The 115,343-nt window shown below is 38.1% G+C and carries 115 protein-coding genes, 1 other RNA gene, 1 pseudogene, 1 riboswitch and 3 other annotated features (2 of these 121 running past the window's edge); of the genes and pseudogenes, 93 read left to right on the top strand and 24 right to left on the bottom strand.

Going from position 1 to position 115,343, the window contains the following annotated elements:
- On the top strand, positions 1-717 hold the 3' portion of the coding sequence (gene pheA / locus ACE1MS_RS15840; protein ID WP_099805926.1) for a prephenate dehydratase. The gene continues 162 nt to the left of window position 1, outside the view; 717 of the gene's 879 nt are visible here — the last part of the coding sequence; its start codon lies beyond the left edge, outside the window; it ends in the stop codon at positions 715-717.
- Positions 718-738: 21 nt separating this feature from the next.
- On the top strand, positions 739-1,131 hold the full coding sequence (locus tag ACE1MS_RS15835; protein ID WP_012295455.1) for a thiol-disulfide oxidoreductase DCC family protein: 393 nt from the start codon (positions 739-741) through the stop codon (positions 1,129-1,131).
- Between the two features lie 77 nt (positions 1,132-1,208).
- Here the strand turns inward: ACE1MS_RS15835 and ACE1MS_RS15830 are convergent, their stop codons facing one another.
- Positions 1,209-1,742 carry a transcription repressor NadR gene (locus ACE1MS_RS15830; RefSeq protein ID WP_012295454.1) on the bottom strand — a complete coding sequence of 178 codons (534 nt, stop codon included), beginning with the start codon at positions 1,740-1,742 and terminating at the stop codon, positions 1,209-1,211.
- Positions 1,743-1,883: 141 nt separating this feature from the next.
- Between ACE1MS_RS15830 and ACE1MS_RS15825 the strand changes: the two genes are divergently transcribed.
- The 7 genes from ACE1MS_RS15825 (at position 1,884) to yajC (ending at position 8,279) form a co-directional block, all read left to right on the top strand.
- Positions 1,884-2,870 carry a LysM peptidoglycan-binding domain-containing protein gene (locus ACE1MS_RS15825; RefSeq protein ID WP_036162243.1) on the top strand — a complete coding sequence of 329 codons (987 nt, stop codon included), beginning with the start codon at positions 1,884-1,886 and terminating at the stop codon, positions 2,868-2,870.
- The gene (locus ACE1MS_RS15820) at positions 2,860-3,738 is read left to right on the top strand and encodes a phosphotransferase (protein ID WP_308741248.1); all 879 of its coding nucleotides are present in this window, start codon (positions 2,860-2,862) and stop codon (positions 3,736-3,738) included. Before ACE1MS_RS15825 ends, ACE1MS_RS15820 begins: the two co-directional genes overlap by 11 nt.
- Before the next feature lie 111 nt (positions 3,739-3,849).
- The gene (ruvA, locus tag ACE1MS_RS15815) at positions 3,850-4,470 is read left to right on the top strand and encodes a Holliday junction branch migration protein RuvA (protein ID WP_012295451.1); all 621 of its coding nucleotides are present in this window, start codon (positions 3,850-3,852) and stop codon (positions 4,468-4,470) included.
- Positions 4,471-4,487: 17 nt separating this feature from the next.
- Positions 4,488-5,492, top strand: a complete 1,005-nt coding sequence (ruvB, locus tag ACE1MS_RS15810; protein WP_031419291.1) for a Holliday junction branch migration DNA helicase RuvB — start codon at positions 4,488-4,490, stop codon at positions 5,490-5,492.
- A gap of 17 nt (positions 5,493-5,509) precedes the next feature.
- Positions 5,510-6,550: a tRNA preQ1(34) S-adenosylmethionine ribosyltransferase-isomerase QueA gene (queA, locus tag ACE1MS_RS15805; protein ID WP_031419290.1), complete on the top strand. Its 1,041-nt coding sequence runs from the start codon at positions 5,510-5,512 to the stop codon at positions 6,548-6,550.
- A gap of 56 nt (positions 6,551-6,606) precedes the next feature.
- Positions 6,607-7,752, top strand: a complete 1,146-nt coding sequence (gene tgt / locus ACE1MS_RS15800) for a tRNA guanosine(34) transglycosylase Tgt (protein WP_012295448.1) — start codon at positions 6,607-6,609, stop codon at positions 7,750-7,752.
- Between the two features lie 263 nt (positions 7,753-8,015).
- Positions 8,016-8,279 (top strand): preprotein translocase subunit YajC, encoded by a 264-nt coding sequence (gene yajC / locus ACE1MS_RS15795; RefSeq protein ID WP_012295447.1) that lies wholly within the window; start codon positions 8,016-8,018, stop codon positions 8,277-8,279.
- An 89-nt stretch (positions 8,280-8,368) separates the two neighbouring features.
- Here the strand turns inward: yajC and ACE1MS_RS15790 are convergent, their stop codons facing one another.
- Positions 8,369-9,208, bottom strand: a complete 840-nt coding sequence (locus ACE1MS_RS15790; RefSeq protein ID WP_447402474.1) for a polysaccharide deacetylase family protein — start codon at positions 9,206-9,208, stop codon at positions 8,369-8,371.
- Between the two features lie 157 nt (positions 9,209-9,365).
- On the opposite strand from ACE1MS_RS15790, the gene ACE1MS_RS15785 reads away from it, so the two are divergent.
- Positions 9,366-10,001, top strand: a complete 636-nt coding sequence (locus tag ACE1MS_RS15785; protein ID WP_031419288.1) for a DUF421 domain-containing protein — start codon at positions 9,366-9,368, stop codon at positions 9,999-10,001.
- On the opposite strand, the gene ACE1MS_RS15780 is transcribed toward ACE1MS_RS15785, so the two are convergent.
- Entirely contained in the window at positions 9,998-11,515 is a 1,518-nt protein-coding gene (locus tag ACE1MS_RS15780) for a putative polysaccharide biosynthesis protein (RefSeq protein WP_031419287.1), read from the bottom strand. The genes ACE1MS_RS15785 and ACE1MS_RS15780 overlap by 4 nt on opposite strands.
- A 93-nt stretch (positions 11,516-11,608) precedes the next feature.
- On the opposite strand from ACE1MS_RS15780, the gene ACE1MS_RS15775 reads away from it, so the two are divergent.
- Both ACE1MS_RS15775 and secDF read left to right on the top strand, forming a co-directional pair.
- Entirely contained in the window at positions 11,609-11,917 is a 309-nt protein-coding gene (locus ACE1MS_RS15775; RefSeq protein WP_031419286.1) for a post-transcriptional regulator, read from the top strand.
- A gap of 346 nt (positions 11,918-12,263) precedes the next feature.
- Entirely contained in the window at positions 12,264-14,531 is a 2,268-nt protein-coding gene (gene secDF, locus ACE1MS_RS15770; protein ID WP_031419285.1) for a protein translocase subunit SecDF, read from the top strand.
- 97 nt (positions 14,532-14,628) lie between these two features.
- Here the strand turns inward: secDF and ACE1MS_RS15765 are convergent, their stop codons facing one another.
- Positions 14,629-16,317, bottom strand: coding sequence for a methyl-accepting chemotaxis protein (locus tag ACE1MS_RS15765; RefSeq protein ID WP_031419284.1), 1,689 nt, complete (start codon positions 16,315-16,317; stop codon positions 14,629-14,631).
- A gap of 319 nt (positions 16,318-16,636) precedes the next feature.
- Positions 16,637-16,901, top strand: a binding site (T-box leader).
- Positions 16,902-17,015: 114 nt separating this feature from the next.
- Here ACE1MS_RS15765 and ACE1MS_RS15760 point away from each other — a divergent pair.
- The 8 genes from ACE1MS_RS15760 (at position 17,016) to ACE1MS_RS15725 (ending at position 25,866) form a co-directional block, all read left to right on the top strand.
- Positions 17,016-18,386 (top strand): chorismate-binding protein, encoded by a 1,371-nt coding sequence (locus ACE1MS_RS15760; protein ID WP_447402473.1) that lies wholly within the window; start codon positions 17,016-17,018, stop codon positions 18,384-18,386.
- Positions 18,383-19,414, top strand: a complete 1,032-nt coding sequence (gene trpD, locus ACE1MS_RS15755) for an anthranilate phosphoribosyltransferase (protein WP_447402472.1) — start codon at positions 18,383-18,385, stop codon at positions 19,412-19,414. Before ACE1MS_RS15760 ends, trpD begins: the two co-directional genes overlap by 4 nt.
- Entirely contained in the window at positions 19,411-20,202 is a 792-nt protein-coding gene (gene trpC / locus ACE1MS_RS15750; RefSeq protein ID WP_036217248.1) for an indole-3-glycerol phosphate synthase TrpC, read from the top strand. Before trpD ends, trpC begins: the two co-directional genes overlap by 4 nt.
- Entirely contained in the window at positions 20,199-20,813 is a 615-nt protein-coding gene (locus ACE1MS_RS15745; protein WP_031419281.1) for a phosphoribosylanthranilate isomerase, read from the top strand. Before trpC ends, ACE1MS_RS15745 begins: the two co-directional genes overlap by 4 nt.
- Positions 20,813-22,024 (top strand): tryptophan synthase subunit beta, encoded by a 1,212-nt coding sequence (gene trpB / locus ACE1MS_RS15740; RefSeq protein WP_031419280.1) that lies wholly within the window; start codon positions 20,813-20,815, stop codon positions 22,022-22,024. Before ACE1MS_RS15745 ends, trpB begins: the two co-directional genes overlap by 1 nt.
- The gene (gene trpA, locus ACE1MS_RS15735) at positions 22,021-22,815 is read left to right on the top strand and encodes a tryptophan synthase subunit alpha (protein ID WP_447402471.1); all 795 of its coding nucleotides are present in this window, start codon (positions 22,021-22,023) and stop codon (positions 22,813-22,815) included. The genes trpB and trpA overlap by 4 nt, the downstream gene beginning before the upstream one ends.
- Positions 22,816-23,001: 186 nt before the next feature.
- On the top strand, positions 23,002-25,323 hold the full coding sequence (gene recJ / locus ACE1MS_RS15730) for a single-stranded-DNA-specific exonuclease RecJ (RefSeq protein WP_012295431.1): 2,322 nt from the start codon (positions 23,002-23,004) through the stop codon (positions 25,321-25,323).
- Positions 25,324-25,353: 30 nt separating this feature from the next.
- Positions 25,354-25,866 carry an adenine phosphoribosyltransferase gene (locus ACE1MS_RS15725; RefSeq protein ID WP_447402470.1) on the top strand — a complete coding sequence of 171 codons (513 nt, stop codon included), beginning with the start codon at positions 25,354-25,356 and terminating at the stop codon, positions 25,864-25,866.
- Between the two features lie 37 nt (positions 25,867-25,903).
- On the opposite strand, the gene ACE1MS_RS15720 is transcribed toward ACE1MS_RS15725, so the two are convergent.
- Positions 25,904-26,362, bottom strand: a complete 459-nt coding sequence (locus ACE1MS_RS15720; RefSeq protein ID WP_036217245.1) for a MarR family winged helix-turn-helix transcriptional regulator — start codon at positions 26,360-26,362, stop codon at positions 25,904-25,906.
- Positions 26,363-26,556: 194 nt separating this feature from the next.
- Between ACE1MS_RS15720 and ACE1MS_RS15715 the strand changes: the two genes are divergently transcribed.
- From ACE1MS_RS15715 to ACE1MS_RS15680, 8 genes are all read left to right on the top strand, one after another.
- The gene (locus ACE1MS_RS15715; RefSeq protein ID WP_031419276.1) at positions 26,557-27,816 is read left to right on the top strand and encodes an MFS transporter; all 1,260 of its coding nucleotides are present in this window, start codon (positions 26,557-26,559) and stop codon (positions 27,814-27,816) included.
- A 99-nt stretch (positions 27,817-27,915) separates the two neighbouring features.
- Positions 27,916-29,010 carry a carbohydrate kinase gene (locus ACE1MS_RS15710; protein ID WP_012295427.1) on the top strand — a complete coding sequence of 365 codons (1,095 nt, stop codon included), beginning with the start codon at positions 27,916-27,918 and terminating at the stop codon, positions 29,008-29,010.
- A gap of 1 nt (position 29,011) precedes the next feature.
- Positions 29,012-29,926 (top strand): pseudouridine-5'-phosphate glycosidase, encoded by a 915-nt coding sequence (locus tag ACE1MS_RS15705; RefSeq protein ID WP_012295426.1) that lies wholly within the window; start codon positions 29,012-29,014, stop codon positions 29,924-29,926.
- A gap of 205 nt (positions 29,927-30,131) precedes the next feature.
- Positions 30,132-32,327 (top strand): RelA/SpoT family protein, encoded by a 2,196-nt coding sequence (locus ACE1MS_RS15700; protein WP_012295425.1) that lies wholly within the window; start codon positions 30,132-30,134, stop codon positions 32,325-32,327.
- Positions 32,328-32,354: 27 nt separating this feature from the next.
- The gene (dtd, locus tag ACE1MS_RS15695) at positions 32,355-32,795 is read left to right on the top strand and encodes a D-aminoacyl-tRNA deacylase (RefSeq protein ID WP_012295424.1); all 441 of its coding nucleotides are present in this window, start codon (positions 32,355-32,357) and stop codon (positions 32,793-32,795) included.
- 71 nt (positions 32,796-32,866) lie between these two features.
- On the top strand, positions 32,867-33,082 hold the full coding sequence (locus tag ACE1MS_RS15690) for a DUF2642 domain-containing protein (protein ID WP_036217241.1): 216 nt from the start codon (positions 32,867-32,869) through the stop codon (positions 33,080-33,082).
- A gap of 105 nt (positions 33,083-33,187) precedes the next feature.
- Positions 33,188-34,495, top strand: coding sequence for a MarR family transcriptional regulator (locus tag ACE1MS_RS15685; protein ID WP_447402469.1), 1,308 nt, complete (start codon positions 33,188-33,190; stop codon positions 34,493-34,495).
- A gap of 143 nt (positions 34,496-34,638) precedes the next feature.
- A complete protein-coding gene (locus ACE1MS_RS15680; RefSeq protein ID WP_012295421.1) occupies positions 34,639-36,045 on the top strand; it encodes a YfcC family protein in 1,407 nt (468 codons plus the stop codon).
- Positions 36,046-36,090: 45 nt separating this feature from the next.
- On the opposite strand, the gene ACE1MS_RS15675 is transcribed toward ACE1MS_RS15680, so the two are convergent.
- Complete coding sequence (locus ACE1MS_RS15675) at positions 36,091-37,671, bottom strand: SH3 domain-containing protein (protein WP_447402468.1); 1,581 nt, start codon at positions 37,669-37,671, stop codon at positions 36,091-36,093.
- A 164-nt stretch (positions 37,672-37,835) separates the two neighbouring features.
- Positions 37,836-38,078: a binding site (T-box leader), on the top strand.
- A gap of 213 nt (positions 38,079-38,291) precedes the next feature.
- Here ACE1MS_RS15675 and hisS point away from each other — a divergent pair.
- From hisS to ACE1MS_RS15595, 16 genes are all read left to right on the top strand, one after another.
- Positions 38,292-39,560, top strand: coding sequence for a histidine--tRNA ligase (hisS, locus tag ACE1MS_RS15670; protein WP_012295419.1), 1,269 nt, complete (start codon positions 38,292-38,294; stop codon positions 39,558-39,560).
- Between the two features lie 61 nt (positions 39,561-39,621).
- Complete coding sequence (aspS, locus tag ACE1MS_RS15665; RefSeq protein WP_012295418.1) at positions 39,622-41,391, top strand: aspartate--tRNA ligase; 1,770 nt, start codon at positions 39,622-39,624, stop codon at positions 41,389-41,391.
- 138 nt (positions 41,392-41,529) lie between these two features.
- Positions 41,530-41,729: non-coding RNA, 6S RNA (gene ssrS, locus ACE1MS_RS15660), on the top strand.
- Between the two features lie 259 nt (positions 41,730-41,988).
- Positions 41,989-43,149, top strand: a complete 1,161-nt coding sequence (nagA, locus tag ACE1MS_RS15655; RefSeq protein WP_447402467.1) for an N-acetylglucosamine-6-phosphate deacetylase — start codon at positions 41,989-41,991, stop codon at positions 43,147-43,149.
- Between the two features lie 26 nt (positions 43,150-43,175).
- Entirely contained in the window at positions 43,176-43,898 is a 723-nt protein-coding gene (locus ACE1MS_RS15650) for a GntR family transcriptional regulator (protein ID WP_031419268.1), read from the top strand.
- A gap of 4 nt (positions 43,899-43,902) precedes the next feature.
- Positions 43,903-44,622 (top strand): sugar isomerase domain-containing protein, encoded by a 720-nt coding sequence (locus tag ACE1MS_RS15645; RefSeq protein WP_031419266.1) that lies wholly within the window; start codon positions 43,903-43,905, stop codon positions 44,620-44,622.
- 17 nt (positions 44,623-44,639) lie between these two features.
- Complete coding sequence (locus ACE1MS_RS15640) at positions 44,640-44,909, top strand: HPr family phosphocarrier protein (RefSeq protein WP_012295415.1); 270 nt, start codon at positions 44,640-44,642, stop codon at positions 44,907-44,909.
- Between the two features lie 108 nt (positions 44,910-45,017).
- The gene (locus ACE1MS_RS15635) at positions 45,018-46,193 is read left to right on the top strand and encodes a GNAT family N-acetyltransferase (protein ID WP_012295414.1); all 1,176 of its coding nucleotides are present in this window, start codon (positions 45,018-45,020) and stop codon (positions 46,191-46,193) included.
- 227 nt (positions 46,194-46,420) lie between these two features.
- The gene (locus ACE1MS_RS15630; protein ID WP_031419261.1) at positions 46,421-46,732 is read left to right on the top strand and encodes a PTS sugar transporter subunit IIB; all 312 of its coding nucleotides are present in this window, start codon (positions 46,421-46,423) and stop codon (positions 46,730-46,732) included.
- 16 nt (positions 46,733-46,748) lie between these two features.
- Positions 46,749-47,069 carry a PTS lactose/cellobiose transporter subunit IIA gene (locus tag ACE1MS_RS15625; RefSeq protein WP_197149840.1) on the top strand — a complete coding sequence of 107 codons (321 nt, stop codon included), beginning with the start codon at positions 46,749-46,751 and terminating at the stop codon, positions 47,067-47,069.
- Positions 47,070-47,115: 46 nt separating this feature from the next.
- Positions 47,116-48,444: a PTS sugar transporter subunit IIC gene (locus ACE1MS_RS15620; protein WP_447402466.1), complete on the top strand. Its 1,329-nt coding sequence runs from the start codon at positions 47,116-47,118 to the stop codon at positions 48,442-48,444.
- A gap of 24 nt (positions 48,445-48,468) precedes the next feature.
- Positions 48,469-49,551 carry a DUF871 domain-containing protein gene (locus tag ACE1MS_RS15615; RefSeq protein ID WP_447402465.1) on the top strand — a complete coding sequence of 361 codons (1,083 nt, stop codon included), beginning with the start codon at positions 48,469-48,471 and terminating at the stop codon, positions 49,549-49,551.
- 18 nt (positions 49,552-49,569) lie between these two features.
- Positions 49,570-50,601: an N-acetylglucosamine kinase gene (locus ACE1MS_RS15610; protein WP_230591282.1), complete on the top strand. Its 1,032-nt coding sequence runs from the start codon at positions 49,570-49,572 to the stop codon at positions 50,599-50,601.
- Between the two features lie 137 nt (positions 50,602-50,738).
- Entirely contained in the window at positions 50,739-51,500 is a 762-nt protein-coding gene (locus tag ACE1MS_RS15605) for a tRNA threonylcarbamoyladenosine dehydratase (RefSeq protein WP_031419256.1), read from the top strand.
- A 127-nt stretch (positions 51,501-51,627) separates the two neighbouring features.
- A complete protein-coding gene (locus ACE1MS_RS15600; protein WP_031419255.1) occupies positions 51,628-52,014 on the top strand; it encodes a hypothetical protein in 387 nt (128 codons plus the stop codon).
- Positions 52,015-52,226: 212 nt separating this feature from the next.
- Positions 52,227-52,745 carry a hypothetical protein gene (locus tag ACE1MS_RS15595; RefSeq protein WP_012295406.1) on the top strand — a complete coding sequence of 173 codons (519 nt, stop codon included), beginning with the start codon at positions 52,227-52,229 and terminating at the stop codon, positions 52,743-52,745.
- A gap of 201 nt (positions 52,746-52,946) precedes the next feature.
- Here the strand turns inward: ACE1MS_RS15595 and ACE1MS_RS15590 are convergent, their stop codons facing one another.
- Positions 52,947-54,236, bottom strand: a complete 1,290-nt coding sequence (locus ACE1MS_RS15590; RefSeq protein WP_036164345.1) for a replication-associated recombination protein A — start codon at positions 54,234-54,236, stop codon at positions 52,947-52,949.
- A gap of 205 nt (positions 54,237-54,441) precedes the next feature.
- On the opposite strand from ACE1MS_RS15590, the gene cymR reads away from it, so the two are divergent.
- The 5 genes from cymR to ACE1MS_RS15565 all read left to right on the top strand — a co-directional run bounded on the left by cymR (position 54,442) and on the right by ACE1MS_RS15565 (position 59,727).
- Positions 54,442-54,861, top strand: coding sequence for a cysteine metabolism transcriptional regulator CymR (cymR, locus tag ACE1MS_RS15585; RefSeq protein ID WP_008181126.1), 420 nt, complete (start codon positions 54,442-54,444; stop codon positions 54,859-54,861).
- A gap of 147 nt (positions 54,862-55,008) precedes the next feature.
- Positions 55,009-56,157 (top strand): cysteine desulfurase family protein, encoded by a 1,149-nt coding sequence (locus tag ACE1MS_RS15580; RefSeq protein ID WP_031419253.1) that lies wholly within the window; start codon positions 55,009-55,011, stop codon positions 56,155-56,157.
- A 75-nt stretch (positions 56,158-56,232) separates the two neighbouring features.
- Positions 56,233-57,357, top strand: a complete 1,125-nt coding sequence (gene mnmA / locus ACE1MS_RS15575; protein ID WP_012295404.1) for a tRNA 2-thiouridine(34) synthase MnmA — start codon at positions 56,233-56,235, stop codon at positions 57,355-57,357.
- A gap of 74 nt (positions 57,358-57,431) precedes the next feature.
- The gene (locus tag ACE1MS_RS15570; RefSeq protein WP_012295403.1) at positions 57,432-58,091 is read left to right on the top strand and encodes a tetratricopeptide repeat protein; all 660 of its coding nucleotides are present in this window, start codon (positions 57,432-57,434) and stop codon (positions 58,089-58,091) included.
- 193 nt (positions 58,092-58,284) lie between these two features.
- Positions 58,285-59,727 carry an MDR family MFS transporter gene (locus ACE1MS_RS15565; RefSeq protein ID WP_447402464.1) on the top strand — a complete coding sequence of 481 codons (1,443 nt, stop codon included), beginning with the start codon at positions 58,285-58,287 and terminating at the stop codon, positions 59,725-59,727.
- 96 nt (positions 59,728-59,823) lie between these two features.
- On the opposite strand, the gene ACE1MS_RS15560 is transcribed toward ACE1MS_RS15565, so the two are convergent.
- The 3 genes from ACE1MS_RS15560 to hisA form a co-directional block, all read right to left on the bottom strand.
- Positions 59,824-60,561: a GTP pyrophosphokinase gene (locus ACE1MS_RS15560; RefSeq protein WP_012295401.1), complete on the bottom strand. Its 738-nt coding sequence runs from the start codon at positions 60,559-60,561 to the stop codon at positions 59,824-59,826.
- A 266-nt stretch (positions 60,562-60,827) separates the two neighbouring features.
- A complete protein-coding gene (locus ACE1MS_RS15555; RefSeq protein WP_012295400.1) occupies positions 60,828-61,115 on the bottom strand; it encodes a hypothetical protein in 288 nt (95 codons plus the stop codon).
- The gene (hisA, locus tag ACE1MS_RS15550) at positions 61,099-61,878 is read right to left on the bottom strand and encodes a phosphoribosylformimino-5-aminoimidazole carboxamide ribotide isomerase (RefSeq protein ID WP_012295399.1); all 780 of its coding nucleotides are present in this window, start codon (positions 61,876-61,878) and stop codon (positions 61,099-61,101) included. The genes ACE1MS_RS15555 and hisA overlap by 17 nt, the downstream gene beginning before the upstream one ends.
- Positions 61,879-62,067: 189 nt before the next feature.
- On the opposite strand from hisA, the gene recD2 reads away from it, so the two are divergent.
- The 16 genes from recD2 to mtnN all read left to right on the top strand — a co-directional run bounded on the left by recD2 (position 62,068) and on the right by mtnN (position 79,818).
- Entirely contained in the window at positions 62,068-64,500 is a 2,433-nt protein-coding gene (recD2, locus tag ACE1MS_RS15545; RefSeq protein ID WP_031419245.1) for an SF1B family DNA helicase RecD2, read from the top strand.
- Between the two features lie 122 nt (positions 64,501-64,622).
- Complete coding sequence (gene hpaB / locus ACE1MS_RS15540; protein WP_197225081.1) at positions 64,623-66,056, top strand: 4-hydroxyphenylacetate 3-monooxygenase, oxygenase component; 1,434 nt, start codon at positions 64,623-64,625, stop codon at positions 66,054-66,056.
- 57 nt (positions 66,057-66,113) lie between these two features.
- Positions 66,114-66,278: riboswitch (M-box (ykoK) riboswitch) on the top strand.
- Between the two features lie 244 nt (positions 66,279-66,522).
- Complete coding sequence (gene corA / locus ACE1MS_RS15535; RefSeq protein ID WP_012295396.1) at positions 66,523-67,488, top strand: magnesium/cobalt transporter CorA; 966 nt, start codon at positions 66,523-66,525, stop codon at positions 67,486-67,488.
- A 68-nt stretch (positions 67,489-67,556) separates the two neighbouring features.
- Positions 67,557-67,772: a binding site (T-box leader), on the top strand.
- Between the two features lie 146 nt (positions 67,773-67,918).
- On the top strand, positions 67,919-70,579 hold the full coding sequence (gene alaS / locus ACE1MS_RS15530) for an alanine--tRNA ligase (protein WP_031419244.1): 2,661 nt from the start codon (positions 67,919-67,921) through the stop codon (positions 70,577-70,579).
- Positions 70,580-70,667: 88 nt separating this feature from the next.
- On the top strand, positions 70,668-70,934 hold the full coding sequence (locus tag ACE1MS_RS15525) for an IreB family regulatory phosphoprotein (RefSeq protein WP_004226839.1): 267 nt from the start codon (positions 70,668-70,670) through the stop codon (positions 70,932-70,934).
- A 2-nt stretch (positions 70,935-70,936) separates the two neighbouring features.
- Complete coding sequence (ruvX, locus tag ACE1MS_RS15520; protein WP_031419242.1) at positions 70,937-71,353, top strand: Holliday junction resolvase RuvX; 417 nt, start codon at positions 70,937-70,939, stop codon at positions 71,351-71,353.
- A gap of 18 nt (positions 71,354-71,371) precedes the next feature.
- Positions 71,372-71,680, top strand: a complete 309-nt coding sequence (locus tag ACE1MS_RS15515) for a DUF1292 domain-containing protein (RefSeq protein WP_012295391.1) — start codon at positions 71,372-71,374, stop codon at positions 71,678-71,680.
- Positions 71,681-71,842: 162 nt separating this feature from the next.
- On the top strand, positions 71,843-72,370 hold the full coding sequence (locus ACE1MS_RS15510; RefSeq protein ID WP_031419240.1) for a DUF1292 domain-containing protein: 528 nt from the start codon (positions 71,843-71,845) through the stop codon (positions 72,368-72,370).
- A 301-nt stretch (positions 72,371-72,671) separates the two neighbouring features.
- Positions 72,672-73,799 (top strand): endolytic transglycosylase MltG, encoded by a 1,128-nt coding sequence (gene mltG / locus ACE1MS_RS15505; RefSeq protein WP_031419239.1) that lies wholly within the window; start codon positions 72,672-72,674, stop codon positions 73,797-73,799.
- Positions 73,800-74,083: 284 nt separating this feature from the next.
- Entirely contained in the window at positions 74,084-74,716 is a 633-nt protein-coding gene (locus ACE1MS_RS15500) for an O-methyltransferase (protein ID WP_447402973.1), read from the top strand.
- A gap of 5 nt (positions 74,717-74,721) precedes the next feature.
- The gene (locus tag ACE1MS_RS15495; protein WP_036162215.1) at positions 74,722-75,654 is read left to right on the top strand and encodes a peptidase U32 family protein; all 933 of its coding nucleotides are present in this window, start codon (positions 74,722-74,724) and stop codon (positions 75,652-75,654) included.
- 15 nt (positions 75,655-75,669) lie between these two features.
- A complete protein-coding gene (locus ACE1MS_RS15490) occupies positions 75,670-76,950 on the top strand; it encodes a peptidase U32 family protein (protein ID WP_012295386.1) in 1,281 nt (426 codons plus the stop codon).
- Positions 76,950-77,588 (top strand): uridine kinase, encoded by a 639-nt coding sequence (gene udk, locus ACE1MS_RS15485; RefSeq protein ID WP_008180943.1) that lies wholly within the window; start codon positions 76,950-76,952, stop codon positions 77,586-77,588. Before ACE1MS_RS15490 ends, udk begins: the two co-directional genes overlap by 1 nt.
- Before the next feature lie 175 nt (positions 77,589-77,763).
- The gene (gene greA, locus ACE1MS_RS15480; protein WP_031419233.1) at positions 77,764-78,252 is read left to right on the top strand and encodes a transcription elongation factor GreA; all 489 of its coding nucleotides are present in this window, start codon (positions 77,764-77,766) and stop codon (positions 78,250-78,252) included.
- A gap of 154 nt (positions 78,253-78,406) precedes the next feature.
- Positions 78,407-79,066 (top strand): YrrS family protein, encoded by a 660-nt coding sequence (locus ACE1MS_RS15475; protein WP_197149847.1) that lies wholly within the window; start codon positions 78,407-78,409, stop codon positions 79,064-79,066.
- Positions 79,067-79,125: 59 nt separating this feature from the next.
- On the top strand, positions 79,126-79,818 hold the full coding sequence (gene mtnN / locus ACE1MS_RS15470) for a 5'-methylthioadenosine/S-adenosylhomocysteine nucleosidase (RefSeq protein ID WP_012295382.1): 693 nt from the start codon (positions 79,126-79,128) through the stop codon (positions 79,816-79,818).
- Between the two features lie 328 nt (positions 79,819-80,146).
- Here the strand turns inward: mtnN and sigK are convergent, their stop codons facing one another.
- Positions 80,147-80,854 (bottom strand): RNA polymerase sporulation sigma factor SigK, encoded by a 708-nt coding sequence (gene sigK / locus ACE1MS_RS15465; RefSeq protein WP_008180932.1) that lies wholly within the window; start codon positions 80,852-80,854, stop codon positions 80,147-80,149.
- An 86-nt stretch (positions 80,855-80,940) separates the two neighbouring features.
- Complete coding sequence (gene pssA / locus ACE1MS_RS15460) at positions 80,941-81,441, bottom strand: CDP-diacylglycerol--serine O-phosphatidyltransferase (RefSeq protein WP_051563351.1); 501 nt, start codon at positions 81,439-81,441, stop codon at positions 80,941-80,943.
- A 135-nt stretch (positions 81,442-81,576) separates the two neighbouring features.
- Here pssA and ACE1MS_RS15455 point away from each other — a divergent pair, with 135 nt between their 5' ends.
- The 12 genes from ACE1MS_RS15455 (at position 81,577) to ACE1MS_RS15400 (ending at position 91,211) form a co-directional block, all read left to right on the top strand.
- The gene (locus ACE1MS_RS15455; protein WP_031419229.1) at positions 81,577-82,359 is read left to right on the top strand and encodes a phosphatidylserine decarboxylase; all 783 of its coding nucleotides are present in this window, start codon (positions 81,577-81,579) and stop codon (positions 82,357-82,359) included.
- Positions 82,360-82,395: 36 nt separating this feature from the next.
- On the top strand, positions 82,396-82,917 hold the full coding sequence (locus ACE1MS_RS15450; RefSeq protein WP_008180927.1) for a YqeG family HAD IIIA-type phosphatase: 522 nt from the start codon (positions 82,396-82,398) through the stop codon (positions 82,915-82,917).
- Positions 82,914-84,017, top strand: a complete 1,104-nt coding sequence (gene yqeH, locus ACE1MS_RS15445; RefSeq protein ID WP_012295377.1) for a ribosome biogenesis GTPase YqeH — start codon at positions 82,914-82,916, stop codon at positions 84,015-84,017. Before ACE1MS_RS15450 ends, yqeH begins: the two co-directional genes overlap by 4 nt.
- Before the next feature lie 36 nt (positions 84,018-84,053).
- On the top strand, positions 84,054-84,884 hold the full coding sequence (gene aroE, locus ACE1MS_RS15440; protein WP_447402463.1) for a shikimate dehydrogenase: 831 nt from the start codon (positions 84,054-84,056) through the stop codon (positions 84,882-84,884).
- Between the two features lie 5 nt (positions 84,885-84,889).
- Positions 84,890-85,192: a ribosome assembly RNA-binding protein YhbY gene (gene yhbY / locus ACE1MS_RS15435; RefSeq protein ID WP_008180921.1), complete on the top strand. Its 303-nt coding sequence runs from the start codon at positions 84,890-84,892 to the stop codon at positions 85,190-85,192.
- 9 nt (positions 85,193-85,201) lie between these two features.
- Entirely contained in the window at positions 85,202-85,792 is a 591-nt protein-coding gene (locus ACE1MS_RS15430) for a nicotinate-nucleotide adenylyltransferase (protein WP_012295375.1), read from the top strand.
- Positions 85,761-86,333, top strand: coding sequence for a bis(5'-nucleosyl)-tetraphosphatase (symmetrical) YqeK (gene yqeK / locus ACE1MS_RS15425; RefSeq protein WP_031419226.1), 573 nt, complete (start codon positions 85,761-85,763; stop codon positions 86,331-86,333). The genes ACE1MS_RS15430 and yqeK overlap by 32 nt, the downstream gene beginning before the upstream one ends.
- The gene (rsfS, locus tag ACE1MS_RS15420) at positions 86,330-86,674 is read left to right on the top strand and encodes a ribosome silencing factor (protein WP_008180916.1); all 345 of its coding nucleotides are present in this window, start codon (positions 86,330-86,332) and stop codon (positions 86,672-86,674) included. The genes yqeK and rsfS overlap by 4 nt, the downstream gene beginning before the upstream one ends.
- Positions 86,675-87,415 (top strand): class I SAM-dependent DNA methyltransferase, encoded by a 741-nt coding sequence (locus ACE1MS_RS15415; RefSeq protein WP_031419225.1) that lies wholly within the window; start codon positions 86,675-86,677, stop codon positions 87,413-87,415.
- A 192-nt stretch (positions 87,416-87,607) separates the two neighbouring features.
- Positions 87,608-88,243, top strand: a complete 636-nt coding sequence (locus tag ACE1MS_RS15410; protein ID WP_031419224.1) for a helix-hairpin-helix domain-containing protein — start codon at positions 87,608-87,610, stop codon at positions 88,241-88,243.
- A gap of 107 nt (positions 88,244-88,350) precedes the next feature.
- The gene (locus ACE1MS_RS15405; protein WP_012295370.1) at positions 88,351-88,920 is read left to right on the top strand and encodes a ComE operon protein 2; all 570 of its coding nucleotides are present in this window, start codon (positions 88,351-88,353) and stop codon (positions 88,918-88,920) included.
- Positions 88,921-89,054: 134 nt separating this feature from the next.
- Positions 89,055-91,211: a DNA internalization-related competence protein ComEC/Rec2 gene (locus tag ACE1MS_RS15400; protein WP_230586139.1), complete on the top strand. Its 2,157-nt coding sequence runs from the start codon at positions 89,055-89,057 to the stop codon at positions 91,209-91,211.
- Positions 91,212-91,243: 32 nt separating this feature from the next.
- On the opposite strand, the gene ACE1MS_RS15395 is transcribed toward ACE1MS_RS15400, so the two are convergent.
- Positions 91,244-91,381 (bottom strand): YqzM family protein, encoded by a 138-nt coding sequence (locus tag ACE1MS_RS15395; protein ID WP_004226902.1) that lies wholly within the window; start codon positions 91,379-91,381, stop codon positions 91,244-91,246.
- Between the two features lie 275 nt (positions 91,382-91,656).
- Here ACE1MS_RS15395 and holA point away from each other — a divergent pair, with 275 nt between their 5' ends.
- Together holA and ACE1MS_RS15385 are read left to right on the top strand one after the other, a co-directional pair.
- Positions 91,657-92,667: a DNA polymerase III subunit delta gene (gene holA / locus ACE1MS_RS15390; protein WP_031419221.1), complete on the top strand. Its 1,011-nt coding sequence runs from the start codon at positions 91,657-91,659 to the stop codon at positions 92,665-92,667.
- Positions 92,668-92,965: 298 nt separating this feature from the next.
- Positions 92,966-93,398: pseudogene (locus ACE1MS_RS15385) on the top strand (transposase); the annotation flags it as partial.
- Between the two features lie 203 nt (positions 93,399-93,601).
- On the opposite strand, the gene rpsT reads toward ACE1MS_RS15385, so the two are convergent.
- Entirely contained in the window at positions 93,602-93,850 is a 249-nt protein-coding gene (rpsT, locus tag ACE1MS_RS15380; RefSeq protein WP_012295365.1) for a 30S ribosomal protein S20, read from the bottom strand.
- 163 nt (positions 93,851-94,013) lie between these two features.
- Between rpsT and gpr the strand changes: the two genes are divergently transcribed.
- The 4 genes from gpr (at position 94,014) to lepA (ending at position 100,342) form a co-directional block, all read left to right on the top strand.
- Positions 94,014-95,030, top strand: a complete 1,017-nt coding sequence (gene gpr / locus ACE1MS_RS15375; protein WP_012295364.1) for a GPR endopeptidase — start codon at positions 94,014-94,016, stop codon at positions 95,028-95,030.
- A gap of 86 nt (positions 95,031-95,116) precedes the next feature.
- The gene (gene spoIIP / locus ACE1MS_RS15370; protein ID WP_012295363.1) at positions 95,117-95,959 is read left to right on the top strand and encodes a stage II sporulation protein P; all 843 of its coding nucleotides are present in this window, start codon (positions 95,117-95,119) and stop codon (positions 95,957-95,959) included.
- A 414-nt stretch (positions 95,960-96,373) separates the two neighbouring features.
- Entirely contained in the window at positions 96,374-98,257 is a 1,884-nt protein-coding gene (locus tag ACE1MS_RS15365; protein ID WP_031419710.1) for an acyltransferase family protein, read from the top strand.
- Positions 98,258-98,515: 258 nt separating this feature from the next.
- Positions 98,516-100,342, top strand: a complete 1,827-nt coding sequence (lepA, locus tag ACE1MS_RS15360) for a translation elongation factor 4 (protein WP_031419709.1) — start codon at positions 98,516-98,518, stop codon at positions 100,340-100,342.
- 83 nt (positions 100,343-100,425) lie between these two features.
- Here the strand turns inward: lepA and ACE1MS_RS15355 are convergent, their stop codons facing one another.
- Complete coding sequence (locus ACE1MS_RS15355; protein ID WP_012295360.1) at positions 100,426-100,578, bottom strand: tyrosine-type recombinase/integrase; 153 nt, start codon at positions 100,576-100,578, stop codon at positions 100,426-100,428.
- A gap of 44 nt (positions 100,579-100,622) precedes the next feature.
- Positions 100,623-100,928 carry a hypothetical protein gene (locus ACE1MS_RS15350; RefSeq protein ID WP_051800292.1) on the bottom strand — a complete coding sequence of 102 codons (306 nt, stop codon included), beginning with the start codon at positions 100,926-100,928 and terminating at the stop codon, positions 100,623-100,625.
- Between the two features lie 248 nt (positions 100,929-101,176).
- Here ACE1MS_RS15350 and ACE1MS_RS15345 point away from each other — a divergent pair, with 248 nt between their 5' ends.
- Positions 101,177-101,434 carry a hypothetical protein gene (locus ACE1MS_RS15345; protein ID WP_197225079.1) on the top strand — a complete coding sequence of 86 codons (258 nt, stop codon included), beginning with the start codon at positions 101,177-101,179 and terminating at the stop codon, positions 101,432-101,434.
- 50 nt (positions 101,435-101,484) lie between these two features.
- Here the strand turns inward: ACE1MS_RS15345 and ACE1MS_RS15340 are convergent, their stop codons facing one another.
- Positions 101,485-102,090, bottom strand: coding sequence for a hypothetical protein (locus tag ACE1MS_RS15340; RefSeq protein ID WP_031416923.1), 606 nt, complete (start codon positions 102,088-102,090; stop codon positions 101,485-101,487).
- A gap of 594 nt (positions 102,091-102,684) precedes the next feature.
- On the opposite strand from ACE1MS_RS15340, the gene ACE1MS_RS15335 reads away from it, so the two are divergent.
- The gene (locus ACE1MS_RS15335; protein ID WP_031416922.1) at positions 102,685-103,218 is read left to right on the top strand and encodes a hypothetical protein; all 534 of its coding nucleotides are present in this window, start codon (positions 102,685-102,687) and stop codon (positions 103,216-103,218) included.
- Positions 103,219-103,888: 670 nt separating this feature from the next.
- Here the strand turns inward: ACE1MS_RS15335 and ACE1MS_RS15330 are convergent.
- Positions 103,889-104,218, bottom strand: a complete 330-nt coding sequence (locus ACE1MS_RS15330; protein WP_447402462.1) for a hypothetical protein — start codon at positions 104,216-104,218, stop codon at positions 103,889-103,891.
- A 536-nt stretch (positions 104,219-104,754) separates the two neighbouring features.
- Here ACE1MS_RS15330 and ACE1MS_RS15325 point away from each other — a divergent pair.
- Both ACE1MS_RS15325 and ACE1MS_RS15320 read left to right on the top strand, forming a co-directional pair.
- Positions 104,755-105,165 carry a hypothetical protein gene (locus tag ACE1MS_RS15325; protein ID WP_012295349.1) on the top strand — a complete coding sequence of 137 codons (411 nt, stop codon included), beginning with the start codon at positions 104,755-104,757 and terminating at the stop codon, positions 105,163-105,165.
- Between the two features lie 159 nt (positions 105,166-105,324).
- Positions 105,325-105,516, top strand: a complete 192-nt coding sequence (locus ACE1MS_RS15320) for a hypothetical protein (RefSeq protein WP_447402461.1) — start codon at positions 105,325-105,327, stop codon at positions 105,514-105,516.
- A gap of 427 nt (positions 105,517-105,943) precedes the next feature.
- On the opposite strand, the gene ACE1MS_RS15315 is transcribed toward ACE1MS_RS15320, so the two are convergent.
- Entirely contained in the window at positions 105,944-106,987 is a 1,044-nt protein-coding gene (locus ACE1MS_RS15315; RefSeq protein WP_447402460.1) for an Ig-like domain-containing protein, read from the bottom strand.
- A 434-nt stretch (positions 106,988-107,421) separates the two neighbouring features.
- On the opposite strand from ACE1MS_RS15315, the gene ACE1MS_RS15310 reads away from it, so the two are divergent.
- The gene (locus ACE1MS_RS15310; protein ID WP_012295345.1) at positions 107,422-107,610 is read left to right on the top strand and encodes a hypothetical protein; all 189 of its coding nucleotides are present in this window, start codon (positions 107,422-107,424) and stop codon (positions 107,608-107,610) included.
- A gap of 422 nt (positions 107,611-108,032) precedes the next feature.
- On the opposite strand, the gene ACE1MS_RS15305 is transcribed toward ACE1MS_RS15310, so the two are convergent.
- A complete protein-coding gene (locus ACE1MS_RS15305; RefSeq protein WP_012295344.1) occupies positions 108,033-108,218 on the bottom strand; it encodes a hypothetical protein in 186 nt (61 codons plus the stop codon).
- A 280-nt stretch (positions 108,219-108,498) separates the two neighbouring features.
- Between ACE1MS_RS15305 and ACE1MS_RS15300 the strand changes: the two genes are divergently transcribed.
- A complete protein-coding gene (locus ACE1MS_RS15300; protein WP_012295343.1) occupies positions 108,499-108,690 on the top strand; it encodes a hypothetical protein in 192 nt (63 codons plus the stop codon).
- A gap of 126 nt (positions 108,691-108,816) precedes the next feature.
- On the opposite strand, the gene ACE1MS_RS15295 is transcribed toward ACE1MS_RS15300, so the two are convergent.
- The 3 genes from ACE1MS_RS15295 to ACE1MS_RS15285 all read right to left on the bottom strand — a co-directional run bounded on the left by ACE1MS_RS15295 (position 108,817) and on the right by ACE1MS_RS15285 (position 110,191).
- On the bottom strand, positions 108,817-108,951 hold the full coding sequence (locus tag ACE1MS_RS15295) for a hypothetical protein (protein ID WP_255250367.1): 135 nt from the start codon (positions 108,949-108,951) through the stop codon (positions 108,817-108,819).
- Positions 108,952-109,180: 229 nt separating this feature from the next.
- Positions 109,181-109,633, bottom strand: coding sequence for a GNAT family N-acetyltransferase (locus ACE1MS_RS15290; protein WP_447402459.1), 453 nt, complete (start codon positions 109,631-109,633; stop codon positions 109,181-109,183).
- A 3-nt stretch (positions 109,634-109,636) separates the two neighbouring features.
- Positions 109,637-110,191, bottom strand: coding sequence for a GNAT family N-acetyltransferase (locus ACE1MS_RS15285; RefSeq protein WP_031417065.1), 555 nt, complete (start codon positions 110,189-110,191; stop codon positions 109,637-109,639).
- 220 nt (positions 110,192-110,411) lie between these two features.
- On the opposite strand from ACE1MS_RS15285, the gene ACE1MS_RS15280 reads away from it, so the two are divergent.
- From ACE1MS_RS15280 to ACE1MS_RS15265, 4 genes are all read left to right on the top strand, one after another.
- Positions 110,412-111,176, top strand: a complete 765-nt coding sequence (locus ACE1MS_RS15280) for an SMI1/KNR4 family protein (RefSeq protein ID WP_012295340.1) — start codon at positions 110,412-110,414, stop codon at positions 111,174-111,176.
- Between the two features lie 295 nt (positions 111,177-111,471).
- The gene (locus ACE1MS_RS15275) at positions 111,472-112,155 is read left to right on the top strand and encodes a VOC family protein (protein ID WP_036164252.1); all 684 of its coding nucleotides are present in this window, start codon (positions 111,472-111,474) and stop codon (positions 112,153-112,155) included.
- Between the two features lie 198 nt (positions 112,156-112,353).
- Positions 112,354-113,343, top strand: a complete 990-nt coding sequence (locus tag ACE1MS_RS15270; RefSeq protein ID WP_036164250.1) for a zinc-dependent alcohol dehydrogenase family protein — start codon at positions 112,354-112,356, stop codon at positions 113,341-113,343.
- A gap of 402 nt (positions 113,344-113,745) precedes the next feature.
- Positions 113,746-114,174, top strand: coding sequence for a GatB/YqeY domain-containing protein (locus tag ACE1MS_RS15265; protein ID WP_031417061.1), 429 nt, complete (start codon positions 113,746-113,748; stop codon positions 114,172-114,174).
- 79 nt (positions 114,175-114,253) lie between these two features.
- Here ACE1MS_RS15265 and ACE1MS_RS15260 read toward each other — a convergent pair whose 3' ends face one another.
- Positions 114,254-115,343: the 3' portion of a methyl-accepting chemotaxis protein gene (locus ACE1MS_RS15260; protein WP_012295336.1), read on the bottom strand. 608 nt of this gene lie beyond the right edge of the window; the window shows 1,090 of its 1,698 coding nt (coding positions 609-1,698); its start codon lies beyond the right edge, outside the window; it ends in the stop codon at positions 114,254-114,256.

Raw genomic sequence — 115,343 nt, 5'->3', positions numbered from 1 at the left:
GTTGTACCATTAGAAAATGCCTTAGAAGGTTCAGTTACGCTTACACTTGATTATTTATTCCATGAAGCATCACTATATGTAACAGGTGAATTATTACTGAAAATACAGCAGCATTTAATGGTCAATAAAGCACAAAAAGATAATTGGCAGTCCATTGAAGGGGTCTATTCCCATCCACATGCTCTAGCACAATGCCATAAATATTTATTTTATCGTTTCAGTCATGTACCACTACAACAAACAACTTCAACAGCAGCTGCCGCAAAATACGTATCTGAAAACCCAGAACAATGTATAGCAGCGGTTGGAAATGCAGCTGCCGCAGAAAAATATGGCCTTGAAATAGTAGAGTCCAATATCCATGATTTCCATTTTAACCATACTCGTTTCTTTGTTCTGTCTAAGCAAAACCAACGATTGCCACAAGAACTTTCAAATGGGCAAGCGAAAACAACTTTAATGATTACATTGCCGACTGACCGTTCAGGGGCATTGCATCAAGTGCTATCTGTCTTTGCATGGCGTCAACTGAATTTAAGTAAAATTGAATCGCGTCCATTGAAAACAGGACTAGGGGATTATTTCTTCATGATAGATGTGTTAGCGGATGAAAAAGTACCGATGATGCGCGGTGCAATGGAAGAACTAGCTGCACTAGGTTGCAAAGTAAAGTCACTCGGTACATACTTTACGTATCTTACGTCTGACGAAGCATAATAGCTATAAGGGGGAAATAGAATGCGTGGGATTATTTTATTTGATGGTATTTGTAACTTTTGTGATAGCAGCGTTCAATTTATTATCAAACATGATCAAGCAGGCTATTTTCAATTTGCTTCGTTACAAAGTGATGTCGGGCAAACATTGCTCCGACAGTTCAAAATATCTGAGAATATAGATAGTGTAATCCTCATTGAAAATGGGAAAGCATATGTTGAATCGACAGCAGCCTTAAAAATATGCAGAAATTTGGAGAAGATTTGGCTTTGTTATTATCTTTTCATCCTAGTGCCTCCAATTATTCGCAATGCGTTGTATAGAAGGTTTGCTAAGCACCGCTATCGTTTATTTGGTACAAAAAAGGAATGTCTATTACCTACACCTTCACAAAGACAACGATTTCTTTCCTAATAGGTTGGGGTAAAGGGAGAGGAATACTCGAAACACACATTGAAGCACAGTATGAGCAAATACTGTGCTTTTTTATTTTATTGGTCTGTTACCAAATAGCCCTTTTTTTGTAAGGCTTGTTCAATTAACGTTAATACTTCAACAGAGGGGGCTGTAATGACATGAAGATGAATGCCACCCGTTAGTGCAGATAAGTAATTAGCCTGAGTGGCATTAACCCGTTCGATAAATTGTGTTACCTCATGACGGTTTGACACCATGATTGAGGCAGTTAACTCACCATAAATAGGATGTTCAACCATAACATTTTTGACTGTGCCACCACAATCTACAATCGTCATTAGCTCGTCCTCTGTTTGTTCAGATGTGTGTATGCATGGAAATGTGCGTTCAACAGTTTGCTGTAATTGTTCCTGATGCATATAAAGATAACCCTGACTCGTAGCGATAATGGGTTCGTTTCTTGCCTTTAATAAAGTCATATCATTGACGATAACTTGCCTAGAAACATTGGCGAATTTAGCTAAGTCTGTCCCTGTTATAGGTGTTTTACTTTTTTTTAATTGCGCTAATAGTTGCAGTCGGCGTTCCTCGCCTAACATTTTTTTCATAAGAGATCACCTCTGCCCGTAATAATGGAAACAGTATTCCCTATAGGTTAGTGTACCATGAAGCATTTCTAACTTGTTGAAATTTTTGTATCCAAATGAAACATTGAACATATGATACGTAGAGAGGAAGGGAGGAAAAAATTGCGTATTCATATTGTTCAAAAGGGAGACACATTGTGGAAGATTGCGAAAGAGTACGGCATTTCGTTTGAAGATTTGAAGCGGCTCAATGTCCATCTTGCCAACCCAGATTATATTGTCCCGGGCATGGAAATTATTTTGCCTGAAAAAATAAACAAAGAGCCACATAAAGAAATGCCAAAAAAGGAATCACAAATGCATAAGGAGACACCTAAGGAAGTTCCGAAAAAAGAGGTACAGAGACCAATGCCACCGCCACCACCAATTGTACCACCTGCTCCAATGCCAATGCCTGAGCCACAAATGATTCCAATACCTATACCAATGCCAATGCCAATGCAGATGCCACAACAACCGATGTGGGTTCCACAGCCTGTAGAAATGAATTGGCACCAACAGGTAGTCATGCCACAAGTAGAGCAAACAGTCACAACACCACCACCAGTACAAATACAGCCAGCGCCGCCACCGCCACCACCACCACCAGTAGCGAAGCCAATGCCACATCCAGTACCACAACCAGCACCACCAATGCATATCATGCCACATCCAGTACCACATTGCTCAAGCTGCCATCAACCAATTTATCATCAAATGTGGTGGCCAATGCCAATGCAGCCACAGGCCGAGCAGTATATGATGCCGCAGCAGCCGATGTCCTTTGAGATGCCAGAAAATAAAATGGGCGAGATGGAAGACTTCTTAGAGTCTACATCACCATTTTTCCACACGCCTAATCAACAAATGCAGCCACAATTTAATATGATGCCTGACATGAACATGGGCAAATCATGTGGCTGTGAAGCACAATCATGTGGCTGTCAATCACAACCAATGCAGATGCCAATGCCTGCATGGCAAATGGATCCGTGTCATTGTCCACCACCACCATGCCCAACGCATTGTCCACCGCCATGCCCGTCATCAGTAGGACCTTGGATGTCACCGCATTATTTCCCAGGCGGGATGACGCCTTATCGATGGTGAAAAAGCGTATATTGTCGAAGAGGTAAAATCAAATATTTGGAAATATAGGTATCGATCGAATACTTACTTTGTCAAACGAGCAAAACAACTAGAAATTGCAGAGAAGGTAAGAACAATTCATCGCCAGCTAGGTCGAATTGAACCTAATCTTATCCTACCATTAGTCCAAAGTGACGATGAGCAGCTAATTGTGCAAGAATGGCAAGAAGGTAGCCATGGTGCCAATTTTGCTCATAAAAAGGATCGCAGGGAATCTCTTCAACTACTAATAGCTTTACATGACACATATAAAAAAGTTGCTTGGCAACGCTTGCCTGGCTTGCATACCTATTCACAACTTTTAAAATGGCAAATGCGTCATATGCGTTTTAAAAGCAGAAGAAATGAGTTTCGGGCTTTCTTAACAAAAGAAGAGATCGATCAAATATTGCATTATAGTGATAAATCGCTGCAGTTAATTGCGCTGGAAGATGTAGCCGAAAAAGAAATTACACTATTGCACGGGGATGTCGTGCATCATAATTTTTTATGGTGCACGGATGGACAATTGCGTTTAATTGATTTTGATTTGGCACATCTTGGAGAAGCGGATGACGAGTATATTTTATGGTTGCATCGGGTGCTACCTGCAGTTGATTATGATTTAGCCAAAGTCTTTGCGGAGTTACCAGAACTGAAACGGCTTGATAAAAGAAAGCTTCATCGTTTAAAATATCCGAATGAACTATTAAGGGAATGGCTTTTCGCTGTGGATTTACCCCTTGATCAGCAACTAGTATTTTTAGATTATTTAGTACCATTTACTAAACGAGCCCTCACCTATTGGCCAAAACTGTGGTACGATATTGATAGATTTGTGAAGAAATGACCGTCATTTGGCGGTCATTTTTGTCTTGAACAGCGTTTTGAACAGGACTTTCTGTCGAGCATTCGTTCGCTATATGCTATAATCGAAGACGATGATTGTGAGGGAATATAGATGTATGATTATTTAAAAGGACTAATTACTCGTATTACACCAGAATATATTGTGCTAGAACAAAAGGGTATTGGCTGGCAATTGAATACGCCCAATCCGTTTGCATTTCGAACATCAGCCATGGAGCAACAAATTTATGTTCATTTGCATGTACGAGAGGATGCACAAGTGCTTTATGGTTTCCCAAATCTAGATCAGCGCGAGCTTTTTCGAAAGTTAATTTTAGTATCTGGAATAGGTCCTAAGGGAGCGCTGGCTATCTTAGCGACTGGCAACCCACAGCAGGTTATAAGTGCGATTGAACGGGAAGATGAAACGTTTTTAGTGAAGTTCCCAGGAGTAGGTAAAAAAACTGCTCGTCAGATGATATTAGATTTAAAAGGCAAGCTAGGCTCTTTATTAGAGACAATCGAACTGCCGAGTACAGAAGATGAGCTGCCATTGTTTGGCGTTCATCCTTATAAACACGAATTAGAAGAAGCAATACTTGCTTTAGCGGCACTTGGTTACTCTGAAAAGGAGCTCGAAAAAATTCGCCCACTGCTTGAGGATAACGACAAGCTGGAAACGACAGATGCCTATATGAAACAAGCGTTACAACTATTATTAAAATTAAAATAAGGAAGGAGGGAAGAGGCATGTCTGAACGTATGATGGCTAGTGAGGCAAGTGGCTATGATGAACAATTTGAATTATCTTTACGCCCGCAAAGGTTAGCCCAATACATAGGGCAACATAAAGTAAAGGAAAATTTACAAATTTTCATTGAGGCAGCAAAACTTCGGCAGGAAAGTTTAGATCATGTGCTGTTATATGGGCCACCAGGGCTTGGCAAAACAACATTAGCTGTTGTTATTGCAAATGAGATGAGTGTCAATGTACGCATGACAAGTGGTCCTGCAATTGAACGTCCAGGAGATTTAGCAGCGATTTTAAGTTCACTAGAGCCTGGTGATGTTTTATTTATTGATGAGATTCATCGATTACCTCGTGCCATTGAAGAAGTGTTATATCCAGCAATGGAGGACTTCTGTTTAGATATTGTTGTGGGAAAAGGTCCTGAAGCACGTTCTGTACGCCTTGATTTACCTCCCTTTACCCTTGTAGGTGCTACAACCAGAGCTGGTGCCTTATCAGCACCTCTAAGAGATCGCTTTGGTGTTTTATTACGCTTAGAGTACTATGATGATATTTCCCTTGCTGAAATAGTTGCTCGCAGTGCTCATTTATTTGAGGTAGAAATTGAGCAAATAGCAGCAATGGAAATGGCGAAACGCTCTCGTGGCACACCTCGAATTGCCAATCGCTTATTGAAACGAGTACGAGATTATGCACAAGTGCTTGGAGATGGTATGATAACGGAGGGCCTTGCAAAGCAAGCGCTAGAGCTGTTACAAGTCGATCCAAGAGGGCTTGATCACATTGATCATAAACTTGTCACTAACATGATTGAGCGCTTTCGAGGAGGTCCTGTGGGCTTAGATACGCTTGCAGCATCGATTGGTGAGGAACGGGTGACTATAGAAGATGTATATGAACCCTATCTCATGCAAATTGGGCTTATTCAACGTACACCACGAGGAAGAGTAGCGACACATTTAGCCTACGAACATTTTGGATATGAGTATCCCCAACAAACATAAAGAAGGAAGTTTTTTTCATGCGTGTAGAAGATTTTGATTTTGAATTACCAGAGGAGCTTATTGCTCAAACACCTTTAGTAGATCGGACAGCTAGTCGATTAATGGTCGTAACACCTGGCTCAAATGAAGTAGAGCATCACCATTTTGCTCATGTCTTAGAGGAGTTACGTACTGGAGACTGCCTTGTGTTAAACGATACAAGAGTCTTACCTGCTCGCTTAATGGGTGTAAAAGAGGAGACAGGTGCCCATATAGAGGTACTATTATTAAAGCAATTGCCAGGTACAGATGAGTGGGAAACACTTGTAAAACCAGCAAAACGTGTAAAAGTAGGGACAGTTATTACATTTGGAGATGGATTGTTAACAGCTACTTGTACAGGTGAGCTTGACCATGGTGGACGAACATTTGAATTTCATTATGATGGAATCTTTTTTGAAATACTAGAGCAGCTTGGTGAAATGCCATTACCGCCTTATATACGAGAAAAATTAGAAGACAAAGATCGCTATCAAACGGTCTATGCGAAAGAGCGTGGGTCAGCTGCTGCTCCAACGGCCGGGCTCCATTTTACAGAAGAATTATTAGAACAAGTAAAGGCAAAAGGGGTAGAGGTTGTCTTTATTACACTTCATGTAGGACTTGGAACATTCCGTCCAGTTAGTGTAGATTCTATTGAAAACCATGAAATGCACGCAGAATTTTATAGTGTGACAGAAGAAGCAGCAGACACGATTAATCGTGTAAAGCGTAATGGCGGGAAGATAATAGCTGTTGGGACTACCTCTACACGTACATTGGAGACAATTGGCTCTAAATATGATGGTGAGGTACGAGCAGAGCAAGGTTGGACGTCTATTTTCATCTATCCAGGCTATACTTTTACCGTGGTAGATGGTTTAATTACAAACTTCCATTTACCAAAGTCAACCCTTGTTATGCTAGTGAGTACGCTAGCCACTCGTGAAACTATTTTAAGTGCTTATCAGCAAGCTGTAGAAGAAAAATATCGCTTCTTTAGTTTTGGTGATGCTATGTTTATTCGACCAAAAGAATAAAAAAGAAAAAATCGGAGTACTGTTTTTACTTCAGATCAGAGAGGATTTTTATTTTTATGACACAACCAGCTATTCGCTATGAATTACTTCATACATGTAAACAAACAGGAGCACGTCTTGGCATTGTGCATACACCACACGGCTCTTTTGAAACACCAGCATTTATGCCTGTTGGAACACAAGCAACAGTTAAAACAATGTCACCAGAGGAATTAAAAGAAATGAATGCTGGTATTATCTTATCCAACACGTATCATTTATGGCTTCGTCCAGGCAATGATATCGTTAAGGAAGCAGGCGGACTGCATAAATTTATGAATTGGGATAGACCCATTTTAACAGATTCAGGTGGTTTCCAAGTATTCTCCCTAAGCCAGTTCCGCAAAATTGAAGAGGAAGGCGTACATTTCCGTAACCATCTTAATGGGGATAAATTATTCCTAAGTCCAGAAAAAGCGATGGAAATTCAAAATGACTTAGGCTCGGATATCATGATGGCTTTCGACGAATGTCCACCGTATCCTGCAACACATGAATATATGTTGCAATCGGTAGACCGTACAACACGTTGGGCAAAACGCTGCAAAGAAGCCCATAGTCGTCCAGAAGAACAAGGGTTATTCGGAATTATTCAAGGTGGTGAGTATGAGGATCTACGCCGTCGTTCTGCAGAAGCATTAGTGGAGTTAGATTTCCCAGGCTACGCGATAGGAGGACTATCTGTTGGTGAACCAAAAGATATCATGAACCGTGTTCTTGAGTTCACAACACCGTTAATGCCAGCAAATAAACCTCGATATTTAATGGGAGTGGGTTCACCAGATTCATTAATCGATGGAGCTATTCGTGGTGTTGATATGTTCGACTGTGTTCTACCAACACGTATTGCTCGTAATGGTACACTGATGACATCAGAAGGTCGTTTAGTCGTAAAGAATGCAAAATATGCTCGTGACTTTGGGCCGATTGATCCGAACTGTGATTGCTATACATGTAAAAACTATTCACGTGCTTATATTCGTCACCTGATTCGCACAGAAGAAACGTTCGGTATTCGTTTAACGTCTTATCATAACTTACACTTCCTGTTAAAGCTAATGGAACAAGTGCGTGAGGCAATTCGTCAAGATCGCTTAGGTGATTTCCGAGAAGAATTTTTCGAGAAATATGGCTTTAATGGACCAAATGCGAAAAACTTTTAATTAATTACTTTTCTAAGGATAATAAAGTGAACGAGTTTTTTCATAAAAAGGGACATTAGAAAACCTCTAATGTCCTACATTACTTGCCATAGTATGGCAAAATCATTCAAAACTTTGTAAAAAGTGAATATTTCTAGCAAAATATTGTCAATCATAGAAAAAATATTAGTAAATGAGAAAATTTTTGGGCTTGTCCATCGCTTTTTAATGGTGGAATAGTCTATACTAAAAAAGTGAGATTTGGAAAGGGGGCAAGAAGTAATATGGATCAATTATTAGGCTTAGCACCGATATTATTAATGTTCGTTGCTATGTGGTTTATCTTAATCCGTCCAGCTAAAAAAAGACAGCAGGAAACACAAAATATGCAAGGTAGTTTGCAACGTGGAGATAAAGTCATTACAATCGGTGGCCTGCATGGTGTCATTGATGCAATTGAGGACACAGCAGTAACATTAAAAATCGCTGATAATGTACGTGTAAAATTTGACCGTCAAGCAATCGGACGAGTTGAGAAAGACATTTAAACATTATAAAGAAAAAGGCTTACAATAGCTATATTGTAAGCCTTTTCTTGTGCGCTGAAGCGAAAGGGAGGGGTATATTCCTCCTGTCACTATTTCATTGTATTTATTTTATGAATTAAGTCGGGACCTGAATCATTGCCATTTACAATAATTCTACTTAATGTGAATAATCCATCGCCCTTTTTAACACTTTTATTCTGAATAACAAAGCCCATCTTAAAACCAGCCTCCTGTGCAATTTTAATGGTGGCAGCAGATTGAATACCGTATGGATAGCTAATGGCGATGGGCTCGTAGCCTAATTTTTCTTTAATTATTTTTCGGGAGTGAATAAAATCATTTCTGACTCTAGCCTCGTACTGCTGCTGGCTCTCTAATTGTCCATTCAAATAGCTTGGACCGTAAATAGCCCCATTCAGTCTGCCGAATCTTGAAGGTAATTTATAATGGGAGTCCCAAGTATGGCTTTGAATCGTTATATAATCTTGCATTTCTTTTAATTGATCCCAGTTCATCTTGGCAATTTCATGTGGATAGGCAAAATCTTTACTTGTATCGACTATTCGGCTTGCAATAACAAAAATTTCCGCATGTATGTCATATTTTTTCAAAATCGGATACGCCATTTCGTAATTGCTGAGATAGCCATCATCGAAAGTAATTAATATAGGCTTTGCGGGTAATTTGCTTTGGTTAGTCAAGTAATCGTGTAATTCTTTGACAGAAATCGCATGATAACCTTCTTCCTTAAGGGACCTCATTTGTTTCTCAAAATTATTGGGTGAAATAACTGTATTATTGTTTATATTTTCCGCTAAATGGTGGTACATAAGAACGGGTATATTCTGTTCTTGGTATCCATAAGTAAGAAATGGATGAGTAAACAGAACAATATAAACAACAACGAAAGCAATTATTTTCCTTATCATTTTCTCACCTTTTTGCTGTTTATAGTCTTAACTGTTTCGTTCTTTATATTTTGTACGAACAACTACGGACTATTCCTTGTATTTTTAGCAATATCCAGTCATTCTTCTGTATAAAAAACAAAAATAAGGTCACCTTGATATTATGGGGGTGTTATTGATGGAAGAATATTTCCACATCATTTTTAGAACCTGTTTTTTATATGTGTTTATCATCATTGTCTTTCGTTTAATGGGTAAACGAGAATTGGGTGAGCTATCTGTCATTGATTTAGTGGTTTTTGTATTAATTGCAGAAGTGGCTGCTTTTGCGTTAGATGATTATAAGAATCCTCTTTTTAATGCCATTTTACCCATTATTATTTTGCTCTTTATACAAATATTAAGTGCTTATTTATCGTTGAAGTTCAAAGGTATACGCGACTTAGTTGATGGTGATCCAGCGTTACTAGTGAAAGACGGTGTGATTTTAGAGAGTGTAATGCGTAAACACCGTTATAATTTAGATGATTTATGTCAGCAATTACGAGAAAATGGTATCGCCTCTGTCACCGATGTTGCATTTGCCTATTTAGAACCTTCGGGAAACCTTTCTGTTTACAAAAAAGATGAAAAAGCATTCGTTTATCCTTTGATTATTGATGGAGAGATTCAAGAGAGACATTTATTAACCATGCATAAAGACGTGGAATGGTTAAAGAGTGAATTAGCTAAAAATAATATTACAGATAGTGAAAAAGTATTTTTTTGTATTTGGGAAGACGAGCGACTGTATATTCAATTAAAGGAAAACTAAACTTTCTTTGCTAATTTACGGATATAGCGGAAATCTGTTATACGTAATTGATTTGTAAATAATAAACTCGTAAATAGTAAAAATAATGTGACAAAGCTATTTAAAATAAATGGTAGTGATAGTAAGGGCATTAGGAAGTACTGGGCGATACAAACGACAATAAAGCAACTATAAGGTACGACAAACATTCTAAAGCCTGCTCGTAAATTTTTCCGTTGTCTAACAGTTGCTATATGCAAGAAAGAGGTCATCAATACGCCAAAACCAATAGCTACCACAGCTCCTTTTTCTTGAATACCGGGCTGAGAGGCAAGTACAAACATAACAAATAATTTCCCTAGTCCCCCATAGATGGAGTTCATCATCGCTGCCCGAGCTTCGCCAATCGCCTGAAGGATGGAGTGCAGAGGGCTTTGAATATAATAAAAATAAAAAATGGGTGCTAAAATTTTTACGTAACCACGATTTTCTTCTAAATGGAAAAGCTTCATAGCCAATTCATCACCATGTACAAAGAAATATGTAGCGGCAAAACAGCCCACTAAAGAAGATAATCTTAGGGAAACCGAAATTCGTTCCTGTAACAAAGGGATATGCTGTCTAGCAACGGCATCACTAACAGCCGGAATAAGGACAATCGATAAAGCGGTTGACACAAAAGCAGGAAATAGTAGTAGTGGCACCAAAACACCTGAGATGACACCGTATAGAATGGTAGCTGCTGATGCTGTTAAGCCTGCTACTGTTAAAGCTTTTAAAAAGATAATTGGTTCTAAAAACCAAGTGAAAGAACCAAAAAGCTTGCTGCCTGCGGAAGGCAGAGCTATACGTAGCATGGGCGATGAAGGATAACCTTCGATTTTTGTTTTGCGCGCAATTAATTTCTTTTTTGAAACTATATAATGCAGCCATAAATAAAGGAATGCTACTACCTCTGCAGCAAGCGTAATACCCATGGCGGCAGCAGCTGTCACAGCGGCATTATTATAATTAGCCACGTATGGAAGCATTAGTGTAATAAAGCTAATCCGAACAACTTGTTCAATCATTTGTGACCATGCGGTAGGTGTAATTTTAGCGATACCTTGTAAATAAGCACGTAATAAACCAGATCCTACTGATACTGGTACGGCAAAGAGAGCAATCCATAAAGTGAAAGTTGTATGTTCATTATGTAAGAGCGTTGTAGAAATATATGGTATAGTGAGTGCAACAAGGGGCATAAAAACGATCATACCAATAAACGACCAAAGAATCGCAGTACGCATGACGCCAAATATGCTTTCGCGTTTATTTTTAGCTAGTAATTCTGCCACAATTTTAGCTACAGCAATAGGTAGTCCAAGTTGAATGAGTGAGATGAAGAAAATAAATGCTGGATAGACGGTCATATAAATACCGACTGCCTCCTCACCAGCAATTCGCATAAATTGCATTCTATAAAAGAAGCCAAAAAGTTTAGATAAGAAAATGACAAACATTAAAAATAATGTACCTCGTACAAAAGAACTCATGCCATCCGTCCCTTCTCAAGCCGCAAAAATTCATTTACACTATTTGTATGCAAGCATGTCTTACGTTACGACTTTGATTGGAGATGATTCAAAATGAGTATGCAATATGAGCAACTGTTTGAAAAAATTCGTCCTGCCATTGATAGTAAGATAGCAGAGTTCAAGTATTTTCGATATGATGCTATAACGGCTGAAGAGCTTTGGCGGTACTGTGTTGAAAAAAAATGGCGTAAAAAGAAAGTAGAACAACTTCGCTTATATGAGGTGATTGCTACCATATTCTCGGTATCACCATCTGATATTGTCTCATTCAATCAAGTAGAGTTTTTACAAAGTGACAATTGGTTTGAAGAATTGAATACAGAAGAATTACAATTACTGCTTGGTCCAGTCAAAACGTAAATTACGATGTGTCAAATCTTGTAATAATTCAAAGAAACCTACATGTGTTGAATTGACACCAAGCGCAACCTGTTTCATAATAAGTGTGTTGCGCTTTTTTTATTTTGAATAACTGTTTACTTACATAAATCTTCTATGCGATTGTACTTGCATTAGGAAGGTTAGTACCTAATAATACAAAGATAAACTTGCGCGTTATGAACGAATGAACTAAGTGAGGCAACCTTTTTGAAACACAGGTAACATGATTCTAAGGAAAAGGAGGATTAATCGTTTCAAAAGGTATTGCTAGTTACTTGTTTGGCGTGTAAGGACAACCCTTACACCATTTCGAGGAGGATTTTCGATGAAACTAAAAAGTCGTATAGTTGCATTCCTATTAATTCTAGTGCTTCTGGCAGCTGGAATTGGTACGACTGTAAACGGCGTCTTAAAGGACATTAAGCTTGGTCTTGACTTACAGGGCGGGTTTGAGGTGCTTTATGAGGTAAATGAATTAAAGGCAGGACAAAAAATCACACCGGAAGTTGTTGCAGCTACGGCAACAGCCCTTGGTAACCGTGTCAATGCCATTGGTGTTAGTGAGCCAAGCATTCAGGTAGAGGGAGAAAACCGTATTCGTGTGCAATTAGCTGGTGTTGAAGATCAGGAATCGGCACGTAAGCTACTATCTACTTCTGCAAATTTAACATTCCGTGATGTGGATGATAATTTATTATTAGATGGGAATGATTTAAAAGAAAATGGGGCTAGTGCTTCCTTTGACCAACAAAATCGCCCAATCGTATCATTAAAATTAAAAGATGCGGGAAAATTTGCTGATGTAACAAGTAAAATTGCTGCGAAACCTGCAGGACAAAATTTATTAGTTGTATGGTTAGACTTTGAAGAGGGTGTAGACTCTTATAAAGCGGAGTCACAAAAAGCGAAGCCACGCTATGCATCAGCAGCAACAGTTAGCCAAACATTAAATACTACAGACGTTATGATAAGTGGTAGTTTCTCTGTTGATGAAACAAAAAATTTATCAGGAATTTTAAATGCAGGGGCACTACCTGTTAAGCTTGATGAAATTTACTCAACTTCTGTTGGTGCTCAGTTTGGTGATGAGGCACTGAAAAGTACCATTTTTGCAGGTATTGTCGGCGTAGTAATTATTTTCTTATTTATGTTATTCTACTATCGTCTACCAGGGGTTATTTCCATCATTACACTTGTTGTATTCACATTCTTAGTATTGGTTGTATTTGATTGGATTAATGCGGTATTAACGCTTCCAGGTATTGCCGCCATTGTCCTTGGTATAGGGATGGCTGTAGACGCTAACATTTTAGCGGCAGAACGTATACGTGAAGAGCTTCGAGTAGGGTATTCTGCTAAGCAGGCATTCCAAATTGGTTCTAAACAATCTTTATCGGCTATTGTGGATGCACAGTTGACAACGCTATTAGCAGCGGGCATTCTATTTTACTTCGGGACAAGCTCTGTAAAAGGTTTCGCAACTACATTAATTATAAGTATTCTATTGAGCTTCTTAACAGCAGTTTGGGGTTCCCGTGTTCTATTAGGGTTCCTTGTTAACAGTGGCTATTTCAATAATCCAGCATGGTATGGTATTGCTAAATCAAAACAACATAGCTTGGATGAAAACATTGGTACATTAGATTTAACAACGAAATTTGATCGTTTCGATTTTGTTCACAATCGTAAGAAATTTTATACATTCTCTTTAGCCATTTTAGTGGCTGGTTTAGTGGTTATAGGTATTTTCCGACTAAACCTTGGTATCGATTTCTCTAGTGGTACACGTATTCAAATTGAAGCAGAACAAACGTTAACACAAGAAGAAGTGGCAAAATTCGTTGATAGTATCGGTTTCCCTTCGGAGGATATTGTCCTTTCAGGAGAAAAGAGCACATCTGCAGTTGTTCGTTATAAATCTGATTTATCACAAGCAGATATTTTAAAATTCCAAAAGGAAACAACCGATAAATATGGTCATAAGCCTACTGTAAGTACGGTATCGCCAACAGTTGGTAAGGAGCTTGTGAAAAATGCCATTAAAGCATTGTCACTTGCAGCACTTGGGATTATCATTTATGTAGCAATTCGCTTTGAATGGCGTATGGGTATTGGAGCAATTGTGTCATTATTACACGATGTATTCTTAATCGTTGCTGTCTTTAGCTTTATGCGCTTAGAGGTGGATATTACTTTTATTGCGGCAGTTTTAACCATTGTTGGTTACTCCATCAATGATACGATTGTTACCTTTGACCGTATGCGTGAAAACTTAGATCGATATGATACCATTAATGACCGTGAATTATTGGCGGATATTGTGAATAAGTCGCTCCGTCAAACAATGGGACGTTCTGTTAATACCGTCTTAACAGTTATTATTGTTGTTATAGCTTTATTAATTTTTGGCGCACCATCTATTCAAAACTTCTCAATTGCGTTATTGATTGGTCTAATTACAGGTATGTATTCTTCCATCTGTATCGCAGCTCAAATCTGGTATTCATTAAAAATTCGTGAAATGAAAAAATCAGATGGGCAGCTACACAAAAAAGAGAAAAAACAATGGGGTACAGACGAACCTGTTGTATAATTATGGGCAGGGTATAGAAAACGAATTGTTTTCTATACCCTGCTTTTATGATGCAAAAAATCTGCTGGCTTTCTAAAAAGCAGCAGATTTTTATAGGTTATAATTTAAATTGCTGAAGCAATGTCTGTAGCTGCTGAGCATGTTGACTTAATTCTTCAGCGACCGCATTCACTTGCTGCATAGTCGCAACTTGTTCATCAACAGACTCTGCAATTATTTGTGAATTGCTGGCTGATTGATTTGAAACGCTTGCTATTTCCGTGACAGAGGCAGCAACCTGCTCAGCACTGGCGGAAATTTCTTCAGATGTGGCAGAGATTTCCTCAATTTGCTCCGTAAATGCTGTCACTGCTGATGTGATGGAGTAGAAAGCATCTCCTGCCTCATGAATTTTGTTTACGCCGTCTTTTACAGAAGCTAGACCATTATCGACAGCGGCTGCAACATTGCGTGTATCTGTCAGAATTTCTTTTGTAATGGCAACGATTTGATTGGCAGACTGATTAGATTCCTCAGCAAGTTTACGTACTTCATCCGCTACTACCGCAAAGCCCTTACCGTGCTCCCCAGCTCTTGCCGCTTCAATTGCCGCATTTAAGGCCAGCAAATTTGTTTGCTCTGAAATGGCCGTGATGACGGCTGTAATTTGTCCGATTTCTTCTGATTGTTTACTTAGTTTATCTGTCAATGTAGCAATTTCAGAGGTAGCCACAGAAATGATAGACATCTGCTCTTTCGCTGTGGAAATGGTTGTTCCTCCTGTTCGCGCGAGCTGGGTCATACTTTCTGCATTGGCATGAAGGCTTTGTGTCGCCTCTGCAATGCGTTGAACACCGGATGCTGTTTCATCCATTGCCACAGCACTTTGCTGTGAAGCACTTGCAGATGAAACGATATGTGTTGAATTTTCTTGAATTCGTTGGGCAATATCATCAGAAGTTGCCGTCACTTCCTCTGTGCTAGCAGACAGCTCTTCAGAGACAGCTGATAGGTGGGAGGCGCTATCTTGAATATTTGACATTAATCCAGTTAGATTTTGCTTTAAAGTATTGACTGCCACGGCTAGTGTACCAATTTCATCATTTGATTGGTGAGTAAGCTCATCAATCGATAAATCTCCTTGTGCTAAAGTATCAGCCGCTCCAATTGCAAGATGCAATGGCTGAACAATCGATTTTTTAACAAAATACATAAAGTAAACGCCAATAACGGCACTAGCCAATAGAAGCGTGATGGAAATAATAATTGCTCTTGCAACCGTTTGATTAACTTCAGCATCAACCTTTTGTAGCTGCTCATTATGATAATCTAACATTTCCTTCGTTAATTGGAAGAGTTCTTTATTATCTTTTGTCACATCATTATTTATGTAAGAGAGGGCTAAATCGACATTTCCATTATTGAAGGCTTGGACTGCCTTTTCGGAATGAGTAAGTAAATCTTTTTGTAATGCTGTGATTTGCTGCATAATATTTTTTGTGTAGTCTGAACGAACAAGGGTAGAAAGCTCATTCACCGATTCTGGTAAACGCTTTTCATAGCGCGCTAAGTTTGCTTTAGCGGTTTCATCCTTTGGATTTAAAATATAGGAACGTAAAAATAAACCTTGTGATGCGAGTTCTTGCTGAATTTTCACTGTTAATTGCATTTGTACAATACGGTGCTGCAGTACTTCTTCTAGATCATTTTGCGTAGCTTTGAATTGCAGAAAGCTCACAATACTAGAAATGAAGAGTAAACATGTTAATGAAATGAAGCCCAGATTTAGTTTTTTACGAACGGACATAGACGTTCCTACCTTCTTTTGTTATATGGAAAAAATAAATGTTCTGAAATTACTATAGCTTGATATTTTTACAAGGTCAATACTCAGAAAATTTTCAACAGGAGAAGTATTATTTACTTTTTATGGAATTTAAAAAGGTTTATATACCTATGTAAAAGGCTTCTGAAATCCATGTTATCCACTTGATTCTTCAAAATTGATTGACAATTATATTTATTTAGCATAAAATTAAGGCTAACTTTTTGTTCGGTCAAGGTAGAAGGCTACGGGAGCGTGGTCAACCTAAGAACAGATGAGCTGAGTGTAGATGAGAATAGCTGAGAAATTGTTGAATAAGAGTAGTAGCATAGGTGTGCAATATAGAGAGTCAGTGGCTGGTGAGAACTGATTTGTAGCTTATGTGAATGGACTTATGAGAGTCGCTTTTAAAAAGCGAACGTGAATCCCCACGTTATAGGGAATGCTTGAACGTATAGAGGCCTTGCAATCAATATGATTAGCAATGGACCGTACAGGAGCAGGCATTAAAGTGAGAGCAATATGCTCTAATATGAGGTGGCAACGCGGTCATGATCGTCCTCTGCAATTAGGAATAATCCTTTTTGCAGGGGATTTTTTTATTTTCATTCAACAGTACATTTTTCTTCATTCGTCTAGACATTAGCAAAAGGAATCTTTGGAAAAGGAGATTAAAAGCTATGCAAACAACGAGTTCAAGAACAAAAATGAAAACCATCAACGGCGATTCTTTAACACCGATTTTAATTTTTAGACGTTTACAGGGTAAGCATAAATTTTTGCTTGAAAGTTCAGCCCAACATGAGGGAGCGGGAAGGTTTTCTTTTATTGGTGCTAATCCAAGAAAAACGTATAAGGGGATGGGGCAAGAAATTCAGGAGTATTCCTATCAAACTGGAAAAACCTCTGTCCATAAAGGAGAGCTCTTTGCCCTATTGAAAGGACTCATGCCCCGTATTTCCAATACAACTGATTTTCCGTTCTCTGGAGGGGCCATTGGTTATATAGGTCATGGAGCAACATCGATGCTACGAACAGATGGAAAGGATCTCCCAGAAGCTCATTTTCATGTCTATGAAACAATTATTATTTTTGATCATGTAACTGATGAGGTGACATTGATTCATACAAATATAGATGTGGAAAAACAAGAGCCTGATTTGGAGAAATTAGCACAACAGATATTAGAAGGGCATGTAAGTGAAGAAGCAACTTACATGTATCAATCACTTGATACTTCTACACAGGATCAATTTTCAATAGCTCTACAAAATATTCAACGTAATTTGAATGGGGAAATAACAAGAGTTATATTACCGAAGCGCCATGTTGCAAACTTTCAGGGAGATGCTTTTTCGTTATATAGACAGCTTCGTAAAAAAAAGTCAGCTGCCTATATGTATTATGTAGAGTTTGAAGATTATATGGTTTTAGGAACTTCTCCTGAAAGTCTAATACGAGTGAAAGGAGACCGAGTGATTGCAACTCCAACAGAGGGCACATACCCACGGGGGAAAACGAAAAGCGATGACCTAATTAATGAGCGTAAACTATACAACCATCTAAAAATTAGAAAATCACATGCCGTCCTTGTGAGTGCAGTGCAGCAAGAGTTACAGTCTGTTTGTTTTCGGGATTCTGTTCAAGTAATCGATGCTATGCACATTGAGAGATCGAAGCAAGCTATACACATGACTTCAAGGATAGAGGGGCGACTTTTGCCGATGCTACATGCCCTTGATGTATTAGCAGCAATGCTACCACCATATTCAACTACAGGGATACCTAAAGAACAGGCAACCTATTATTTGGAAAAATGGCATCATACTGCGGGTATATTTGGTGGAGCTCTCGGTTTCATCGGTTTTAATGGGCATTTGGATTTTGCTTTAACAGGGCAATCCATTGTGGTGAAACAAACAATGATGCATATGCAATCCACTATTGCGGTGACAAAATATACGGACGTATTAAAAGTTTTACAACAGTTGGAAGAGGAAGAACGTGCATATTTACAGTTATTGGCGAATAATGGAGGGCAAAATAAATGAAACATTTACAGCGGAAAGTGTTACAAGGGCAGCATTTGATGTATGAAGAAATGCTAGAGGTGGCGCAATGGCTATTTCAGGATGACACACCTAAAGATGAAATCGCAAGCTTTTTAACAGCCCTATCTATAAAGGGGGAGACTGCTCATGAGGTAGCGGCCTTAGCAACAATTATGCGGTCATTTGCCAGTAATGTCCCAGTAAAAGAAGGACGTTATATGGATAATTGTGGAACTGGTGGAGATGGCCTTCATACATTTAATATCAGCACTGCCTCTGCATTCGTACTAGCTGGAGCTGGTGTTAAAATTGCCAAGCATGGAAATCGTAAAATTTCGTCCTCCTCTGGCAGTTCGGACGTTTTAGAGGCATTAGGCATTCATACAGAGATGACAATTCCACAAACTGTAGAGCTATTGGAAAAGGAAGGAGTTTCTTTTTTGTATGCACCGAATGTTCATCCCAAACTAAGGAGGATTGGGGAAGTGCGACGTTCACTTGGTAGACCAACCATCTTCAATCTAGTTGGTCCTTTAACAAATCCTGTAGCCCTTTCAACACAATTCACAGGCATTAATCGGCCCCAATTTGTCATGGAATATGCTTCTGTTCTACAAATGCTAGGACGTGAACGTGCCATTGTAGTATCAGGTCCTCAAGGGCTCGACGAGGCTTCCTTAGCAGGGCAAAATACATTGGTTTTACTAGATAAAGGGGATTTGATTCCATTCTCATTAACCGCAGAGGATGTCGGTCTTCGCTCGGCACCATTAGAGGCCATTCGAGGTGGCAATGCTGATGAAAATGCGGTGATTATGAAAAATTTACTGGCTGGGGAGCAAAGTGCCTACTTAGATACGGTATTGATAAATGCCGGCATCGGATTATTCGCTCATGGTCATGCAGAAACGATTAAAGAAGGAGTGGCTATGGCGAAAGACAGTATTGGTAGTGGGCGAGCACTACAAAAATTGGAAACGGTTGTAGCTTATAGTGAGCAATTAAAAGGAGTGGAGGTCGGACAATGAATATTCTTCAAAAAATACTTCAGCAAAAGAGGATAGAGGTAGGAGCATTATTAGAGCAGCCCGATCCTTTAGCAAATTTTTCAGAAAAGCAACGCCCTTCGTTATTTCAATCATTACGGCAAGCAAACACATTGCAGGTGATTGCTGAAATGAAACGTGCTTCGCCTTCCAAAGGGTTAATTGCTGGCGGGGCAGACCCAGTTGCACAAGCACAAGTTTATGCCCAGGCAGGAGCAGCAGCTATTTCTGTATTAACGGACAAGGAATTTTTTAAAGGCTCCTTTGAAGATTTAGCCGCAGTTGCTCGTGCTGTGGATACGCCACTTCTTTGTAAAGATTTTATGGTGGATCGAGTGCAAATTCGATTTGCTAAGGCAGCAGGTGCATCTATTATTTTATTGATCGTGGCAGCATTAACGGATGAAGCTTTAGATGATTTATATAGCTATGCAACGAGCTTAGGCTTAGAGGTTTTAGTGGAAGTGCATGATAGAGAGGAGCTAGAACGTGCACTTGCAGTAGATGCGAAATTGATCGGCGTTAATAATCGAGATTTACGTACTTTTAAGGTCAATTTGCAGCGCACAAAGGAGATTGCAAAAGTTTTTCCGTTTGATGAGGGACACATTTTAATTAGCGAAAGTGGCATTTGGTCCCAGGACGATGCGAAACAAGTGGCGGCTATGGGCGCTAGTGGCGTTCTTGTTGGAGAAGCATTAATGCGGAGCGGAGATGCAGGGCTAGCACTCAGGCGTTTACAAGTTCAAACCGAGGAGACTTCAGTATGACAAAAGTTAAAATTTGTGGTTTACAAGAATTAGAACATATCCAAACAGCAATTCAAGCTGGTGCAGATGCTGTGGGCTTTGTTTTTGCACCAAGTAAACGTCGTGTATCCATTGAACAGGCACGGCTATTAGCAAAGCAAGTGCCACAAGGTGTTTTGAAAATTGGTGTCTTTGTCAATCCAACTGCTGCTGAATTACAGGAAGCGGTTGAGCGAGTGCCTTTAGATTACGTGCAATACCACGGAGAGGAAACAGCAACATTTATTTTAGAACAAGGTTATCCAGCTATTAAAGCATTGTCTATCAGGACAAAAGAGGATGTGCAAGCTGCTGCTAATTTTCAGGTGGACTATTATTTATTCGATGCTCCTGGAACTACTTTTAAGGGTGGAAGTGGTCAAACTTTTGACTGGACTCTACTCGATGAGGTGGGCATTCCACGAGAAAGATTAATACTAGCTGGTGGACTGAAGGCGGATAATGTTGAAGAAGCCATCACAGCTGTAGACCCATACATGGTGGATGTATCAAGTGGTGTAGAAACAGATGGCATTAAGGATCATAAAAAAATAAGGACATTTTTACAAGTAGTAAAGAGGGGGGATAAATAATGACCATTTCGATAGCTAATAGTGTACCAACAAAGGCAGGGCGGTTCGGTCAATTTGGAGGGCGGTTCGTACCTGAAACATTAATGACTGCCTTGCTAGAATTAGAGAATGCCTACGAGGAAGCTTTAGAAGATTCCTCGTTTACAGAAGAGCTATCCTACTATTTGCAGGACTATGTGGGACGTGAAACCCCGCTTTATTTCGCAGAAAATCTTACAAAGAAGCTTGGTGGAGCTAAAATCTATCTAAAGCGTGAAGACTTAAATCATACAGGTGCTCATAAAATTAATAACGCGATTGGCCAGGCACTTCTTGCCAAACGAATGGGAAAAAAGAAGATTGTTGCAGAGACAGGAGCTGGGCAACATGGTGTAGCAACGGCTACCGCATGTGCCTTATTAAATCTTGAATGTGTTGTTTTTATGGGTGCAGAAGATATTAAACGGCAGCAGTTAAATGTTTTCCGTATGGAACTACTTGGCACGAAGGTTCAGTCGGTAGAAAGTGGGTCAAAAACTTTAAAGGACGCTGTAAATGCTGCTTTGCGCTATTGGGTGACAAATGTGGAGGATACGCATTATATTTTAGGCTCTGCCTTAGGCCCACATCCATTTCCAAAAATTGTTCGTGATTTTCAGCGGATTATCGGGGTTGAGACAAGAACGCAAATTTTGCAAAAGGAAGGTCGTTTACCAGATGCAGTTGTCGCTTGTATTGGTGGTGGCAGTAATGCAATTGGTATGTTTCATCCATTCGTTGACGACGAATCGGTTGCCTTATATGGTGTAGAGGCAGCAGGGAGTGGTCTTGAAACTGGGCGGCATGCAGCGGCTATTGCAGGTGGACAATTAGGGGTATTACATGGCGCTTACATGTATTTACTACAAGATGCAAATGGCTTTGTTCAAGAAGCGCACTCTATTTCAGCGGGGTTAGACTATCCGGGAAAAGGGCCAGAACATTGTTATTTACACGATATTGGTCGAGCTCAATTTAACGCCATTACAGATGCTGAAGCGTTAGAAGGATTACAATTATTAAGTAGAACAGAGGGCATACTTCCCGCGCTTGAAAGCTCCCATGCAATTGCTTATACTGCAAAGCTTGCCAAAACAATGCAGAGTGACAGCATTATTGTGGTGTGCTTATCTGGCCGAGGGGATAAAGATGTACACACAGTTCGTGCAGCACTAGGAGGGGATATGAAATGACGACTTTACAACAGGCGATTGCCCAGACAAAGATTGAAGGACATAAGGCTTTTATCCCGTATATTATGGCAGGCGATGGAGGGCTAGAAACTATCAAGCCAACGATTTTAAAACTACAGCAGCTTGGCGTAACAGCTGTTGAAGTAGGTATTCCCTTTACAGACCCTGTTGCAGATGGTCCAACAATTGAGCGGGCTGGAGAACGTGCATTGGCAGCAGGTGTAACGTTGAGGAAAGTATTACAAACTCTTGCTTCATTTAGAGAGGAAATAACAGTCCCTTTAGTTATAATGACGTATTTTAATCCAGTAATAGCATATGGCTTGGAGGCCTTTGCTCAAGCTTGTATTGCTGGAGGAGTCAAAGGAATTATCGTGCCAGATGTGCCATTAGAGGAAAGCGGAATTTTACGAGAGGCCTTAAATCCCTATAGCATTGATGTGGTCCAGCTTGTATCATTAACAAGTCCTCCTGAGCGTATTGCTCGAATTGCTGCTGCAAGCCAAGGATTTGTTTATGCAGTGACTGTAAATGGAATTACAGGGGAACGCTTTAATTTTGCTACTAATTTAGAACAACATTTTGCCCACTTACGTCAGGCAAGTCCAATCCCAGTACTAGCGGGATTTGGCATTTCAACACCCGAGCAAGTGAAAAGTATGGGAATGTTGGGGGATGGGGTCATCGTTGGGAGTGCCATTGTGACGGCCTTACATGAAGGCAAGATGGCAACAGTAGAAGCATTAATAGCTGCTTCAACAAACGTTTATGAAAAGTCTACTCTTTACTAGAGTGGGCTTTTTTTGCTGTGTGACGGATAGCGAGAGGAGAGTGGCGAATAGCAGTGAGAAAGTGAAAGATAGCGAGCAAAACCAGTCGGATAGCCTTCTTAAACCGATGGATAAAACTATCAATCTAACGGATAGTGCGTATCGTCTAGAATTTCGGTATAATAACTTTCGTAAGGAAGTGAGAAGATGATTCTATCGAAAAAAAGATGGCAAGTGGAACGCCCAGACGTAGAACTTGTACAAGCATTACAAAATGACTTACAACTTTCTGCGATTGCAGCAAAAATTTTAGCAGCGCGAGGCTGTGAAACAACTGCTGATGCAGAAAGCTTATTAAATATGACAGAAGCGAATGTTCATGACCCATTTCTTATGCACGGTATGGCAGAAGCAGTGGCACGAATTGAGCAGGCTCTAGATAATGGAGAGAAAATTTTAGTCTATGGCGACTATGATGCGGATGGTGTGACAAGTACGACTGTTATGTTAAATGTCCTACTGGATCTTGGTGCTAATGTATCGTTTAAAATACCGAACCGCTTTATTCATGGCTATGGGCCACACGAGGCTCTTTTTCGGGAAGCCTATGAAGAGGGTGTGCAGTTAATTATCACAGTGGATAATGGGATTTCAGGGATTGAACCTATTCGTGTAGCAAAGGAACTTGGTCTGGATGTTATTGTGACTGATCACCATGAACCAGGGGAGGAACTGCCACCGGCTGATATTATTTTACACCCACGTTTACCTGAAGGACATTATCCTTTTGGAGAGCTTGCCGGTGTAGGTGTAGCTTTTAAGCTTGCACATGCTCTATACGGAGAACTACCAACTCATTTAATAGAATATGTTGCAATTGGAACGGTGGCTGATTTAGTACCATTAGTGGATGAAAATCGTTATCTCGTTAAACGAGGCATAGAAGAAATGCGTCGTTCTCTTAGTCCGTGGGTACAAGCCATGTGTGATATTGCGAGCACAGAACAAGCAAAAATTAGTGAAGAAACGATAGGCTTTTATTTTGGTCCTCGCTTAAATGCAGTGGGTCGACTTGGTGAAGCATCGCCTGGAGTCGAATTATTAATGGCTGAGGATAGTGTAAAGGCAACAGCATTGGCCAAACAGCTAAATGCCTCCAATACCGAGCGTAAGGATATTGTTAAAAATATTACCGAGGAAGCCATTGCTCTAATTGAATCAGAGAAGAAAATTAGCGATTCTTTAGTCCTTGTTGTAGCAGGAGAAGGCTGGAATGCAGGGGTTGTAGGAATTGTTGCTTCACGTCTTGTTGAACAATACTATCGTCCAACGATTGTCCTTTCACTTGACCCTGATAAAGGTACAGCAAAAGGCTCTGCACGAAGCATTGATGGCTTCCATTTATATAATGAATTGGCCAAAAATCGTGATATTTTACCTCACTTTGGAGGGCATCCGATGGCAGCAGGTATGACTTTATCAATCGAGCATGTGGATGAACTACGGTCACGCTTGGATACACAGGCAAGAGCATGTTTAACAGAAGAGCATTTAACTCCTGTGGTTCACATTGATATTCCTCTAAGCCTAGATGAAATTTCTGCAGATGCTATTGAGGAAATAGCATCACTTGGCCCGTTTGGCACCGATTTTCCGAAGCCCGTTTATGTGCTTGAGGATGTTGAAATATCCTCCATGCGAAAAATTGGAGCGGCTGAGAACCATATAAAAATGGAATTAACGAATGGCTGTGACAAATTAGATAGTGTCGGTTTCCATAAGGGCCACTTACACGATGAATTAACCTATGGCATAAAAGTGTCCTTTATTGGTGATTTGCAAATAAACGAGTGGCAGGGTCGTAAAAAAGCTCAATTTATGATTGAAGATGTTCAAACCACTGAATGGCAGCTTTTTGATATTCGTGGTATTCGTCAAACGGCTCGCTGGCTCAATACAGTGCCAAAGGAAGAGGCGACATTTATTGCCTTTCGTCCAGCAACAATGACCTATTATCAATCGTTAATTGATGTTCCTATAATAGTAGCTGATCCTACTCTTTCAAACATCGGACAAAGTGAATATATTGTCCTGTTAGATTTGCCTGAAACTATTCAAAGGCTAGAAGAGGTTTTACAGAAGACGGCCCCTTCACGCATCTATGCACACTTTTATATGCCAGATTCACAATACTTTAATGTTTTACCTACCCGTGAGCAATTTGCATGGTATTATAAATTCCTGAAAAATCGACCAGCATTTCCACTTGATATGCATATAGCAGACATAGCTAAGCATACTGGCTGGCCATTAGAAACATTAAAATTTATGACACAGGTGTTTTTTGAGCTTGATTTTGTTAAAATGGAGAGTGGACTGACGACTGTCAACGAGGATGCTCCAAAACAAGCATTGACCGAGGCACCGTCGTACAAACAACGTTCAGAACAGATTGAAATGGAGCAAATGCTCGTCTATGCTCCTTATATAGAATTAAAACAATGGTTTGATGAACGAATACATGACTAGACGAATACGTTTCGTAGGAGGAGCAATAAAATGGATTTAAAGCAATACGTTACAACGGTTGAAAACTGGCCGAAAGAGGGTATTACATTCAGAGATATTACTACAATTATGGATCATGGACCAGCATACAAATATGCAACAGATCAAATTGTAGAATATGCAAAAGAATTAGGCGCAGAAATTGTAGTGGGTCCTGAAGCACGTGGTTTTATTATTGGATGCCCAGTTGCCTATGCCCTTGAAATCGGCTTTGCCCCTGTGCGTAAACCGGGTAAGTTACCACGCAAAGTTATTAGTGCAGGCTATGGTCTTGAATATGGAAAAGATACATTAACGATGCATAATGATGCGATTAAGCCTGGTCAAAAAGTATTAATCTGTGATGATTTACTAGCAACTGGCGGTACAGTAGAAGCCACTGTTCGTCTAGTGGAACAATTAGGTGGTCAGGTAGTAGGTTGTGCCTTCTTAATTGAACTTTTAGAATTAAATGGTCGCGAAAAGCTTGGCGACTTAAATATTAAAACCCTTATTCAATATTAAAAATGTTAAAAAAGCGCCACAACAACGGGCGCTTTTTTTATTGTTTCTCATAGGACTGAATGATCTTCTGCATTGTTCGCAAAGTATCGAAGAAATCAGCATATTTTTCTACGCCAATATCATCAATGATTTTATCTTGAATCGTTTGCCAAATGGGTGCAGCCTCATGCAGCTTTTCTAACCCTTTTTCAGTGAGCATAATATTTTTAGTGCGTGCGTCCTGTGGATCGCGCTTTAACTCGACGTAGCCATATTGCTTTAATAGATTGATATTCCGTGTCACGGTCGTTTGGTCGAGCAATAAAATTTCACCTAAACGACTAATGGAAACGGCTTGTTGAAGGTCGATGTGTGCCAGCATAGAATATTGAGTCACTTTTAAACCGGTAGGCTGCAGTAATTTATCATATAACTGTGTCACGACCCTTGTTTTTTTTCGAAGGTTTGCACAAACACATATTTGTGTGTAATCGATAGTATTCTGTTGATTTTTCATGGTCAGTACTCCTTTGAGGGAATTCTACTAATTTTAAGTATACACCTAAGAGCTAAAAAATACGTATTGACAGCTATCTAATGGAATGGTTACTATCATCATACATGTATATACATATAAATGAACGAATATACTCTAAAACATGTATATACATGCTTTTTAGAGTGACTTTAACAAGAAGAGTAGGTGGAATGATGAAGCGGATTCATTACAGTTGGTTTATTTTAGTAGTCACGTTTTTCTCGATTATCGTTGCTGGGATTACGATGTCATCATCTGGCGTGTTTATTGATTCTTTAGAAAAGGAATTTCAATGGGATCGATCGACGATTGCTCTAGCATTTGCCGTTAGTTTATTTTTATATGGTATCTCTGGCCCATTCATGGCAGCTTTACTTGACGTTATTGGTTTAAAAAAGATGATGATAAGTGCCATGTCTACATTAGTGTTAGGCATGATTTTAACATTTTTCATGAATCAATCATGGCAATTAATCATAATTTGGGGTGGCATTATTGGTCTGGGCGCAAGTCTCTTTTTAACGGTGCTTAGCCCTTATGTTGCTAATCATTGGTTTGTTAAAAGAAGAGGGTTAGCAGTAGGAATTTTGACCGCCAGTACTGCCACAGGCCAACTTATTTTATTGCCTGTACTTGCGATTATCATTGATCACTATTCCTGGAGGTGGGCAATCGGCTTCATTCTTCTTCTGAGTATAGTGATGCTAATCATGATTGCTATTTTTATAAAAAATAAACCTCAGGATTTAGGATTAACACCCTATGGACAAGAGGAGATATTTGATAAACAGCATGTGCAACTAAAGAAAAATCCAATTAGTATTGCCTTCAATGGCTTATTAGAAGCGGTTAAGGTCAAAACCTTTTGGCTGCTAGCAGGGAGTTTTTTCATTTGTGGTCTTTCAACAAGTGGATTAATTGGTACTCATTTTGTCTCTTATTGTATTAGCTTTGGTATTCCATTAGTAACCGCTGCGTCCCTCCTTTCTTTTATGGGAGTGTTTAATTTACTAGGTACCACTGCATCTGGCTGGCTATCAGATCGTTTCGATAATCGTTGGTTATTATTTTGGTATTACTTGTTAAGGGGAGCTTCTTTACTGTTACTTCCATATGCTTTGGCACAGGGCTCCTTTGTTTTATTGACTATTTTTACTATATTTTATGGCCTGGATTGGATTGCTACAGTGCCGCCAACCATTAGTATTACACGACAAATTTTTGGTGTGCAGAAGAGTAGTATTATTTATGGATGGATATTCGCCTCTCATCAAGCTGGAGCAGCAGTCGCTGCTTATGGTGGCGGTTTGATTTATAAATTTTTCAATTCTTATACATGGGCTTTTTTTCTTGCAGGGATGTTTTGTACATTAGCTGGCTTATTCGTTATCATGGTTAAAAAGCAAACGTCTCAGCAAGCACAAACGAACTAATCATGAAAAGTTGAACCTCCTTACGATGGGTTCAACTTTTTTTTGACAAAAACCAAACAAAAGTTTATAATATAAACAAATATAATAAAAGGTGATGCTATGAATGAAAGAGAACAGGCGGTGCTTGCTTTAATTCGCCAAAATCCGTTTATGTCTCAGCAAGAGATGGCGGATGCCATGAATTTATCTCGTCCCGTGCTTGCTAATTTAGTGTCTAGTTTAACGAAGGAAGGAAAAATAGTAGGTCGAGCTTATATTTTACCCGAGGCAAATGAAATTATTTGTATCGGTGGAGCTAACTTAGACCGAAAATTCCACGTGAAGGGCAATGTTCAATTTGGAACATCTAACCCTGCTAGTTCTTCCTTTAGTGTAGGTGGTGTCGGTCGAAACATTGCTGAAAACTTAGGCCGATTAAATCATCAAGTGACGTTGCTCACAACAGCTGGTAAGGATGCGGATTGGCAAGTGATCCAAGATGCTTCAGAATCCTTTATGAATCTACGTTATGTGGAGCAGATACCAGAAGCTTCAACGGGTTCCTATACGGCCATTATGGATGAGCAAGGCGAGCTAGCACTAGCTGTAGCCAATATGGAAGTATATGACTTATTATTGCCTAACTTGTTAAAAAAGCATGAAACGATGCTTGTGAACGCTGGCTGCTTTATTTTGGACTTAAATTGTCCGAAAGAAACAGTGGCTTATATCCAGCAAGTAGCTATTGCTCGCGAAATACCACTGGTCATTGTGCCAGTATCCTCGCCTAAAATGAATCGACTACCTGAAACATTACAAGGCGTAACATGGTTTATCTGTAACACGGATGAAGCAGAAACAATTGTAGGACATACAATTGAAAACGTGAGTCATTATGAAAAAGCATTACAACAGCTTCTACAATTAGGTGCTGAGCATGTAATTATCACGGCTGGCAGTAAGGGCGTATATGCTGCTTCGACAACAATTGCGCCTAGTCATTTTGCTGCCAAAGTAATTGAAAAGATTGAAGATGTGACAGGCGCGGGTGATGCCTTTGTCAGTGCAGTTATTCATGGCTGGCTGACTGGACAAGATTTTGCGACATGTCTTGATGCAGGGTTAACTAATGCAAAAAATACCTTAGCATCTCCGTATACAGTGAGACCTGAATTATCTGTAGATTTGTTAAAAAGTGAAATGGAGGAATTATAATATGAAAGAATTCATCGTATTATCAGAAGAAGTAAAAGCAGGACAAGCAAAGGGTTTACCAATCGTAGCTTTAGAATCAACAATTATTTCACACGGTATGCCATACCCACAAAACGTACAAACTGCCCGTGAAGTTGAGCAAATTATTCGTGATAATGGTGCCGTACCTGCAACAATTGCGTTAATTGATGGGAAAATTAAAATTGGTTTATCAGATGAAGAGCTTGAAATGTTTGGGAACGCACAAGGTGTTGCTAAAGCTTCACGTCGTGACCTTGGCTACCTACTTGCGACAAAAAAACTTGGAGCGACAACAGTTGCAGCTACAATGATCTGTGCAGAGCTAGCAGGCATTGAGATCTTTGTCACAGGTGGTATTGGCGGTGTTCACCGTGGGGCTGAAACGACAATGGATGTCTCTGCTGACTTAGAAGAATTAGCTCAAACAAATGTTGCTGTCATTTGTGCTGGTGCAAAATCTATTTTAGATATCGGCCTTACATTAGAATACCTCGAAACAAAAGGTGTACCTGTAGTTGGCTATGGTACAGATGAATTACCAGCATTCTACACACGTCAAAGTGGTTTTGATGTAAACTTCCAGCTTGATACACCAGAAGAAATTGCCGAAATGCTAAGTGCAAAATGGCAATTAGGTTTAAAAGGAGGAGCAGTTATTGCTAACCCAATCCCTGAAGCAGAAGCTTTAGAGCATGGATTTATTACGAATATAATTGAAAAAGCTTTAGTTGAAGCTGAAGAGAATGGTATTCAAGGTAAAAACGTGACACCATTCCTACTAGGTAAAGTAAAAGAATTAACAGAAGGTAAAAGCCTTGATGCGAATATTGCATTAGTGAAAAACAATGCAGTAGTGGGCGCAAAAATTGCTGTAGCTTTCAATCAATTACACTAATTCCCTTGTCGAAACAAAGACTCTTTGTGACATCATGTCGCAAAGGGTCTTTTTCATTAAAAAGGAGAATATATTTTCCATTTTTAATACTGTTCACGAGATTAACTAAACTAAATGACACAGTCTCTTTACAATGGGCTACAAAATTTTATACAATTAAGTTTATATCTAATCTGAAAAATTTGACGAGCAAGGTGGACATGTTATGGCGAAAGAGCAAATTTTGACTCCTGAGGACGTTTTTGAGTTAGTCAAATCCTACATGAATGATGAAAATGTCGCATTCGTGAAAAAAGCATATGAATTAGCAAGGGATGCCCATATTGAGCAATTCCGTAGCTCTGGTGAACCGTATATTATTCACCCAGTACAAGTAGCGGGTATTCTAGCTGAATTACAAATGGACCCAGAAACTGTAGCGGCAGGTTTTTTACATGATGTTGTCGAAGATACAGATTTTACGCGGGATGATTTGGTACGGGAATTTGGCGAAGAAGTAGCGGTACTTGTGGACGGAGTTACAAAATTAGGGAAAATTAAATATTTATCAAAAGAAGCGCAGCAAGCAGAAAATCATCGAAAAATGTTTGTAGCCATGGCGCAGGACATCCGTGTCATTTTAATAAAGCTAGCAGACCGTCTTCACAATATGCGTACGCTAAAGCATTTGCCTGCCGAAAAGCAAAGACGTATTTCGAAAGAAACATTAGAAATTTTTGCACCGCTTGCACATCGTCTTGGAATATCGACTGTTAAGTGGGAGCTTGAAGATACAGCTCTTCGCTATTTAAACCCACAGCAATATTATCGTATTGTCAGTTTGATGAAGAAAAAGCGAGATGAGCGTGAAGCATATTTGGACAATGTCATGGCTGAGATGAAATCACAGCTGAATGAAGTTGAAATTGATGCAGATGTATATGGACGTCCAAAGCATATTTACAGTATTTATCGAAAAATGGTGCTACAAAAAAAACAATTTAATGAAATTTATGATTTATTAGCCATTCGTGTATTGGTCGATAGTATTAAAGATTGCTATGCCGTATTAGGGATTGTGCATACGCTGTGGAAGCCAATGCCAGGTCGTTTTAAAGATTATATTGCTATGCCAAAACAAAACCTATATCAATCATTACACACAACCGTTATTGGTCCATATGGGGATCCGTTAGAGGTACAGATTCGTACGAAGGAAATGCATAAGATTGCTGAGTACGGGATTGCGGCACACTGGGCGTATAAAGAGGGGAAAAAGGCTGACCATCAAAAACAAAATGTTGATCAAAAATTAACATGGTTCCGTGAAATATTAGAATTTCAAAATGAGTCTTCCAACGCTGAAGAGTTCATGGAATCCTTAAAATTTGATCTGTTTTCTGATATGGTTTATGTCTTTACACCTGAAGGTGACGTCATTGAATTACCTGCTGGTTCAGTGCCAATCGATTTCGCCTATCGTGTCCATTCTGAGGTTGGGAATCGTACAATAGGAGCAAAAATTAATGGCAAAATGGTACCGCTTGATACACCGCTGAAAACGGGAGACATCATTGAAATACTTACATCTAAACAATCCTTTGGGCCAAGCAGAGATTGGCTGAAGATAGCACAATCCTCACAGGCAAAAAATAAAATTAAGCAATTTTTTAAACGACACTTGCGTGAGGAGAACATTGTCAAAGGTAAAGAGATGATTGAAAAAGAAATCCGTTCGCAGGATTTCGATTTAAAGGAAACAATGTCTGCAGAAAATCTCAAACGAGTATGTGATAAGTTTAATTATACAAATGAAGAGGACTTATATGCTGCTGTTGGTGTAAGCGGCATAACGGCACAACAGGTTGTTAATCGTTTAGCTGAAAAACGCCGAAAAGAGCGTGAACAGGAAGAAGCCTTAGAAAAAATCGAACAAAAAATGAAAAATCCGATTCCCCAAAAACGTACGGAATCAGGTGTCATTGTTAAGGGTATTGATAATATGCTCATTCGACTTTCACGCTGCTGTACGCCTGTTCCAGGAGATGATATTGTTGGCTTTATTACAAAAGGTCGTGGCGTATCAGTGCATCGTGCCGACTGTCCTAATATTCAAATTGAGGATGAGCAGGAGCGTTTAATAGAGGTCGAGTGGGAGCATGGTGTTATCCCTGAGAAAAAGGAATACCCAGTAGATATTGAGGTTTCTGCTTTTGATCGACCTGGTATTCTAAATGAGATTATGCAAATTGTTAGTGAAACTAAAACTAATATTTTAGCGGTAAGTGGCCGGGCTGATCGTGATAAAATGGCCACGATTCATTTAACAATCTCTATTTCAAATATTTCGCATTTGCATAAGGTAGTAGAGCGAATTAAACAAACACCTGATATTTATTCGGTACAACGAGTTATCAATTAAGCAACAGTTAGAATTGGGGTTATTGAAATGAAGGTAGTATTACAGCGTAGTAAAGCAGCTTCTGTTACAGTTGACGGAACTGTCACAGGAGCCATTGATAGTGGCTACGTTCTTCTAGTTGGTATTACACATGAAGATACTCAGGAAGATGTCGCTTACTTAGCAAAAAAAGTAGCCAATTTACGCCTTTGGGAAGATGCTGATGGAAAAATGAATCATTCTATTTTAGAGCAGGGTGGCGCTATTTTATCCGTCTCGCAATTTACGTTATATGGGGATGCAAAAAAGGGAAATCGTCCAAGTTTCACAAGTGCTGCAAGACCAGAAGTAGCAGAACCGCTGTGGGAAGCTTTTAACCAAGCATTACGTGAACACGGTTTACATGTGGAGACAGGCATTTTTGGTGCAATGATGGATGTTGCTCTCATTAATGATGGTCCAGTGACAATACTTCTAGAGTCAAAATAATGGTACATTTCCTATAATTCCTTCATATACTAAAGAGTATGGTTAGTTTTATAGGAGGGAGTGTCAAATACATGGCGCAGACAGGAAGTATATCCAATCCATATTTATACGAAACTCTTAAAATGATGATTGGTCAGGCTATTGTAGTGCAAACAGAAAAAAATATTCAAACAGGTATTTTATTATCCATATTACCTGACCATATTATTTTAGAGATTAGTCGTACACCTTTCTTCATACAGTTGGAGGAAATTGTATGGGTTACATTGGAAACAACAAAAAAATGAGTATGTGTGAACCTTCGTTGATGGAAGGTTCTTTTTTATTTATTTACGTTATAATGAATGAGTTTAATTATTAGAAAATTTGATTTATTAGAGAGGTTGAAAATTATGCAAACAATAGCAATTTTAGGTTCTTTGTTTTTTTGGAATAATATAAAGGAGCATTTTACAGCGTTTCCTCAAGTACAATTTATTCATTTTCCATACACGCACCCTGAACAGTGTGTGGACTTGATGGACACAGCGGCATCGCAATCGGATATGGTATTATTTGCTGGCTCTATTCCCTATTACTACTGCTATGAAAAAATAAAGGCGTATTCTATACAGGCGACATATCTCCCTTTTGATGAATTGTCATTAGCCCTTTCGTTATTATCTCTACACCATCATGAACGAATAGAACTGAGCGAATTGTCGATAGATTTGCCTAAAAAGGATAGCTTTTATCAAGTGATGAAGCAGGCAGGTATTGCATCTACAGGTGTGTATGTAAAAGATTATGCATGGGTCCATGAAAAACCGGAAAAAATAGCAGATTTGAGTATGGCTGATTATGTCCATTATCATAAGGAGTTATATGAAGATGGAAAAACTAGATTAGCTCTTACTAGCCTTCACGCTGTTTTTATAGAGCTACAGCAATTAGGAATACCTGCGAAGTATATGGTTGAAAGTAAACAAACGTTTACAGCAGCCATTACAAGAGCCCTAGACGCGTATCATCATCAATTATTGGCGTCCTCGCAAATTGCTGTTGTCTCTATTTATAGCCAAGAAAATTTATCTCACCTGCATCCTGTATTTCTAAGTACTTTAGAAACATTAAGCGATCGGTTACAGGCAAAGGTCATGCCAGCACAGCACGAGCCTTATTTAATTATTTCAACTAGAGGGGTAATTGAAAAACTTGAACCTTCGTATTTATGCTCCCTAAAGGAACAGCTTGAAGAGCAATTTGCCACTTTTTTCAGAGTGGGAGTGGGCTATGGTTATTCGCTGCATGAGGCAGAAGCGCATTCATCCCAGGCTTTGTTTTTTACAACCAAATATAGCGAGACCTCTACAGTAATGTGCTTGGTGGATGAACATAATCGATTACATGGACCATTATTTGAAAATAATAATAACGTAGCCTTAAGTACTAATAATAAAAATATTTTAGAGATTGCAGAAAAAGTGAAAATGAGTGCTAAAAATATTAATGTTATGAAGCAATTCATGTTGGTAACAAATAATCGCCCATTTTCCGCTGCTGAATTAGCAGACTATATGAATCTGTCACGTAGATCTGCTGAACGGATAATTAATCGTTTAATGGAACAGAACTATTTTACATTTGCAGGGGAGGAGCACCCTTATCATAAAGGGCGTCCAAGAAAGCTCTATAAGGCAACGACAAAATGGGAAATCTGAAATAATAGAAAATTAACACTTTACAATAAATTTGAACTAATGTATATTTATTTTCAATTAACGACATATAGCGACAAATAGGTGAGGGGGGATTTTTGACAGAGTTTGCTAATGTCAAAGTCTATCAATAGGTTGGTGATATTTTGGAAAATGAACAGCGTGTAAAAAAGAAGAGTTGGCTGAAAGTACCTCATACATATACGATTATTTTTGCTATTATTTTTCTAGCAGGTATTGCAAGCTATATTATTCCAGCAGGTGAGTTTGACCGAGTAGAAGATCCAGAAGGACGTATGCTTGTGGTGGATGGGAGCTATCATCATATTGACAGTAATCCAGTCTCTATTTTTGAAATGTTTACAGCTATACCGATGGGACTTGAAAAAGGTGCCCAAATTATCTTCTATATTTTCTTAGTTAGTGGTGTATTTGGTATTATTCGTTCGACAGGTGCTATCGAGGCTGGTGTTTATAAAGGTGTAAAAGCATTAGAGGGTAGAGAGAAGCTATTAATTCCATTATCTATGATTCTATTCTCTGTTGGTGGTTTTACAATGGGGATGGCAGAAGAAACGATTATTTTCGTACCGATTGGCGTAGCAATTGCTCGTGCTATGGGCTTTGATGCGGTAACAGGAACTGCCATGATTACACTAGGAGCAGCCAGTGGATTTTTTGGTGGAATGCTTAATCCCTTTACGGTTGGTGTTGCGCAGTCATTAGCAGATGTTCCTTTATTCTCGGGGATTGGTTTCCGTGCAGTTGTCTATATTTTTGTATTAAGTTTTGCTATTTTCTATGTATCTCGCTATGCTTTTAAGGTAAAAAAGAATCCTCAAGCAAGTGTGATTTATGAGATTGAACAACAGGCAAAGTCTAATGTGTCTAAAATCGACATTCCTTCATTAACAGGGAAACATAAGCTAGTATTTATTGTCATGGCATGTGGCATTGGATTTAATATTTATGGTGTGTTTAATTGGGATTGGTTTTTAACACAATTAACGGCTTCATTTTTAATTATGGGCTTAATTGCAGGACTAATTGGCGGTTTAAAGCCTGGCACTATTTTCGACTCCTTTATTGATGGGGCAAAGGCAGTAACGTTTGGTGCTCTTATTGTAGGCTTTGCACGTGCTATTACAGTCGTTTTAGAGCAAGGGAAAATCATTGATACGATTGTTTATGCAGCATCAGAGACAATCGGGCATTTACCGCATGCTATTAGTGCAATCGGTATGTTGTTTATTCAGGCCCTTTTGAATTTATTTATATCATCTGGTAGTGGACAGGCGGCAGCCACTATGCCAATCATGATTCCGATTACTGATTTATTAGGATTAGAACGACAAGTTGCAGTCTTAGCTTTCCAGTATGGAGATTCATTAACAAACTCAATTATTCCTACTTCATCTGCGTTAATGGCCTATTTAGCTGTAGCAGGTATTCCATATGAAAAGTGGATTAAATTCATTTGGAAGATGATACTTGGCTGGGCAATAATTGCATGTTTAGCATTAATAGCTGCAGTAGCATTAGGTATTTCTTAAAATATGAAAAAAGCTGTGGAAAAGATCATTCCACAGCTTTTTGTATTATTCTTCATTCGCATTAAAGTAATTTAAGATGCCTTGATATATTCCAAGAGTAGCCTGCTCACGGAATTTAGCCGTGGTGATGGAACGCTCTTCACTAGCATTACTTAAGTAACCTAATTCAATAAGCACGGCCTTTTGTCGATTTTCACGTAGCACTAAGTAGTTGCCTTGTTGGGTTCCACGATCTCTCAAATCAATTTTACTCGAAAGTCCATCGTGTATTGCCTCTGCAAGCCCTTTTTGATTACTATTCATATAATAAGACGTGAAGCCGTTAATAGAACTATCATCTGTTGCATCATAATGAAGACTAATAAAGGCGTCTGCCTCATACTGATGGGCAATCGAGACTCGCTTTCGTAATGCCACATATTCGTCCGACTCTCTTGTCATAACAACATTGGCACCTGCTGCACTTAGCTTAGAAGCAAGGAGAGTGGCTGTTTTCAAAGTAATTCCTTTTTCTTCTGTTCCTCGTTGACCTGTTGTCCCATGGTCATTGCCCCCATGTCCAGCATCTACAACAATGGTTAATCCATTTAATGTTCCTTTTTTACGAGGTTCTTGTGGATCCTTTTGTGGGATGGAAGTTTTATTGGAGCTCGTTGTGACAACCCAATTCGCAACAAACGCTGTTTCTTTGTCTAATTGAATTTCGTAAAAATCATTTTTTACGCCGACGATTGGATAGGTTTTACCAGCATCTACTCGTTCGATAACTTCAGCTGCAGTTGACGCATCAGTTCGCAAGTTTGTCCCATTATAAATAATGGTAACGGATTCTAAATCTTTTGAAGAGGACGATTTAGATGTACTCTTTACTTTATTTGAAAAAGTACCGTAAAAACTATAGACCCATCCAGCTTTTTTATCATTGTACTGAATTTGTACCCAATTGTGCTCATGCGCAAGGACTTTATAAGCCTGTCCTTTAGTAACTGTGCCAATTTTTTTGGCATTCAAGTCAGGTTTTTTACGAACATTCAGTGCATCCACCAAAATAGTAAAGGTTGTATCTTTATTAACAGGAGTAGTTGTTGTAGAAACCTCTACAGAATCCTCTTTTGGCTTGGTTTCTTTTTTAGGACTCTCGTTAATCGTCACATAATCCTTAGAGACCCAACCGGATTGTCCATTCCAATCAATTTTTGCCCATTCATTATTTTCCTCTATAAGGTTAGCTTGGTTACCCGTAGAAAGCTGTCCAAGAACAGCTGAAGAAATATCTGGATCAGTGCGAATATTTAAACGGTCAACCTGTGAAATAACAGTTTTATCAATGGTTTTTTGAGTGCTTGTAGAGGCAGTTAGCCAGGATGCTACCCAGCCTTCATAGCTACCTGCTTTTACTTGTATCCAATCACCTTCACGATCAATTGAAGTTAAAGGATCACCTTCTTCTAAAGTTGTAATAATTGGATAAGACAATCCAGGACCCTCACGTAAATGAAGAATCGTACCTGCTACTTTTAAATCACTAGTATCAGCGGAAGCATTTTGAATAAAGTTCTTATTTGGAATCGCAATTGTTACTATTAGTACGAAGATGATAATACTATGTAAAATTTTTGTCCTCATCAGATTCCTCCTATTCCTTGTGCTATTTTACCATGCTTTTGTATAATAATTCGTGGTAAAAAGGTAATGGAATTTAATATTTTCGTTACTGTCTGATGAAAAATACAAAAATAGTTGACATTAGGTTAGCTAGTGACTAACATAAAGGGTAATCGAAAAATGATTAATCGCTTATGACCAAGCAAGTAGCGTGTACCTCTATTGGAACAGAGAGGGAAAGACTTAGGCTGCAATCTTTCCTACAAAAATGTATGACGTGAATAACACTTGAGAGGCTTTTTTCTGAAAGGCAGTGCCTAGTAGGAAAAAACGGAATCGGCCGTTATCCGATTACGAGGAGGACACATGTAAAATTTTGTGTCAACTAGGGTGGAACCGCGGAAGCTTATACAGCTCTCGTCCCTTGCATAGGCAAGGTGACGGGAGCTTTTTGTGTTGTCCAAAAACATGGAATGCTTTTTATGAACCGGTTTGTGCTCAGTATGAGAATGTCCGCTACTCGCTCTGCATGAGGTAAACCAGCTTAGTCTCGATAAAAATGTCTTAAATGTGGCGTAATCTCGTCTAAACTTGGCGAGAAAATGGCTAAATCATAGGCAATCAATATAGGAGGGAATTACATGAGTTTTAAAGTGCCAAGAGGGACACAAGATATTTTGCCAGGCCAATCTGAAAAGTGGCAGAAGGTTGAAGCAATTATTCGTGATATTTGTCGTGTTTATCGCTACAACGAAATACGTACACCGATTTTCGAGCAGACTGATTTATTTGCACGTGGTGTAGGGGAAACAACGGATGTTGTCCAAAAAGAAATGTATACATTTGAGGATCGTGGAGGTCGTTCATTAACACTACGTCCTGAAAATACAGCTGGTGTTGTACGTGCATATGTTGAACATAAAATGTTTGGTGCTCCCGATCAACCTGTTAAGCTGTCATATTTAGGACCTATGTTCCGCTATGAGCGTCAACAAGCTGGTCGCTATCGCCAATTTGTTCAATTTGGTGTAGAGGCAATTGGTTCAGCAGATCCTGCAATTGATGCAGAAGTCATTGCTCTTGCAATGGATGTCTATGAATCAGCTGGCTTAAAGGATTTAAAATTAGTGATCAATTCACTGGGTGATAAAGAAACACGTGATACGCACCGTACAGCTTTATTACAGCATTTTGAGCCACATATTCATGAGTTTTGCTCAGATTGCCAAAATCGTTTACAAAAAAACCCATTGCGAATTTTAGATTGTAAGGTGGATCGTGAGCACCCATTAATGAAAACAGCTCCTGCATTAACAGAGTTCCTTACAGAGGAATCGGCTGCTTATTTTGCTCAAGTGAAATCATATTTAGATACTCTCGGCATTACGTATGTGGTTGATCCAAATCTTGTAAGAGGACTGGATTATTACAACCATACGACATTCGAAATTATGTCAACGGCATCTGGCTTTGGAGCTATTACAACACTTTGTGGTGGTGGACGATACAATGGTCTGGTACAAGAAATAGGCGGTCCAGATGTACCTGGTATTGGTTTCGCTTTAAGTATTGAACGTTTGTTATTAGCACTTGAAGCAGAAGGTGTTGAATTAGATACGGCTTCTGGATTAGACGTTTATATTATTGCCATGGGTGAGGATGCAAAGCAAAAGGCGGTAGAGTTAACTAGTACTTTCCGTGCAAAGGGCCTTGCAACAGAGATGGATTATTTAGATCGTAAAATGAAAGCCCAAATGAAATCAGCTGACCGTCTAGGGGCAAAGTATACAATTGTCCTTGGTGAAACAGAGCTTGAAGAGCAAGCGGCTGCTGTGAAACATATGGAATCTGGTGAGCAGCACAAGGTTGCATTTTCAGAGTTAGTCAATTATTTATCACAACAATCCTAAACAAAGATGGCATTTCTCGTTGAATGCTACATAATCGAATTTATTTTGGAGGAATTTAACAATGGCTACTAGAACACATGCTAGTAACGAGCTTTCAGAAACGTTACAAGGCGAAAAAGTCGTATTAAAAGGATGGGTACAGCGTCGTCGTGACCTTGGTGGATTAATTTTCATTGATTTACGTGACCGTACAGGTATTACACAAGTTGTCTTTAGTCCAGACGTTGCAGAAGCGCATGCATTAGCGGATAAAGTGCGTAGTGAGTATGTAATTGAAATAGAAGGGACAGTTATCCTACGTACAGAGGACCAAATCAACCCGAATGTCCCAAATGGTAAAATCGAAGTGGAAGCCACGCGATTAGTCGTCATTAATACAGCAAAAACTACACCATTCCAAATTGAAGATCGTACAGACGTATCAGAAGATTTACGTTTAAAATACCGTTATCTTGACCTTCGTCGTCCAGTTATGTTTGATACTTTCAAAATGCGTTCTGATGTTACACGTACAATCCGTAACTTCTTGCAAAACGAAGGTTTCCTAGAGGTCGAAACTCCAATTTTAACAAAATCAACGCCAGAGGGTGCTCGTGACTATTTAGTGCCATCCCGTGTCCATGAAGGCGAATTTTATGCGTTACCGCAATCTCCACAGCTATTTAAACAATTATTAATGGTTGCTGGCTTTGAGAAGTATTTCCAAATTGCACGTTGCTTCCGAGATGAGGACTTACGTGCTGACCGTCAACCTGAGTTTACACAGGTGGACATTGAAACAAGCTTCTTAACACAAGAGGAAGTTTTAGAAATGAACGAGCGATTAATCCAAGCAGTGATGAAAGAAGTGAAAGGGATTGATATCCCTGCACCATTCCAACGCATGAAGTACCAAGAAGCCATGGATCGCTATGGTTCTGATAAACCAGATGTACGTTTTGGATTAGAATTAGTGGCTTTAAATGATGTTTTTGAAGGCTGTGGTTTCAAGGTGTTTGCTGATACAGTGGCACAAGGAAAACAAGTAAAAAGTATCAATATTAAAGGTGCAGCTGACAAATATTCCCGTAAAGATATGGATGAACTAACTAAGTTCGTAGGTATTTACGGCGCAAAAGGTCTTGCTTGGTTAAAGGTAACAGAGGAAGGCTTAAATGGTCCAATCGCAAAATTCTTCGATGAGGCGTTAGCGGCAGCATTAATCGAACGAATGGGTGCGGAAGTTGGCGATATTCTAGTATTCGTTGCGGATAAAGCATCTGTTGTAGCAGCTTCTTTAGGGGCACTTCGTACGAAATTAGGTCAAGACTTAGATTTAATCGATGAATCACAATTTGCATTCCTATGGATTACAGACTGGCCATTATTTGAATACTCTGAGGAGGACGGTCGTTATTATGCGGCTCACCATCCATTTACACGTCCGTTTGACGAGGATATTCCGTTAATGGATACAGATCCATCAGCTGTTCGTGCACAGGCATATGATATCGTATTAAACGGCTATGAGCTTGGTGGTGGTTCACTACGTATTTACGAACGTGACCTACAAGAAAAAATGTTTGAATTACTTGGTTTCTCAGAAGAAGAAGCTCAAGCTCAATTTGGTTTCTTATTAGAAGCATTTGAATATGGCGTGCCACCACATGCTGGACTTGCATTTGGTCTTGATCGCTTTGTGATGCTTTTAGCAGGCCGTCACAATTTACGTGATACAATTGCATTCCCAAAAACAGCAAGTGCAAGCTGCTTAATGACAGAGGCACCAAGCGAAGTATCTCCTGAGCAACTAAGCGAGTTGAGTTTGGCGATTAAACCATTTAGAAAATAATTAATAATACGAAATACCTGGATTTCCTAGCAAAAAATGTTGGGAATCTAGGTATTTTTTGCGTTTTTCAAGAAATCATAGATTATTAGATATAATCGTTTGAATTATCAGAAAATTAATGCTATGATAACTGTAATACGAATCCTGATGTGTTTGTCTAACTGCTAATTCTACTTCAAAGTTTTGACCGAACACTAACGAATCGGGAGCCTTCATTTTGTAGTCGCAAACATGCCCCTAGCGGAGCGGGACGTTTAAAGCTGCAAAGCGGGCACCCCCCTGCAAATTGCGGGTTCAAAACGAATGTTTCTTGGCATTACGGCACAATTGGGATTCGTCCTATACATAGGGTTGAAAAGGGGCTGATAAAAAAGCTCCTTTTTTATGTGAAAATGAATATATACCTACCATGCAGGCGTATTAGTTTTTTTCAGAATGATTTCAAAGAATTAAATATAATGTATGAAAAATTTAGAAAATAGAAAAAACAGCTTTATATTTTTGGTAAATCGGCATATAATTGGTATAGACAACTATACCTTGAAGAGGATGTTGAAAATTTCTCAGAGCTTTTAATATTTAGCTGGAGGTGAAATTTTGAAGGATACGCTATTAATCTCCCATGTCACAATGATTAATCCTGAGGGAAGACCATTTGAGGGTGATATCTATATTCAGGATGGTGAAATTGCCCAAATTGGCCGCAACTTTAAAATGGAAGCCGCTCAATATATAGATGGTACAGCTAAGGATTGGCTTCTGCTCCCAGGTTTTATTGATATGCATATTCATGGTTCAGCTGGTCATGATACGATGGATGCTACTCAACAGTCCTTACATGCCATAGCTCGTTCTTTAGTGCAAGAAGGTGTTACAAGTTTTCTTGCCACAACGATGACACAATCCATTGGTAAAATTGAAAGCGCTTTAATGAATGTAGCAAAATTCCATCGTAATGTAGGGGAAGCCAATTTATTGGGCATACATGTGGAGGGTCCATTTGTTTCGAAAATACGTGCTGGTGCTCAGCCAGTAGCTTACATGATTAGTCCTACGATTGAGCAATTTGCTCATTGGCAAAACATTAGTAACTATCAAATAAGACAAATCACGATGGCACCAGAACTAGAGGGCGGCTTTACATTTCTTGAAGCACTAATGAACTTTCATGTCATTCCATCAATTGGTCACTCTGATGCTTCAATAGAGGAAGTCCAAAAGGCAGTAGCTTTGGGTGTAAATCAGGTCACTCATTTATATAATCAAATGCGACCCTTTCACCATCGTGACCCTGGTGTTGTGGGAGGAGCATTACTAGACGACAAAATTAAGGTTGAACTTATTGTCGATTTTGTGCATAGTCATCCTCAATCAGTGATGTTAGCATATCGTATGAAGGGTGCAAAGGGCATTATACTTATTACAGATGCAATGCGTGCGAAAGGGTTAATATATGGCGAATATGATTTAGGCGGGCAAACCGTGTTCGTGAGCGAAAAAGGTGCTCATTTAGCAAACGGAGCATTAGCTGGGAGTATTTTAACGATGGAGCAGGCAGTAAAAAATATGAAGGCTGTTACAAATTGTTCACTTCAAGAAATAGTTGCCATGTCCTCTACGAATGCTGCTGAGCAGTTAGGGTTGTCCAAAAAAGGACGAATTAAAGAAGGTTTTGATGCAGATTTTGTATTGCTTGATCGAAAATTAAATGTGCAAAAAACTATTTGTCGAGGTAAAGTTGTATTTGAGAAATCATAAATGAGGCGATAAGGATGGTGCAAGAATTGTTAGAGAAAAATTCTCATATACCTATCTATATACAAATAGAAGAGATTATTAAACAACGAATTTATTTAGAAGAGTACAAAATTGGTGAGACAATACCTTCAGAACGAGAGCTTTCTGCACAATTTGATGTTAGTAGAATGACTGTTCGTCAGTCCATTACTAATCTAGTGAATAGCGGTTTGTTATATCGTGAAAAAGGAAGAGGTACCTATGTTGCCAATCCAAAATTGGAGCAGCCGTTAAAAGGCTTAACAAGTTTTACTGAGGATATGCGAGCAAGAGGGATGGAACCAAGTAGTAAAGTGTTACGATTTGAAAAAATCATACCACCAGTGGATATCGCAAGGGATTTAATGATGGAGCCAGGAGAAGAAGTATTTTATGTCGTACGAATAAGAAATGCCGATTCACAACCAATGGCGATTGAAAAAACATATATACCTGTGAAAGTATATCCGGAGTTAGATGAGAAGCAAATAATGGGCTCTCTCTATGCATTAATTGAGGCGAAGTTCCATCAAAAAATTGGTAATGCCGTTCAACAAATGGAAGCAGCTATTGTGTCTAAAGAGGATGGTAAGTTTTTGCAGATTAATCAAACAGCACCTGTTTTAATTATTAAACGTACGAGTTATTTATCTGACGGTCGACCGTTTGAGCTTGTACGTAGTACGTATCGTGCTGATCGCTACAAATTTATAAGTGAAATTAAAAGGTGATTATATGGATGCATATTTTACTGAAATTGAAAAGCTGATCCACGTTGTGAAGGAGAAGGAGTCTGCTTGTATAAAAGAAGCAGCACAAATTATTGTGCAACGCCTTCAAAAAGGTGGGATTATCCAATTATTTGGTTGTGGTCATTCACAGCTATTAGCACAGGAGGCCTTTTACCGTGCGGGAGGTTTAGTACCTGTTCGTCCGATTTTTATTGAGCCTCTAGCATTACATGCAGGTGCCATAGCCTCTTCAATTAATGAAAAGGACCCAGCAATTATTGAACAACATAAAAAGCAATTTGACTTTCGTGAAAATGATATTTGCATTGTGATTTCAACTTCTGGAAGAAATTCAGCACCGATTGATGCTGCTCTATTAGCCAAAAATGCTAACGTATTAGTCCTCTCTCTCCAATCACTTGAATATAGAGAGCAGGCTACACGTCATCACAGTGGGCTACGACTGGAAGAAGTGGTAGATCACGTTATTAATACTCATATACCTATTGGCGATGGTGTTCTACATGCACAAAACATGCAATATGCACCTGCATCGACAGTTATCGGTTCGCTGCTATTGAATGCTTTATTCAGCGAAGTTATTGAAGAAATTGCAAAGACTTCAACCGAGCTGCCCATTTTTGTTAGCAATAATGTAGACTCCGATTGGTCACATAATGAGATAATGATTGCCAATTATCAAGATCGGATAGATTTCACATGAAAATGGAGGCGTTGTGAATGAAGAAAATGTATAAAATTACGACACCAGAAGGAATACATGCAAGGCCCGCTGCATTACTTGTCACTGCGGTTACACCATTCGAAAGTGACATTACCTTAACTTTTCAAGAGAAGGCAGTAAATTTAAAGTCTATTATGGGCGTCATGTCACTTGGGGTTAAACCAGGAAGTGTAGTGGAAATTTCAGCAGATGGTTCAGACGTTGAAAAATTATTTCAAACAATAACAGACATTATGGTGTCGAAGGAAATAGGAGAAGAGCTTTAAGGATTCAAGCAAGCAGTGGTTTCTTTTCAAGCCACTGCAGATGAATCTCATTTAACAGATTGTAGCTATTGAATTATAAGAATATTCAGTTTTTAAAGGGGTGGTTTTTTGGACATTCGTATCATTTCACCGAATGATTATGAGCAGATTCATCAATTACGGGATTATTGTTTTCCAAATAAATATATAGGGCCACGTAGAGAGGATTTTCATTATTGGATCGAGCATAGTACAACACTAGGTGCCTATGATGCCAAAAAGGTGGTGGGGCAGCTATTAATCCTACCACTTAATATGACCGTGCACGGTATCAGCTACAAAATGGGGGGCATAGGGTTTGTCGCTACATATCCGGAGTATCGTCAGCAGGGAATTATAAAAAGACTGATGATAGAAGCCCTACGAAATATGCGTGAGAATGGGCAGACCATTTCTGTATTAGCCCCTTTCTCTGTATCCTTCTACCGTCATTTCGGATGGGAGCTGTTCTTCGAGAAGTTATATTACACAATACCACAATCAATGTTTCCTTCATTGGGAAGGCAATTAGATGTCATTAAACGGATGAGCTTTGAATGGCCAGACTCCGAGCTTTTCGAGAGGATCAAGGATTTTCAACAGGCAATGGCTATCTCTCAAAATGGTGGTATGATCCGAGATGATGCATGGTGGAAAAGAATTGAAAGAAGGAGCCCAGATAGTCATTTTGCTGCCTATTTAAACGAGGATTATGTAGAGGGATATATCCGATATACGATTCAGCATAATACGTTTGAAATTCAGGATTTTATTGTAGCAAATTATTCAGCAGAGCAAGCAATGTGGCGTTACATAACATCTCATGCAGCGAGTGTTAGTAGTATTAAAGGGGTTACTTCCAACCATATGCCATTTGGCTTTTATTTCGAAGAGCCACAATTTAAAAAGGAAGTTAAACAGGATGTAATGGTCAGAGTAGTCGATGTTTATGCATTTATGCAGCAATATCCTTGGAAGGATATTCATGAAACGTTGTATGTCCGTATTGAAGATAAGTTTTGTCAGTGGAATGAACAAATCTATGAAATAAATAAAAGTGGTCATGTCTCAATAATTAAGACAAATTCGATCATTGACATGCATATGTTAACATTACCAATTAATCTTTTTTCAGCAATGATGGTGGGCTATCTGTCAGTAAAAGAAGCTGTTATGTATGCAAATCAACCTATAGATAAGAAGATTATTCAGCATTGGCAGTGGGCATTATCTACCGAAAAACCAGCATTTTATGAATATTTTTAAGGAATGAATAGTCAGGAATATTAAAATTTTTTTGAATTCTTTTGTGGACTATACCAGATAAGTAGAATCGTTTATTTTTCTATACAAGAACAATAGCCCAATTTTGTAAATAGTTCTAAAAGTAGAAAATTACTGTAAAAAACATATTGTGGTATATACCAATAGGTGCTATTCTCAAATTAAGTAAGCGATTACACGATTGGAAAATGAAAAAAGGAGTGTTACGAATGAAAAATATTATGTTAGTGTGTGTAGCCGGTATGAGTACTAGTTTATTAGTATCAAAGATGCAAAAAGCTGCACAAGAGCAAAATATTGAGGCAGATATTTATGCAATTGCAGAAGGGGAAGTTGAAAAAGTACTGGCGACTAAAAAAGCTGATGTGCTGTTATTAGGTCCTCAAGTACGCTATTTAAAGGGCTCGTATGAAACAAAATTCAAGGGCATGGATTTCCCAATCGATGTCATTAATATGGCAGATTACGGCATGATGAATGGAGAAAAAGTCTTGCAGCAAGCATTACAATTAATAGGTTAAAGGAGACTCGAAGGGGATGGAAGAAAAAGCATTAATGGAATCCATTATGGGGCTTATTGTTCATAGTGGTCATACAAAAAGTGAATGCATGGAAGCTCTACAACTGGCAAAAAAGGGACAGATAGACGAAGCAAAGGAAAAGATTAAATTAGCGAATGAGGCATTGATTGAGGCGCACCATTCTCAAACAGGTTTATTATCACAAGAGGCAAGGGGAGAAAAAGTCGAAGTATCGATGTTATTAATTCATGCGCAGGATCATTTAATGAACGCTATTACATTTCGGGATTTAGCACAGGAAATGATTGAATTATATGAACGAATCAAAGGGGAGTAACATCAAATTTTGATGTCACAATAAAAAGCAAAGGGAGTGTATGAGAATGTTCCGTTTTTTAGAAGAAAAATTTGTACCGGTTGCTGCTAAGGTTGGGAATCAGCGTCATTTAGTTGCCATTCGTGATGGATTTATTACGATCATGCCTTTGACGATTGTAGGATCACTGGCTGTACTTATTAACAATTTGCCTATCAAATTTTATCAAAATGCACTCGATGCCATTTGGAAACATGAGACATGGACACAGTTTGGAGGCAATGTCTGGGGCGCAACATTTGGAATCATCTCACTATTATTAGCCTTCTCTGTTGCCTACCATTTGACAAAAAGCTATGACAAGGATGCACTATCCGGAGGGGTTATCGGTCTTGCCAGTTATATGACGTTTGGAACGTTTGGGGAAGGTGGTTTAACAGGATTAACGACAGGTACAGGAGGAATATTTGTTGCCCTTATAACGGCTCTAATTTCCGCAGAGCTGTTCTCACGATTATCGGGTAACCCTAAACTACTGATTAAAATGCCTGCAGGTGTACCATCGGCTGTATCCAAATCTTTTGCTGCATTACTGCCTGCAATTATTACGATCGGATTATTTGCATTAGTTCGGACAATTATTTCGGCTGGCTTTGATGTACCAGATATTATTGGATCGTTTTATTCGTCAATTCAAGAGCCTTTTATGGGCTTAACAAATACATGGGTAGCTGGTCTTATTTTAGCTTTCATTCCTACGTTTTTATGGTCATTTGGTATACATGGCGCGAATATTATCGAGCCATTTATGCAATCCATTAACCTACAAGCAATTGATGCCAACGTTGCAGCTATTTCTGCTGGTAAGGTAGCACCGTATATTATTAATAAACCGTTCTTCGATGCATTTATTAATATGGGTGGATCAGGCACAACGATTGCCTTAATTATTGCCATCTTCATTATTGCTCGTAAAAACAAACAATATAATACAGTAGGGAAGCTATCAGCTGCTCCTGGATTATTTAATATTAATGAACCATTATTATTTGGTTTACCAATTGTATTAAATCCAATCTTATTTGTACCATTTATTTTGACACCAATGGTCAATGTGACGATTGCATTCTTCGCAACAAAATGGGGGTTTGTGCCTGCGGCAACCATTGCGGTTCCATGGACGACACCACCGATTATTAATGGTTTCCTAGTAACACAATCTTGGCGTGGAGCCGTATTAAGTATCGTTTTAATTGTAGTAGCTATATGCATTTACTTGCCATTCCTTTCTATGGCAAATCGCATGGCAAAGCAAAACGAACAAAAAGCTGTTTCAGCGGCACAGGGTGAACAATCACCTGTAGCCCAAACGGAAGGCCAAAAGGTAGAAGTATAAGCGTTTACTAACGGAGGGTTTGAAGTGAAGAGATTAGGTATTTCGCTATATCCACAGCATAGTACACTAGACGAAATGAAGCGTTATGTTCAGCTTGCTCATGACAATGGTTTCGATCGTATTTTTACATGTTTGATGTCATTAAGGCAGGAAGAAGAACGACAGAAATTACAACAAATAAATCAATTTGCACAGCAATTGGGCTTTGACATTTCTGCAGATATAGCGCCAGCCGTTTTTCAAGAGCTAAATTTAAGCTATAAAGATATAGGGTATTTGAAAGAGCATTATCATTTAGCTGCTTTGCGTTTAGACATGGGTTTCTCAGGTCAGGAAGAAGCATTCATGTCACTTGATGCCAGTAATCTAAAAATTGAATTAAATATAAGTAATGGTACGAAATATCTAGACAATATTTTATCGTACCGCCCGAATAAAGAAAATATTATCGGCTGTCATAATTTTTATCCGAGACAATTTACAGGTTTATCTCGTCAGCATTTTTTACAAACCTCTCAACAGTTTAAAGCAAATAATATTCGGACAGCTGCCATGATTTCCTCTCAGCATGGTAAGTTTGGACCATGGGAAATAACAGAACAAGGTTTACCAACATTAGAGGAGCACCGTCACCTTCCCATTACGGTGCAGGCAAAAGATTTATGGCATACAGGGTTAATTGATGATTGCATCATTGGCAATATGTATGCATCGGAGGAAGAAATACGAGCTTTAGGACAATTAAACCGCCAGAAGCTTGAATTAAAGCTTGTTCAGTCAGCAGATACGAGTATATTAGAGGAAACAATTCTTTATAAGGAACAGCATTTTAATCGAGGCGATGTATCTGAGTATGTGATTCGCAGCACACAATCTCGCGTGAAATACAAAAATGGTGACTTTCCTGTGCATAATACACGACCATTAAAGATGGGTGATGTCACAATCGATAATAATTTGGATGTTCGATATAAAGGTGAGCTACAAATCGTACTAAAGGAAATTCCAAATGCTGGGTCAAGTAATGTTGTCGCAAGTGTTGTCGAAGAAGAACAATTTTTACTAGCGCACATTCAACCATGGTCGTCATTTGGTTTTACGAAATGAAAATAAGAGAGGAAGGGATTGAGCTATCAATCTCTTTTTCTTTATGCGAAAGGAAATGGTGTTATGTATGTTTTAGCCATTGATGGTGGAGGCACCAAAACGACAGCGATTATTTGTGATGAAAAAGGTCAATGCTTTGCCCAAATAGACACAACTCGCAGTAACCCCACAGCTATGGACCAACCATATTTCGAGGCAACCATTCATTCAATCATGCAAAGTTTACAGCAACAAAATCCTCAAATAGTAGCAGAGGTGACGAGCTGCTTTGCGGGTATGGCGGGTGTCATGGAGCTTCAAGCTGAGAGCATGGTGGAATCTATATTACGGCAATATGTGTGTGACTCCGCGACCATTACGGTAGACAATGATGCGTTAATCGCTCTTTATGCGGGTACACTGGGAAAGGCAGGAATTGTTCAAATCGCGGGGACAGGCGCTATCACAATGGGATATGATAAGCAGCAGCATTATCACCGAGTAGGCGGTTGGGGATATCTGTTTGATGATGAAGGAAGTGGCTATGATTTAGGTGTCCAATTACTAAAGGCTGTTCTACAAAGCTATGATGGCAGGGCTCCTCGTACTATATTGACAGAAGCTGTAATGAAGCATTTCTCAGTAGATGATGTACCACAATTAATTGCCTGTGTTTATGGAGAGGAGCATCCGCGCACAGTCATCGCGCCATTGAGTGCCTATATTGTTGCAGCGGCTGATGATGGTGATCTAGTAGCCAAGAGAATCATTGAGGAAGCCTGTCAAAACTATTTTAAGGCAATTAAAGCATGCTATTTACGGATGGCGTGGGGGCAAGAAGAAGTGCCTGTCGTCCTATGTGGAGGCGTATTTACGAATGAAAATTACTTTGTTCCAAGGCTTCAAGCAATGGCAATGGAGCAGACATTACCGTTCCGCTTTAAGACCCCTGCATTACCCCCAATAGGAGGAGCTGTCATTGCCGCCCTTCAACAAATAAATGTCCAGTATAGTAATTCTTTTATAGAGACCTTTCAAAAAAATATGTATAATGAAGTACAGAGCAATTGAATCGATTCAATTGCTCTATTTTTTTCTTTCTAATTTTCACTTGATGTATAACATGATAAAATGTAATATAGGTTTTGATTTTATCTTAGTATATAACTAGGTTTACTAATAAAATTTCATAGATGGAGAGTGTCAGGATGTTACATCAATTTTCACGTAACGAGCTCGCTATAGGAACAGAGGGTCTCGAAAAATTAAAAAATACAACGGTTGCTATTCTTGGTGTAGGTGGCGTTGGATCATTTGCTGCTGAAGCATGTGCACGAAGTGGTATCGGCCGAATTATATTAGTCGATAAGGATAATGTAGATATTACCAATGTGAATAGACAATTAGTAGCGTATCTATCTACAGTTGGACAATCTAAATCAGCTATTATGAAAGAGCGCATTGCAGATATTAATCCCGAATGTGAAGTCATTGATATGCATATGTTTTATACGGAAGAAACGTATGAAAAATTTTTCGCACAAGGCATTGATTATGTAATCGATGCAAGTGATACAGTCATGTATAAAATTCATATTATGAAAGAATGCTTAAAGCGTAATATTCCTATTATTTCTAGTATGGGTGCTGCGAATAAGATGGACCCTACTCGCTTCCAAATTGCAGATATTTCAAAAACACATACAGACCCACTAGCAAAAATTATACGCACAAAGTTACGTAAAGAAGGAATCCATAAGGGTGTGACAGTTGTATTTTCGGATGAAAGTCCGATTGTCGTACGTCCAGATGTGGTTGAACATGTAGGGAAGCCGGATGCTGCAATTCGTAAAGCGAAGATGCCACCTTCTTCCAATGCCTTCGTGCCATCAGTTGCAGGTTTAATTGCAGCAAGTTGGGTTGTTAATACGATCCTAAAAGATGTGAAAATCACACGCGTACAAGGTTAATACCCTATAAGATTTCAAAAAACAGCATAATGAATCATTTTCGTAGAAGTAGCCGCCTTTATTATTTTTAAAGGGGCTACTTTTTCTATGTTACAATAAGATCGTTATAAAAAGGAGGCATATACAGATGGAAAAAATTTATCAAATGGAGTATAGAGGTTTAAATCTATTCGATGAAATAAGCACTGTCGAGTTGGCTATAGATGAAGAGAAGCAAACGATACATATTTATGATATCGGACAGGTTGTAAGCCCCATTTTTAATTTTGATGTATCTGCCTATGAATTGTCAGATGGGTTTTATAAAATGGCCGATATTTTACGGCATAAGAAAATATTAACGAATGAACAAGCAGGTAGTGACCTAACATTGAGTGAATGGTTAATTAAAAACAATGCTTATTTTTATATCCCGAATAAACGTATTAAAAAATATGTCCAGGGAAGTATTGTGGAAATTGTTGATCGAACAATGGAACAAGCGCTATTTGATGAATATGTACAAAGGGTATAATTTTACCAAAATAGTTCTTCTTATGTGCATAAAATGCTATTAATTCACGAAATTGTCTTATTTTTTTCATGTCCCCACTACTCTAATTGGTTTATTGCTATAATTTGAATAATTCCAATAGATAATCGATCAGTTTGTTTGGGATGCTTTGAGCTAATCAAAAATAGCCATGAAGTGCGAAATCAACAAATGACAAATGGGAGAGTGGGAAAATGGAAATTCAAATTATTCGAGATCATTTAGATATTGTCAAGCTTCAAGAGAAAATGAATGCCATTGTATTTGATTACTTAGACACATCTGATAATTATCCGAAAGCGATGCGAGAATTGAATCCTTTATATACACAAGTGACAACTTTTTATAAGGAATATATCGATAATCGGTCAGGGGAAATCCCTAGTGCAAATACGTATTGGCATTTGTTTATCGACTGTAGTGCCAAGCTATGCTATTTTTTAGCTGCTTCAACGTTCTATTCATCTAATGCTTTACAAAAGACGCCTAATAAAGTGGAGAAGTTATTACATATTGCGGCCTCTTCTTTGCCTAGCATCGATCAAGAGGAAAATGAGCAATTATTGACAGATATTTTTACCCTCATGGCTGAAGTAGTAGAGGATAAAGAAAAAGTGACTACTTTGCGTAATGAAGTGCTCGTACAAAAGGGTGATGTAAAGAAATGTCTACAACAGTTTAAATTATTTGTTGATCATGAATTGAATATCTAGACAATTAAAGAAAGTCTATTTTCTGAAAATAGACTATAGATAAGAATCTACGTGAACTTTTGTAATTATTTCTAGTTTTCAACAACGGTACGTGTTGAAAAATGGATGTATTTGCCCATTCAAGTTTCGTGGGTTCTTTTTTTGTATTTAAAAAAGCAAAGTCGCTTCTAAAGATAGAAGGAAGGACTTTGCTCTGGAAAACTATTTTTTATTTTGATGAAAAGATTTAAGCTTTTCGTAGATACTAGCCATGCGTTTTTCCTCACCTGCAACAACAGGTTTATAAAACTCGGTCCCAACAAGCTCATCGGGTAAGTATTGTTGGTCTACCCAGCCACCGAATGTTCCGATGGGTGTGTTATGAGGATACTGATACCCAACATGACCTAAATCTTTTGCCCCTGCATAATGAGCATCACGCAAATGATGAGGGATACCCCCCGTTTTGCCATCATGAATCGCCTTTATCGCTTCATCGATTGCCAGAATAGCTGAATTAGATTTTGATGCTAAACACATCTCAATAACGGCACTTGCAAGTGGGATACGTGCCTCTGGTAATCCAAGACGTTCTGCTGCCTGAACTGCGGCTAGCATATGAGGACCTACCTCAGGATTAGCAAGGCCAATATCTTCATACGCCATGACAAGCAATCGTCTGCTGACAGCCACTAAATCACCAGTTTCTAATAAATGTGCTAAATAATATAGTGCGGCATTGGTATCACTGCCACGGACAGACTTCTGCAAGGCAGAAAGTAGATTATAAAAATGGGAGCCCTTTTTATCACCATAAACACCAATTCGGCTAATCAGGTGATCAATAATATGATCGGCTGCAATCGTTTGCCCTTCCACTTCATCACTTGCATAATAAATAGATTCTAGCAAAGTCAATGCCTTTCGTGCATCGCCATTAGCTGCTTCTGCAATACGCTCAATTTGTGAATCTGTTAAGATAAAATGATATTTACCTAAGCCCCGCCTTTCATCTGCAAGTGCTTTTTCTACAAGCTCCATTAGATTTTCCTTGGTTAATCGTTTTAGTTGATATATCTCACCACAGCGAGAACGAATAGCTGGATTGACATCGTGGTAAGGATTTTCTGTTGTTGCACCGATTAACACAATCGAGCCGTTTTCAACATGCGGTAGCAAAGTGTCTTGTTGTAATTTATTGAAGCGATGAATTTCATCTAAAAAAAGTAGAACTTTCCCTGAGATTCTAGCTTCCTGGACAATATCTTCCACATCTTTTTTACCAGCTCGTGTCGCGTTAAGTGCGAAGAAAGGGAGCTGAGAGCTTCCAGCAATTGCATTTGCAATCGAGGTTTTGCCTATGCCAGGTTCTCCGTAAAGCAACATGGAAGGGACATGTTCATTTTGAATCATTTTATATAGAGCTGTGTTTGGACCAATAAAGTCCTGATGACCTACAATTTCATCAAGTGTTAAAGGGCGCATTCGAAAAGCAAGTGGTTCATTGTGCAATATAAATCCCCCTTTCAGTCGGTGTCATTTTACATTCATCCATTTATTTGCACTAAAATACAGTGCGGATAGTGGATCACTGAACAATGTTGAATCGCATTATTTAGTATATCATATCCTTCTAGGTGTATTTCCGAGTTCATCAAGAGGAGATTATGATATACTGTTGGTAGTAATTTTGACTAGACTAATTGAGGGTGATAAAATGAAAATTTCAACAAAGGGCCGTTATGGGCTTACGATTATGATTGAATTAGCAAAGCATTACGGAGAGGGTCCTATTCCTTTACGTAAAATTGCTGCCGAAAAGGAGCTTTCAGAGGCGTATTTAGAGCAATTAGTGTCACCGCTTCGTAATTCAGGCTTAGTAAAAAGTGTACGTGGCGCTTATGGTGGTTATATGCTAGCAAATCCACCGAGCGAAATTTCTGCAGCCCATGTTATTAGTGTACTAGAGGGGCCAATTCAACCAGTAGAGGGCATTGAAAACGAGGAAGCACCACAACGAGAGTTATGGTTGCGCATTCGTGACGCAGTAAAAAATGTGTTAGATACAACAACAATTGAAGATTTAGCACAATACACAGAAGAAAATGTAGCGGAAGGCTATATGTTCTATATTTAAAATGTTTAAGCTAAAGCGCTGCTTCCCATACGTATCATAGTTGAGTTGAAACATAAATGGTGAAACTGTTTGTGCACACGGAATGTTTTTCATAAACTTATGATAAATGAGGGTTCCAGCGTTTTTTATTAAAAAGGAGTTTTCAACATGAATTCATATATCTATCTCGATCATGCGGCCACATCACCGATGAATGGCCAAGTTATAGAAGCGATGACGACTGCCATGCAACAGGTATTTGGCAACGCATCCAGTATCCATGGGGCAGGTCGAGAAGCGCGCAAATATCTTGATGATGCTCGCGACATATTAGCCAAATCTATCGGTGCTCAGGCGGGAGAAATAATCTTTACAAGTGGTGGTACTGAAGCGGATAATACGGCAATTCTGGGCACTGTCTATGCACGAGCTAAAGAGGGAAAGCACATCATTACAACACAAGTAGAGCATCATGCAGTGTTACATACATGTGAAAAACTTGAACGAGACGGCTTTGATGTGACTTATTTACCTGTGGATAAGACAGGACGTGTAGCTGTTGAGGACGTCCAAAAAGCACTTCGTGATGATACGATTTTAGTAACAATTATGTATGGGAATAATGAAGTCGGTACGATTCAGCCTATTGCTGAAATTGGTGAGCTATTGCAAGGGCATCAAGCTACTTTCCATACAGATGCAGTTCAGGCATATGGTTTAGAACAAATTGATGTGGGTCAATTAAAGGTAGATTTATTGAGTGTATCAGCTCATAAAATTAATGGGCCTAAAGGAATTGGGTTCCTTTTCCAAAAGGCTGGAACACCTTTAGCTAATTATGCCTTAGGTGGTGCACAAGAGAAAAAACGTCGTGCAGGAACTGAAAATATACCAGCAATTATTGGCTTTGCGACAGCTGTGCAAGTTGCAAATCAGTTGCGTGAAGAAAAGCGTTCACTATACAATCACTTTAAGCAAATTATGCTTGATGTATTTTCACAGGAAAATTTAGCGTTCCATATTAATGGTGATGAAGAGCAGTCATTGCCACATGTTTTAAATATTAGCTTTGAGGGCATGGAAGTAGAATCATTTTTAGTAAATCTTGATATGGCAGGAATCTGTGTATCTAGTGGTTCTGCATGTACCGCTGGGTCGATTGATCCATCACATGTGTTAGTAGCCATGTTTGGACAAGGTACAGAGGAATTACGAAACTCTATACGATTTAGCTTTGGTCAGGATTTAACAGAAAAAGATATACGTGACGCAGCTGAAAAAACAGCACAAATAGTGAAAAGACTAGCAAAAAGATAATTTGTGAAGAACATGTTAGGTTTCTACAATTGATGAAGCATTAACTGTAAATAGATAAAAGAAAAGGTGACCACAATGAAAGAAACACGTGACCCCTCTCAAATTCGCGTTGTTGTCGGCATGTCTGGTGGGGTAGATTCGTCGGTGGCTGCGTACTTGTTAAAACAACAAGGTTACGAAGTAATCGGGATCTTTATGAAAAACTGGGATGATACTGACGAAAATGGTGTTTGTACAGCAACAGAAGATTATGATGATGTCATAAAAGTATGTAATCAAATCGGCATTCCCTATTATGCTGTAAATTTTGAGAAACAGTACTGGGATAAAGTTTTCACATATTTTTTAGAAGAATATAAAGCAGGACGTACACCAAATCCAGATGTCATGTGCAACAAAGAAATTAAATTTAAAGCATTTTTAGAGCATGCGATGAGCCTGGGCGCTGATTATTTAGCGACAGGTCACTATGCACGTATCGATCGTAGTGGTGACGGAGAAGTAAAAATGTTACGTGGTGTGGATAATAATAAAGATCAAACATACTTTTTAAATCAACTATCACAGGAGCAATTGGCCCATGTAATGTTCCCAATTGGCGATATTGAGAAAAAAGAAGTGCGTAAAATTGCAGAAGAAGCAGGATTGGCAACAGCGAAGAAAAAAGATTCAACGGGGATTTGTTTCATAGGAGAACGTAATTTTAAAGAATTTTTAAGTCAATTTTTACCAGCCCAACCTGGTAATATGGAGACGATGGATGGCGTTGTCATGGGAAAACATGACGGTTTAATGTATTATACACTTGGGCAACGACATGGTCTTGGTATTGGTGGAGACGGTGAACCTTGGTTTGTGTTAGGGAAAGATTTAGAGCGTAATGTTCTTCTTGTTGGACAGGGTTTTGACAATGAGCATCTATATTCTACTTCATTATCTGCTGTAAAAATGAACTATACTTCGACAAAAAAATTGCCTGGGAAATTTTCTTGTACAGCGAAATTCCGCTATCGTCAAACTGATACACCAGTAGAAGTTGAACTATTAGCAGATGGCCGTACTCATATTACATTTGCAGAGCCTGTTCGTGCTATCACTCCAGGACAAGCGGTGGTTCTTTATGATGGAGAAGAATGTATTGGCGGCGGAACAATTGATGAAGTCTTTAAAAGTAATGAAAAACTAACATATGTTGGATAACTTGCGCTAAGACTGCTTTTATTGCCATGTGGCTTCATGGAAGCAGTCTTTCGCTACATAGAGGTGGACAAATAATGAATTATAATGAACAGGGCATTCAAGCGTTTCAAGATAAACGTTATGAAGAGGCTGCACAACTATTTACAAAGGCGATAGAAGCGGAACCTGAAAATGCTATTGGTTATGTAAACTTTGGCAATTTATTAGCAGTCTTAGAGGATACAGAACGTGCAGAGCGTTTTTTCCAAAAGGCTATTACCGTGGATGAGACAGCGGCTACAGCTTATTATGGCTTAGCAAACCTCTATTATAATGCAGAACGCTATGCAGAGGCTGTAAAACTTTATGAACAAGCACTTAAGCATCATATTGAAGGCGCAGATGTGTATTATATGATGGGGAAATGCTTTGAGCGTATGGAAAATTCAAAATTAGCATTGCCTTATTTACAAAGAGCCGTGGAAATTGCTCCCGAAGACACACAGATTCGTTTAGCCTATGCAATCGTGCTATGCGCACTAGAAATGTTTGAGCAAGGGAAGAAGGAACTGGATCTTTTAATTGAACAGGACTGGAATAATGCAGATGCTCACTATAATTTAGGGGTATTGTATGCAGTGTCTACAGAGCAAACAGAAGATGCCATGTATCATTTAAAACAGGCCTTTACCTTACAGCCGGAATACGATCAAGCACGTTATATTTATGATATGATTGCTCAGCGATTTAACTAATAGATAAAAGCAGCAAGTGTGATTGGATGAACTTGCTGCTTTTTTATGTAGTTTATAGTGGGGTGTTGATAGAAAGAATGTGGATCAAATTCTTATGATTACTCAATATTTTTTGTAAAATGTATCCCATCCTCTTTTATTTTAAGGTTAAATTTGTTAGTGTATGTCATGCAGGAAAGGAATGGATGACACGATGAATAAAGTATTTATAGCACTATTACTTGTAACAGCGCTTGCGGCAATTGAAGGGACGATTGTTAGTACAGCTATTCCAAGTATAACGGCAGATTTATTAGGCGTAGACTTAATAAGCTGGATTTATTCCGCTTACTTATTAGCATCTGCTATCGCTGCGATTATTTTTGGTAAGCTAGCTGATTTATTTGGGCGCAAACGGATGATTATTACGGGAATCATTATATTTTTAATGGGTTCCATGTTATGTGGGTTAGCACAATCAATGGAACAATTAATTGTCTTTCGTGCAATCCAAGGGATAGGTGCAGGCTCAATTTTACCAATTACATTAACAATGGTTGGTGAGCTATTTACGACTGAAAAGGCACGTGCTAAAGGACAAAGCTATTTAAGCATGGTATGGGGCGTATCAGGCGTGGTTGGTCCACTATTTGGAGGTTTTATTGTTGACCAAGTATCATGGCACTTTATATTTTTCATTAATGTACCATTTGGGTTAGCTTCTATTTATCTAATTGTTAAACACTATAAAGAACAGCTAGAGGCAGTGAAGCGGAAAATTGATTATTTAGGTGCTGGCCTATTTACGATCGGAATGGTTTCGTTATTATATGTAATTATCGAAAATAGTAAAACACAAGCGTGGTTATCGAATCAATCGCTCATCATGTATGCTGTTGCAGCTATATTTTTAAGCGTGTTTGTATGGGTGGAGCTACGTGCAGAGGAGCCGATTATTCCGTTAACATTGTTTAAAAATGGTCGCCTTATGGTGATTAATTCACTAACGTTAAGTACTATGTCGATCGTTATTGGTGTGACAGTCTATATTCCGATATATGCGCAAAGTGTTCTTGGTAAAAATGCCACACAAGCTGGTCTTCTTCTAACACCCATGTCTATTTTTTGGACAATGAATTCTATTGCAGCAGGCTATTTAATCGGACGTTTAACAAATAAACGAATTATCCAAATGGGGACGATTTTATTAGTTATAGGAACCATTATGCTTGCTAGATTATCTTCAGGCTCTAGTGATATAAGTGTATATCTTGGCTCTTCATTAATCGGGCTTGGTATGGGCTTTATCATGCCGATGTTAATGATTTCTATTCAAAAGGTCGCTCATCCTAAGCAACTGGGTATTTCAATTGGCCTCAATTCCTTCACCAATACATTTAGTCAAGCGGTTGGTGCAGCCCTATTTGGGATGATCTTTAACCTTGCGACAAATGAGAAAATGGCCTCATTAGGTAAAGGGGAAATTCAGCTAAATGGTGAATTTGCAAAAGGTGGCTTTAGTTTAGAAGAAATAAGCTTTTTAAAGGGAACCATTGCTAATGGTGTAAGCTATGTATATATAACAACCTTAGTTTTTGCCATTTGTGCTCTTATTTTATCTTTCTTTATTGTGACGAAATTAAAAGACAAGGCTTAAAAATGAACGAAAATCCACTTCACTTTCAGGCAGACACGTTTGTAGTCTATGCTAGAAGATAGGTGGATTTTTTTGTTCAATAAAATCTGAATGTGTTTAATTATTATTAATATTATTAAGGTTGGGAAGTTGCGCAAAATATTTAGCTAGCTGCGATATAGGCGTACTATCTAATAAAGTGGGCTCGGCCTCATTTTCCTTTAATATATTGATCTCCTTATTTAACCGCTCCATTTTTCGATCTAGCTCTGCAGCTTGTAGTGCGGCTTCTTTTAATTCAATACGAATATGCTCTGGTACTTCTTTATTATATTTATAATAAATTTTATGTTCCAAACTGGCCCAGAAGTCCATCGCAATGGTCCTGATTTGTATTTCTGTATATACCTTCTCCATATGGTCTGACATGAAAATAGGGATTTTTATAATAAGGTGTAAGCTTTGATAGCCATTGTCTTTAGGACTAGCAATATAATCCTTCACCTCTACAACCTCAATGTCGTGCTGTGCCTGCAACATGGCACTGACTTTATAAATATCTTCGACAAATGAACAAGTAATACGAGCACCTGCAATATCACGAATGTTTTCGCGTACGTCTTCCATCGTTGGAGGAAGTTCCTTTTTTAACATCTTTGTTAAAATACTTTTCGGTGATTTTACTCGTGTGGAGATATGCTCGATGGGATTATATTCATGAATAAGCTTAAATTCTTCTTGCAAAATATTAATTTTCGTTTCCACTTCCTGTAAAGCAAATTTATAGGCTAAAAAGAAGCGTGTTAACTCAGTTTGAAATGATTTTAAAGAGCTTACTTCGAGTTCGGTTTTCATATTTTAATAATCCTTTCCTCTATGATGTGTCCACTTTTTTATGTTCTACTTCTTATTCTATGTAGAATTGTCATTCATCTCAATAAAATAGCAGCCAATTATTGGTGAGGTTTAAATGTTAGATAGTTTTTCATAAGGATAAAACATTTCTACCTCATATATAACTTACATAAGAGGTAAAAGGTTTCAAAAAGGCTAAATGAATTGATAAAGGTGAAGGAAAGGTGAGGTGTTACAAACAAAGGGGAGAAAACTCTCCCTTTGTGTTAACTAATAATTTCAGCATTTAAGTTATACCGTTTATTAAACTCATCCACAAATATTTGTAGATCAATATATGTCCCTATATAAGGCTCTGTTTCTTGATCGCGTAGGAGACCACAAGTTGCCTTTAATGATTTTGAAAACTCAAGCAGCATTTGTTCATTATCTAGTTGAACATGGATAGCAAGAGAATGATCCTTTTTATTTACTTTGAAATATTTGCCATCAATGATTCGTTCTAAATTTGTTTCTTGAAATGGAAAAATATAATCTTTATAAATGAGATTCACATGATCCCGCCCTTTTACAATATTTCACTACATCTGTATAGGGTAGCTCTCCTCCAAAAAGAGAAAGGGCACTCCCAATTGTGATATGAAGCTTTCCATTGGCTAATTGGTTAAATTTTTCTAAGTCTTTTATTGAACGAATGCCACCTGCATAAGTGGTTGGAATCGAGGTCCAGGCAGCAAGATCTCGTACTAATCTTTCCTGCATCCCCCCTTTTTTTCCTTCCACATCGACTGCGTGAATTAACAGTTCATCACAATAATTCTCGATAGCTTGAATAGTTTCAGCATTGACTTCGAAGTGACTAAATCTTGTCCATTTATCAGTTACGACATACCACTTACCATCTCGCATTTTGCAGCTGAGATCAATGACAAGATGCTCTTTACCGATTAATTTGTTTAAATGTTGTAAACGTTCTAAATCCAGCCTTCCATCATGGAAGATATAGGAAGTGACAATCACGTGTGAGGCACCAGCATCAATATATTTTTGGGCATTTGCAGCAGTAATGCCACCACCAACTTGTAACCCTTGTGGAAATGCAGCTAAAGCAGCTAGAGCAGCATCTTCATTTCCCTGACCAAGCATGATGACGTGTCCACCTGTTAAGTGATCCTGTGCAAACATTTGTGCATAGTAGCTAGAATCATAACTAGAAATAAAATTCTCAACGACTGTTTGATTGGTATAACCTAAAGTACTTCCAACAATTTGTTTTACTTTGCCTTCATGTAAATCGATGCAGGGTCTAAATTCCAAGAACTTCACGATCCTTCCGTGCCATTAATTCTTATTTATCATAGCATGGAAATATGGATAAAAGCAGAGAATTATCATTTGTCGAAATAATGTAAAAATAATGAATGGGAAATATTTTTATCAACGATATTTTGAGATGTCTATGGTAAAATAAAAAGATTGAAAACAATTAGAAAGGGCGGACCGAACATGACAGATCATCTCGATTTATTTGAACTCAATAAATTTTTTATTCTCGGACGTCCGATCGTCTCTATTTTTCATAACACCCAAAATATGTATTCCATTATTCGAGTGAAAATTCAAGAGACAAACTTACAATATGAAGATAAAGAAATTATTGTTGTTGGCTATTTTCCACCGTTACAAATGGATGAGCAATACCGCTTTACAGGTATATTAAAACAGCATCCTAAATATGGTGCACAATTTCAAATCGAGACATTTACAAAAGAGGTACCCGCTACTGAACAAGGAATTATTCATTATTTATCCAGTGACCTATTTGTGGGAATTGGGAGAAAAACAGCTGAAACCATTGTTGAAAAACTGGGTGCTAATGCATTACGCCTTATTTTAGAAGATCCGAGTGCACTGGATGCTGTTCCACGTTTATCATCTGAAAAAAAAGAAGTGATTCATCGGACGATTGAGCAAAACCTTGGTTTAGAACGGGTAATGATACAGTTGAATGAATGGGGCTTTGGTCCACAGCTGGGAATGAAGATCTATCAAACCTATCGAACGGAGGCTGTTGAATTACTAACAGAAAATCCATATCGCTTGATAGAAGATGTGGAAGGTGTTGGGTTCTTTCGAGCAGATGAGCTGGGTGCAAAGCTAGGGATTACCGGTAAACATCCTGATCGTGTCAAAGCAGCGATTTTACATATTTTAAATACGGCTGCATTATCTGACGGGCATGTATATTTAGACGCGGAGCATGTACTACCACTTGTAAAGGAAATGCTTGAACAAAGTCAACGTCAGGAAATTCCGTTTGAAGACATCTCAAAAGCATGTATTGAGCTACGGGAAGATGGAAAAGTTTGCGGAGAAGAAACAAGGTTATATTTGCCTTCACTTTATTTTTCTGAGGTAGGAATTGCCTCCAAAATATTGACGCTTGTTGAACGAAATAGCAAGACTGAACATTTTAGCAAAGATGAGATTCGTAAAGCGATTGGTGAAACTGAGGAACTACTCCAGGTGACATATGCTGAAACACAAGCAAATGCTATTGAACAGGCTTTAAATTCAGCTGTAATGATTTTAACAGGTGGACCTGGTACGGGTAAAACGACTGTTGTACGTGGGGTTGTTGAGGTGTATGCGAAGCTTCATGGTTTATCATTGAATCCAAAAGAATATGCTCAAAAAGAGGAGCCTTTTCCCATTATCCTTTGTGCACCCACTGGGCGAGCTGCCAAGCGCTTAGCTGAATCGACTGAACTACCAGCTATGACCATTCATCGTTTACTCGGCTTTACAGGTCAAGAAAAAGAAGAAGAGACTGAACGGGAGGTAACAGGTAAGCTTATTATTGTAGATGAAATGTCCATGGTGGATACTTGGCTTGCTCATCAGTTATTAAAAGCTTTACATGAGGATGTACAGGTTGTCTTTGTAGGGGACCAGGACCAATTACCGCCTGTAGGACCAGGACAGGTATTAAAGGATTTATTAGCATCCAAGCAACTCCCAACGGTGGAATTGACAGATGTTTACCGACAAGCAGAGGGTTCTACCATTATTGAATTAGCCCATCAAATAAAAAAAGGAACCATTCCGCAAGATTTAACATCGAAAACTACTGATCGCTCGTTTATTAAATCTTCCGTCGATCAGATTGGAAATGTTGTGACACAGGTAGTAAAAAGTGCCGTTGCTAAAGGGCAAGAAATTCGTAATATTCAGGTGTTAGCACCGATGTATAAAGGTCCCGCTGGCATTGATAATTTAAATAAGATGATTCAAGAGCTTATTAATCCTAATGATACAGGGACACGAAAGGAACTTGTCTTTGGGGACGTAACGTATCGGATAAAGGATAAAGTTCTGCAGCTAGTCAATCAGCCTGAAAGTAATGTTTTTAATGGGGATATGGGAGAGGTCATTAGTATTATTAAGGCAAAGGAGACAGTAGAAAAACAAGATTTACTAATTGTATCCTTTGATGGCATTGAAGTGACCTATCAACGCAGTGACCTCAATCAATTGACACTTGCTTATTGCTGCTCCATTCATAAATCTCAAGGTTCAGAGTTTCAAACCGTCATTATGCCTGTTGTCAAAGGGTATTCGAAAATGCTGCGGCGGAATCTTTTATACACAGGTATTACAAGAGCGAAAAACTTTTTAATTTTATGTGGGGAACCAGACGTTCTAGCAGATGGCTTGCAGCGGACAGATGATTTACAGCGTTTTACTTCGTTGCGTGCTCGATTAAATCCAATGGATGTCGACGAAGTAATGGTTGAGGTTGAGGCAGTTCCAGTAAAACAAGAGGCTGTGCAAGAAATAGCTATCGAGGACCATAAATTAACAGTTGAAACAGCTCCTTATATTCATCCAATGATTGGGATGGATGATGTCTCCCCCTATGATTTTTTGGAGATGTAAAGATTGTACCCGATTAGATTCTCGCTAATCGGGTTTTTCTACTGTGCTGTCGTCACCTAATATTTGGACATTTCATATACTACATAAGTACAAAAACATAGGAAATGTTTAGGAGTGACAACATGCCAATAATGACAGGACAGCAGTATATTGAACGTATCGATGCTTTAAACACGTATATTTCAATTGATGGGGAAGTGGTGACGGGCAAGGTGTCAGAACATCCTGCATTTAAGGGAATCATGCAAAGTCAGGCAAAGCTTTTTGATTTACAGCATCAAGAATCATACCTTGAAAAAATGACATATGAATCGCCAACTAGCAAACAGAGAGTCGGCATGTCTTTCCTTCAAGTATTGAGTCCCGAGGATCTCGTAAAAAGACGTATGGCCGCAAGAGAATGGGCTTTACAAACAAACGGTTTGATGGGAAGAAGTCCTGACTACATGAATACGACATTGATGGCTTTGGCATCAGCATCGAACTTTTTGAAAGATAAGCCAAATTGTTTTCCAGACCATTTGCAGAAGTTTTATGAATATGCCCGTGAGAATGATATTTCCATGACACATACGTTTATAGAGCCGCAAGTAAACCGTAAACGTTATTACTATGAGGATGAAGAAGTAACAATAGCTGCCAAAATTGTTGCAAAAACGGGCGAAGGCTTAGTCATTAAAGGAGCTAGGTTACTAGCCACTCAGGGAGGAATAACGGATGAACTTCTTGTTCTATCCACAAATGGCTTTGATGAAGGAAAAGGTTTTGGCTTTTCTATACCGAGTAACACAAAGGGCTTAAAGTTTTTATGTCGGCAATCTTTTGTCGGAGGAGATTCTAGGTTTGATCATCCTTTAAGTGCACGTTTTGAAGAAATGGATGCGATTGTTGTTTTTGATGATGTAGTGGTTCCGTGGGAGCGGGTATTTTATTACGAAAATGTTGAAGTAGCCAATCAATTTATGAATGTTAGTGGCTTCCAATCGTATACTTTGCATCATGTGCTATCACGTCAAATTGCTAAAACAGAATTTATCCTAGGGATTGTACAAACGATTGTAGATACCATAAATATTGGGGATTACCAACATGTCCATCAAAAAGTGGTAGATGTCATCGTAGCATTAGAAACGATGAAAGCACTGCAATTAAAATCAGAAATTGAGGCACAAAGGGATTCCTTCGGCTTTATACGACCAGACCTATCGACATTACAGGTTGCTATTCATATTTTCCCGAAAGTATATCCTACCTTTACAGATATCATCCAGCTATTGGGAGCAAGTGGATTAATGTCCATACCGAGTGAAAAAGCTTTTGCCACAGATGATGGGGATCTTGATCATTATCTGCAATCATTTCAAGACAAAGGGGAAGAACGAGTTAAAAAGTTCCGTTTAGCTTGGGATTTAACGATGAGTAATTTCGGCACAAGGCAAACACTATATGAACGATTTTTCTTTGGAGATCCTGTTCGTCTGTCAAGCCTACTCTATCAATCGTATAAACGCGATCATTTAGTGAAAAGAGTAGAAGACTTTTTGAAAAATGATTGATAGAAAGTTTGACAGTTATGAAACTATCCGTTATTATTTACAGGAACAAAAAAATAAGACTCCCTTCGTTAGGTGAGGCTCCTATGTGGAGATACGCTACTACCCAAAAATGTCGAGAGACGCCAATGGGTCAACAGAAATCATCGAAATAAGGTGTTTTTTAACGTAGCTGGGCAATTTCCTATGCCGCATAGTGCTAAAACTCAACGTTTGAAGGTAACAAATAGGCAAAGTTTTTTTGCTATTTTTTGATATGTGTATTCAACACGCCTTCATTCGTAGAAGGCGTGTTTTTGTTATGAAAGGAAGGTGATGAGAAATGGATAGTAGTCCTGAACCGAGTAAGCATGGGGTAGGTAGTCAGCATTTATGGAGACAGCCGTCGTTTCTTATCGCCGGCACAGACAGAAGGTTTGAAAAGATGACCTTTTGTTACTTTTTATAATAAAACACGAGGTGAAGTATCATGATTAAAATTCACTATTTCAATCACAATAGCAAAACAGTTCAACACGATTTCAATATGAATGATTTACGACTTCCCATTCATAGCGAGGATTTACTATGGGTAGATTTATATGCGTATAGTCATAATGAATTAAATAATATAGCAGATGTATTTGGCTTTCATCCACTAGCAGTGGAAGATTGCTTACATGAAGGCTCACGCCCAAAAATGGATAGTTATGGGGATTATAAATTTTTCGTTTTCCATGCACCTATCTATAATGAAAAAAGTAACAATGAAATTTCAACGGTCGAGTTGAATATTTTTATGGGACCAAATTATATTGTTACAGTCCATAAACAAAAATTACAATGGCTAGGCCAGATAGAAAAAGTTTGTTTAAATAGTCCTAAATATTTGGAAAAAGGCACTGACTTTTTATTGCATACCATCATTGATGGAATAACAGATGAGTATTTCCCTGTATTAGAACGAATTCGAGCACGGATTGATGAGCTAGAACAAGAGGTTTATGATTATCAACCGAAAGTAGTAACAGAGGAATTCCTTTCATTAAAACGAACAATTATTTTAATTCGTCAGGCCATCATGCCACAGCGAAGAATTTTTTCTACCATTAATGGTCAATGGAAATTTGATGTACAAGAGGAAAATATCCCCTTCTATAAGGATTTAAATGATCATCTTGAACGGATTGTCGACTCCACTGAAACGTATAGAGATTTAGTCAACAGCACGCTAGATACGTATTACTCCATTATTAGCGGCAAGTCTATTGAAAAGCTGAACCTGTTAACCGTTATTTCCACAATTATGCTACCGTTAACTGTTATTACTAGCTTCTTTGGCATGAATGTACCTTTACCTTATCAGGATTCACCTATTACAACAATTGCACTAAGTGCCTTTTTAGTGTTATTTACATGGGGAATGTGGGCATACTTCAGAAAAATGATTGCCTAGTTATAATTAGTCATACGAGTGCTAATTGACAGGTGAATATATTTTTCTTATAATTTTCGTTAGAAAAAGTAAACACGATGATGGAAAAAGTACGTAATTGCACGTGTAGTAGAAAGGGATTTCTAGGCTGGAAAAATCCTCACAGTGCAAATGCCGAAAGCTACTCCGGAGTGCAGTTAATCCCTGCCGTTCACTGACGTTACAAGTGCTAAAGAGGTAAGTAAGAGCTTTTACTTACAACTAGGGTGGTACCGCGAGACAGCTGATAAGTCCTCGTCCCTTTTTGGGATGAGGGCTTTTTTATTTTCATTTAGTAAAAGAAACCCATTTATAGTGGTTGATGCCAATTATTGCTGGCAGGGAATAGATGGGTCGTCAAGGTTTGATTCATATCGTGATTTTACAATATAAACTAGGAGGAATTTATCCAATGAAAGCAGTAGATATTCGTCAAATGTATTTGGAATTTTTTAAAGAAAAGGGGCATCACCATGAACCTTCTGCACCTCTAGTGCCAATCAATGATCCATCCCTACTTTGGATTAATTCTGGTGTTGCTACACTTAAACCGTATTTTGACGGTCGTGTTATTCCTGACAACCCTCGAATTACAAATGCACAAAAATCAATTCGTACCAACGATATTGAAAACGTAGGGAAAACAGCGCGTCACCATACTTTTTTTGAAATGTTAGGGAACTTCTCTATTGGTGATTACTTTAAAAAAGAAGCTATTCACTATGCTTGGGAATTTTTAACGGATAAAAAGTGGATGGGCTTTGATCCTGAATTACTATCAATCACAATCCATCCTGAAGATCAGGAAGCATATGATGTTTGGCATCAAGAAATTGGTATTCCTGAAGAACGTTTAATTCGTTTAGAAGGGAACTTTTGGGATATTGGTGAAGGTCCATCTGGTCCAAACTCAGAGATTTTCTATGACCGGGGCGTAGAATACGGCTCAGACGAAAATGACCCAGAAATGTACCCAGGTGGGGAAAATGAGCGTTATTTAGAAATTTGGAACCTAGTGTTCTCTCAATTCAACCATAATCCTGATGGGACGTATACACCGCTACCAAAGCAAAATATTGATACTGGTATGGGGCTGGAGCGTATTGTCTCAGTTGTTCAAAATGTACCAACAAATTTTGATACGGATTTATTTATGCCTATCATTGAAAAAATTGAGGAATTTGCCAACCGTAAATACAAACGACCAAGTGAAGTGGATTTAAATGAAATTTTTGGCTCAGAAGAAGATATTAATACGCCATTTAAAGTTATTGCAGACCACATTCGTACTGTAGCGTTTGCTATTGGTGACGGCGCACTTCCTTCAAACGAAGGGCGTGGCTATGTATTACGTCGCTTACTTCGTCGTGCTGTACGTTATGCAAAACAAATTGGCATTGAGAAACCATTTATGTTTGAACTGGTCCCAACAGTGGGTAAAATTATGGAAGACTTCTATCCAGAGGTAACGGAAAAATGTGAATTTATCCAACGCGTGATTAAGAATGAAGAAATTCGTTTCCATGAAACATTAGATGGTGGTCTTGCAATCTTTAATGAAGTGGCAGAATCACAAAAAGCCGCTGGTCATGATTTTATCCCAGGAGCAGATGCTTTCCGTTTATATGATACTTACGGTTTCCCAATCGAGTTAACGGAAGAATATGCAGAAGAAGTAGGAATGAAAGTCGATCATGAAGGCTTCGAAACAGCAATGGAGGAACAACGTGAACGTGCGCGTGCGGCTCGTCAAGATGTTGACTCTATGCAAGTACAAAATGAAGTATTAGCAAACTTAACAGTTGCCAGCGAATTTGTTGGCTTTGATACATTAGTAGCCAATACTGAAATTGCTGCAATGATTGTGAATGGTCAAGTAGAAAAAGTAGCATCTGAAGGCCAAGAAGCTTTAGTTATTTTAGCTAAAACACCATTCTATGCTGAAATGGGTGGTCAAATTGCCGATAGCGGTATCATTTCTAATGATAGCTTCACTGCTGTGGTAAAGGATGTTCAAAAAGCACCAAATGGTCAACCGCTCCACACAGTAATTGTTGAATCTGGTGAAATGCATGTGGAAGATGCTGTCCAAGCAATCGTTCATCGTGATGATCGCAATCTAATTATTAAAAACCATACAGCGACACATATTATGCAGCGTGCGTTAAAAGATGTATTAGGTGATCATGTCAACCAAGCAGGATCATATGTAGGTCCTGATCGTTTACGCTTTGACTTCTCTCACTTTGGTCAAGTGACTAAAGAGGAATTACAGCAAATTGAACGTATTGTAAATGAAAAAGTGTGGGATGATATAGAGGTCGTTATTGAAGAAATGGCCATCGATCAAGCGAAAGCAAAGGGTGCTATGGCATTATTCGGCGAAAAATATGGCGACGTTGTCCGTGTTGTTTCAATCGGAGACTATTCCATCGAGCTATGTGGTGGTATCCATGTAAAACGCTCTTCTGAAATAGGTTTCTTTAAAATTGTTTCAGAAGGTGGAATTGGTGCGGGTACTCGTCGTATTGAAGCTGTTACAGGTAAAGTGGCTTATGAAGTCGTAAAAGAAGAAGAAGCACTTTTAAATGATGCAGCAGCATTGTTAAAAGCAAATCCTAAAGATATCGTAACAAAAGTACAAGCATTACAGGGTGACTACAAAGAATTACAACGTGACAATGAAGCATTATCTCAAAAAATTGCCAATGCTCAAGCTGGGGCAATTGTAGATGCAGCACAAACAATTGGAGATGTCACAGTTCTTTCTACAAAAGTAGAAGCAAAAGACAATAACCAACTGCGTCAGATGATGGATGATTTAAAGGCAAAAATGCCAAAGGCTGTCATCGTCCTGGGAGCCGTGGATGGTGATAAAGTGATGCTATGTGCAGGGGTATCAAAAGAATTAGTTGGTGGCAATTACCATGCTGGAAATATCGTGAAAATGGTGGCAGAAGCTTGTGGTGGTAAAGGTGGCGGTCGCCCAGATATGGCAATGGCAGGAGCAAAGGATGCTTCAAAACTTGATGAAGCACTACTTTCTGTGTATGATTATGTTAAATCCATTTAATTAATTCACCAAAACATGTTATAATAAAGAGAAATTGGAGATGAGCTTGTTCGCACATCTCCTTATTTCTGAAAGCGAGGTGCTGGTCATGAGTTCATTTGATCAAACGATGAAATTTAATTTTCCAGAAGAATCAATGGAACAGGAAGTCAAGCAGGTAATGTTGAAAGTTCATTCTTCGTTAGAGGAAAAGGGATATAACCCTATCAATCAGATTGTTGGTTACTTACTTTCTGGTGATCCGGCGTATATTCCTCGCCATCAGGATGCTCGTAATTTAATTCGCAAGCTTGAGCGTGACGAAATTCTAGAAGAGCTTGTTAAATTTTATATCAAAAAGAATAACGAGGACTAGAAATGAGAATTATGGGATTAGACGTTGGGTCGAAAACCGTTGGAGTGGCTGTCAGTGATGCACTCGGTTGGACTGCCCAAGGTATTGAAACCGTAAAAATTGATGAGGCTAACGGCGAGTTCGGCATTGACCGTATCGCTGAGCTAGTAAAGGAATATGCAATAACACAATTTGTTGTAGGATTTCCGAAAAACATGAATAATACGGTTGGACCGCGTGGAGAGGCTTCTGAAAACTATAAAAAGTTATTGGAAGAAACGTTCTCACTACCGGTTACATTATGGGATGAACGTTTAACAACGATGGCAGCAGAACGTATGCTAATCGAAGCAGATGTGAGTCGCAAAAAGCGCAAGCAAGTCATTGATAAAATGGCGGCTGTGATGATTTTACAAGGCTATTTGGATAGCAAAAATTAATTGATGAGGTGACTATACATGGCAAACGAGCATAACCATGAAGAAGAATTACACGTTCAACACATTACAGTGATTGATGAAAACGGAAATGAACAGCTTTGTGAAGTGATTCACGTACATGAATCTCCAGAGTTTGGAAAATCATACGTATTTTACTCAATGGTAGGCGCAGAAGAAGATGAAGATGGCTCAGTTGAAATTTTCGTTTCTTCATTCGTACCATCTGATAACGGTGAAGATGGGGAACTAACACCTATCGAAACTGAAGCAGAATGGGATATGGTAGAAGACGTATTAAACGCTTTAGAAGATGAATACGAAGACTAATCTTCTTTCTTAAAGCTTGGAACAAGGATCGCAGCTTGCAGTCCTTGTTCCTTTTTTATTGAAAGTATTTATAGAGGCAACAAATTTCTAGAAAAATGATTATACAGTGGTTAAAGGAACTTTTTGGTAAATAACAAAAAACTGTCAGAAGGAGCAATTCGAATGAATGAGGAAACGCAAGAATTTATGATGATCGATGAAAATGGGAAGGAACAACATTGTCATGTAGTCTTTACATTTGATGCAGCGGATAAATCCTATGTGCTATTCTCCATGCTAGATGCTAATGGTGAAGAAATTCCAGGCGATCTTTCAGCCATGACTTTCGATTATGACGATAACAATGGCGAGATGACAAATCTCCAGCCTGTCAAAACGGATGCAGAATGGGAAATGATTAATGAGGTGGTATTAACACTCCTAGATGAATTTGAAGAAGAACCACAGCTTATTACCGTGATAAATGAAGATGGAACCGATCAAGTTTGTGAGGTGATTCATACTTTTACATCTGAGCAATTTGGTAAATCGTATGTATTATATGTGCCTGCGACAGATGAACCAATGGATGAACGTGAAATTTTCGCATCTCAATACCTGGCTGGCAATGACGGTTCTATCGAAGAATTATTACCCATTGAAACAGATGAGGAATGGGTGTACGTTGAAGATATATTAAACGAACTGTAAGAACTCTGAGTGGTTAGGGGCCACTCGGAGTTTTTTTGTTTTAGATAGAGAAGGAACTATTACAGTCTGTTATTATTGCAAAATGTTTATATTTATGCGATCCAAAAGCCTATAAGATACTAGCGAATTAGAAACAAACGATAGGAAGATACTGAAGCGTAAAAATTTTTAGCGAGCCAATCAGCCAGCAAAAATAGCTGGTTGATTTTTTATATATGCAAATTCTCCTGAATTGTCGATTTCTGTTTGTCGTGATAGTTGATTTCTAGTATGATATTGGATAGTGATAGGGGGGAAACCCGTGAATAACGGTACTAAAAAACAAGAAATGTTTTCAAAAATGCAGGAAAAAAAATCAGAGGTAAAAATCGTGAGAAAAATCGTTGCTATTGTGGCAATTGTTTTTGTCCTCGTAATAGGGATTGTCGGTTTATTTGGGTACAATTATGTTAAAGGTGCTTTAAAACCATTGGATCCTGATGCGACAAAAACAATTGCAGTAGAAGTACCAATCGGCTCTAGCTTGAGTTCAATTTCAACATTATTAGAGAAAAAAGGTGTTATTAAAGATGCGCGTGTTTTTAAATACTATGCAAAATTTAAAAACGAATCTCAATTCCAAGCAGGTAATTACGATTTAACGCAAGCAATGACATTTGATGAACTCATCGAAAGCTTAAAAACAGGGAAGGTATACCGAAAACCTGTCTTTACGATGACGATCCCCGAAGGCTTAACCATTGAGCAAATTGGGAAAGTGATTGAAAAGAAAACGCCATATTCACAAAAAGAATTTATGGATTTAGTAACGAGTGACACATTTGTTCAACAAATGATGGCTAACTATCCTGAACTAGTAACAGATGCAGTGTTAGCTGAAAATATTCGCTATGATTTAGAAGGCTATTTATATCCAGCTACTTACTCGTACTATGAGGAAAAGCCATCTCTAGAAGCAATTGTTGAAGAGATGATCGCGGCTATGAACAAAGTGGTGAAAAATTATAGTGATGTTTTAGTGGAAAAACAAATGTCCGTTCACCAGCTGTTAACATTTGCCTCATTATTAGAAGAAGAAGCTACGGCTCAAACAGATCGAGAAACAATAGCAAGTGTCTTCTATAATCGTATTGATGAAGGGATGCCACTACAAACAGACCCAACTGTTTTATATGCACTTGGCGATCATAAAGATCGTGTGCTGTATGAAGACTTAGAAGTAGATAATGCCTATAATACTTACAAAAATAAAGGTTTACCACCAGGCCCAATTGCAGGTGCTGGAAAGACTTCTATTGAGGCGACATTGAACCCTAGTCAAACAGATTATTTCTATTTCTTAGCAGATAAAGAGGGTGTCAACCACTTCTCGAAAACATATGATGAACATTTACAGAAAATAGCGAAATATTTACAAAAAGAAGAATAGACGTATGTGAAGAGAAAATTGCATAGAACAAACATAGAAAGTAGAAGGAAAGAAAAATAGCTTTCCTTCTATTTTCATGCTATTATAAAGTGTGATTTTTGATCAATCCGTTATTCGGGACAAATATACGTGGTGGCAATTGTTTTGAGCATGTAAAAAACAATTGCTCATTTTTGTATGGCAAAGTACCAAGACATCACGTTTGGTCTTTTTCTTTTTGTTGATAAATGATGAAGTACGGACAACGTCTACATGCACGTTGCCATTTAATTGAGGGTGGAACAATGGAATTATCAGATGCATATATACAATCATTTATACAGCCACGTAATGAATTGCTTTTAGAAATGGAAGCCTATGCGGAGGAGAATCATGTACCGATTATGCAGCTTGCAGGTATTGATGCATTAAATCAATTGTTGCGCATTCAAAATCCGCAAAAAATTTTAGAAATTGGCACGGCAATTGGATATTCTGCTATTCGGATGGCAGAAGCTTTGCCAAATGTCCAGATCGTTACGATTGAACGCGATATAGAGCGTGTTACAAAAGCAAAGGCCTATATTGAACGGTCAACCGTATCTAATCGAATTAGGGTCATTGAAGGCGACGCTTTAGAGATAGACGATAAGGCCATTGACACAGAGTTTGATGCAGTATTTATCGATGCCGCAAAGGGACAATATCAGCGCTTCTTTGAAAAGTACGCTCCCCTCGTGAAATCAGGTGGAGTCTTGTATATCGACAATATGTATATGCATGGCTTGTCAGATTTAGATTTGAAGGATGTTCCACGTCGTAAACGTACAATGATCCGCAATTTAAAAAACTTCACAGAATGGATAATGCAGCACCCGGATTATACCAGTGCTTTTTTACCAGTAGGTGACGGTTTATTACTATGTTTGAAGAGGTGACTACTATGAAAAAACCAGAATTGCTTGTGACACCACAATCATTAGAACATATTAAAGCACTTTTAGAAGCTGGAGCAGATGCTTTTGTTATTGGTGAACAACAATTTGGTCTACGTCTAGCAGGAGAATTCTCAGTAGATGAAGTGGAAGAGGCAACGAAGCTCATTCACGCAGCTGGTAAAAAAGTTTATGTTGCAGTGAATGCCCTTTTCCATAATGAAAAGCTGGAGGCACTTGCCGACTATTTAAAAGACATGCAACGTATTGGTGTGGATCGTTTAATTTATGGCGACCCAGCAGTATTAATTATTCGTCGTGAGCAAGGCGTAACGATTCCATTGCATTGGAATCCGGAGACGACTGCAACAAACTGGTTTACGGCTAATTACTGGGGAAAACGCGGTGCGACTCGTGCAGTGTTAGCACGTGAGCTTTCTCTTGATGAGGTATTAGAAATTAAAGAAAGTGCGGAATTAGAAATTGAAGTACAAGTACATGGTATGACATGTATGTTCCAATCAAAACGCCCGCTACTTGGCCATTATTTCTTATATCAAGATAAAGTGATGGAAATTGAAAATCGTAAAGATAATCGAAACATGTTCCTACATGATGATGAGCGCAATAATAAATATCCAATTTATGAAGATGTAAACGGTACGCATATTTTTAGTCCTAATGACATGTGTGTTATTGATGAGCTTGGCGAATTATTCGAAGGCGGCATCGATGCCCTAAAAATTGAGGGTGTGCTACAAACCCCAGAGTATGTCGTAACTGTGACGGAGGCCTATCGCAAGGCCATCGATGCATATTTTGACGAATCCGAAGAAGCATATGATGACATAAAAGATGAATTATTAGCAAAAATTGAAGATATTCAACCAGCCATTAGACCATTAGATACAGGCTTTATCTTCAAGGAAACGGTTTACTAAGAGGGGGGCAATAACATGGCATTAGCGTTAGAACAAAATGACAAAATCCGTGACATTGTCGACGGTAAACGTGTCATTACAAAAAAACCAGAGCTACTTGCCCCAGCGGGTAGCTTAGAAAAATTAAAAGTAGCTGTGCATTACGGTGCAGATGCTGTATTTATTGGTGGACAAGAGTTTGGTCTACGTTCCAATGCAGATAATTTCTCTATTGAAGAAATGCGTGAGGGTGTAGAGTTTGCTAATCGATATGGTGCGAAAATTTATGTAACAACAAATATATTTGCACATAATGAAAATATGGAAGGCTTGGAGCGATATTTAAAAGATATTGAGTCGGCAGGTGTTACAGGTATCATCGTAGCAGATCCACTAATTATTGAAACATGCCGCACAGCGGCTCCTAAGCTTGAAATTCACCTTTCTACACAGCAGTCATTGTCCAACTGGAAGGCAGTGCAGTACTGGAAGGAAGAAGGCTTACATCGTGTTGTGTTAGCACGTGAAGTAGGCGGAGAAGAAATGAAATTGATGAAGGAAAAAGTCGATATTGAAATCGAGGCCTTTGTTCATGGCGCTATGTGTATTGCTTATTCGGGCCGTTGCGTATTATCTAACCATATGACTGCTCGTGACTCTAACCGTGGTGGTTGTTGCCAATCTTGTCGTTGGGATTACGATTTATATGAATTAGAAGATGGGGAAGAAAAAGCACTGTTTGATGATACTCATGCACCTTTTGCTATGAGCCCAAAAGATTTGAAGTTAATTGAAGCGATTCCACATATGATCGAGCTCGGTATTGATTCTTTAAAAGTGGAAGGTCGTATGAAATCGATTCACTATGTAGCAACAGTTGTATCCGTCTACCGCAAAGTTATCGATGCTTATTGCGCAGATCCAGATAATTTTAAAATTAAACGTGAATGGCTAGAGGAGCTAGATAAATGTGCAAACCGTGATACGGCTGAAGCATTCTTCCATGATGCACCTGGCTCAGAGGAGCAAATGTTTGGTATACATGGCCGAAAAACTACATTTGAATTTGCTGGTTTAATTTTAGAACATGATCCAGAAACAAAAATGGTCACTATGCAGCAACGAAATTATTTTAAACCTGGTGACGAAGTAGAGTTCTTTGGCCCAGAAATTGAGAATTTCCGTCTGACAATGGGAGAAATTTGGGATGAAGATGGCAATAGCCTAGATGCAGCACGTCATCCATTACAAATTGTTAAATTTAAATGTGACACACCATTAATGCCGCATAACATGATGCGAAAGGAGAATAACTAATGGAAGTGAAGCGTCCTGTTGTTATCGGTATAGCAGGTGGCTCATGCTCAGGAAAAACGAGTGTGACGCGCGCCATCTATGATGTTTTCCGAGAGCATTCAGTTGTTGTGATTGAACAAGACTTTTATTATAAAGATCAAAGTCATTTAACATTTGAAGAGCGATTAGGAACAAACTATGATCATCCGTTAGCATTCGATAATGATTTATTAATACAGCACATAAAAAAACTTTTAGTACGTCAACCAATCGAAAAACCGGTTTATGATTACGTGCAGCATACTAGAGCAGCAGAAGTAATCCATGTTGAACCGGTAGATGTTATTATTCTAGAAGGGATTCTCGTGCTAGAGGATGCTGATTTACGTGATTTAATGGATATTAAATTATTTGTAGATACCGATTCTGATTTACGAATCATTCGTCGTATCATGCGTGATATTAAAGAACGCGGACGTACTACAGATTCAGTCATTGATCAGTACTTATCAGCGGTTCGACCAATGCATAATTTATTCATTGAACCTACAAAACGTTATGCTGATATCATTATTCCTGAAGGTGGGGATAATGAGGTTGCCATCGATTTAATGGTAACGAAAATTAAAACTATTCTTGAAACCGACAACGTATTGTAATAAGATAGAGTGGTATTGACAATATTTACATGCATATTTTAAAAAGGCATGCATACTATTAGGTCAAAGCGTATTTGAAAAACGTTTAAAAATAATAAAATTCGATTAAATGCACCTTGCAAGCATTTAATCGAGTTTTATGTTTTTATATTGAAGAAACAAGGAGTGAAGGACTTTGGCAAATGAAAAACAGTACCCTATGACAGCTGAGGGAAAACGTAAATTAGAAGAAGAATTAGTGAAATTAGAAACAGAAACACGTAAAGAAATCGTGGAACGTATAAAAATAGCTCGTGATTTTGGTGATCTTTCTGAGAACGCTGAATACGATTCAGCAAAAGAAGAACAAGCCTTTTTAGAAGGGCGTATTTCAACTTTAAAATCAATGATCCGTAATGCAGTGATTATTTCTGAGGATGAAACTGATAACAGCGTTGTATCACTTGGGAAAACGGTTACATTTGTAGAAATTATTAATGGGAAACCATCAACTGAAGAAGAATCTTATACAATTGTAGGTTCGGCTGAAGCAGATCCAATGGAATTCCGTATTTCCAACGAATCACCAATTGCCAAGGGCTTACTTGGCCGTGCTGAAGGCGAAGAAGTAGCCGTTCAAACTCCTGGTGGTGAAATGAAAGTTAAGATTGTTTCAATTAAATAAAATGTAAGTGGACAAGCAGTTGGTCTTTCTAATTTAGAGAGGCTAGCTGCTTTTATTTTTCGAGCTGAAGTGCCACGAAGTAAATTAATGAGTATAATTATTTTGCAAGTACTGCCGAACTTGATAGAATATTTGCTAGAGAGGGGGAGGAAATATGAGTGAACGACAAACTCGTAGTAGTCGTCATTTGCAGCCATCTCGTAATAAAAAGCTAGATAAACTATTGAATGTTTTAATTGGTGTAGTGGTTGTACTAATTATTATCACAGCAACTTATGTGTTTAAATGGCAAGATGATGCAGAACAAACAGTGAAAGATGAACCAGCTCAAGAGGAAAAAGACGACAACAAAGAAGTAGATAAAGAGCCTGTGAAAGAGGATGAAAAGGATTTGGCTGTAGAGGAAGATAAAGCTTCAGAGGAAGAGGATGTATCAGAGCCTGAAGAAATGCAGCAGGATCAAGGTACACCAGAAGAATCCACTTCAGATAATCCAAACGTAGAGAAAGTTATAACAAATAAAAATTGGCAGCCAACAGCTACTACTCAAACAGGCCAACATGTGTCTTCCTACGATTCTTCATCAGTAGACTGGTCTGAAAAGGTAGCAACTGTTTCTGGTGTAACGGGTATCGACCAAGACAATATGATTATTTGGCGTATGCAAAATAATGGTGGTCCTAATTCTTCAATAGCCACAGTGTCAACAAAAGATAAATCACAGATGTACCGTGTAAGTATGGAATGGGTGGACAATGAAGGATGGTTACCTGTAAAGCTTGAGCAGCTGAATACTTTAGAAGGTGCCTATTGACGAAAATCACACTTTTGATTATTTTTAATAGAGTTGATAAAGAAGGGAAGTAACATTACATGAAAATTGCAGTAATTGGGGCAATGGAAGAGGAAGTAGAATTACTACGAGCATCTTTAAACAATGCACAACGTACAACAATAGCAGGCAGTGAATATACAACAGGAACCTATGAAGGCAAGGAAGTTGTGTTATTAAAAAGTGGTATTGGTAAAGTCAATGCAGCTATGTCCACTACCATTCTTTTGCATGAGTTTAAGCCGGATGTTGTTATTAATACAGGCTCTGCTGGTGGTTATGATGAAGCCCTTGAGGTGGGAGCTGTAGTCATTTCCGATGAAGTTCGTCACCATGATGTGGATGTCACAATTTTTGGTTATGAAATTGGACAAATGGCTGGTATGCCAGCAGCTTATAAATCAGATGAACGATTAATGAAAGTAGCGGAGGAAGCTGTTAAGGCAGTTGGAGAGCATCAATATGGGATTGGTTTAATTTGCTCTGGGGATGCATTTATGAATGATCCTGAGCGTGTAGAAGCTGTTCGTCATCATTTCCCTCAAATGAAGGCGGTAGAAATGGAAGCGGCTGCGGTTGCACAAGTTTGTTATCAATTTGCCACACCTTTTGTAGTAATTCGTGCTTTATCAGATATAGCAGGAAAAGAGTCGAATATTAGCTTTGATGAGTTTTTACCAGTTGCTGCAAAACATTCGACACAAGTTGTCTTAAAAGCAATTGCCTCACTTTAATACACAAAACGGTCAAAATGTGTTATTGCTTATGTGAGAAAAATCACAGTGAATGAATGGTATAAATGCTACACTAGCTGTAATAAATCTCTTCATAATAGAATGGGAGGCATTCATGATGCTCGTATTAACAGTAGGTGTAGTGATTATCACTACTTTAATAGGTACATTGATTACGGCAGAACTTTCAGAATCAGCACATTCATAGAGTATAAAAAGTTCCTTTGCGACATTAGCTATATCGCAAAGGAACTTTTTTATGCCATAGAATCGGCACATTCTCCGGCAAACATGCATTGAATTTTTCTAGTGAACATTTTACAATATATTACTCAATTGACTTTTGGTCTCGTTTGTATAATTGATAGAGTTTAATGAGTGCCCGTTTTTCAATCCGAGATACATAGCTTCGAGAAATATTTAGCCGAGCTGCAATTTCCTTTTGCGTAAGGGCATCTTGTTGATTTAATCCATAGCGAAGCGTCACAATTTCTAGTTCGCGTTCATCAAGCATATGCAAATAATGATATAGCTGTGCCACATGTTCTTTATGTTCGATTTTCTCGGTTGCACTTTCTTCATCACATTGGAGTAAATCTCGAATTTGAAGCGCATTGCCATCTTTATCTGTTCCGATCGGCTCAAATAAGGAAACGTCTTTCTGCACTTTTTTCTGTGTGCGTAGATGCATTAAAATTTCATTTTCAATACATCGAGCTGCATATGTGGCAAGTCTTGTTTTTTTGTCCGGGGTATAGCTTTCTACCGCCTTCATTAGCCCGATTGTCCCAATGGAAATATAATCATCAAGTTGTTCATGTTTTGGATGGAATTTTTTTACGACGTGCGCGACGAGCCTCATATTGCGTTCTATTAGGTCCAGGCGTGCTTGCTCATCGCCACCTAAAAATCGTTCAATACAAGCAGCTTCCTCTTCTTTTGAAAAGGGTTTATGGAATGTTTGCCCCTTTAAGTAGCCAAGTAACGCTGGGATCTCAAGCCATAACTGCAACATTGATGTAAAAATTCCGCTCATTGAATGATTTCATCCTTTCCCCATTTTTCGACAGTATATGTTTCAAAGCTGTGGGAAATGAAAAAAGTGCAACAGCAATTGTGCTGTTACACTTTTTTTAACGTAAATGTACTAATCATGAGTAAAGCTAAAATTGGGAAAAGGAAAAGATAAAAGGCCGGATGGAACGTAGTGGCTACAAAATACGTTAAAGTTAAGAACGTACCAGCAGCTGTAATAGGTAAACCTGTGAAATAGCCATTTGCTTCACTAATATTAAAGCGGGCTAATCGCATCGCACCACAAACGATAAACAGGACGGCCATCATCATGCCGGCAAAACCAAAATCAACTAGAACAACTTCGTACATTAATAATGCAGGCGCCACGCCAAATGATATAATATCACTCATAGAATCTAATTGTTTACCTAACTCAGACACTTGTCCGAGTGCTCTAGCTACCTTACCATCATAGCGATCAAGAAGAGCTGCAATAAAGATAAACAAGACACTATAGCTATAGTATTCATGTAAAGTGGCCATAATAGCCGCGCCTCCAAAGGACATATTACTAATTGTAATGAAGTTAGCTGCGTGCGATTTCATTTTCTTAACCGTGGTATCCACCAACTTGTGATAAAAAAACAAGGGGGATCACTCCTTTGCACTTAAGATATTGTACCATTATACTTCGAATGCGAAAAAATTGACAGTCTAAATTAATGGATAGGGGTTTTACTGATGAAAGAAAAACTATATCAACGCTTGATAGAACTAACGAATGGTAAGCAGTCCTCTCACCTTTTGCAAGCTATTGCGAAAGCCAAGTGGAGTAAACGTATAATTCCAAGCTACATGAAGTTATACGATATAAACCTTGAAGAAGTTTCAAAAAAACAACAACAATTTGCAAGTTTACACGATTTTTTTACAAGAGAGCTTTTACAAGATGCACGCCCGATTGAAAAAAATCCGATGGTGTATGTAAGTCCTGTAGATGCCAAGGTAGAATCCTTTGGAAGAATTGAATGGGATATGACATTTCTTGTAAAGGGTAAGCCCTATGCACTAGAAGATTTACTTGGTAATTCGGAGCGAGCTGCCAACTATGCAGACGGCCATTTTATTGTTTTTTATTTAAGCCCTGCTGATTATCATCGTATTCACAGTCCAATTGATGGAGAAGTACTAAGACAGTATACGCTTGGTCAGAAATCTTATCCTGTGAATCAAATAGGCCTTACATACGGTAAAAAGCCAATTTCCCACAATTACCGTTTAGTAACAGAGTTGAAAACAGCCCATAATCAGCAAGTGGCGTTTATAAAAGTGGGGGCGACCTTCGTAAATTCAATAGTGCTCACAAACAGGACAATAAACTGGTATAAAGGGCAGGAAGTTGGCTATTTCTCCTTTGGTTCGACAGTGGTAATGCTGTTTGAAAAGGATGCGATTGAGTTTACGGAAAATGTTGTACAGGGCAACCCAATTCGAATGGGTGAAGCCTTTGCAAATATGCTATAATGGTCGAATAATACGTTAAGATTAGGGGTCGCTATTTTGTATAATTTTTTATTACCAAACGAATTTGTGACGAATATTTTCGAAATTACACCTGAAAAACTTCAAGAATTAGGGATAAGAGGGATCATTACCGATCTAGATAATACCCTTGTGGAATGGGATCGTGAGGATGCAACAGAAGAACTAATCATTTGGCTGCGCATCATGAAGGAATCCGGTATTCGTGTTATTATTGCGTCGAATAACAAGGAGGCACGTGTTAAACGTTTCGCAGAGCCTTTAGGTATTCCATACATTCATAAGGCAAAAAAACCATTGCGAAATGCTTTTTATAATGCCCTTATTCAATTAGGCTTACGCCCTAATGAAGTAGTAATGGTAGGGGATCAGCTCCTTACAGATGTAATGGGTGCGAACCGCTTAGGCTTGCATACCGTGCTAGTCAAACCTGTCGCACAATCTGATGGGTTAGTAACAAAATTGAATCGATTCATTGAACGTCGAGTGTTTAATGATTTGAAACGAAAAGGAATTATAACTTGGGAGGAACAAGAATGATTGAAATGCCAAATTGTATTGGCTGTGGTACAACAATTCAAACAGAAGATAAAACAGCAGTTGGGTATGCACCCCCATCATCACTAGAAAAGGATGTGGTCATTTGCCAACGTTGCTTCCGTTTGAAAAATTACAATGAAATTCAACCAGTGTCATTAACAGATGACGACTTTTTACGTATTTTAAATGGCCTTGGTACACAGCAAGGCTTAATCGTGAAAATTGTTGATATTTTTGATTTTAATGGAAGCTGGCTACCTGGCCTACACCGTTTTGTAGGGAAGAATCCTGTGCTGTTGATAGCTAATAAAGCTGATTTATTACCGAAATCGGTGAAACCGAAAAAAGTTATTAATTGGTTAAAACGTGAAGCAAAAGCGTTGGGGCTTCAGCCTGTTGATGTGTTGTTAGTAAGTGCACATAAAGGTAAGGGAATGGCTGAAGCAATGGAAGCCATTGATGAATATCGCCAAGGACAAAATGTCTATGTGGTGGGCTGTACCAATGTCGGAAAATCCACATTCATCAACCGCATTATTAAGCAGGCAACAGGGGAAGGTGAAGTTATTACTACATCCCATTTCCCAGGTACTACTTTAGATATGATTGAAATTCCTTTGGATGATGGAAGTGCATTATTTGATACGCCTGGTATTATTAATCATCACCAAATGGCCCATCATATTGATTCAAGTGAATTAAAATATATTATGCCAAAAAAAGAGATCAAGCCGAAGGTCTACCAACAAAATGCGGGACAAACCTTGTTTATTGGGGCATTGGCAAGATTTGATTTTATTCAAGGGGACCGTTCTGCCTTTACAATCCATGTGGCAAATGACTTACCAATTCACCGAACTAAGCTTGAGAAGGCAGATACGCTGTATACAGAACATAAGGGAGACCTTTTGGCACCGCCAACTGCGGAGTTTATTGACCAACTTCCGCCTTTAGTTCGTCATGAGTTCTCCATTAAAGAAGCTAAAACTGATGTTGTATTTTCTGGACTAGGCTGGATTACTGTACAGCATGCCAATGTCGTAGTAGCAGCATACGCGCCTAAAGGTGTACAAGTTTCGATACGTCCATCACTTATATAGAGGGTGAAGGATGGAGAAGAGAAGAGGGACTAGGAAATGAAGAAGTGGTTTGCAGTTATTGGTGATCCAATTGAACATTCAAAATCACCAGCCATGCACAATGCTTGGTTTGAGGAAATGTCCGTAGAGGCAACATATATTCCGCTACATGTGTCTTCTGAGCAATTGGGAGCAGCAGTTGCTGGCTTAAAAACTTTAGGGGCAAGTGGCTGGAATGTAACAATTCCTCATAAAACAGCAATCATTCCCTATTTAGATGAGCTAGATGAGTTGGCGCAAAAAATGGGAGCAGTGAACACAGTAGTACGAACTACAGAAGGAAAGCTGATAGGCTATAATACAGATGGTGTTGGCTTTGTGCGTTCACTAGAAGAAGCAGTAGGTTCGTCTCATAAAGACAAGCCTGTGTTACTTGTTGGCGCAGGTGGCGCTGCCCGAGGTATAGCCTTTGCCATTCAGCAGCAAGGCTACAGTGATTTGACCATGACCAATCGTACCGTAGCCAATGCCCAAGCAATTGTGGATGAAATGGGGATTGGCCGTGCAATTTCATTAAAGGAAGCGGAAGAAACATTAGCTCATTTCAGCATTATAGTGCAAATGACTTCGGCAGGCCTTGCTACAGGCAATTTTTCAATGCCATTTTCCTTAAATCGTCTTGCCAAAGGAGCAATTGTTGCGGATATTGTGTATAATCCATTAATGACGCCTTTTTTACAAGCGGCTGAAGAAAAAGGGGCAACAATTGTGACAGGCTTAGGGATGTTTGTGCATCAAGGAGCCATTGCTTTTGAGCACTGGTTAGGCAACTATCCAAATACAAATTCAATGATTGTGCAGCTAAATGCGCAATTAGGAGGAAACTAATTTTTATGTTAACAGGTAAACAAAAACGTTTTTTACGTGCTGAAGCACACCATTTATCACCAATATTCCAAGTGGGAAAAGGTGGCGTAAATGATGAAATGACTAAACAAATTCGTGAGGCATTAGAAGTACGTGAACTAATTAAAGTCCGTATTTTAGATAATTGTGAGGAGGACAAACATGAAGTGGCAGAGGCACTTGCAAAAGGTGCACATGCAGAGCTTGTCCAATTAATCGGCCTGACAGTTGTTTTATATAAAGAATCACGCAATCAAAAAAAGATTGTATTACCAAAAGCAACGAAATAAGGTGAGACGATGAAAAGGGTCGGTTTACTTGGAGGCACGTTTAATCCTCCTCATATGGGGCATTTATTAATGGCGAATGAGGTATTTCATGCATTGCAACTCGATGAAATACGCTTTATGCCGAATGCCATACCACCACATAAGCATGCACGATTTGATGCTAGTAATGTGGAACGACTTGAAATGGTGAAGCGTGCCATTCGCCCGTTCCCTTATTTTTCAGTGGAGTCGTATGAGGTAGACAAGGGTGGCGTATCCTATTCCTATGAGACACTTTCTGCATTATGTAGGAAGGAACCTACTGTCAAATTTTACTTTATCATCGGTGGCGATATGATTGATTCGCTACATACATGGCATTGTATAGATGACCTAGTAGAACTTGTCCAATTTGTTGGTGTGAAACGTCCAGGAACAGCAGCCATTACAGAGTACCCTATATGCATGGTGGAGGTGCCTCAAATCGATTTATCGTCCACACTGATTCGTGAACGCCTGGCGACTGGAGGAACGGTGACACTTTTACTACCAGAAGCGGTAGAGACGTTCATACGAGAGGAAGGTCTTTATGGAACGCGAACAGTATTTAGCGGCGATTAAGCCCAGAATGCCGGAAAAACGTTATATTCATACAATCGGTGTTATGGAAACGGCCATCAATCTAGCACGAAAGTACGGCGAGGATGAGAAAAAGGCTGAAATAGCTGCAATCCTTCATGATATAGCAAAATATGCAGATATAGAGTGGATGGAGAACATCGTCCGAACGGAAAAGTTAGATGCACGACTCATTGGCTGGGGCAGTGAACTACTTCATGGCCCAGTCGGTGCATATATTGCAGAAAGTGAATTCGGGATCAAAGATGATGAGCTTTTGAATGCTATTCGTTTTCATACAACAGGGCGACCTAATATGAGTCGTTTAGAAAAAATCATTTTTGTCGCAGATATGATTGAACCGAATCGTCAATTTGATGGTGTGGAACGTCTGCGCAAAAAAGCGCAAAAAAATTTGGATAAGGCCATGAGTGCATGTGTCCGTCATACATTGGCATTTTTAATCGACACAAAGCAGCCTATTTATCCGTTATCAATAGAATGTTATAACGATATGATGAACAGAGAGGATAGTGAAGGATGACTTCAACTTTATTACAAGCAGCTTACAAAGCGATTGACGACAAACATGGTGAGGATATTGTCGTTTTAAATATGCAAGGAATTTCCCTTTTAGCAGATTACTTTATCATTGCACATGGTAACTCAGATCGTCAGGTGCAAGCCATTGCACGCGAATTGCAGGATGTAGCTGAAAAAGATGGCTATGAAATTCGCCGTGTCGAAGGTTTTGATGGTGCTCGTTGGGTTCTAGTAGACTTAGGAGATGTAGTAGCACACGTATTCCATAAAGATGAGCGTGCTTATTATAATTTAGAGCGTCTATGGGGCGATGCACCACAATTAGACATGCCAGAGGCCTAAGTGAGTAGTTACGAACGCTTCGCCCATGTCTATGATGAGTTACAAACGGATATTCCTTACAATCTTTATGTAGATTGGATTGTACAGCATGCACCTAGCAACCAATACAAAAAACTATTAGATATTGGGTGTGGCACAGGTGTACTTAGCTTGTTATTTGCACAGGCTGGCTACAAAGTCAGCGGTGTTGATTTATCAGAAGAAATGCTTTCCATTGCGACTGAACGTTTTACTGGTGCAGGATACGAGGCTCCGTTTTATTGTATGTCCATGGACGAACTAGATGGCTTTGAGGCAGTAGATGTGGTCACAATTGCCATAGATTCTCTGAATTATGTTGTAGAGGAGCAAGCAGTCTTTACAACATTAGAACGGATTTATCATGCATTACGTGATGGAGGCCAACTTTTTTTTGATGTCCATTCACTATTTAAAATGACGGAAATCTTTTTGGATGGTCCATTTACGTATGACAATGGTGATATTAGTTATGTATGGCATACAGAGCCAGGAGAATTCGAGCATTCCATTATTCATCAAATGACCTTTTATGTGCGTGATACAAAGAGTGATTTATATGAACGGTTTGATGAGGAGCATATTCAACGTACGTATCCTATCGAACAATATATGAATTGGCTTCGCGCTATCGGCTTTAGTGATGTGGTAGTAACAGCAGATTTTACAAACGAAGCACCAGAATATGAAAGTGAACGCATTTTTATCCGTGCGGTAAAATAAATATGGCAAGCACCACACTGCTGATTGGCAGTGTGGATTTTTTTGAGGCCGCGGAATGGTGGATAAGTGCAGTCAAATTAACCGATTACTTGGGAGCTTTTCGTTCCCGCTTTCAGGTTTGCAATCTATGGATGTTAGTGTATGATGAATGTACCTCCATATGATGACCTTTTGCATTGAAAGGATGGTACTATGTTGCAATCTTTATGGCAAAAGTACAAAAAGAGTATGCTAATCCCCGGCGTACTAATAATAAGTGGACTATTTTTTTACTTCTCTTTATCGAGTTCTGACTCTTCACGACCCCAAGAAGAGCTCATCGAAACCATCCAACCTATTGAAGAAACGATTCCCATGGAATCTACTGCTGAGGAAGCGGTTCAACAGCAGGTATTTGTTGATATAAAGGGTGCTGTTATGTATCCGGGCGTTTATGAGCTTCAACCAGACAAGCGTATTTTCGATGCTATTCAGCTTGCAGGTGGTTATATTGAGAATGCGGATACGCAACTTGTTAATCATGCGCAAAAAGTTCAGGATGAAATGGTGATTTATATTCCCATCAAGGGAGAACAGCTTGAAGATATATCTAGTAATCTACTTATGTTACCTTTGGAAAGCCAGAATAAGAGTCAGAAGATTAATGTCAATACCGCTGATGCGGAGACTCTTGCAACATTACCAGGAATCGGCCCTTCAAAAGCTCATAGTATTCTTAGTTATCGGGAGGAAAAAGGACGCTTTCAAACCATTGATGATGTAAGAAATATTAATGGTATAGGTGATAAAACATTTGAAAAAATAAAGGATTCTATTACCGTTAAGTAAAGCTAATAGCTTATGAGATATTGACGCCGCTTTTCCAAAAGAGCTACACTATAGTAGAAAAGCAACAAGATCGAAAACTTGTAAGGCAAAATTTTGGAGGTAGTCATATGGAGCGAATTACTTGGGATCAATTTTTTATGGCACAAAGCCATTTACTCGCATTGCGTAGTACTTGTACAAGACTAGCAGTAGGAGCAACTGTTGTTCGTGATAAGAGGATCATAGCAGGGGGCTATAATGGGTCTATTACTGGTGATGAGCATTGTATCGAAAATGGCTGCTATGTGGTGGACAACCATTGTGTCCGTACAGTGCATGCTGAAATGAATGCTTTACTACAGTGTGCTAAATACGGTACACCAACAAAAGGTGCTGATTTATACGTGACACACTTCCCATGTCTCCCTTGTACCAAATCTATTATTCAAGCAGGCATTGAGCGAGTTTATTATGCAACTGACTATAAAAATAATCCATATGCTCAGGAATTATTTGAAAAAGCAGGCGTGACAGTCGTTCATGTACCATTTGATGAACGAAAAATCGATTTTCTACGAGATGAAAAGCTAGCCTTATATACAGAGATGCTTCATGAGCTTCGCGAGAACGGACTGCCATCCGAAAAATTGCTTCCGTATGAACAGAAGGTGAGTGCACTATTCGGTATAAAGCTTTAAGGCAAAAATGGATTTTTCTAGCGCTTGCTGTACTTGTCGCTTCCTTAGCAGCTCACAAGTCGGCTTGGCTACTCCTATTAGTACTTCTTTTAGCTCTGTGGCTCATCGTAAAGGGTGAGTCACGGTTCTTAGCAATGATAGTATTAACGATTGGCTTATTATCGTATATATTTTTTGCTACAATTCAACTGGTTCAACCTTCCCCACTACCATCCTCTTTCCCTTTAACTTGGTCAAACGATTATAAAATAAGCGGTCAAAAGCTCCGTGGTTTTGCTACAACTACAAACGGTCAAAAGTTATATGTAGTGTATACATTTTCCTCTGAACAAGAAAAAATTAATTATGAACATACATCTATGGCAGGAATGACGTATCTTGCGAAAGGTGAGCTTGTGAGCCCTTCTCCATCAGCCCATGATTACGCCTTTTCCATGTCCAATTATTTAACGAGTAAGGGAGCAACCGGTATTGTTGAAATCACTAGTTGGACCTTTATAGAGAAGCGCAATTCCCCCATCATATTTCTCGCTAAGCTAAGACAACAAATGAAACAGCATATAGAAATGACATTTCCCCAACCATTAGTAGCGGAGGCTCAAGCCCTTCTCATTGGAGAGCAGGATCAAATGGATAATGAGCTACAACGAGCCTATCAAAAGCTAGGGATCACTCATTTATTTGCGATCTCTGGTCTACATGTAGCACTGGTGTCATGGTTATTTATTGAAGGTCTACTACGCATAGGTATTCGCAAAGAGATGGCTACTATTGCCTTGGTCATCTTACTCCCTATCTACGGAGTCATTGCAGGGGGGGCACCATCTGTATGGCGAGCCGTTTCAGTAGTGGAATTAATGATGTTGCTTCGTTATTTGAAATGGACGCTGTCAATCGATGATGCACTTGCTATTAGCTTTGCAGGCTTTGTTTTACTTGAACCGGGAGTAATCTTTCAAATTGGTTTCCAACTGTCTTATTTAGCAGCGGCTAGTCTTGTTTATTCTAGTTATATTTTTACACAGACGAGCAACTGGTTATCCCGTTCTTTTTTCGTCACATTCGTCTGTCAGCTACTTGTCTATCCTTTATTACTTCATCATTTCTATGAACTTTCCATTTCCTCGTTTTTTGTCAATATTATCTTCGTTCCTTTGTTTTCATTCGTTATTTTACCTTTTAATATTGTGGCCTTAGCTCTAACCTATATTTCCTTACCATTAGCCAACCTGTTATTTGCAGGCTACGAGCCTCTGCGAAATGGGCTAACGAATGTAATATATCTAATACAAGCTCTACCATTTCAATTATGGTCCCCAGGTAAACCATCCGTTTGGCTTTGTTGTTTAGCAATGCTAAGCGTTCTCACGTGTTTCTATTTCTTAGAAACAAAACGATTTAAGAATGCGATTTTGGTTTTACTCTTCCCGGCCATCTGTATTCATCTTTCCCCAATGCTTTATAGCGACACAAAGATAACGTTTTTAAATGTAGGACAGGGTGATTGCACTGTGATTGAATTGCCATTTAGGGAGGCTGTATACGTCATTGATGCGGGTGGACTGTTGCGCTTTGAACAAGAGCAATGGAAGAAGGCAAATAAAGACTATGAGGTGGGGAAACAAATTGTGGTTCCGTTTCTAAAAGGGAAGGGAATACGAACCATCGATATTTTTATTGTTACGCATGCGGACGCGGATCATGTAGAAGGCGCTGAGGAAATTTTACAGGAGATTGGGATGAAAGAAATTCACGTGACACCTGGATCGTTGAAACAGCCTATTATGAGGGACTTACTAAGGGAAGCCCAAAAACATAACGTCCCTATAAAAGAAAAGATGAAGGGCACTATATGGCAGAAGGGTGAGTCAAGCTTTTATTATTTATGGCCGCAGGATACCCATTATGAAGGCAATGATGACTCGCTTGTTTTATACATGCAACAGAAGGCATTTAAAGCGCTATTTACAGGTGATTTAGAGAAATATGGCGAACAACAGCTAATGATGTATTATGGACCTCTAATAGCTAATCTAACCCTTCTGAAGGCTGGTCATCATGGCAGTAAAACATCTAGTATCGAATCATTTGTAGAGCTCGTACGACCCCAATTCACCGTTTTTAGTGCTGGGCTTCAAAATCGTTATGGTCATCCACATGAAGAGGTAGTTGAGCGATTTGCCAATCGGAATTTAGCTACTTGGACAACAGGGGTGGATGGCACGATCGAAATACGTATTCAGGGCAATCGTTTGACAGTTAAAGCAAAAGAAAAAGACCTTGTCCAATGAGCAAGGTCTTTTTCCTTCGTATTTTAGTCTGATTACTGTGATACGAACTCTACTATTGTCGCGATAATAAACATTAGTGTGAAAACGCCAAATGATACACCGAAACCAACACCTGAATCGATTGCATCGTTACGTCGACATTGTATGTTTTTTCCTTCAAATGGATTCATTGTTATCCCTCCAATTCTGTTATTTATTATAAGACAACATGTACATAAAAGCTATATCCAAAAGGAGAATTCCCCGTCTGGCAAGGAATCGACACATTTCGGTCAAACTCACTACAGGACAACTAAAATGGCTTGGATATTGCTCGACAGAAATTAAATCTTGGATTGACCTACCAAATGAATGCCATATAAGCATGGTATCTATCGAGGTTGGAGCCTGCTCAATCCAGACAAAATCATGTATACTTATAGTATTGCTAGATGGAGGGAAAATTATGATTTCAACGGTTTGGAAAACAATAAAAAAAGGTGAGCTAGCACCAGTATATCTACTTGTTGGTGAAGAAAGCTATTTTATAGATGAAACCATTAAGCGTATAAAAGAAGCAATGGGGCCAGAAGAAGAGCTGGAAATGAACACATTTGATTTAGATGAAGTGCCTGTGGACGCTGTTATGGATGAAGCAGATACCATTCCCTTTTTCTCTGAACAAAAGCTTATTATTGCCAAAAATGCTTCGTTTTTAAAGGCAGCTGAGAAAGGAAAAGAAAAGATCGACCATGATGTGAAGCGACTTGAGGCATGGTTGTCCAATCCTTCTGATTTTTCCGTAACCGTTTTTATTGCTCCTTATGAAAAGCTAGATGAGCGTAAAAAAGTGACAAAAATGATGAAAGAGCATGCATTACTTATCGAAGCAGCAACACCTAAAGAGCAGGATTTAGCCGTTTGGATCCAAAGTATTGTTAAGGGACAGGGCAATAGCATCACACAGGATGCTATCGAACTTCTTGTGACGATGGTTGGAGCGAACATGCTTCAATTACAAATGGAAATAGACAAGCTTACCCTTTATCTTGGTGAAGGTGGAGAAATTACGGTATCGCTAGTGGAGGATTTAGTGGCAAAAACATTGGAGCAGGACGCCTTTAAAATGCTCAACGCCTATTTGGCCAATGATTCGGTCAGCGCTTTGTCGATTTATCATGATTTATTGCGACAAAAGCAAGAGCCTATTATGCTTGTTGGACTACTTGCATCCAATGTTCGTACGATGTCGAATGTTTTTTATTTGTTGAAGAAAGGGTACCATCCGCAGCAAATCGCCAAAAACTTAAAAATTCATCCGTATCGTGTCAAATTAATGACTGAGCAACGTAATCGTCCATCAGAAGAAAGCTTATTGAGAGCATTATATCAACTAGCAGAGGTGGATTTACAGTTGAAATCCACAGGTGGCAATCGAGAACGATATTTGGAGCTCTTTTTACTTCGTCAACTTTAACACAAAAGCTGTCCGTTATAGGACAGCTCAGACTGTAGACAAACTCAAAAAATTTGAGAGATTGCCTACAGTCTTTTTTCTTTTACAATGAAATAAAGTAAAGTCGTTGATTTTCACTACGGGCGGACGCTTTCCGCGGGCGGGGTCGAGCTGCTTCCCTCGCCTCGCTCAGTCCAGGATCTCGACTTTCCCGCTTATCCCGCAGGAGTCGCCGCCCATCGTTCCCATCAACTTCTACATAAAGTACTTACTTTATCTACATAGAGTGTTGAAAAGTAAATTTTTGAGGTGATAAACGATGATGACGAAGAATCCATCCAATGAACGAGAACAATTAGAAATGTTAACGATTGATCAATTAGTTCCCAACAATCATTTAGTGCGAAAACTAGAGGCTGCTATTGATTTTTCATTTATCTATCCTTTAGTCGAACAGCTCTATTTGCCTAATGGGCGTCCTAGTATTGATCCTTCAGTACGTTTTTGGTATTCGGTCCATGCGTCAAACCATTAAAGAAATTGAAACGAATATGGCGTATCGTTGGTTTTTAGGATTTGGCTTCCATACAGAAGTCCCGCATTTCTCTACCTTCAGTAAAAATTATGTCCGTCGCTTTCAAGACACCGATATATTTGAGCAGATTTTCTATCGTATTTTAAAAGAGATTATGCATCAAGGACTCCTCCATGCAGACCATTTATTTATCGATTCCACGCATGTTAAAACTAGCTACTTGGACATGGCAGACAGCTTAAGAGAGCATCTATGCTCGAAGAGGATGTTGGATACAGCAATGATATACCAAATAATGAATATGAAAGAGAAAGAAAAATGACAAAAGCCATCGAGAATGAACTTCTCGACAGCTTTTGTATTTCTATAAAAATTAAAAAGATCAGCTACTCTTAATAGAGCATCTGATCCTTTAAACAATTACGCTTTTTTAGCAAGGCGAGACTTTTTACGAGCCGCCGCGTTTTTGTGGATAAGTCCTTTTGAAGCTGCTTTATCTAAAGATTTGAAAGCTGCTTGTAAAAGTTCTTGTTTGTTTTCAGCATTTTCAGCAACAGCGTTTTCAGCTTTTTTCACTGTAGTACGCATAGCAGATTTCGCTTGAGAATTAGCAATGTTTGCTTTTTCGTTAACTTTTACGCGTTTAATCGCAGATTTAATGTTTGGCATATATTTCACCTCCTAAATTAGGTACGAGATGATATCTTCTCATTGATTTCTTGTGTTAATACAACAAAAATCATTTTAACAAACGCTAGGCTAAATTGCAATAGATAAATGCAAAGAATATTTACTTGACAGTTTGAACAAACTACTGCTTGAGGTGATTTGTATGCAAAATTTAAACTGGTATCGAACAGATTTAATCGATGAATCTGAAGAGGTAGTTGTCCATCAGACGAAAGAGCAAAAAGAAAAGCTTAAACAATCGAGTGGCGTTCAAATTGAAGATCGAACAGCCGGTCGCGTGAAAATTACGGATGTGCTAGTAGATAGAGAAGGTGAGAAACAAATTGGCAAAAAAGAAGGCCAATATATTACACTTTCTGTTCCGACACTGACATTAGAAGATCAGGACGGATTTGAACAGCTGGAGCAAGAATTGCTTGTGAATTTTAAAAAATTGCATGAATCGCTCTCCTGGCAAGAGAACGACAAAATTTTAATAATTGGGTTGGGCAATCGTACTATTACACCTGATGCGATTGGTCCGTATCTGATTGATCATTTGCATAGTTTAGATGTCATTGATGATAAGTTTGTTATGTATGCCCCAGGCGTTACTGGACAAACGGGCTATGAAACAGGAGAGTTTGTAGCTGCTATTGCAGAGCGACTCAAGCCAAAATTAGTCATTGTCGTGGATGCCCTTGCTACAAGAGCTAGTAATCGACTTTGTAAAACCATTCAATTAACGAATACAGGCATACATCCAGGGTCAGGTGTAGGGAATCAAAGGCAAGAAATTTCCTACGAAATGCTTGGTATCCCTGTAACAGCCATTGGTATACCGACAGTGGTAGATGCGCCTGTATTAATTGCTGATGCGGTAGAAGTCATGCTGCGATCAATAGCGGCTCGTGTAGCTGAACGTAGTAATCCTTCATCGAAGCTATCCTTATCCTCATGGCAGCCAAATATAGACAAGGAGCTTGACATGTCCTTAGTTGAACCAATTTTCGGTGAATGGGCGACATGGACAAGAGAAGAGCGTCAACAATTGTTTGAAGAAACCTTTGCAGCCTCACATAGACAATTGATGGTAACGCCTAAAGAAGCGGACTACTGGATAGATCGCTACGCCAATTTAGTTGCTTCAATGCTGATGAACTGGGCAAGCGATTTATAAAAAATAAGCTAGCTATATGCATAAATCGAGAAAAATTTTTACGTTCTAAATGACACCCCCCCTCCATACGATATGGGGAGGAGGGTGTGACTTTGCTAAAAAAACTACAATGGTCATTTGGTATATTATTGTTTTTTTTCGTATTACCTGTCATTGCTGGGCAACTTCCGTTCAACAAGCAAGCATCGACTCCGATTAAACAACCTGAAGATAAACAAGTCGTGTTTGCCGCTACTAATTTAGAAGAACAGAATGTACTTGAACAAACGAAAGAGCCCGAACCAGATTTAGATCCGTTTAAGGTGTTAGTATTATTTACGCATACCCATGAAGCATACGAACCGATGGTGAAAGCTGTGAGTGGTAAGGTAGCGACTTCTCATGAAACGGTTAACATTATGAGTTTGAAGGATAAGATTGTGAATCATTTTAATGTAAATGGTTTAAAGACTGATGTTCTTGATGTAGATACGATGAAGGAATTACAAGCACAGGGAAAGGGCTATCATCAATCCTATGATGTAATAAGACCTTTTCTTAGTAAACATTTAGAAACCAATAATTATGATTTAATACTAGATTTACATCGTGATTCCTTAAAACATGATCTTACAACGATCTCATATAATGGGGAAAACTATGCGAAAATTGCTATCGTTGTTGGGGCAGAGCATCCTAATTATCGCTGGAACACAGCCTATGCAGAAAGTTTATCATCGACATTGAATGCCATCGTTCCGAAAATATCAAAAGGTGTTATTTCCAAAAGTGGAGATGGTGTCGATGGAAGATATAATCAAGATTTAGCAAAGCAAATGATGATTATTGAAATCGGTGGGATTGGCAATACAGAAGATGAGGTAAATAGAACGATTGCGGTAATCGGGAAAGCCATATCAAAGGCATTTGTTAATGATTCAAAAAAATAAACATATTATTCAAAAAGTGAGTCTCATATTGGCTCACTTTTTGATATTCTCTAATAATAAAAATTTCCAGAAAAAAATCTAATTATTGGGCTTTCCATTGCTCCATTCTTGCCTTATAATTTTCAAGTTGGCTCACGATTTTATAATGAATGAAGGCATATGGTAACAGGGTAAAATAGCTTTTGTAGTATCTTCCATTTATGGTAATGCCTTTTTGAAAATACATATGTAGAGAATGAATTTTATAAGAGACTAGAAAAGTAATGACACTCCCTATTTCTCTAAAACTTTTATCGTTTCTCAAACGTCAAACATATAAGTGAACAAACTAATCATTTGAGAGGGGATGGTTTTCAATCAAGGTTTCTTATTACTTGACAATAGGTTTTATAGATTATTGAAGGAAGGAATAGTATGTCAGGCAAGTCATTAAATCATCGTTACATTCCTGGACTAGACGGGATTCGAGCATTAGCCGTATTAGCAGTTATTGCTTATCATTTTAACTTCAGTTGGGCTAGAGGTGGCTTTTTAGGAGTTGATATCTTTTTTGTACTATCAGGCTATTTAATCACCTCTACCATTTTACCTTTAAAGGGCAACCAATTAACAGTCAGTCTAAAGAAATTTTGGATTGGACGATTTAGACGGTTACTACCGGCTGCCTACGTTATGATTATTACATCATTTGTTTGGGCAATGCTCTTTCATAAAGAGCTCCTTCATACATTACGTGGAGATGCGCTGTCTTCTATTTTCTATTCAAGTAATTGGTGGTTCATCTTTCATAAACTCTCTTATTTTGATAGTTTCGGTTCTCCATCACCCATAAAAAATTTATGGTCATTAGCCATTGAAGAACAATTCTATGTGATTTGGCCATTGCTTTTAATGATAGGGCTGTATGTTGTAAAAAAGCAAAGTAAATTAGCAAAGGTTGTTTTTATTGGGGCAATTTGCTCGGCCTTATTAATGGCGATACTTTACCAGCCAGGTGCCGATCCAAGTCGGGTTTACTATGGAACGGACACGCGCTGTTTTGAATTATTAATTGGCTGCTGGTTAGCGCTTGTTTGGCCAATGAAAAGACTATCATCACAAAAATTATCAACAAGCCATATGAACAAATTAAATGCTATTAGCTTTATTACGTTTACTATTTTTCTTGTCTGCATTATGTATGTGGATGAATTTCAAACATTCCTTTATAGAGGCGGAATGTTCCTGTTTTGCTTGAATGCAGCCGTATTAATTGCTTGTATTTGTCATCCCGTTAGTATCTTAGGAAGAATACTTGCGTGGAAACCTCTATGTTGGATTGGCTCACGATCCTACGGAATTTATCTTTGGCATTACCCAGTCATGGTATTAGGCACACCTATACATGAGATTGGAAACCCCTCCTATTGGCGAATAGTGCTTCAGATAATACTGATTGTGATAATTGCAGAATGTTCCTATCGCTTCATTGAGATGCCAATCCGAAAAGATGGGTTCTGGGCATATTATCGGAACTATTTCGTATTCAATAAAAAGAAATGGGAAAGCCTCACATTTTTAAGAAAAGTATCTACTGTCATCGTTCCACTTTTCCTTCTTGTATTTTTCACAGGGATTACAGGGGTCGTGGGAGAAGGCCAGCAAACTTCTAAGGATTCATATCCAACTGCCGTTAAAATTAATGGTGATGAACCTACTGCTAATCAAATAAAGCAACCAGACAAGACGACTGACAATCCTTCGCCTAGTAAGGAAGAAGTAGTTGAAGTGCCAAATATAGAAACACCAAAGCCAGAAGAAAACGAAACAAATGCTGTGCCCGAGAAAGATGATACTTATCAAAACATACTAGCAATTGGTGATTCCGTTATGATCGATATAGCAACGAGCTTACATAAGGTTTTTCCAAACATCACAATTGATGGAAAGATAGGTCGTCAAGTTTCACAAGCTGTTAAACTAGCACCAAATTATGCGAGTTTTAACCAAACTAATAATGCGATAATTATCCAATTGGGGACAAATGGCTATTTTACCAATGACCAAATAGATACACTTCTCGCTGCATTTGCCAATGCTGATATTTATTTAGTGAATACACGTGTGCCTCGTCCATGGGAAGGGAAAGTGAATGCAGCTTTACTTGAAAAGGCAGAGGAACATGAAAATATTACACTAATTGACTGGCATGCGGAAGCGCTTAATCATCCAGAATACTTCGCTCCAGACGGTGTTCATTTAGAGAAAAAAGGTGTAGAAGTTTTAACAAATCTTATTCAGCAATCTATCAACAATTAAACTAATGAAAAAAGTCGGGACATACAGCTTCGGTCTGTGTAACTGACTTTTTTTATTTTGTAGAATAAAATAAATTTTTTCATCCATACTTTATGAGGCGTCCAATCCTACTGTATTTATATACTTAAAACTATGAAATTTAATAACAGGCGTAAACATTGAAAGTATTGATATTATAGGCTTTCTAGTCTAGTTGCTGTTGTACTTTGCATAGCGTTCATAGTATAATTCATTATAGTTTAATTAGGAGTGGAAAAGATGAACCGAGAAGCACGTTTAAAACGACAAGAGAATATACGAAATTTCTCTATTATTGCACATATTGACCACGGGAAATCAACGCTTGCTGACCGTATTTTAGAGCAAACAAAATCATTAACATCCCGTGAAATGAAAGCACAGCTCCTCGACTCAATGGATTTAGAGCGTGAGCGAGGCATTACGATTAAATTAAATGCAGTTCAATTAAAGTACGAAGCGAAAAACGGTGAAGTATATACATTTCATTTAATCGACACACCAGGACATGTCGATTTCACATATGAGGTTTCCCGTAGTTTAGCTGCTTGTGAGGGCGCCATTTTAGTTGTGGATGCTGCACAAGGTATTGAAGCGCAAACACTTGCAAATGTTTATTTAGCTCTTGATAATGATCTAGAAATTTTACCCGTTATTAATAAAATTGATTTACCAGCAGCAGATCCTGAACGCGTACGTCAAGAGGTTGAGGATGTAATCGGGTTAGATGCATCTGAAGCAGTATTAGCTTCTGCTAAAGCAGGAATTGGGATTGAGGATATTTTAGAGCAAATCGTTGAAAAGGTACCAGCACCAACTGGTGATCCAGATGCACCTCTACAAGCCTTAATCTTTGACTCAATTTATGATGCCTATAAAGGCGTTATCATCTCCATTCGTGTTATCAACGGGACTGTAAAGCCTGGAGATAAAATTCGCATGATGGCAACAGGAGCGGAATTCGAAGTGATAGAAGTTGGGGTACATACACCAAAAGTTGTGCCACAAACTGAATTAACAGTTGGGGATGTAGGCTATTTAACAGCATCTATTAAAAATGTAGGGGACACACGCGTAGGGGATACAGTAACCTTTGCAAATCGTCCTGCTACTGAGCCGCTAGCAGGTTACCGCCGCTTAAACCCAATGGTTTACTGTGGTTTATATCCAATTGATACAGCCAAATACAATGATTTACGTGAGGCTTTAGAAAAATTAGAGTTAAATGACTCGGCTCTCCAGTATGAGCCTGAGACATCTCAAGCACTTGGTTTTGGTTTCCGTTGTGGATTCTTAGGATTACTACATATGGAGATTATACAGGAGCGAATTGAGCGTGAATTCAATATTGACCTAATTACAACAGCGCCTTCGGTAATTTACGAAGTTCATATGACAGATGGTTCTTCCATCAAAGTAGATAATCCTTCCTTTATGCCAGATCCACAAAAAATTGATCGAGTAGAGGAGCCATATGTAAAAGCTACAATTATGGTACCAAATGATTATGTAGGAGCGGTCATGGAGCTTTGTCAAATGAAGCGTGGTAATTTCATGACAATGGATTATATTGATACTACTCGTGTAAGTATTATTTATGAAATGCCTTTATCCGAAATCGTATATGATTTCTTTGATTATTTGAAATCAAATACAAAAGGCTATGCATCATTTGACTATGAATTAATCGGTTACCAGCAATCAAAATTAGTGAAAATGGATATTTTACTAAATGGTGAGCAAGTCGATGCACTAAGCTTTATCGTACACCGTGACTTTGCCTATGATCGTGGTAAAATTATCGTTGAAAAATTAAAAGAATTAATCCCACGTCAACAATTTGAAGTTCCAATTCAAGCAGCAGTTGGACAAAAAATTGTGGCACGTTCAACTATTAAAGCTATCCGTAAAAACGTGTTAGCAAAATGTTACGGTGGGGATATCTCACGTAAACGAAAGCTTCTTGATAAACAAAAAGAAGGTAAAAAACGTATGAAACAAGTAGGTTCAGTCGAGGTCCCTCAAGAGGCATTCATGGCTGTACTGAAGATGGATGATACGAAGTAAGGTTGATGTAACAGCGTTTATAGGGGTTTAATTAAATAGTTTTGTATCAGTTGGGTGGAGATTGCCACCGAATTGCCAGTAATTTATAAATCCTCAGCGATGGAATCAAATATATCGGCAGCATCTCTTGCCATCTTCTGTGTTAAATGGACATAGCAGACCTCAGTAATTGCTGATCTGCTGTGTCCTAATCTTTTTTGAACAGTTTTTATTGGTTGTCCACTTTCAATTAACATCATTGCATGGGTATGTCGTAAAGAATGATCATTGAAATCGATACCTAACTTTTTCTGATTAAAGCTCTTGTTTGATACTTTATAACAGCAGGGGTGTAATGTTCTCCGTTTTCTTTTTTACAAACAAAATCATGATCAGGGTCTTGAAGATAAAATTCTCCATACTTTAATCGATTTTCAATTTGTTTCTTTTTGGCTTTCTTTAATATCTCCATTAAAATTCTGCCAACTGGAATAGTACGATATCCAGTTTTAGATTTTGGAGTAGCAACAACCCATTTAAAGTATTCAATTCCATTTTCATCTGTAATCTTTTTATTAATGAATTGCTGTTCAATTGCTACTGTCATTTCATCGAAGTTTATATACTTCCATTCAAGTCCACATATTTCCCCGACTCGAACTCCACAATGAAATTATAAATATAGAAATCAACTGGAAATTACGCCTTCAACATAAGCAATTTTGGATGTCATAAATCGCATTACTACTAGTGCTCGCTAATCAAACAGCGGGCATTTTTAATTATTAGAGTCTTAGCAATGAATTAGCTTTGCAAGCTGAAAAGAAAAAAGAGTACATGAATGAGTATTAGAGAATGCTATTTGATTTCATGAACTCACTACCATTAGCAGATAATTTAATAGATGAATTGCACAAGGTTGTATTAGGTACTCATGTTCAAAGTGCAAAGGAATTTGTAAAAGCTAAAAACGTGCTATTTAAAATTGCTATGGATATTAAAGAGGGTACTTTAACAGTAGCAAGTACATTAAGAGCGGAATTTGTGCGAGCTTATAGTAGGGCTGTAGAGCGATTAAGTAAAATCGTTATCTATAGAAGAAACTCCATCTAAAGAACGTCCTGTACCTTTCTGTTATTGGTTAGAGGAAAGGGGATTTGTGTTTAAACAATATTAATTGCTGCACTTGCTTTGCCAAGAATATCAGCAATTCCAAAAGTATCTGTTGCCGACGAAATATAAAATACCATTAATAAACGGTCATCTACAGTTACTGGTACCGGTGGGATATTAGCTGAAGCAAAAGCTATTTGTCCAAATGGAAAAGGATCTGTTATAGGTGGAGCTAAATCAACGCTAGCACTTGTGCCAGTAAAAATATTACTACCTTTAGGTGCAAGGAAAATTTGCGCTCGAATCGTAATAGAGCCTTCAAAAATAAACTCATCAAATGGAAAAAATGACGCTGAAATCGCTGTGATTTTACCATCACATGGAACTGGGAAGGCTTCATTGAAAAGGTTAGTTAAATCAATTGTATTATTTTTCATCAACATTAAGAGAGTTGCGGTCCCGAACCCTAACAAGCTTACCTCTCTATTCCCAAATTTATCGGTAATTCTAGATAGTGAGATTCCAGAGGAAAAAGGAATTATTGAGCTATCAGCAGGAATGGGAGGGTTTATACAGTTTACATCATTAGCTGTAAATGTTCCGAGCCTATTGCATTTAAATGTCGATGATTCATTATTACATCCACAGTTATTCATAGGATTATCTCCTTTTTGTCTTTATCCTATGTAGTAAATGGAAGGGGAACAAAGGCTAAACCACATTTACTGATATTAAACCTAAACATGGTAATCGAAATAATAACGGCTAATGAGCGTGATAGCCTCCCACAATCAATAGTGCAAGGTGAACCATCGTTAGAGAACTGGCTTGAATGGTAATTTATTCAGTACCCACGGAAAAGGGGATACCTGAACACAATATGTAGGTACTTGTAAATTGCAGGTACCGTCATAGTGACGGCATCTATATAACTAAGTCATCGTATTCCAACTATGGACAGATTGTCAGTGGTTGAAATTTAACTGACCTGAATTTTCAAGAACAAAAAGGAGATTGACTCATTTTGAATACATGGAGCGGCAGGAATAATTAACCGTTTTAGAGTTTCTGAACAACACCTAACGTATATTTTAAGTGTTTCATTTGTAGGACTTTATTTGTAGTTAGGTTATTTTAATTAGGTAATTTTAGGTTAAAATGTAAATAATTATCCATTTTCTGATTTAGTATGTTATGATAATAATTGGGAAATACAATTTCTAATATTTACAATAATAAGGAGCGATTTTATGAGTAAAATTTTCACTAAATTATCTTCACTAGCTTTAGCTACGGCTGTTGTAGGTAGCGGATTTAGCGTTAATGCAAGCGCTGCTGAATTAGAATCGCAGGCACTAGATTCTAATGAATTTAAGAATGAAGTAGTTTATGAAACACAAGAAAATGTAGGTGTAAATGATATAGGACCAGGCGTAGGTGAACCAAATCAAATTGTACCTTATGGTACTTCAAAGCCAACTTCTACTTGGAATCTTTCTAAAAAGGGTAGATATTCTTTTAACGGAAGCTCTAACAGTTCTACTTTATACACAGATTATTTATTAACTGGGAAAAGTTCAGTTAAAATTTATGTAAGAAATAATGATCATCAATATTCATTGAAATTTAAAGTAAAACGTAAGGACCTTGTTTTCGATAACACGGTAGAATCATACGAACTAGCATTAGGTAAAGATACTACTATTAATTTGACATTGGATAAGTCTTCTAACTATTACATTGAATTTACTGGACCAAATACGTTTTCTGGATATATTGAATAATTTCACCGATATGGTTGCAACTTCGTTGAAAGTGAATACAAATAATTTCTATGTTGATTGATATTGAGCAATTTATAAAAAGCATTCTTGATAAGAAAAGGGGAAATCGATTGTATTCGATTTCTCTTTTTTTAGGAAAAATAGCTAATAATCGTTACCTCCTTATATATTTGATTGTTACTAGCAAGGTTAAAGGCGTAATTTATATTAATAAAAGACCACTCCGTGATGGGTGGTCTTGATGTTTTTGCCACCTCCATGCCACCGTGTTCAGAGAGTAAACGTGACACATTAGGAGATAAAGAAAAATATAATATGGTATAAAGAAACCGACAAACCCTTGAAAAATAAAGGTTTGTCGGATATGAAAAGATATAAAAAAACGTATTTTAATACTGCCATACTTCAAGAGGCATTCATGGATGTACTGAAGATGGATGATACGAAGTAATATTGGTATGACAGCCTTTATAGGGGTTTTAAACAATTGATTTTATATCAAATTGGTGGGGTTTCCCACCAAAGAGAGGGCGTTCTAACCATAGTGAACATGTAAAATCTGTGGTAAGTGCAATAGTGGCATTAGTGGATTGGAAATTTAATTTAAGATGATAATGCGAAAAGTTTCTCAGTTAAAAACACTAGGGGATTAGGATTTTATTAAGCTAAATTATTTAGCGTAAATATAACCTTTGTATACAGCATGATAGACATTAAATTCGCCCTCTTTAGCATAATTAAATAAACTTAAGTCTCCTCCATATAGGAAACTACCTCTCATCTCACTATGATAAATAGTTCCTGGCGGAAATGAACTAAACGTTTTATTAACTGTGACATAATAAGAACTTGGGTTAGAAGCAAATTGATCTATAGTTGGAATAGGGTTGTGAATTGTAAGTTCTGCAGCCGAAGCGTTACCTGATGGATAGATGAATAAAGCAAGAAGTAAAGCTGTTAGTAAACTAATACCAATATTACTTTTAATCTTTTTTAACATTATTTTTTCCTCCATTCTAGTAATATCCCCTAGTAGTTTTAGTTTTAACATAATTGGCATTTAATTTAAATAAATAGAAAATATTTCTATGTAAATTATTGGGTTGTTAATGGTGGTAAATTCATATCTGCCATGTAAATAAGAGAAATAAATAAAATTTCAGTAAAAAAGGTAGGTGCTGACTATGCATTACGAGTGGTTAGTAAACTATCAAAAATTAGAGGATGAAATTGCAGAGATCGAATTTAATTTAGAACGTTGTAAAAAAATTGCAACGTTTGGTGGAGGGCGATTTAACAAAAGTAAAATTAACTTCAGAAAGCCATGGAGCTCAATTAGAAGAAATTATTGAGGCTGCTGAACGTGAGTGAGCACATAAAATAAATGACTTAAAATCTAATTAATACACGTTTGCTAGTACGTGTATGTCGGAAACAAGCAATTGAGACTACTAAATTGATAGTCTTTTTTTATGACAATCTATCCCTTTTAAACTATAATATAGGATATATTATTCGGAAATGAGGTATTGGATTATGAGCTTTGAAGAATTCAAATCAACAATAGTAAACTCTAGACCGCAGAATTGGCTCTATGATGATGAGTTCGGTAAATATATTTACTTAAATGACATCAGTATTTCCATTACAGCAGATAGACGTGAGGAAAGCTTTAACGAAGAGTTTTACGAATCGTGGGTGACTAATTACTCTGATAAAAAAGCAACAAAACAAATTTTCTTCTTAAACTACAATGGAGACATGATTGAACCATTCTTCACAGCTTCTGTAGATGGAGGGAGAAGCTACATTCCGTTTCCGGATAGAAAAGATATGACGATTACTAGTGAACAGTATTCCATTGGGAAAATCGTGAATATACTTTTAAATGAAATAGGCTTTAATTTTGATAGTTACCTATCTGAAGCTGGAATTACAGTTAAATAAAACTATATATCACATCTAACAAGGTGTGGCTTTTTAATATTGGCTGTTTTCGAAAAGATTGTTGCTATGCAACGAACGAGGCAGTTTAGTTGAACAACAATATGGGTTTTTGTGGCAGGAAAGTGGTATGGGCTATCGTTTAGTTAGGGGTTAGAGGTTTTGGCTGTTTATGGTGTTTGGGGTGTTATGATTTTGGTAGTTGCAATAATTTTATTTTGGTCGGCTGGATTACCTAATATTAAAAGTAAAAAATTAACATTTGTTATGATTAGTTTGGGATTGAATGTAATCGCAACCCCATTGGCTTTCTTTATAGGTGGAATGGCAACAGCTTCACCGACCAGACTATGAATGATTTTTGGACAGGATTTCTTATCGTCCAGGGAATGCCACTTTTAATACTAATAATTGTAATCTTAAAATGGATTATCATTGATAGAAGAAAAAATAAATAAGCATATAAGTAGTAATAATTAATTAGGTTTTAAAAAGACAAGTTTGTGAAGAAACCTCAAATGATTCTAAGTCACGCTTACAATGAATTCTAGAAATGGCAGTTCAATCATTGCGACGTAATTTCTCAGTAATTGAAAATTTGAAAATAAGTAAAGTTTATTTACCAATCCTTGATAAGTTATTAAATGCCATCAGGCAAGATTATTACAATTCAAAAATGCTTTTGGCAAAAGATCATATAGCTAGGTAGAAAAATTATTAATCAGTTACCAAAATAAACACCAGGCGCTCAATTGATAGTGAGTACCTGGTCATTATTTGTTTAATATTCTCTTATTTCAAATGAAGCAATTTTATCATGTACAATATATTCTGTTACTTTTTTATAAGGAGATATTGTTTTAGAAAATTTAAATGTTGAAGTTCCTTTTGCACTATCAAACCAATTTAAGTAGTTGTTTAAAACGGTATTTGTAACATCATATTCTTTTGTTATACCGTTTACTAATGTAATGCTTAAAATAGCATTTGAAAATTCATTGTTTGGTTTTTTAACAATCACTGTACTTGTGGCTGCAATATCAGTACCTTCAATTTTGGCAGTAATTATTGCTTGACCTTCGTGAAGGGCTGTGACATTACCATCCTGATCTACTGTAGCAATTGATTCATCACTTGATGACCAGATTACTTTTGAAGTATCTGGAGTAACGGTAGCGGTTAATTTATCTTGACTACCCTCAAAAAGTTCTAATGTATTTCTATCTATTGAAATTAGTTCAGGTTCAGAAGGTTTTGAAATATTTTCCATCATTTGTAATTCGCAAATTGCTAGGTTAACTTGGTTATTAGTACTATTTGTAAGAGAAACATTAACCCTGTATTTGTTGTATTTATTAGTATTTTCAAATGTAAAACTTTGTTCTGGCTTTTGTACCCAATCACTCTTAGTTACATTGCTATGAGAATCTAATACAATCCAATTTGAACCATCCCAAGCTTCAAATGTCCAAGAATTTGGAAATTGTTCTGGCCAATTACCTTTATTATGCATTACGTATTTACTAATTGCCTTTGGCTCTGTAAACTCATACGCTAACCAACCTGTTTTTTGAGATGTTCCCCAAGCACGGTAATCCCCTCCACTTTGATAAGTTAATACACCATCAAATGCTTTCCAACTTGGAGTAGAACCATAGTTATTTGAAGATGATGCTTTACCAAAGTCTGATTCATTTGAAGTCATTTTAGGTATTAGATTTTCTGTATACCCATCTTCAGCATGTGCCTTTTCAACATTAAAACTTACTAGTGCTAGCATAATTAATGCTAAATAAATAAAACTTTTCTTTAATAAATTAACCACCTATGTATCCTCCTTTAAATTAACAAGGCCATTATAAATAACCTATAAAAACAACTTTAACCAATATAATACTTATTTACCATAATAAATATCGAGTATATTTATTAATAAAAAACCACTCGTATTTGTAGTGAACCCTAAACGACATGGAGGATACAATCTATGAGTAGTTCACCAAGAAATTTAGAATATTGATGGGAATGCTAAATAGTCAATAATATCCATATGAATGTAAAAAGAGGTATAATAAAACTAAACAAAACAGATTAGAAGAAGAATGACTTGATAGGGGGAGTAGGAAACGTTTATTAATAGGTATAGCAGTAATTTGGTTGATTTTATGAGCTATGTGGTTTTTACTTTCAGGGTAACCAAGGTAGAGTGTTATCAGGTTATTAAAATAACAGAGCAGGATTTGTAAGGGGAGATTTGAAATGGCTGATTTATTTTTCTATTATTATTTTTTACCGTTGTTATTTTCTTTACTATGGTTTATCAATTTAGTTCAGTTAATGGAAAAACTAAAAAAAGATAGAGATATCAAAAATCAAAAAATACTAGGTTCGTTATGGAGTATCGGCTTTACATTTTCAGTTCTTTTATCGATATCTCTATTATTTTAGAGGATACATAAGAAAGGCCGCTCCGATATGGGGGTCTTTCTGTTTATATATTCCCACCATTTAATAAATAAAAATATCCATGAATAAATTAAAAGCACTCATATTAATTAAGTGCTTTTATATCTGTTAGGAACGTATATTACTAAAAAATTTTAGCCATTCTTTTATATCATATGGGAATATGTCAAAGGTATTTGTAACATTTTTAAGCATTTTATCAGTAAAATGGGCATAGTGATTCTGTTGCGGCAGCTTGCTATGCCTTATTCTTTGTTTTCAAAAGTGTATCAGTTGTTGGCTTCATTAATCTTTAGCATTAATGAATAGGTTCCTTTATCTGATTAGTAAAGCTCTATACGAATGTGAAAAAAGACCACTTTGAATGAGCGGTCTGAATAGGTAAAACGTTAAATAGTCTTAGATTATAATGAAGTGGACTTTCCTTTTTTCTCATTAATAATAAGGTCTTCTTTATCCGGGTGAGGGGGCTCAGTATACCCTTTACCCCTAGTAGATTCTTTCATGTTGCCTGGTTCTGCACCAGTAGAAAATGTTTGTTTTGTTGGCTCATCTGTTGCGAATTCTGTATCTTTTTTATCTCTTTTCATTTTGTCACCTCCTCCAAATATTATTTAACGTATTCCAATTAAATATCCCTCGTTTATTTCAAATTTTTTCAACAAGCTTTTTAAAACATATTTAGCAATTATTTGTTACACACTTAAAAACTTATTTCGACATAGTGAGTTTCATTAAAGGCTGTATCTTGATAGGCAGTTTGTCGTGAAGGATAAATACTTTTGGTTATAAAAATGGAAATTATTTGTAAATAAAATATGATGGAGGCAGTTAGCATGGCCTAACTGTATGAGGAATATACTAGCTTTAATGAAAAGTAGAACAAAGGGGATGGGGAATATTGGATTATTAAATATTATCATGAGCGCTTTTGGGATTACTATGATTACTTTATTTATTTTTCTTTGGTCTCTTGATGAAGGGAAATGGAGTTTAATAGGTATTTCCTCTTACGCAATTCCTGTAGTTTTAGTTTATTTTGTTGTTTTTGTGTATGTGTAGAAGTTTAATAATTCTAGTAATATGAACTTCATATAGATCTGATGGATGGCTTGCTCTATAACAAAACAAAAAAGGAATCACCATAAAATGGGTGATTCCTTTTAGCATTTTTTTCGCGTGAAATATTTATTGAAACAATAGGAAAAATTTAGCCAATAAAAAGATAGGGACCCCTACAATTATTACGCCTGCCAAGAAATAACAAAATAGCATAAATACATCGAAAATCGCACCGGCTAAATCATCAATGAATTTTAACATTTCATTTCCCTCCAAACATAATAAGTATAGGCACTTACAAATTGCGAAAGAGAAAAGCCTCAACGTTACTGTTGAAGCTATTAAAATCTTACATATTTTTAACTATCTCACTATTTAAAACTAAATCTGTATAAACAATACTAACATTCATCTAGATGTATAACAAATATTTAGGACTGCTCACATAGATGGAAGGCAATGATTTAGAGCTTCACTCATCATCAAAGATTTAATCACGGCTTACATCATCCATATCATATTGTAAAGTCTTTTTTAAATAATAATGCTTAAAGTCTCTTCCTACTTGATCGAGGGTCCCAAAAATTTCATAATCATGATTTTCATAAAACGTTAATGCTTGAAAGCTTAAGGTGTCAACCTTAATGAAATCGCATTTATTCTGTAATGCAATTTGCTCAATGGCTGCTAACAGTTTAGAACCATATCCTTGACCACGAAATTTTTCATCGACCATTAACGTGTGTATTTCTAACCAGTTCCAGCAAACTTCCCCTAATATACCACCAAAAATTTGATTGTCTTGGTCTGTTAGGAATAAATTAATTTCCTTATAGCGCCCTTGTAGGTCTTTTGGAAAGTGTTCTACATTATATTCATAAAGCATGTGATTAACATAAGATTTATTTTTTGCATCTAATTGTTGTGTAATTTGTAAGGACATCTTTTACTCCTTTAGTTGAAATGGTAAATTGCGTTTCCAAATCATATGGTGATTATTTGTTCCCCAAAAATGTTCAAGAACATAGTTTGGCTGTCCAAATTTTTTCTGCCAAACCAGTTGTGCTTGTTTATAGCCACTGTCTAAACAAAAGCTAGGGACGTTTTTCATTTCTAACGTTGTTAGCATTTTGTTTACTAGCATCGTTCCAATCCCACGACCTTGGTAGCTTGGATGAACATAAACAGTCCCAATTTCGGGACAATTCGACAGGTCTTCCTTTATCATTTTTTGAATGAATTCATTGGACTCCCCATACTCGATGGTGCCCACAATTTCTTTTGTATCTGCATCCTCAGCCAGCCAGAAAAACCTTTTTTGGCCCTGACTGTCAAAGTCAGCAGCTAAGTATTGTTTTTTCGTCGCCCATTCATGTTGTTGATCGTCCACCAGCTCTGCAAGTCCTTCTTTAGCAAAAGTATCCTGAATAACATGTAAAAAGAATTGGTGTAACGCAGGAGTATCTGTTTGCTCAGGGCGTCTGATGAATATTTTTCTCAAAAAAGAATTCCCCTTTTTATGTTTTAATCAAAATCTAGTCTTATCAATCAGTGGCAAGTTATAGCCACTAAATGTAGTTACGGCTTGGATAAAAGTTTTAAGATTACAGACGAATTTATGAAATAATTATGGCTGTGCACTTTAAAATTATAACATGTTCTCCTGCATTGGGTAATGATAGGGTATGATAAAATGCAAAGCAGTAAGGAGGGAACTACAAATGAAAGAAGTACTTAGGGACATAGATGAAGTAATAGAGAACATGCGTAGTTTTATTGCAGAGATTCAAAAACAAGATCCTTCATTTTACGCTGTATACCCAATGGTTTTTCACGATCCAATAGAAGATGAGAGTAGTCGATTGTTGGAGAGTCATTGGCAATTACCTGAAGAATATATTTACTTTTTGAAACATTATGTGGTGGAAGGAATTACATGGAATACAGGTGACTATTTAAACCTACAAATTTTTGGGGCTACGGATTTAGTGCGAGGACAGGATGGGTACAATTATAATCCTGTCACAGAAGAAGTCATTTCAGATTGGCCCCAACATTATTTAGTCATTGCTACGGATGAGGGAGATCCATATTGTATAGATTTATCGAGAGGAGATACGGCTATTTTTACCGCCTATCATGGTGCAGGAAGGTGGGATTTTGAAATGGCCTATGATCATCTCGTAGCGTTTCTTCAGAGTGTTCTAGTACCATCGCATTTAGAGGAGGAGCAGCTGGAGGAGCATTCTTACAATTACTATGAAGTGTATATTACCGGCAATGGGAAGGATAAGCTTAAAACTTTATTACTACTTAAAAAAATAATGTCCTGTGATTATTCAATAGCCAGAAAGTCTTTAGAACAGACGCCGATATTAATTTATAGGGGTGTGGAAGCGGGGGTGCTTCAATTAGAAAAAGAACTACAAGCGATTAGCGCAGATTATCAAAAAAAGAAAATAAGCTTAGCAGAATTTTTAACATGAGAAATTCAGCAAATTCATTAAATTTCTTATGATATACCTGAAAGGATGAGTAACGATGAAAGTAAATAAAGCAATAGCTGAATTAATCGAAACAGGAAGGGATAGAAATTCCAGCGAATCAGCCACACCAGATACGAAATGATTCGCAGGAGAATGTAGAGTTTTTGTTTTTTTCTCAGCCTACTGGCAGAAGTGGTTTGTAAGTTATCTAGATAAAACTTCATTCTTTTGTACGAAGTAAACGCCTTGTCTGACTAGTATAGTAGGGTTAACTAAAACGCAAGGGGTGGATTTTATGAAAATTTCGAGGGTTAAACTAGTTGTTCATGATGTACAAAAAATGCAGCAATTTTATTGTGAGCAAATGGGATTTGCATTGGTCAAAGGTACAGAGGATTATTTTACAATAGCTGTTGGGGAGAGTGAGATGACTTTCGAGAAGGTCTCTTCTCAAATACAAAAACAATATCATTTTGCTTTAAACATTCCAAGTAATTTATTTCAACAAGCAAAGGATTGGGCGAATGAACGAGTTGGCCTACTTTTTTCGGAAGGTCAGGATGAAGTTTATTTTCAATTTTTAAAAGCCTATTCATGTTATTTTTATGATCCTGAGGGCAATATAGTGGAGTTTATTTCTAGACAGGAAGTGAATCCAAAGCTCAATATAACGACTTTTTCAATCGATCAAGTGTTACATATTGGTGAAATTAATTTAACAACAGATGATATTCCAGCAGTAGCAGGAGAGTTAAATGAATATGGTATAAAGCCTATTAATAACAAAAATATTCAACAAGATTCCCTGAATTTTCTAGGCAACTATGAAGATGGAGCCAATATTTTAGTAGGACCTAGTGCTCGTCTGTGGTATTTTTCAGATAAGATTGCGCAGGTCAGCCCCATATGTATAGAAATAAATGACACTCTCCAATTAATAATGGATGAAATAGGTCATCTAACTGTCGTCAAATTATAGTACCTTGAATTTTGATTAAATATGTATAAATTGTATGTTCATTCTGATAGCTAGGGCGGGTTATTATTTGTATGTGATCAGTGATGTGATGGTGCACTCGGATTTTCAGTTAAATCATTGTCAGCAGGAAAAGAGTGTGACGAACGAGCCACTGGAATGACGCTGTTTAATAGATAATCCATAAAGGAGCTAGTAATAGTGAAAGTAAAATCTCTTAAAATATATGACTATGGAAATCCTAAAGAGGTAATACGAGTTGAAAATAAAACCATTACACTTCCTACTCAACAGGAAATTCTTGTGCGTATGCTAGCAAGGCCGATCAATCCTTCTGATCTAATACCAATATGGGGAAAATATGCTCATCGAATCACTTTACCAACTGTTCCTGGCTATGAGGGCGTTGGAATTGTAGAGGCTGTCGGACCGCTTGTTACACCCAAGCTTCTTGGTCAGCGAGTGCTGCCTTTACGTGGAGAGGGAACTTGGCAAGAAATGGTGAAAACACAAGCTGCGTTTGCTGTAGCTATTCCTACTGAGATGGATAATTTTACTGCGGCACAAATGTATATTAATCCCCTTACAGCACTTGTAACTTGTACAGAGGTTTTAAAATTACGATCAAGTGATGTTTTATTAGTGAACGCTTGTGGCTCTGCTATTGGACATCTTTATGCGCAATTCGCGAAAGTATTAGGTTTCCAATTAATTGCGGTTACAAGAAATGGTCTGCATACAAATGCCTTACAGCAACTTGGCGCTAACGATGTCATTGATACGTCTCATATGCCACTTTATGAGACCGTGATGGCATTAACGAATGGAAAAGGTGCGGATGCTGCCATCGATTCCATAGGAGGAGACGCTGGCAATCAACTTGCATTTTGTGTGAAACCTGGTGGGAATTTTTTAGCCATTGGTCTTTTATCAGGAGTACAGGTAAATTGGGCAACCATTGTGAATGAAGCAAAGGTTCAGGCTAGGATGTTTCATTTACGCCACTGGCAACATCAGTCGACCCCAGAGAAATGGCAACAATTCATGCAACGGCTGATAAACCTCGTACATAATGGGGTATTAGCAATGATGAGCGTAAATACCTGCTTTCCATTATTGGACATTCACAAGGCCATAGATGCTGTTGAATCTGCCCATACTAATAAAGGAAAGGTTTTTTTAACAACTTAATAAAAGAAGAACACATTAACAAACAGCAGCATGTTAAGCTAATTTTGTTAGTGTGTTTTTTATTGGTGAGGATTTATTATGCAAGGAAATGGCTCGATACAAAAATATCCTATTTAAAAATGAATGAATCAAGAATTGTTTTTTGAAGAAACACTTTTTGTTCCGTCATATAAAGTTAATAACCAGAAGTGCTGTATTTAGAAAAGGGGAACAAACTGAAAGAGGTTATAAATCGGTTGAGTGAAGCAGATGCAAAGTCCATGCTCTTTTTGTCTTTATTGTACGAATCTGCAAATCTTAAAACGAATGCTCCATTAGTAAGTAAAGTTATTTGATTAAAGTGTTCAGGCTGGTTTTATGGTATAATTTTGTGGACTATAAAGGCTTAAAGGAGTGAGAACATTGTTAAAAACTGAGGTATTTGAACAATTAAAAACGGCAATGAAAGAAAAAGATATTTTAGCAAAGGGTGTATTATCTCTATTAAAATCAGCTTTAGATTTGGCTGAAAAAGAAAAAGGAGAGCCTTTAACTGCAGATGAAGAAATGGCCATTGTAAATCGAGAGGTCAAACAAACAAATCAGGCTTTAGAGGGTGCTCAAAAAGCTGAGCGAGCAGATTTAATCGAGAAAGAGGAAGCTAAATTAGTACTTTTGAAATCTTTCTTACCAAAGCAACTATCGGAAGAAGAGATTGCTGAAAAATTAGTAGCCGCTGGTGTTGAAAAAGGAATGAATATGGGAGAAGCTATGAAAATTGCTAAACCATTACTTTCTGGTCAAGCTGAGGGTGCAGTGATTTCAAAAGTTGTAAAAAGTATTATTGCTTAATCTTCTACCATCTTGGTAGAAGATTTTTTTGTCCTCTAAAAAACCGCTATGCCTTTTTGAGCACAGCGGTTTTGTTTATTTATAATTTAAATTTCTGGATGATATGGCGAAGTTCCTGTGCCATTTCAGCTAGGTTATTTGAGGATGCAGTAATTTCTTCAATACTTGCAGATTGCTCCTCGGAAGCAGCTGCCACGTTTTGAATATTGCCTGATGATTGGACAGCTACGACTCCCACTTGTTCAACAGAAACAGCAATACTGCTAACTCCTTCGTTGATATTGGACATAATATTATTCACATGATCCATTTCCTTCGTCAGGTCTGTGATGTGGGCGTAAATATCAGCAAATGCTTCGCCTGAGGCATTGAAGGTTGTGGAGCTTTCCGCGAGATTGCTACTGCTAATCGCCATTGATTTCACGGCTTGCGCAGATTCCTCTTTAATCGTTTCAATGCGTGTACGAATACTATTTGTTGCATCTAATGATTGATCTGCTAGTTTACGTACTTCCTCTGCAACAACTGCAAAGCCCTTCCCATGTTCGCCTGCACGAGCTGCCTCAATCGAAGCATTTAAAGCAAGTAAATTGGTTTGATCCGTAATCTGTGTAATTAATGTTACAATATCTCCAATCTCATTTGTGTATGTGCTTAAGCGCTCCACAACTGTTGCGGATTCTTGAATAGCTTGAGAGGTAACGGCCATTTTTTCAGTGGCATCTTTAATGGTCGTATTGCCTTTTTCTGAAATCGCTGACGCATCAAATGCCTTTTCCGTCACATCCGTAACGCTTGTCACAACTTCAGACATTTTGCCCGAGATAGATGTAATATGACTCTCGACTTCCTCAATTGAATGGGTTTGTTTTTCTGAACCGGCTGCAACTTCTTGCATAGAAGAAGTAATTTGCTGTATGGATGCACTTGTTTGTTCAGAGCTTGCCGTTAATTCCTCAGACATGGCTGCCACTTGCTCAGCATTTTGAGCAATTTGCTGAATCAAAATGCGTAAATCCTCTGTCATATTTTCAATGCCTGATGAAAGTTGAGCAATTTCATTGGAACCCTTTATTTTAAGAGGTTCAACCGCTAATTCTCCCTGTGCAACTTGTCCTACATATTGCGTCATTTTTTTGATTGGCTTCGTAATGCCTACGCTAATAAAG

The sequence above is a fragment of the Lysinibacillus sp. fkY74-1 genome (genome assembly GCF_053165895.1).
The sequence above is the reverse complement of the archived record's forward strand: the minus strand, read 5'-3'. Positions and strand labels throughout refer to the sequence as shown.

Excerpts from the sequence above, each read along its gene's own strand:
- ACE1MS_RS15350 (WP_051800292.1), bottom strand. The coding sequence starts at position 100,928 with ATGACAGTAGCAATTGAACAGCAATTCATTAATAAAAAGATTACAGAT.
- ACE1MS_RS15295 (WP_255250367.1), bottom strand. The coding sequence starts at position 108,951 with ATGTTAAAATTCATTGATGATTTAGCCGGTGCGATTTTCGATGTATTT.
- pssA (WP_051563351.1), bottom strand. The coding sequence starts at position 81,441 with ATGAAATCGCACGCAGCTAACTTCATTACAATTAGTAATATGTCCTTT.
- sigK (WP_008180932.1), bottom strand. The coding sequence starts at position 80,854 with ATGAGCGGAATTTTTACATCAATGTTGCAGTTATGGCTTGAGATCCCA.
- ACE1MS_RS15720 (WP_036217245.1), bottom strand. The coding sequence starts at position 26,362 with ATGAAAAATCAACAGAATACTATCGATTACACACAAATATGTGTTTGT.
- yqeK (WP_031419226.1), top strand. The coding sequence starts at position 85,761 with ATGGAACGCGAACAGTATTTAGCGGCGATTAAGCCCAGAATGCCGGAA.
- ruvB (WP_031419291.1), top strand. The coding sequence starts at position 4,488 with ATGTCTGAACGTATGATGGCTAGTGAGGCAAGTGGCTATGATGAACAA.
- ACE1MS_RS15515 (WP_012295391.1), top strand. The coding sequence starts at position 71,372 with ATGGCAAACGAGCATAACCATGAAGAAGAATTACACGTTCAACACATT.
- ACE1MS_RS15395 (WP_004226902.1), bottom strand. The coding sequence starts at position 91,381 with ATGAATCCATTTGAAGGAAAAAACATACAATGTCGACGTAACGATGCA.
- ACE1MS_RS15780 (WP_031419287.1), bottom strand. The coding sequence starts at position 11,515 with ATGAGTTCTTTTGTACGAGGTACATTATTTTTAATGTTTGTCATTTTC.
- mtnN (WP_012295382.1), top strand. The coding sequence starts at position 79,126 with ATGAAAATTGCAGTAATTGGGGCAATGGAAGAGGAAGTAGAATTACTA.
- ACE1MS_RS15400 (WP_230586139.1), top strand. The coding sequence starts at position 89,055 with ATGATAGTATTAACGATTGGCTTATTATCGTATATATTTTTTGCTACA.
- ACE1MS_RS15600 (WP_031419255.1), top strand. The coding sequence starts at position 51,628 with ATGGAAAAAATTTATCAAATGGAGTATAGAGGTTTAAATCTATTCGAT.
- ACE1MS_RS15430 (WP_012295375.1), top strand. The coding sequence starts at position 85,202 with ATGAAAAGGGTCGGTTTACTTGGAGGCACGTTTAATCCTCCTCATATG.
- ACE1MS_RS15475 (WP_197149847.1), top strand. The coding sequence starts at position 78,407 with ATGAGTGAACGACAAACTCGTAGTAGTCGTCATTTGCAGCCATCTCGT.
- ACE1MS_RS15410 (WP_031419224.1), top strand. The coding sequence starts at position 87,608 with ATGTTGCAATCTTTATGGCAAAAGTACAAAAAGAGTATGCTAATCCCC.
- ACE1MS_RS15325 (WP_012295349.1), top strand. The coding sequence starts at position 104,755 with ATGAGCTTTGAAGAATTCAAATCAACAATAGTAAACTCTAGACCGCAG.
- ACE1MS_RS15630 (WP_031419261.1), top strand. The coding sequence starts at position 46,421 with ATGAAAAATATTATGTTAGTGTGTGTAGCCGGTATGAGTACTAGTTTA.
- ACE1MS_RS15835 (WP_012295455.1), top strand. The coding sequence starts at position 739 with ATGCGTGGGATTATTTTATTTGATGGTATTTGTAACTTTTGTGATAGC.
- ACE1MS_RS15340 (WP_031416923.1), bottom strand. The coding sequence starts at position 102,090 with ATGAATAACTGTGGATGTAATAATGAATCATCGACATTTAAATGCAAT.
- ACE1MS_RS15335 (WP_031416922.1), top strand. The coding sequence starts at position 102,685 with ATGAGTAAAATTTTCACTAAATTATCTTCACTAGCTTTAGCTACGGCT.
- ACE1MS_RS15645 (WP_031419266.1), top strand. The coding sequence starts at position 43,903 with ATGGATGCATATTTTACTGAAATTGAAAAGCTGATCCACGTTGTGAAG.
- udk (WP_008180943.1), top strand. The coding sequence starts at position 76,950 with ATGGAAGTGAAGCGTCCTGTTGTTATCGGTATAGCAGGTGGCTCATGC.
- holA (WP_031419221.1), top strand. The coding sequence starts at position 91,657 with ATGATTTCAACGGTTTGGAAAACAATAAAAAAAGGTGAGCTAGCACCA.
- ACE1MS_RS15305 (WP_012295344.1), bottom strand. The coding sequence starts at position 108,218 with ATGAAAAGAGATAAAAAAGATACAGAATTCGCAACAGATGAGCCAACA.
- ACE1MS_RS15785 (WP_031419288.1), top strand. The coding sequence starts at position 9,366 with ATGGAAGAATATTTCCACATCATTTTTAGAACCTGTTTTTTATATGTG.
- recD2 (WP_031419245.1), top strand. The coding sequence starts at position 62,068 with ATGACAGATCATCTCGATTTATTTGAACTCAATAAATTTTTTATTCTC.
- ACE1MS_RS15765 (WP_031419284.1), bottom strand. The coding sequence starts at position 16,317 with ATGTCCGTTCGTAAAAAACTAAATCTGGGCTTCATTTCATTAACATGT.
- hisS (WP_012295419.1), top strand. The coding sequence starts at position 38,292 with ATGAGTTTTAAAGTGCCAAGAGGGACACAAGATATTTTGCCAGGCCAA.
- ACE1MS_RS15745 (WP_031419281.1), top strand. The coding sequence starts at position 20,199 with ATGACAAAAGTTAAAATTTGTGGTTTACAAGAATTAGAACATATCCAA.
- ACE1MS_RS15510 (WP_031419240.1), top strand. The coding sequence starts at position 71,843 with ATGAATGAGGAAACGCAAGAATTTATGATGATCGATGAAAATGGGAAG.
- ACE1MS_RS15625 (WP_197149840.1), top strand. The coding sequence starts at position 46,749 with ATGGAAGAAAAAGCATTAATGGAATCCATTATGGGGCTTATTGTTCAT.
- trpC (WP_036217248.1), top strand. The coding sequence starts at position 19,411 with ATGAATATTCTTCAAAAAATACTTCAGCAAAAGAGGATAGAGGTAGGA.
- secDF (WP_031419285.1), top strand. The coding sequence starts at position 12,264 with ATGAAACTAAAAAGTCGTATAGTTGCATTCCTATTAATTCTAGTGCTT.
- dtd (WP_012295424.1), top strand. The coding sequence starts at position 32,355 with ATGAAGGTAGTATTACAGCGTAGTAAAGCAGCTTCTGTTACAGTTGAC.
- yajC (WP_012295447.1), top strand. The coding sequence starts at position 8,016 with ATGGATCAATTATTAGGCTTAGCACCGATATTATTAATGTTCGTTGCT.
- ACE1MS_RS15620 (WP_447402466.1), top strand. The coding sequence starts at position 47,116 with ATGTTCCGTTTTTTAGAAGAAAAATTTGTACCGGTTGCTGCTAAGGTT.
- aroE (WP_447402463.1), top strand. The coding sequence starts at position 84,054 with ATGAAGAAGTGGTTTGCAGTTATTGGTGATCCAATTGAACATTCAAAA.
- ACE1MS_RS15685 (WP_447402469.1), top strand. The coding sequence starts at position 33,188 with ATGCAAACAATAGCAATTTTAGGTTCTTTGTTTTTTTGGAATAATATA.
- ACE1MS_RS15640 (WP_012295415.1), top strand. The coding sequence starts at position 44,640 with ATGAAGAAAATGTATAAAATTACGACACCAGAAGGAATACATGCAAGG.
- ACE1MS_RS15565 (WP_447402464.1), top strand. The coding sequence starts at position 58,285 with ATGAATAAAGTATTTATAGCACTATTACTTGTAACAGCGCTTGCGGCA.
- ACE1MS_RS15355 (WP_012295360.1), bottom strand. The coding sequence starts at position 100,578 with ATGTTAATTGAAAGTGGACAACCAATAAAAACTGTTCAAAAAAGATTA.
- ACE1MS_RS15580 (WP_031419253.1), top strand. The coding sequence starts at position 55,009 with ATGAATTCATATATCTATCTCGATCATGCGGCCACATCACCGATGAAT.
- ACE1MS_RS15275 (WP_036164252.1), top strand. The coding sequence starts at position 111,472 with ATGAAAATTTCGAGGGTTAAACTAGTTGTTCATGATGTACAAAAAATG.
- ACE1MS_RS15595 (WP_012295406.1), top strand. The coding sequence starts at position 52,227 with ATGGAAATTCAAATTATTCGAGATCATTTAGATATTGTCAAGCTTCAA.
- ACE1MS_RS15345 (WP_197225079.1), top strand. The coding sequence starts at position 101,177 with ATGCTATTTGATTTCATGAACTCACTACCATTAGCAGATAATTTAATA.
- ACE1MS_RS15605 (WP_031419256.1), top strand. The coding sequence starts at position 50,739 with ATGTTACATCAATTTTCACGTAACGAGCTCGCTATAGGAACAGAGGGT.
- queA (WP_031419290.1), top strand. The coding sequence starts at position 5,510 with ATGCGTGTAGAAGATTTTGATTTTGAATTACCAGAGGAGCTTATTGCT.
- ACE1MS_RS15560 (WP_012295401.1), bottom strand. The coding sequence starts at position 60,561 with ATGAAAACCGAACTCGAAGTAAGCTCTTTAAAATCATTTCAAACTGAG.
- lepA (WP_031419709.1), top strand. The coding sequence starts at position 98,516 with ATGAACCGAGAAGCACGTTTAAAACGACAAGAGAATATACGAAATTTC.
- ACE1MS_RS15300 (WP_012295343.1), top strand. The coding sequence starts at position 108,499 with ATGAAAAGTAGAACAAAGGGGATGGGGAATATTGGATTATTAAATATT.
- ACE1MS_RS15280 (WP_012295340.1), top strand. The coding sequence starts at position 110,412 with ATGAAAGAAGTACTTAGGGACATAGATGAAGTAATAGAGAACATGCGT.
- ACE1MS_RS15310 (WP_012295345.1), top strand. The coding sequence starts at position 107,422 with ATGGCTGATTTATTTTTCTATTATTATTTTTTACCGTTGTTATTTTCT.
- ACE1MS_RS15500 (WP_447402973.1), top strand. The coding sequence starts at position 74,084 with ATGGAATTATCAGATGCATATATACAATCATTTATACAGCCACGTAAT.
- ACE1MS_RS15405 (WP_012295370.1), top strand. The coding sequence starts at position 88,351 with ATGGAGCGAATTACTTGGGATCAATTTTTTATGGCACAAAGCCATTTA.
- ACE1MS_RS15455 (WP_031419229.1), top strand. The coding sequence starts at position 81,577 with ATGAAAGAAAAACTATATCAACGCTTGATAGAACTAACGAATGGTAAG.
- ACE1MS_RS15700 (WP_012295425.1), top strand. The coding sequence starts at position 30,132 with ATGGCGAAAGAGCAAATTTTGACTCCTGAGGACGTTTTTGAGTTAGTC.
- ACE1MS_RS15495 (WP_036162215.1), top strand. The coding sequence starts at position 74,722 with ATGAAAAAACCAGAATTGCTTGTGACACCACAATCATTAGAACATATT.
- alaS (WP_031419244.1), top strand. The coding sequence starts at position 67,919 with ATGAAAGCAGTAGATATTCGTCAAATGTATTTGGAATTTTTTAAAGAA.
- ACE1MS_RS15525 (WP_004226839.1), top strand. The coding sequence starts at position 70,668 with ATGAGTTCATTTGATCAAACGATGAAATTTAATTTTCCAGAAGAATCA.
- gpr (WP_012295364.1), top strand. The coding sequence starts at position 94,014 with ATGCAAAATTTAAACTGGTATCGAACAGATTTAATCGATGAATCTGAA.
- cymR (WP_008181126.1), top strand. The coding sequence starts at position 54,442 with ATGAAAATTTCAACAAAGGGCCGTTATGGGCTTACGATTATGATTGAA.
- rsfS (WP_008180916.1), top strand. The coding sequence starts at position 86,330 with ATGACTTCAACTTTATTACAAGCAGCTTACAAAGCGATTGACGACAAA.
- recJ (WP_012295431.1), top strand. The coding sequence starts at position 23,002 with ATGATTCTATCGAAAAAAAGATGGCAAGTGGAACGCCCAGACGTAGAA.
- ACE1MS_RS15675 (WP_447402468.1), bottom strand. The coding sequence starts at position 37,671 with ATGAGGACAAAAATTTTACATAGTATTATCATCTTCGTACTAATAGTA.
- ACE1MS_RS15570 (WP_012295403.1), top strand. The coding sequence starts at position 57,432 with ATGAATTATAATGAACAGGGCATTCAAGCGTTTCAAGATAAACGTTAT.
- ACE1MS_RS15330 (WP_447402462.1), bottom strand. The coding sequence starts at position 104,218 with ATGTTAAAAAAGATTAAAAGTAATATTGGTATTAGTTTACTAACAGCT.
- trpB (WP_031419280.1), top strand. The coding sequence starts at position 20,813 with ATGACCATTTCGATAGCTAATAGTGTACCAACAAAGGCAGGGCGGTTC.
- ACE1MS_RS15775 (WP_031419286.1), top strand. The coding sequence starts at position 11,609 with ATGAGTATGCAATATGAGCAACTGTTTGAAAAAATTCGTCCTGCCATT.
- ACE1MS_RS15725 (WP_447402470.1), top strand. The coding sequence starts at position 25,354 with ATGGATTTAAAGCAATACGTTACAACGGTTGAAAACTGGCCGAAAGAG.
- corA (WP_012295396.1), top strand. The coding sequence starts at position 66,523 with ATGATTAAAATTCACTATTTCAATCACAATAGCAAAACAGTTCAACAC.
- ACE1MS_RS15290 (WP_447402459.1), bottom strand. The coding sequence starts at position 109,633 with ATGTCCTTACAAATTACACAACAATTAGATGCAAAAAATAAATCTTAT.
- ACE1MS_RS15830 (WP_012295454.1), bottom strand. The coding sequence starts at position 1,742 with ATGAAAAAAATGTTAGGCGAGGAACGCCGACTGCAACTATTAGCGCAA.
- ACE1MS_RS15790 (WP_447402474.1), bottom strand. The coding sequence starts at position 9,208 with ATGATAAGGAAAATAATTGCTTTCGTTGTTGTTTATATTGTTCTGTTT.
- ACE1MS_RS15490 (WP_012295386.1), top strand. The coding sequence starts at position 75,670 with ATGGCATTAGCGTTAGAACAAAATGACAAAATCCGTGACATTGTCGAC.
- ACE1MS_RS15760 (WP_447402473.1), top strand. The coding sequence starts at position 17,016 with ATGCAAACAACGAGTTCAAGAACAAAAATGAAAACCATCAACGGCGAT.
- mnmA (WP_012295404.1), top strand. The coding sequence starts at position 56,233 with ATGAAAGAAACACGTGACCCCTCTCAAATTCGCGTTGTTGTCGGCATG.
- ACE1MS_RS15690 (WP_036217241.1), top strand. The coding sequence starts at position 32,867 with ATGGCGCAGACAGGAAGTATATCCAATCCATATTTATACGAAACTCTT.
- ACE1MS_RS15710 (WP_012295427.1), top strand. The coding sequence starts at position 27,916 with ATGAATGAAAGAGAACAGGCGGTGCTTGCTTTAATTCGCCAAAATCCG.
- trpD (WP_447402472.1), top strand. The coding sequence starts at position 18,383 with ATGAAACATTTACAGCGGAAAGTGTTACAAGGGCAGCATTTGATGTAT.
- ACE1MS_RS15715 (WP_031419276.1), top strand. The coding sequence starts at position 26,557 with ATGAAGCGGATTCATTACAGTTGGTTTATTTTAGTAGTCACGTTTTTC.
- yhbY (WP_008180921.1), top strand. The coding sequence starts at position 84,890 with ATGTTAACAGGTAAACAAAAACGTTTTTTACGTGCTGAAGCACACCAT.
- ruvA (WP_012295451.1), top strand. The coding sequence starts at position 3,850 with ATGTATGATTATTTAAAAGGACTAATTACTCGTATTACACCAGAATAT.
- hpaB (WP_197225081.1), top strand. The coding sequence starts at position 64,623 with ATGCCAATAATGACAGGACAGCAGTATATTGAACGTATCGATGCTTTA.
- ACE1MS_RS15365 (WP_031419710.1), top strand. The coding sequence starts at position 96,374 with ATGTCAGGCAAGTCATTAAATCATCGTTACATTCCTGGACTAGACGGG.
- aspS (WP_012295418.1), top strand. The coding sequence starts at position 39,622 with ATGGCTACTAGAACACATGCTAGTAACGAGCTTTCAGAAACGTTACAA.
- ACE1MS_RS15705 (WP_012295426.1), top strand. The coding sequence starts at position 29,012 with ATGAAAGAATTCATCGTATTATCAGAAGAAGTAAAAGCAGGACAAGCA.
- yqeH (WP_012295377.1), top strand. The coding sequence starts at position 82,914 with ATGATTGAAATGCCAAATTGTATTGGCTGTGGTACAACAATTCAAACA.
- ruvX (WP_031419242.1), top strand. The coding sequence starts at position 70,937 with ATGAGAATTATGGGATTAGACGTTGGGTCGAAAACCGTTGGAGTGGCT.
- tgt (WP_012295448.1), top strand. The coding sequence starts at position 6,607 with ATGACACAACCAGCTATTCGCTATGAATTACTTCATACATGTAAACAA.
- rpsT (WP_012295365.1), bottom strand. The coding sequence starts at position 93,850 with ATGCCAAACATTAAATCTGCGATTAAACGCGTAAAAGTTAACGAAAAA.
- trpA (WP_447402471.1), top strand. The coding sequence starts at position 22,021 with ATGACGACTTTACAACAGGCGATTGCCCAGACAAAGATTGAAGGACAT.